We start from the raw sequence: 115,343 nt of genomic DNA, 5'->3' as shown, positions 1-115,343 counted from the left end.
AATTTATTTGAAGCCACACGTTACCATTCCCTGGCAGCTGATGTTACTACCCTTCCGTCCTGTTTTAATATCGATGCATGGTCTGGTGAAACGATCATGGCGATTTCACATCGCGTGTATCCATTGTTTGGATTGCAATTTCACCCTGAAGCTATCCTTAGTGAACATGGTTTAACTCTTTTAAGCCATTTTCTTCAGCAAAAACCAAACATTTCAACAAACTCTAAAATATTCTCTGACTAACTCATGTCACCAGCACAGTATGTTTTAGAAAGATGAAAAAAAGATGAAGCTACGTAACATGAGCGATTAAGCCATTTCCAATCGAAAACCTTCATAATACCCTTCTTCTGGTTCAGGAAGTTTCGCTTTATGATTTAGTTTTATTTCTTTTTTTAAAAAGCTTTCAACCTGCTTAATGGTTTTTTTATCCAATTCGCAATCTATATTCATTTGCACATCATTTTCTAATTGGAATGTTCCGGAAAGAAACCCCTCATTTGTTAATTGAAATTGGCGACGAATAGGAACCGCAGCGATAATATCTTCAGAGGATATGTTTTTTGTCACTATTTCTTCTATATACATGAGCATAGCTTCTTTTATATCCATGTTGCTTATTTTTTCTGCGTGCAATATGTTCTGAATATGGTGTTCAAGCTTTTTAGCGCTTAAATGTGAATTGGCTTTTTTAAAGGCCTTTACCACCTCTTCCTTGCTGGTAGATGCATTCAGAAGACTGCTGACAACGCCTTGCATATGAACATCATAACCTTCCCTCAGATACACTGCATAGATGTAAGTGTTATCTCTTGTAAAGTCCTCATCTACCTCAGAAGGAATAGGAAAAAGTGCAGCCGTTTTAAATCTCTTGGAGACAGAAACCAGCTGATGAGATTCGAAGGGGCTGTAAATGCCTTTTTTAATATCTTTTATTTCATCGTCTGAGGCAACTACTAAACGATTTTTTTTATGTGAAAAAAGTATTTTAGCTAACCAGCCTTCATAAACAAATTCATTTAAGTTTGAAAATTCCTGGACTAAATCAAAAGAAGCATCACTTGCTACCAACTCACGAATATCTTCCACCGCTTTTATGAATTTTTTTGGCTCAAAAGGTTGGGTTTGTATGTGCTCTTTATAAATTTGTTTTATTTTATCAAAAAGTCTTTCGCTGATGACCTCTCTCTTTTCAAAACCAGTATTAAATATTGTTTTGGGTTTGCGATCATCGCCACGAAAACAAATCCGTCCAATCGGTGACATTTGCATTTTAGAATAATTAACGGTTCTTGAGGTTTCTATATTCAGGGGTTGGATATGGCCTAAAGGTTATGTCCGTAAACTGCTGTAAATTCAGGTTGACTTTTTAGGAGTGGAGTCATCGCTAAAATTCGGTACTATTGAGTTGTGAAAAACAATAACTATCGAAGGAGATTAGCGATGACGGATTACAATATTACAGTTGGAAAGGAATTGCTTCCAGAACTTTTATCAAGCCAGGATGGGCTCGCAAAGCTTGTTGAAGGTGTATTGAATCAGGTATTGGAGGCACAGGTGTCAGAAAGTCTGGGAGCAGACAAGCATGAACGTTCAGGTGAACGTATAGGCTATCGTAACGGTTACCGTCCAAGACAACTATACACTCGTGTGGGACCAGTCACTCTTCAAGTGCCGCAGACACGTGATGGCTCTTTTTCTACCGATATTTTTAAGCGCTATCAACGCAGTGAGCAGGCTTTTGTATTGGCTCTGATGGAAATGGTTGTTAATGGCGTATCAACCAGAAAAGTTAATAACATTACTGAAGAACTTTGCGGTGCTAGTTTTTCAAAGTCAACCGTCAGTCAACTGTGTTCTGGTCTTGATGCAAGAGTCAGAGCCTTCAACGAGCGTCGGTTTGATGGTGACAACTACCCATTTATCATGGTTGATGCGATGTTTATCAAGTGTCGTGATGGTGACAGAGTCGTGTCTCGAGCAGCCTTGACCATCTCGGGTATCAGAAGTGATGGCTACCGTGAAATACTGGGCCTTCGCATTGGTGACACTGAGAGCTATGCTACATGGGATGAAGCGTTTAAATGGCTAAAATCTCGTGGGCTAAAAGGCGTGATGTATGTTGTGTCAGACCAGCATGCAGGGCTTGTGGAAGCGGCTAGAAAGCACTTTCAAGGTGCAACCTGGCAACGATGCCAAGTTCACTTGATGCGCAACATCCTCGGGCACTGCTCTGTCAGACACCGCAAAGATGTTGCTGAAAAGGCAAAGCTTGTTTTTCAGGCACCTGATATGGAAGAAGCCAGGCGTAGACGCGATGATTTTATTGATGCCTTTGAGAAAAAAGCACCAAAATCAGTTACCTGCCTTGAGGAGGCTTTTGACGATGCCATGGTAGTTATGGCGTTGCCGGAGAAATACAGGAAGCGACTTCGCACCACCAACATGCAAGAGCGAATTAACGAGGAAATCAGGCGCCGAGAACGAGTGATAAGGATATTTCCTAATGATGATTCTGCATGGCGGCTGATTGGCGCTTTATTAGCTGAACAAAACGAGCAGTGGCAATCAAGGCGTTATCTTAATATGGACGAATTTAATGACTGGCTGGCTGAGAATGAAGCCGGAAAGTCTAATGTTGTAGGGATGAATGCTTTGACTAAATAACGTACTAACTTGATAGGCTGAATTAATGGGAATTTACAGCACTTTTTGGACTTGACCGGCCTAAAATTTTTTCAGTGCTGGATGGCATAACTTCGTCTCGCAAAATCAATAATTGTGCAAATATGAAACTATTTTGCCTTATTTTGCTTAAATGAACATTAAATAAGCTTTTTTTCTTAAAAACTCATATTATGCAGCACAGTATTTTTTAGAAGATTTGGACGCATTTTGGAATTTTAAAGCGCAGTTTACATGGAGTAAATGAGCATTTGAAATTCCAAAATGCGTCCAAAGAGGCAAAAAAGACAAAACTGCGTTACATGAGTTAAAAATTATTGCTGCGAAGATGTCGAGTAAGCCTAATTCCAGGTGAAAATAAATAATATAGAGACTTACCTAAAAAATAGTTTTAATTGAATTAGTTTCGACTTAATCTGACATAACCACTTGAAAAGGTGAGAGTTTCCGGTTTTGATAGAAGTGCAAACTTTAACAAAACCAAAAGGAAAACTCTCATGATAGATAATAACGTTAAAATTATTAAACACAAAGTTGGCTTACTAAATTTAGCTGAAGAATTAGGCAATGTATCGAAAGCCTGTAAGGTAATGGGTTTATCACGAGACACCTTCTATCGTTATAAATCAGCGGTAGAATCTGGTGGGGTAGATGCCTTATTTGATAAGTCACGAAGGCAACCTAATCACAAGAACCGTGTTGACGATTCTATAGAGCAAGCGGTAAAAGAGTACGCCATAGAATATCCAGCTCATGGTCAACTACGCACCAGTAATGAGTTGCGTAAGAAAGGGATTTTTGTATCCCCTAGTGGCGTTCGCAGCGTCTGGCTTAGGCATAATTTAGCTAACTTTAAAGACCGTTTGAAGGCACTTGAAGCCAAAGTAGCATCAGAGGGCATTATTCTCACAGAAGCACAAATTGCAGCTTTGGAGAAGAAGAAGTTTGATGATGAGGCTTGCGGCGAAATTGAAACAGCACATCCTGGCTATCTTGGTTCCCAAGATACATTCTATGTGGGAACTATCAAAGGAGTTGGCCGCATTTATCAGCAGACTTTTGTTGATACTTATAGCAAAGTGGCATTTGCCAAGCTCTATACAACAAAAACGCCTATTACATCAGCAGATCTCCTTAACGACAAGGTCTTGCCGTTCTTTGAGCAGCAGCAGTTACCTATGCTGCGTGTTTTAACTGACCGGGGTACAGAGTATTGTGGGAAAGTAGAACAGCATGACTATCAGCTTTATTTAGCTATTAACAACATTGATCACACGAAAACTAAAGCACAATCACCGCAAACAAACGGTATTTGTGAGCGTTTCCACAAAACGATTTTGCAGGAGTTTTATCAAATCACATTCCGTAAGAAAGTTTACGATGACATGGATGAACTGCAAAAAGATCTGGACGTATGGCTTCATTATTATAATAATGAGCGCACCCATCAAGGCAAAATGTGCTGTGGACGTACTCCAATGCAAACATTGATTGATGGCAAACAAATCTGGAAGGAAAAATTGATAGGCTGAATTTGACCTGACAGACACTTCTGAAAAACCGGTAACTGTCAGATCAAGTTTGAACTACTACATTTTAATGCATCATTACAAAAACTCTCATTGAACGACTTTTTATATGCATATGAGATATATCATTATTGTTTTTTTGGTCTTTATTTATTTTTCTCTTTTTATTATTGAGCAAATCCGCCCTTTGAGAACACCGGTTCGCCCGTTACTATCGCGAATGGCCGTTAACTTCTCCTTTACACTCCTGGTATATATTACTGCCAGCATACTGATTGCTCCTTCGGCAAAATATATGGTTGACTTGACACAAATCTATCGATTCGGTCTGCTACCCTTGCTTCCTTTAAACAGTTTTTTAATTTTTGTATCGGGTTTTTTACTGATGGATCTTAGTTTCTACTATTGGCATCGTCTAAATCATAAAATCCCGCTACTTTGGCGCTTTCACAATGTGCATCATGTGGATCAGGATTTAGACGTGACTACATCTATGAGATTTCATTTTGTAGAAATTGCTTATTCGAGCCTTTTTCGACTTATTCAGTTAGGTTTGATTGGTGCAAATCCCATCATCTTTTTTTCCTATGAATTTGTCTTTCAAGCCGGCACCTTCTTTCATCACAGCAATATAAGATTACCGATTCGTTTTGAAAGAATGATAAATAAAATCATTGTTACACCACGAATGCATGGTATTCATCATTCTAATTTTCAAGATGAGACAAATCGAAATTACGGGGTTATTTTTTCTTTCTGGGATCGCCTGCATCGAACCATAAGACTCAATGTCCCTCAAAGAGCAATTACCATTGGCGTTCCCGCCTATGCAAAACCATCCGATAATACATTATCAAGATTGCTGCTTCTGCCTTTTAAAAGACAACGCCATTATTGGCAAATCAATCATAAAAAGCAGTTCAGCCGTCCCGAAAAGCACTTAAATGAAAATCTCAATCAGTTGTCAGAATAGCCAGTCCTCTTTTCTTAACGATCATTTCCATAAAACAATGAAAAATCTTGAAGATTCACCAAACATCCAGTTATAATTTCCCGCCTGCCGTTGTAGCTCAGTTGGTAGAGCAATTGATTCGTAATCAATAGGTCCGCAGTTCGATTCTGCGCAACGGCACCAGTAAAATCAATGAGTTACAAATAATTGTCTATACTGATATTATGTTTTTTTATAAAGGATTTATAGATGACTGATTATATTGAGTTAGCAAGCGTAGCCCGGATTACGGCTACGCCTACATCCAGGATATGCCAACTGCTGAAATAAATTCAGAACAATATATTTTAAAAGGATATTTTGTTTTAGCTATTTGAATGGCATCACGAAGGATGTCAATTTGTTTTATTAATATACCATTTGTTCTATTTGCCAGATTAACAGTAAAAAAATACGTAGCGCCAGACACTTTGGCTCGAATGTATTGCATGAGATTGGATCCTTTTCCTAGGATCGTTTTATAGCTAATTATACCATCGAATTCAAGAGGTGTCGGACCAAGGCCCGACCTACGCTTGCTTCGCTAATGCTGTCGACCCTTCTTTTTTTGAATTTATTTTAATTTTCGAAGATTCAGATTCCAACCAGTATCATGCCCTCTTCTATCTTGGTGGGGTAGACCTTTAAGGTCTTTTCTCTTGAAATTTTCCCTAAGACATTGCCAACCACAGGCGGCCAAGGAGACCAGTCTTTGACATCACCAGTCTCTAAATCAAATGCACTCTTATGGAATGGGCAGATGATGGCGCAATCCTCAGTGATTTTTCCCTTAAATAATGGCAATTTGAAATGAGGGCAATTATGTTGCACGGCATGAATCTTTTCTTTTTGCTTAATAAATAGAATCTTATGTTCTTCTACCTTAACTACTTTGCGCTCATCAAGATCGTTAACCGCCAGCGCTTTTTTCCATTCCATGTCATTTCCTCTTTGATAAAAATCACCATATTAGCACATCATTAGCCTTTTATTGGATCGGAACGATCAAAACTACTGATTAAGCCGGTATATCTGAAAGCTTCAATGTTCTTAATGCACGATTAAAAGTAGGAACACCCTCATCAGCGAGTAGCCTAGGTGCAACGAAGTGAAACCCAGGGCATTAAAATAAATATTCAATTTTCTCTCAGGGATTATTTAAATTTCTGTGGGACATAAGGGACAAGTGGGGCACCCGCACAGCTTATGGGTTAGAGCTGTCCCCATGGTTCGGTTTCAAATAAGGGACAGGTGGGACATTTCATCCCGAAATTTTATAATCAGTTTTAACAAGATTTAAAACACTTGACATATTATGATTGTTTAAGCAATACTTTTTCCGAGCTTGAAATTTAAGCTATCATTTGCCAAGAAAGGCTATTGAGCAGGAGCTAAATTCAGCTAAGGAAAGGAGAAGAACAATGTTTTGTTCTGGCTAGGCCGGAAAGGCATTGGGATTCATTCAAAGGATTGAACTGGTTCAGCATGATGCTGAGTGAATAATCAATTGCGGAGATTCCTATGCCTGCACAAAAACCATCCCGTTTAAATCTATTAAACGAATTTGAATCTGCACCAAAATCAGCACTCTTTAATCAACAAACCATTGCAGCCGTTTTAAGTTGCTCCACCCAGTTACTTGAACGTAATCGCTGGGCAGGAGGTGGCGTTCCTTATTTAAAAATCGGTCGTAAGGTTTTGTATCGTAAAAGCGATGTGCTGGATTTTCTCCAACAACAAAAAGTTTATCACTCAACCAGTGACGAAGGTCAGTCACAGCTTGTTGAGAACGCATAACAATTACTTTTTTGATTGCCGGAATGAATTGAATTCATTCCGCTACATTAAATGTTGTTTGGAGAACAATATATGTCACAGAATCACGTTATTGAATTACCTAGTGCATCAAAAAAGCGACCAATTGTTTGCGACTATGCAGGCGGTAGGTTTCGGTTAACGGATGAGGGGTTAACTTTCATCGGCATAGATAAAGATGGCAGCCCATTACCGCCTCGATGGATATGCTCACCCTTGTATGTCGTTGCAAAAACGCGAGACGCTCAAAGTGGTGAATAGGGTCGCTTGCTGGAATGGCAGGATGATGATGGAATAACTCATCAGTGGGCGATGCCATTGTCCTTGTTGCAAGGCGATTCCTCCGATGTAAGGCGGGAGCTGGCAAGACTTGGATTAAGTATCTCACCCAATAGATCAGCTCGCGATTTGCTTACCTCCTATTTGCAGGTTTTTCCGGTTGAAGCGCGCGCACGTTGTGTTGATAAACTAGGCTGGTATGAATATGTCTTTGTCACCTCTTCTCAGTGTGTCGGACAGTCAACAGAAAAGATTGTATTCCAGAATACCCACGCCATTGAACCAGCTTTGTCTTCAAAAGGCAGTATCGAAGAATGGCGAGATTCAATCGACCGTCTTGCAATTGGCAATTCAAGACTGGTGTTTGCCATATCAACAGCCCTTGCGCCAACACTGGCAAACCTAGTTGGGGAAGACTCTGGCGGTTTTCATTTCAGAGGCGCATCCTCATCGGGTAAAAGCACTGCATTGAAAGTCGCTGCTTCCGTATGGGGCAATCCACAATCGTATTGCCGTTTATGGCGTAGTACTACTAATGGTCTTGAAGGACTGGCAGCATTGCACAATGATGGCTTGCTCATTTTGGATGAACTCAGCCAAATGGACTCAAGAGAAGCTGGAGATGCAGCTTACTTACTGGCCAATGGTCAGGGAAAAACGCGTGCCTCTCGTACTGGTACTATCCGAAAATCTGCTCAGTGGTCTTTGTTTTTTCTCTCGGCTGGGGAAGAGTCCTTGTCAGCCCTTATGGCAAAATCTGGACAGCGCAGCAATGCAGGTCAGGAAATACGCCTTGCTGATATTGAAGCGGATGCTGGGTGCGCCATGGGCATTTTTGAAACGATTCATGATCAGCTGAGTCCTGCAAGCATGGCTTTATCCTTAAAGCAATTTACCAGCCAATATTATGGCGTCATCGGTATGGAGTGGCTTAATAAAGTTGTTACTCATCGACAGAAAATAGTCAGATTTATTACTGATACTATTCAAAACTTTGTTGATGCGGTGATCCAGCCGGATGCAACAGGCCAAATAATCCGTGTCGCCAGACGCTTCGCACTGGTAGCTGCTGCCGGCGAGTTAGCCAGTCGTTTTGGATTGACTGGCTGGAAAGAAGGAGAATCATTTGCTGCTGCTGAGAATTGCTTTACTGCATGGTTAGATGCTTTTGGTGCAGATGGCAACCGTGAAGATCGCGCCATCATGGCGCAGGTGCGTGCTTTCTTTGAATCTCATGGAGCCAGTCGCTTTGACAGCGCAAACCATCCTAACAATGAAAAAATTATTAACCGTGCTGGATTTTATCAAACCGACAGCGAAGGTCTTCGAATATATATGGTTTTAACCGAAGTGTATAAAAACGAACTATGCAAAGGGTTTGATCAACGCACCGTAACAAAAACCTTATTGCAAGCTGGTTGGCTTAAACCCGCACCAGATGGCAACGCTTCTCATAAGCCAAGAATTAAAGGGGTAGGAACGCCAAGGCTATATGTTTTCACCAGTAAAATTTGGGGAGAGGAATAAAATGTTGTATGGAAAACTGCAAAATATGAGTTTTTACATTGAGCACCGAAGGTGCGAATAAGACTCGTGAAGGATGCTAACCAGCTTGCTGGTTAGCATCCTTCACCTATCTTGCCCTGTATTTTGAAATTTATTTTGGACCTCACGTTGGGTTATTTTATGGTTCTCTTTGGAACTTAAACGATTATTCACGAAAATAATCAAAAATAAACGGAAATAAATAAAAAAGGACTGATAAATAACCAAAAAGGACTTTGAGAGGAAGGAAAAGAGACCAAAATAAATAAAAAAAATAATAAAAACCAAAGGATTGAACAACCAATTTTACAGAGAGTAGATTATGAAAAAATTTTTGATAGACTGTGAATCTTGGGATGGATCCTGTAAATAATTCTGTGTAACTGTCATTGGTTAAACAAAATCAATTAATTGCTCTTCAAACTCGATCATAAACCGGTTTAAAGCGGCCTTCCAATTTCTAATGGGCATAGTCCATTTTTTGGAGGCATCCATTATAGCAAAAGATAAACAACTTTTTTAGCAGAGTTGTCAGAAGGACAGGGCAAACGCATGAGTGCTCAAAAAATACCATTTAGTACTTTCTGTGCATAATCAGATTGCAAGGTTGCTTTGTACCGCTTGGCTTTTATCCCTTTTTTACATGATTTTTCGTTACGTAACGCATTAACTGCAACATGTCTAAACACACCGAAATTTTCCGAGGCATTGTCTCGCCTGACTCTAGAATCGTCTTCTCTAAATGACACATCGAGCACCCAGTGTAACTGATTCTCGACAGCCCAATGCTTTCTAACTGCATTAGCAAATATTTTAGCGTCTGGAGCTATTGATACAATAAAATATCGGGTTTCAGAAGTTGTTTTACCATCGATATAACGTTCTGATTCAACCATTCCAATGCCTTGCAAAGAAGCCCATCGTCCAGGATTGCTAATAGTATCCAACATGTCGCTAATCCAATATCGGCGCAGCTCGACACGACCATGGCCTTTATGAGCTTCCTCAAAATAATCATACCGGACATTCTTAAATTCAAATCGGCGAGATGTTTCAAAAAAATCGATTATTTCTTCGTGAAGTTGTTTTTGGTTATCTTTTACAGCCAGTACATAGTCTGCTTCTTTGTTAACTATTTTTTCCGCAATTTTCTCTTGGCAACCCATGGCATCAATGGTCACAATGCAACCCTTGATATCCAATAAATCAAGTAAAGCTGGGATAGCCGTAATCTCATTTGATTTATCATCTGTCTTTTTTTGACCGAGAACAACGCCATTTTCAGCAGCATATGCACTCACCATGTGAATCGCAGACTTACGTTTTTTCTTGTCATATGAATGACGCAGGGTTTTTCCATCAACTGCTATAATTTTACCGTCGGTTGCTTCTTCAACTGCTGCCATCCATTTAATGAAGCAGCTTTGTAATTCTTCTGGATTGAGACTGGACACTATCCTGGCGATCGTGTCATCAACTGGAATGCCTTTCTTAAAAAAACCGCGTTCTTGAAGCCAATTTAAACGAGCATGTCCAACTTCTTCTATATCCTGCCAGCCTTCAGCTCCACAAATAACTGCTAAAACACACAGAATAAGGATATCGATCAGTTCATGATCAATTTTGCTTTCTTGACGTGGATCGCGAATTATTGAAAAACATTCTACTAATGATGACATTTTTGCTCCTTTATAAATAAAGGAGCTATGAGATCACATAATCAGTTTAATTTAAAGGCACTCGTGATCTTGCCCTGGTCAGAAGGAAACAGCTTTCTTTTTTTAATAGCCTTTCGAATGACACTGTTCAATGACTCAATAGCATTTGTTGTATAGATAGCCTTTCGGATGTCCTCTGGATAATTAAATAAGGTATTGAGATTATGCCAATGGCTGCGCCAGGAGCGGCTTATTTGCGGATATTTACTATTCCAGCGCTCAGAAAACTGCTCTAGTGCCAGCAAAGCCTCATCTTCAGTTGCTGACTTTGTTTTACATTTGTGGAATAGATAGGTTTTTTTTATTATTCATTTTAAATTCCTTATTTGTGTTTTAAACGTTATGTCTCAACGAGACCTTTATAGAATAGCAATTATCCCTGATAATATAAACAATTTTTTGTTACAATACTTTGTTGATTTTATCATTCATGCCTTATATACTGTAAACATAATTAAAACCTTTAAGGTTACGAAAAGCCTGCTATAATAACCTTAGAGGTTATCAAGGATAACCATGAGCGAGAAAAAAACACCGGAATATATTCTGGAAGACATTAAAAAAGCTTTTTCCAGAGCCGACCGCTTGAGATGACAGTTTCTGCCAAACAGGGGCAGGTAAGTCTTGGATTTACAGATGAGGATGTTGTAAGCGCCATCCAAGAACTGACAAACAGAGATTTTTATAAATCCATGGCGCCAAAACACCCTGGCTTTACCGCCTGGCAGGACGTTTATAAATCCCGGTTTAAAGGCGTTGAGCTTTATATCAAGTTTCAGGTAGGCACACGCGGTGAGCTTATCCTCTCATTTAAGGAGAAATAGCATGAACAAAGAAATATGCCCCATCTGCGGGGAACAGGCACTGAAACATGAAATCAGACCTGTACCCTATACCTATAAAGGACACACCTTTACGATTGACCAGCCAGCCGAGTGGTGTTCTTCCTGCGGTGAAGGGATTATTAACCCTGAAGACAACAAAGCTGTACAGGCCCGCATTCAGGGAGAAAAAGCCCGCATCGATGGCCTTCTGACGCCACAACAGATCCAAAAAATACGAAAGTTTCTTAAACTCAACCAGAAAGAGGCAAGCCGGCTTTTTGGTGGTGGTGTTAACGCCTTTAACCGTTACGAAAACGGCATAACCCCTATTCCAAAGCCTTTAAGCCTGCTGTTGACCATTCTTGAAAAACATCCCAACCAGCTGGATGAGCTGCTGGAGTATGCGGACAATTTTACGCATAACAGGCCACTGAAACGCAATCACGCCACCGACAGGAGCCATTCATGAAAGAATCGCTGCAGATCACCTTAAGGAAAAACCGCCGCTCCGAAGATCTCATTCAGGTTGCGCGCAAATCAAAAGGCCAAAATATCCTGCACAGCTATAATCAATCTGCTGACGCCATTCCTGAAGAAAACCCTTTCAGTGAAGCTGAGTGTTTTGAAATTGAGTGGTTTGACGAAATGGTCAAGTTCTTTCTTGAAAGAATGAACAGTGATGCTACAGAGCTTGAGCGATACCGGCTTTTCCTGCCGGAAAAACTCTATCAGGCCATGTTTAAATTATCTCAGGCCTGCAGAGAACACGGCGTTGATTACCGTCCTGTGGATTCTATGCTGAAATCCATTATCAATAAAATACGGACCACCGAAAAAAAACTTTATGAGAAAACAAGTATAGAGCTGGATGTTCTGTCTGACATCAATTATCAGGAAAAATCTGATGTATCAGAGCAGCTCAAAGGGCATGCCATGAAAATTTTTAAGGTCTTGATTGAACAGCCTGATTTTTACAATCGTTTCAATGAGCTGGCCCAAACGGTATATCATAAATCGCTTAATATAAAACCCGGCCATCTCAAAGGCTATGCTCAAGGACATACCATGCCCTCCAAGTGGATATTTGCCTGTGCCATTGATGTAATCAGCACCAATACCAGCCCTGTTTCCATAATTGATGAAAACGCCCTGTTTGATCTATGGGTAAAACCAGGGATTCGCGCAGGAAAAAGTACAAATGAAATATCAGAAAAACTTAAAACATGGCAATGCAGTGAACATATCATCGAACAAGCCATGCACCAGGCAAACATAGCTGTATAGCCACCACCTGTGCAACCGGCCGGCATTAACCAGCCAGACTGTGCTCAATGAATTACATACGTACACTTTTGTTTACTATGATTTCTTTCGGCAGGTTACCACAGGATGCAGCAATATAATGATTAACTCTTAAGGAAAAAGGATCTTCCGCTTCCCCTGCCTTAATCATGCCAACGGCAATACCGAGGCTTACACCCTCTCTTTTGAGCCTGTCGAGCATCTCCTGAAGTTCTTCATTGACTTTCAGCTTCCGTACTGCGGTGTATTCCTCATAAATCCAACTATAGTCCTGTAGATAATCCTGAAGTTCGGCAAAACAACGCTCAGATTCTTCTGAGAGGTCTTCGATGGCATTAAACTGACATGCCTGTGCAGACTCTGACATTTCTCGAAGCTGTCTTCCATCTGTGATTTTTTTTAAAGCCAATGTAATGGTTTCTTTTTTGATCATATTCCTCCCTTAAGGCTGCCTCATCGGGATACTGAAATGGCCTGTTAAATACATCAATGTCTTCGAGCTCAAAAGCCACAGGCAGAGCTCGTCTAGCATCAGGACTCGCGCCTTGCCTTTTTCGATTCGCTGAATGGTTCTGACATGAAGCTTTGTGAGCTCCGCCAGAATTTCCTGCGTCCAGCCCTCTCTTTGCAGTACAGCACAACATAAAAGGCAAGATCCTTTGCCGGGATGGGTCCATATTTAGCATTTAGCGTTATTGTGTTCGTTTGTCATTTTTTACCTCTGTGGTCAATAAATCAGCTTCTACTGTATCAGAGCAAAGATAGTCCACCACGGCAGCAGCACGACACAAAGACGACAGCATCTTGCATCCGAAGGACAGCTCAAACTTTGGAAAATGCGACGTGAGATGAAATCACCTAATTACACCACTCAGTGGAGTGAGCTGCCAGTGGTAAGGTTTACTTAGCAGAACCATATCAACCAAACACTGTAGTATTAGGAGTGTTTTGCTCAATCAGGCAGGTTTTAGAGGGATGATGCTTGACATTTGGGCTCTTTATCTGAGTTCTCTTTAGGCTTTTCAAATTTTTTTATAGCAAAAAAGCATTGTTTTTCCAATGAAGGAACCTCAGATTTTAATCCAATTTTTCTTAGCAGATTGGCACTTTCACAAGTCTCGTCAAATTCCTTATCCTTGTCATCTAAAAAGATGAGTTTGCATTTTTTGGAAATCATTTCACAAAGGGCAAGTCTGCATTCCAAGGGCATGCTGGCGACTTCATTGTAGGAGAGGTAAATTTCTTCCAATTGAGATAATGTATCTTTTAAGTTATGTAATGAGGCCAAAGACAGTAGGTGCAAACAATTTGAACTTAAATTAAGACTACGGACATGCTTTAAATTTTGAAAAATTACCCTTAGTTCATTACCCTCTTTCTTCCCTAAAAAATTGCCGGCTAAATTCAGCCTGACTAATGTATCAGATAATGCACTAACTGATTTAGCAAGTTCAACAGTTGTTTGCATGTGGAAATTGTTAAAAGACAAGTCCAATTCACGAATGTTCTCACCAAAACCTGTAAAGGCAAAGGCTAAATCCCTACCTGTTATTTTATATAAAGCATTTAAACGCAACTCTATCTTGCAAATCGATTTGGGGATTGCCAGAAACAATGCGTTTAAGAAATGAGGACTGCAACTGTCTAAACTGTTTGCGGTTAGATCTAAAACAACAGCTTCCTTAGGAATTTGGGCAATAATTTCTGGAATTGTCATTTTGTTTTGTATTAAATTGATTATTTTGAATTTCATTTAATCTCTTAGGATTTATTAAGGTCACCTTGATTAATTTATAGCATAATATTTAAAAAGTAAAGTCAATCTTAAGTTACCCTTCTGCATTAGAGATAATAAAAGCCGTGTCTGGAGATTTATGAAAAGCTGCATTATCCATGATAATGATTTTACCACGTCCAATTTCAGGTAGGAGGAAATTACTTAACCAAAAATTGAATAAAACACCGTCCATGGCCTAGCGCTCCGGAACTTGCGCCCTGATGCAAAATCTGGAATCACTAAATTAAATGGCTTAAATTCTACCAATTGGATTATAACTACATGTAAATTCAAACGGTTTAGACTCGGCCTGTCCATTTAAATGTAAATAGTAACCTTCATTTTTAAGTAACAAATTAAGATCAAGTAAATTATCTACCTCATACAAATAATCACGATGTGGAGATTCCCAATCAGAAATTTGCATTAGCGCTTTTTGTTTTGCTTCAAATTCATCAGTAGCAACTACAAAAATATTTTTATGTAATTCAATAAATTGCCTTTGATCATAACCACCTAAGTTTGCGAAAAATAATTTATTACTATGCTCCTCTGGTTGCTCCTGTGAAATTTGAATGCTATGTCCATCCGCATAATTTAAAATGCCCCATGCATCTATATGTAAGCTTTTTGGTAAGCCCCACCAGCTTTTTCTAAGAGCATCATAGGTATCTTCAATAGTGTTAGCCGCTATAAAGCGAATATCATGGAGTTCGATTAGAGAATTAGGATGGCTTCCACCAATATATACTACAAATAAATTCATTATTAATCATCCTTAGGAGACAGCAGTTTTTTGAACTTTGTCTGTACTTATTTCAGCATTTACATGCAAATACACCAGAATCCAGTTAAACTTTGATTCGTTTATAATCTGAAACCTCATATGAATCAGCTTGCATTAACTCTTCGAAGCTTATTTCAAAAACCGTTCCTATTACTTGATGCTCAGGATTCCCCGTATAAGTGATAATTGGGTGTATGTTTTCACCACTTGTTGCAACAACATCAGGATCTTTGATTTCTAAAGTTGATAGCTCAAATTTGGATAAAACATCTTTACAGCCGTCAAGCTTACGACCAAAATTTGCGATTTGTACATTTTCAAACTGCAATGTTCCATATGAAAATATTTTTTCATGATACATCGATAAATCCTCTTAACTATAGTTCCTACTTTAATTCTGTGGTTGATATTACCACTCGATTTAGATAGATTACAACGAAAATTTTAATAAGAAATAGCCCTTTGAGTTCCGACTCTGGCTATTCTAGGAACTGCATAATGGAACGAATATCAGCTAAAAAAATGGCACAAAAGGTTTCAAATTTGCTTAAGGCTCAGAATCCTAATTATGATTATCTTCGAGATGTATTCAGGTTTGTAAGAGAAAATCTTAATATCGAGGTCACCACAACACCCAAACGATTGCCCTATGTTCCTACTGAAGATGAAATCAGACTTTTTTACAAAGCAGTTTGGGAGTCTCACGATATTGTTCCTATGCTCATTGTTAAAGTTTTGCTCTATACAGGAATAAGAGTTAGCGAGTTAATTAATATACAGTTAGCTGATGTTGATTTAACTAATTGCCGAATAAAAATTAATCAAGGAAAAGGTAAAAAAGATAGAGTTGTACCCTTTTCACCAGCATTTAAAGAAACTTTAGCACTTCATATAAAACAATATAAAAATGAAAATAGACTTTTTCTATTCGAATCCGGATTTCGTCGTCACTATACTGATCGCGGAATTAGAAAAATTCTTATGAGGTATACTAAGATCGCTGGTATTGAGCGCTCTATCTCACCTCATAAATTAAGACACTTTTTGTTTACTTGGCTTAAGAAAAAAAATATTGATGATGCTTTTATCCAACCTTACTCCGGACATGCGAAAAGAGATTCGTTAGAAATTTATTCAAAATTAAGCTTAGCTGATGCACAAGATAAATATAATGATGTTATTGGAGACTTCCCAGTCTGATATTTTAAATTTTTGCATCAGGGCGCAAGTTCGGAGCGCTAAGCCTTATAAAGTAAACTTACTTCCAGAGCCAAAGTTTTCATCAATCATGGCTTCCAGTTTTTCTCTTAATGTATCGCTTCCTATACGTTGAACAGCCGCTTGAAGTGTCGTCAAATTTGAGTATTCCATTGTAAATGAAGTTTGTTGTTGCTTACTGTTTGCTAAATTATATAAGTCTCCTTCAAAATAGCCCTCTCCGCCTTCACCAAATTGATCAAGTAAAAAACGTTCTGCATCATCTAATTGGTTTGAATCAAAAACTAATTGATATTGACCATTGTCATTTGTTATTTGAATATCCCGAATATTTGATGCTTCAGGTATACTGATTTTTTGATGAAACGCCCCGGATTTCAGAGCAGTATTCAAGACTTGATATTGATGTTGAGTTAAATATATACCGGCATACTGATTTTTGTGCTGCACAGTTTTAGGCGAACCTGGATTTTTAACACTTGAAATACCGACTTTCACAAGTTCATTAGCAAAAGACTGTGCTTCCGCATCGGTCTTAAAAGAAATGAAAACAGCATGACTTGAGCCTTCATTCGGAAAAATCCATACCGTATCTTTCACACCCGTGATTTGTTTTTTAATTTCAGCTGCAGTGGTCTGCAAAGATTGCTTATTTATTGTGTGATGAAACGCCCCGGATTTTAGATCAGTGTTCAAGGCTTGATATTGATGTTGAGTTAAATATATACCGGCATACTGATTTTTGTGCTGTACAGTTTTAGGCGAACCTGGATTTTTAACACTTGAAATACCGACTTTCACAAGTTCATTAGCAAAAGACTGTGCTTCCGCATCGGTCTTAAAAGAAATGAAAACAGCATGACTTGAGCCTTCATTCGGAAAAATCCATACCGTATCTTTCACACCCGTGATTTGTTTTTTAATTTCAGCTGCAGTGGTTTGCAAAGATTGCTTATTCATTAGGTCAGCAACATCTGATTTTTTACTAATACCCATCCTTCTAGCCATGCTAAAATAAGATTTGGGTATTGATGATTGTGTGGGCTGGGGTTGAACAGGCGCTACAATGTTTAATCCTTGTGGGGTTATTTGTTCCAATCGCATCATAGCATTCTTAGGATCGGAAGCTGTTTGTGCAGCTAAATCGGGATCTTTTCTGGCATAAGATAAAGTTTTAGCGATTACCTGTGCACCAGTGGCCTTACACATTTGCGCAGCATAATTCATCATTGCTTTCGTGGTATGAGCTGCTTTAGCCGTATCGCCAAGCAAATAATCCAGTTGATTTTGAAGAGGGCCACTGATTTGAGTTCTGTTGTCATCCCTCCAGCATCGCACTAAATCATTATGATGGCTTAGATCAAGAATCCGCTTCATGACCATTGCTTTTTGTTGAGCAGTAACATTTCCAACAGCGGTAAACCCTTTTTCCGCACCTTTTAGATTTATTTTTCCACTTTTCCAATCACCTACTGGCATGTGAGAGCACATAAAAGTTGACATTCCCTTTATTAAGTCGTCCTTAAACCCCATTTGTTTAGCAACACTTTCAAACAAAATTGCAGAACGCTCAGCATTAGATGGATCGCCTCTACCACCCCGTTCATTCGTCCTTCCTGCACGAAACATAAAAGCAGCTAATTCCATACAAGCTATTTCTTCTTCCGTCATTGCTAAAGCAGCTTCTTTATGCGGTGAGGTACCTTCTTGTTGAATAATTGATAAATACCTCTTTGAAAACTCGCGCTGACGCAATGCATGAGCCGTTCCATGATTTTCATGGAACGCCACCATATTACGATTGCTATTTGAAATCAAATCATTAGGGTTGTCAGCATAAGGCTGTTCTATCATATCCTCTGATATAGCAGCAAAAACATCTTTATAATCTCCTCGATAGCTGGGTTTCCAATACCCTTTGAATTGACTCATGTCTCTATGGTGAAATGATGTCGGGTTGCCTAATGAGGTTTTCGACAAATTACCTAAATTTACAGATGTGTAACCCCGGGGCGGATTATTTGGTTGGGGGTTATTAAAATGTCTACCAGGAAAGACCATAATATATTCCTTTTAAACAGTTTAGTGAACTAATTGGTTAACTTTTTCATTTATATTTTCAGTTTGTAAGGAAACCAATTCCTCAATGGATAGCGATTCTAACTTGCCATCAGACAATGTAAAATTCAGTGTTCCTTTTGAGCTAATATAAGCTGGAACTATGGTAAATAAATTTATCAAAATATTTTTAAGTAATGTCTTATTTTTTAAATGAAACTTTAATTTTATGCCGTCATAAGATATGAATTCATCCTCATTTAAGTAGTAATAAAGCGCCTCTTTCTCATTATTGATATTTTTTACTGATTGTTGATCAATAAGATGTGAAATAAGATCAAAGCCATAATCCACGATCTCTCCATTTTCATCTGCCAGTTTTATATCTATCTCATTCATAGCTACAACTCCTCATATGTAACTGTTATTTTTTAAAAATTATCCAATAAAATGTTACTGCTACATATGTAACTCACTTAACAGCTATCAACGGCTCCGTACCCATTGCGTACTTCATGGTGAGGTTTACTGTAAAAATAATTATAGGAAAATATCAAAAATATATCAATCGGTTCGTATTTTGGTTTTTCTGCATAAATATATACAAACAATACTGCATGTATTCATCTCACCCATAGTACTACAGCTGTAATTTAAGGAATTTTGATTAGAATATCTGATTCCTCCTCGATGAGCCGTATGTCTTGTGGGAAAACAGCCATTCTTGAATTAAAGCTTATCGAAAAGAATAAAAAAACATCAAAATATTGGATCTAAAAACACCATCTTAAGGTATAATGTCAAATAAACCCATGACTGAGCTTAATTATGCCTCTTAGAACAATTGCTTCCAAAAGCACTGGACCTCAAGAAAATTCACTCATAGTTTGCGCAGGGACAGTCACATGTACAAATGTGGCCGGCATGGGTTCAGGTTTCTTAGCCTTTAAGAAATTTTTTAATCAGAATTTATCTGTTAATGATAGTGTGGGTGGCTGGCAAGCGATTTTAAACCAACATTTAGCCGCTTATCACTCGCAAAAAGCACCAATGCCTGCTTACATCCGTTTGGCACAACAAGATTCATACATAGGTGCTGTGGCCACTGTCCCTGTAAAAGGTGGCAAAGGCTTAACTCTAGAAAAATTCTCCAGCTCTGAAGCTCGCGACAAAGCTCATAAGCAACAATATCGACAGGCTGTGGCGCAAGCCATTAAGGATGCACTGGCATTAAATAGACCGCTCTACATCCAACCCCTGGGTATCGGCGTCTACGGCTGGGCTCCTGAGGAAGCGGCCAAATTATTTGCCGAGATGATTATCGAAAATGATCCAGAGGATCAATTAGACATCAGCATTCCCATTTTTGATACTTCTCCTTCTTCAAGGGACATGAAATTTGAACAAGCTTTAGCGAAAGAACTTAAACACCAGCGCCCTCTGGTAGGAACTACTCAATCCCAAAGTCAAAAGAAAACGGATGTCTCAAAGCCAAGATATCATCAAACTGAACAAAGTAAAACTACTGAGAGCAAAAGTCCTCTCAGCGCCAACCAGATACAGTTATCGGCTATCATTGAGAGGCTAATCGGCAACATTGAAAGCAAGCAGGGAAATCGCTAGACTTCCGGAAAAGGTTCCCAGAAAGTGCAGCCTTGAAGGACGTCAAAAAAAAGCTGCAAAGCACTCCCTCTGAAAAATGGGGAGAGAAAGAAAGCGAATTTCTTCTTGAGACGCTAAGAATTTGCGAACAAAAAAGAAGCTTTTTTCATTTCTGGGCCACGCCCGAAAGCGTTACTGAATTTAAGACCTTGCTTAAGGAGAAGGGACTAAAGCTCCCCGACGAAAAGGCAATTACCTTAAATAAAAAATAACTCCAGGCTTAGGTTAAAGATTGCCTTCCAGTAAGAAGTATCCTTTCATTATCGTACTCGCTGTGAATAATCGTATCGAGAATTGAGAGTTGAAATAAGATATCATGTATTTTCGTTAACTTGCTTAAACAATGGTAATTTATGGCAGGGCATCAGCTCCGTCATTCTGCTATAGCTGACCAGTTTTGGAAAATAGGGATGTAAATCTTTCTGCAAAACAGAAGAAGAATAATGGCTTTTGAAGTGTCGATAATTGGACTGGTGATAGTGAATGACTATCGTCATTATTTCTGACATGGATAGGCTAAAGGCTTTCTTCCTGACTTGCCTGACACATTTAAAAGTTGCTGCTCAAAGCTTGGTAAAAACGTTTGACAAAAATCATCGACAACACAGAATAATTCGACTAGCTTATCTATTACAGACCTCTTGTATCCTATGAATGTTCTTTGAAAAAAACAAATAAGATCACAAAAGGTCTAGGGTTTAATATATTATCCCTTTACAGCATAATCCTTAAACAGTTATATCGAATTCACGTTATTTATGTAGTTTGGTTGAGGGAAGCTTCTCTTCCTCTTTTTCTTTTTTAGTGAGGTTTTCAAACATACCTACTTTGCTTAATACCCCAGCGCTTTTGCTGATTTCTTGTAGTTCGCGTTGAATCACTTCGTCGTTTTTTGATTTTTTCGTTTCAGTGCTTGGTGATTTAAATTTTTCCTTTTTTTCCGTATATGTACCATCTTCAAGCTCTGATACTTCTCGTTTTCGTTCTTCTCTAAGTTTTTTCAGATACGTAGTGCTTATGTTAAAGCGCTCAGGGTTTATGATAAATTCCCTTTTCCATTCGTTAATTCTCTCCGAGGCATGGTCAAATATTATTTGTCGTGCCTCATCCGCCAGTGTATAGAACTCAACTGTATCTTCAATTGGGTTACCGTAAGGTAAGTCAGCTCTTTTTAATAGCTCTTGCCATTTTTCCTTACCAAAAAATATTTCCCCCATAGTGTCTACGAAATCCTCATCGATTTTTCGAATATCTTTCATTTCTTCTGGGAAAACATTACTATACGACATGGAACCAAAAACAACTTCTGTCAGTGAGTGGCCGTCGCACAGGATTAAATTGGCTACCATCGCTTTGAATATGTCTTTTTTATTCAAGTCGAACAGCTCCCCGTATATCAATGATACATCAACGTGTCCCGACATTCCTGAAACCATCGGCACCGTAATCATCGCTTGCTTGCTTAATGCCCCTCCGTACATTGAATTCAATACCCAAGCAGTTTTTCCGCTTATCCAGGTTCGGGCGCCATCAAATTTTTCGTCAAATAAATGCTGTTCAAAATCATCAATGGGTACAACATCCGTATAATAGGTACTGGACTCGGCTTCTTTATGTGCTTTTTCCCTAATTTTTTTAATTATATCCAAATAAGGACGAATCGCTCCTAAATATTCGGCGCATTGTCTTGAAGAAAGACTATCGTGCAGGGGTCTCAGATTGCGGATATTTCTACTATCCTTAAACATAAACTCAATATCCTCTATGAGTTTGGCGTATTTCGGATTTTTTGGGATTTCACAGTCCAGAGGGCTTTTATGTTTCACTTCCTCCTTGATGTCCTCTAAACGTGTTTCCAAATCCTCAAGGCGTTTAATCGTAGCGTCTAAATTGAGTTTGCCTTCGAGGGTTTTCTTTAAGATATTTGCCGGTGGCACCGTACAAAACAGTCCATGCGATTCATACTTTTTATAGCCCACGGAAATGCCAGGAAGTTTTTTCTTGCCAAATTCTCGTGTTCGGATATGCTCTGCTTCGGCAAATTCAACCAAGGCTTCGAGTTTTTCTGCGTTGACAATTTCCCCCTTGGGATCATGTTTTTTGACATATTCAACAAAGGCTTTGGCACGTTTAAAGTTATCATAGCCCTGCCCAAAGAGAAACAAATCAAAATAATGTTCCGTATCATTGGCCAAAAACTGAATCACGCGCTCATTCTCGCAGTCCTGAAAGGCACTATACACATCAGCTGCAAGAATGGCTCCCTGATATTTGGGATTGAATATCGCTTCATCGCTATAAACGTCAGTGATAAATTGTTCAAAATCGCTGGATATTTTGACATCTCTACCCGGAATATTCTCAATGCCTTGCTCTTTCGCAAAGGCATAAATTAACTTCCAGAAGTTAAAAGTTTTATTTCTGAGTTGGATATGTAAGTCGCTATCCTTGTCATAGCTTGACCGATTCGGGCGGAGTTCTTTTTGCAATTCTTGGGCAATTAATTTTTCTTTTTGGTGTTTTATCCTCATAGCATCACTGAAATATTGCATTGTAAGAGCAAAAAAAGGGTCAATGATCTTATGATCTTTTTTATGTTTCCTGGCTAAATGGTGGCTGTAAATATGAGGGTCTTTAATATCTAAACCCTTCAATATTCCTGTTTTTTCATACAATTTTATAGAATCATCCGTTTGATGCACCATACTGTCATCCACGCCAAAAAATTCGAATTTTTGGGATTTTCTTAATTTATCTCTTGATTCCTCAAGGTGTTTTCTTACTTCGCTTTCTTTAGTGCTCATAATCGTATTCTATATAAATGGATATATTAATAAGTATACTTATTGAACATTATGAAAACATTATGTGTTTATTAAGAAAATATTAACTGATATTTAGACTCGATCTTTGATTTTGCGTAGCGAAAATGTAGATAATTTAATGGTATTTTGAGTTTTAATAAGGCGAACAGCGCGTTCAAGTAATTAAATAAAGTGTAATAAAATAAACTATCGTACAGGGCAAAATCATATCATCCAAATAAAACCAAATTGCCGTTATTTCGAACAAAGTGAAACGATGACGTATTATTGTTTGTGCTTTAATTGGTATGATTTTGTCCTGGACTATCGTATAGCTTTTTTTGCATAAAATTTAAATTATGGTATATTTGAATTAATAATAGTCAAAATAACTTTGATCTATAGGATGTTATAAGATATGGGAAAATCTGGAAAGCATAGAAAGCAAACGATAAAACCAGCTCAAAAATTTCATTTTTTTAAACACTCCAAGACTGACTTTCTCCCAGATTTAAGGCGCCTGTTGGATGATAGTGGGAGAAATTATCCTTCCGTGATCGAAACATTATTCAATAAAAACGATTTGCAAGCCCAACGTTTTCAGCGCCAACTTCTAGAACATTGGGCAAGAATGCCAGCCATGGACGTTCAAAGCAGCGTCCCCTTCGAGATAGTGACTTTGCGTAGCAAGCTTAGAAACAGCGCGAATATTAATGATATCAATTTTATGATCAATGGATTGATGGTCCTGATGAAATTAAACGGGTATGAAGGCATAAACTCCGTGTCCATTATCAAGTTAATCATCGAAAACCTCAAAACCAAAGAAGATCCTCGCAGTCTTATCGGCAGTTTGGAGTTGGCTGTTTGCCTGCTTGAAACCATCGATGCCAAAAGCCTGGATGCCATTGCTGTGGAAGTTAGCAATTTATTGGTGCATGATGATTCACTTGTGCAGAAGAAAGCAAAAGAATTGCTTAAAAGTTTGCTTGCAAATGAAAGTATTGTGCAAAAACTCTCCGGAGATACAAAAAAACGTTTGCTTGCAATGATACCTGATAATCTGGATCCTCGGGATGGTAAAAAAATTCTTAAGCTAAGTTATCTTGTTCATTGCCTGGCTCCTTTTATGAAAGACGATGAGAAGTATTCTTTGATCCAATTGTTATTAACGGAGGCCATTCCAAAGATTCGTAGTTCTGCGGCGAATGAGGCTTTGCGTCAACTTGCGCCCTTAATAAGAAATATGGATACTTCCTCTGAACTCAGAAAGGATATGCTGGCATTATTGAGCGAACGGCTAAAGAGCCGCCCTTCCTCCAACAAAAAAACAGCAATGGAGTTATTAATAGAATTGTATCCAGATTGTGAAAACACGGAAAAGAATGGCATTAGCAGGGATATTCTTGCCGAACTTCAGAATCCAAATTTACAATTTTATACCAACCATCTGCAAATGTTTGGCCTACTTTTGACAAAAATGGAGGAGTCAGAAAAAAAGAGTATATTAACTAACTCTCTGAATACGTTAAAACAAACAGAGAGATCGAATCTAGCACAAGCCTGCGCGGCACTGAATGTTGTCATAGAGATAGCTAAGACTGAACCTCACATCTCTTTCCCCCAGGAGGTCTTGATAAATATTGAAAATATAATTCGGTCTCCGGGTAATGAAAAACTCAAGAAATCTTTAATATCAGGATTGTCGTATGTTATGAATCATACGACGAAAGAAGAAAAAAATTCCTTCGCATACGATCTTTATAATATCTTATCCGCAAAAGAAACTTTATCCCCGGTGGACGTTGACTTACTTGTCCTTATTTTGTCATTTTCCGAAATGAATTTACAGGATACCATCACACAGTTTTTGCTCGTAAATTTTGACAGCTTAAACTTATACGCCCGTGAAAAAGTGCTCAATGGCTTATCTCAATTTCAAAATAATCCAAAACTTCTTAAAAAGATTAACATTGAGGATATCCTGTCTATTCTTGAAGGAGAAGAAAAGCAAAGTATTCGGAATGCCGCAGGAAAAGTTTTACATTATATCTTAACTTGCCAGGATGAAGATCGAGTGCTGGAGATAATGAAAAAATATGTTCACGCTTTAAGTGATAAAAAAACAGACCACAGTAAGATATTAGAGATTATAAAATTTATTGCTCCATCATTACCTGCAAAACTGAAAGCTGAGTTTATTAATCCCGTGTTAAAGAGTATTTCATCAGAAAATGACGCCATTGCCAAACAAGGACTTTTAGCTCTGACAAAACTATTGCCTGATCGTGATAGTATTGAACCTGAAACTATTGCTCAAATTATGACTATTATCGATGGTATTATTAATGACAAACTACATTACTCGACTCGTCTTGCAGTCATAAAAACAATAGAGGCATTGGATGGTCGTTTAGGTAAAACTGAGCACTCGTACTTAAAGACATTGGTAACCACATTGTTAAACGATCCAAATCAGGAAGTTCGTAATGAAGCAAAGCTTTATTGTTTTAAGCGGGTACTTGAAGGCCGACCTGTATTGGTAAATGCACTAGACGATATCAATAGTGAAGATTCGATTGAGAAATTACAAGTCTCATTGATGACGGATTTGCAGCACTATGCCAGTCTGGAACTAGAATCTAGCTCAAGTCATATTCTACAATAGAGTGAAATTCTCTCACAGAATGGACCAAATATGCCCGTTTTTCCGAGCAGAGCTGAGCACTTATAGTGAGAAGTCAGATTAATGGTTTGTCAGCATCGCCAATGCATTTTCTCGACAGATTTCATCTTTTCTTTTTTCAGAAAGTTTCAATTCGGTAAACAGTTTTTCAGTAAAATCAAACCAGGCTTTCACATTCATTTGATTTGTTTGCCCTAAATCTGAACTGTAAATCACTTTGGGCACATCAGATAAAACCTCGGTTAAATCCTCCTTGCTCTGATGTCCTAAAAGATATGTCAGCAAGGTTTGCTCTATCCAGACGAAGTCATGTCTGGCTATTTCCTTCAGTTCTTGAGCTTTCAAACCCATTAAAGGATGAGCCGGCTGATTTAATAATAAAGCTCGCACATTGTATTTGATGCAAGCATCAATAAGCTGATAAGTCTCCTCTCGTGAAGCATGTCCTGTTGACAATACAATGGGATAATCATTAGCCATTTTCAGAACATCAACAGCTTTCTTTTTTAATTGCAAATCTTCATTAAATAAAGTTTCTGCCTGCAATAACTCACTCCTTAAAGAAGGATAGACGAGCTGTCTTTGCAGACGTGACTGAAATTGACGGCCGGTTATGGTGGGAAAATGCACAATCATATGAGCTTTTATCAAGGGCTTGTAAGCGGCCAAAGCCTGAATAATAGCTCTGGGCTCAATTCCGGTTTTGTCGCATAAAATTTCTGATTTTGGTAATCTTCCCATTTTTTTCGGGCGGTCGTGAAATGATCAGTTTCAAATGGAAGCATTTTAGAAAAGACGTTATTTTGATGTTGGTTCGTTGGTACCTGGAGTATTCTTTGAGCTATCGAGATGTAGAAGAGCTGGCTTTGGAGCGTGGCCTGAACGTTGATCATTCCACGATACATCGCTGGGTTGTTGAATACGTACCTCAATTAGAAAGCTCATTTCGTAAACAATATAAAAAACAGGTTGGCACCTCCTGGCGCATGAATGAGACCTACATTAAAGTCAAAGGCGTTTGGATGTATTTATATCGTGCAGTGGATAAAGAAGGCAACACGGTTGACTTTATGTTTTCAGAAAAGCGCAATGAGCGTGCAGCCCGTACTTTTTTCATCAAAGCTATGGGCTCAAACGGCATCCCGCAAAAAGTGACTATGGATAAGAGCGGGGCAAATAAAGCGGCTCTAAACACGGTCAACATGCAGCTTGCGCTGCTCTTTATCCTGGGTGGCATACCATCGATTTATCAAAAAAATCACTCAACCCATGAAGGGGTTCAAAGCATTTCACGCCGCCGAAGCTACCCTTATTGGAATTGAACTCCGCCACATGCTGCGTAAAGGGCAACATAAACAGTCAGCGAACCAAACGATTTTTGAACAGTTCTATAGCCTCGCAGCATAGGTGTGTCTAAAATACATCCGTCTTACACTTTTAATTATTTTTGCGACATATCCAAAAAGAGAGGTAAAGCTTTGTTGAGATCATTGGTTCAACTGTTGGTTGCATAAGATCCCGGAATCCATAATGAGCCTTCATTTTGTTAACAAGCTCTTACAGCGACATTAAAGCCTTGCAGCATCTCGTCTGCAAGTATCTGCTTAATTTCAGAAAAGATTAATTTTTACAATTAATTTTTGGATTTGACGTAAGCCAATACTTAAACCTGACCCAAAAATTTTGCTCTCCATTATGTCCACAACTGTATATTTCAATGGGTTTGAACCTCCCTGGGTTCGAATAATGATAAGGAAGGCCCCAAGGATCTTTAGGTATTTCATTTAAGTATTTCACCCAATGTTGGGGAATTGGTTCTATAAGTGGTTTTTTAGTTAAAGCAGCTATCCCTTGATCGTTTGAAGGATAGAAACTGTTATCCAGTCTGTAAAATCTCATGGCATTTTCTATGCGGAGTATATCTTGCCTTTCTTGAATGGCCGCTTTGGATTCTTTTCCTTTGAAATGAAAGCTTATCGCAATGAGTATTGCAATTAGAAGTACCAAAATCATAATGATTATCATAATTTCAATAATTGTAAAGCCTATATTTTTCCTTGGCACATTTTTTGCTTGCATTTGTTTCATTTTTGAGAAGCTAATTTTCCTGAACTTGGATATTGTAAAAAAATCTTACGATTCTTAATCATAAGCGCAAAAATTAAATTTTATCAAGTATGATCCGCAAATTTTAATATACAAATAAATTTAGCATAGTTATATTATAAATTTAATATTAAACAGTCAGCTGTTTTCTTGACTGACTAACCCACATCCCTGAGTAAATGACTTATTAAAGGAATAATCTATATGAGATTGCGGACTTTACTCGGCGCAGCTTTATCCCTTGCTTTAGCTAAGGATTGCCTGGCTGCCACCTATAACACTGAAGCTCAGTCATCAATACCTAGGGAAGGGTTGCAAGCTGAAATGAAAGGCGAATGGGAAAAAGCGATTTCGATTTACACTGGTTTGCTGTTAAAGCAACCGGATAATCTTGAACTATGGCTGAGAGTTGCACAAATTAAGCATCATGTTAAAAATTATATTCTTGCCATTAATGCATATAAGCATGCAATAAGAATTCAGCCAGATAATCCAGCATTGCATAAAGCCCTCTCAGAAATCTATGCGGAAATAAATCAACCTGCGCAAGCTCTCGCAGCAGTGAATGAGGCAGTAAGGTTGAGTCCTGATAATGCAGAGTATTTGTTAGCGAGGGCAAAACTTGCAAACTGGAATAAAAAACCAGCCATAGCATTAGAAAGCTATCAAAAAATTTTGGCGCTTGGCAAAGCAGGGCAAGTCAGTGTTAATACCGTAGATATCTTGGTAGAGATTGGTCGTTTGCAAGCTCAGTTGGAAAATCATCAGGAAGCCATAAAAACTTATAGTCAGGCAATTTTTTTAAGTCCTGATGATCCAAAATTATACTTGGAGTTATCCAGATCTTATGCTAATCAAAAAGAACTCCATAAGGCTTTGGATGCCACGAATAAGGCTTTGGAGTTAGACGAGGACAACATTGAACTCCTGCGCATAAAGGCAAGATTAGCAAGCCTTTTACAAGAAAATCAAATTGCGGTAGAAACTTATCAAAAAATACTGGATCTGTCTGTTATTGATGATAAAGTAATAATTACTGACCGATTGGCGATTTTAAAACAGATAGCAAACCTGCAGAATCAGGCTCGGGACTATAACGAAGCTATAAAAACTTACGATCAAGCCATACAGATCTACCCAAATGAAGCCACACTCTATCACAGCCTATCTCAAACCTATGTCGCTTCAGGAAATCCTCAGAAGGCGATACAAACTATTGATCGAGCCATCAAATTGGATTCTGACAATGTGAATTACCTTGAGGCTAAGGCGACACTTGCGATGTGGTTGAAAGATAGTCAATTAGCTATTGAAACCAAGCAAAAAATCCTGGCGTTAAGTCAAGATAATGATAAAAAAGTTACTCTACTGAGAGAAATTGCAAGTTTATACAATCAAGATCATCAATACTTGGAAGCTATTAAGGCGTATGAACAAGCTATTATTTTAAAACCCAATAGAGCAGAGCTATACCAAGAGCTGTCTCAGACTTATGCAGCCTCACAGGATCCTCAAAATGCCTTGAAAGCGATTAGTAAAGCCATTGAAATTGCTCCTGATCACATTAGTTACCTGGAGGCAAAAGCTAAATACGCGAATTGGTTGAATGATCGTAAATTAGCCAGAACAACCTACAAAAAAATTTTAAGCCTGTCTCCTAAGCATAAAGAGGCTATCGCAGGACTTAAATGGTTAGAGTATGGAGTGGCGACAACAGATCAACCCCCCAGAGAGATGGATCCTGTAGATCAATTATTAGCTGAGGCTAATAATCTCGCAAGCCTAGGTCAATACATACAGGCATCTGAATCTGTTAAACGGGCTATTAAACTCAAGCCCAAAGATGCTGGTTTGTTCAAAACACTTTCTGAAATTTATGCTACAGATAATAGGCCACAATTAGCGCTTGATGCCATAAATCGGGCTTTAGCTTTGGAACCGGCAAATATCGATTACTTAAGAGCCAAAGGAACACTGGCAGCCTGGGCTGGAGACAGTGGTCAGATGGAAGAGAGTTATGTACGGATCCTGCTGCTCAAACCACAGGATCAAGAAGCCCTCCTAAATCTGGCACATGCTTTAAGATGGCAAGGTAGGACGGACGACAGCATCCGCGCCTATAAAAAACTTCTCAAGCTGTATCCGAAGGTTGCTGAAGGCTGGATTCATTACGCTGAAGTTTTGTCATGGACAGAAAACTATATATCTGCCTGTGCGGCTCTTGCTCAATATAGAAGCTTAAAAGGAATTACCACTGAGTATTTGACCAAAGAAGCTCGATTCCTGACATTAGCTGATCGCTATAAATCGGCTCTCGCCATTAATCAGCGTTTATTGAAAAAAAATCCAAACGATTTTTATTTGCTCACAACTCAGGTTACAGCTCTGGTTAAAGGGTTTCAAATCAATAATGCCCTTAAATACTTACAAAGGATTAACGAGCTATATCCTGATGAAAGGCAAGCAAGAAGTCTGAACAATATGATTCTGACGCCTTTAAGGACGAATGTGAATCTGGGTGGTGAATACATTTCCGCATCGGATACGACCAGAATTTTAAGTATACCCTTGACGGCTCAATATTTTCTGACTCCGACTGCGAGTTTGTTATTTCGCGGACTTTATGAGCGAGCCGTCGCCACGATTGATAGCGGTTTGGAAACTTATAACGGCAAAAACTCGATTTTTGATGAAAGCGCTATGATTGGGCTTTCTATTCAAGCCCAATCTCTGTTTAATTTATCAGCTTTGGTTGGCGGCTTGAAAATTCATAACGAAAATAGCCACGGAATTTATGAAATCAGCTTAAATCCTAATGTAGGGGAAGCTGTTAAACTTATTTTTACAAGTTTACATAATTTGTATAGGCCTTACCTTGTGCCTCAATCTCCCCGATCCATTTCACTGCAAATTATGGAAACTCGTAATGGTATCAATCTTGAATGGCAACCATTTCTTCAAAAATATTTAAATATTCTGGTTTCTCACTCAGACCTCAGCGATACCAATAGTTACTGGCATTATAATATTTGGCCTAAAGCCAGGGCGTATGGCTCTGAGCATTGGAAGGTTACTGTTGGACTTAATGCGGATATTTGGCAATACAAAAAGAGATTGGGAAATGGTTATTACGATCCGCTGGATTTCAAGGGTTATCAAGGAACTATTGAGGCTTATTATATCCAATCAGAAAATGTCGGCTATAGCATATGGGGCGGATTTGGCATCCAGAAAGATGAAACTTTTCCACGCTATTACTATGGAGAGGATTTAGGGTTTCAAGCCTTTTGGGGGATATACACTGACTGGCAGCTTCGATTTAAAGGAGGATATACGCTTAGAAAAAACCCCGACGGTAAATATGATGCTTGGTCTACAGGGTTAATTCTCACTAGGCGTTTTTAGTTCCAGGACAGCACTTATAATCTGAAATCGGATCAAATAATTATAGATTCCAGTTAAACTACAGTTAACACTTAAAAATATAAGGATATCAACCTCTATGAGAATACTGATAACCGGTGCTGCTGGATTTATAGGTTCCAATCTTGTTGAATATCACTTAAACAAAGGAGACATGGTATGTGGTGTAGATGATTTAAGTTCGGGAACGGAAGATAATATTAAAGAATTTCTGCATCATTCCAATTTTCATTTTATTAAGGACGATATCCTTACCTGGACAGATATTGAAACGTTTGCTTCTTGGGCTGATCGTATTTACCACATGGCCGCTGTAGTTGGAGTTTATAAAGTTATTCAAGAGCCAGAAAGAGTTTTGTCTGTAAACATTGCGGGCTGCGAAAATTTATTAAAGGCCGTTAGCAAAACTAATTGGAAAGCTCAAGTTTTACTGGCTTCAAGCGCAGAGGTTTATGGCCCTAAAGAAAAATTGCCTTTTGCTGAAGAAGATAACATTATTATTGAAACATCCGCTAAAAATCGTTGGAATTACTCAATCAGCAAGTTAGCAAATGAAGCACAGGGGCTTGCTTATTATCAAAAATTTCATATTCCTGTACTGGTGGCGCGTTTATTTAATACCATTGGCCCAAGACAAACCGGTCGTTATGGGATGGTGGTTCCTAATTTTGTAAGCCAGGCCAAGTCAGGCCAGCCTATTAGTGTGTTTGGTTCAGGAGACCAAACACGCTCATTTTGTGATGTTCGTGACACAGTAGTGATGCTGGATTTACTAATGAGTAACAAAAATACTTTTGGTGAGATTATTAATGTGGGTAACAATAGAGAGATAAGTATAAACGGTCTGGCTGAGACAGTAAAAAATATCGTCAATTCGAAGGTAGACATCCAGCATATTTCCTATCTTAAAGCCTATGGAAAAAACTATATTGACATTCAAAGAAGAAGTCCTAATTTAAAAAAACTTTTTCATTATATTGATTTTAAACATAAATTCTCCTTAGAGGAGACGATTAAAACATTGGTTGAATTTGACAAATAGTCAGGAACTCCACTGAACGTCCTTGCTGGTGATGTCTATGTAAATAGGCAAGTTTGCTGTCAAGTTGCAGGCAATTTTGGTTGAACAGTGAAAATGATCTATTATAGTTAATAGGAAAACTATTAGATAAATGTGATGACAATTTTTGCAGTCGTAGGCTTAGGATATGTCGGGCTGGAACTGGCTGTAGCCATGGCAAAGAAGAAGGAAACCTATGGCTATGATATTTCGCAAAGCAGAATTGAGGAGCTGCAGCGAAATCATGATAGAAATTGTATTGTTTCACCTGAAAGGCTGAAGGATAGCAAACTTAAGTTAACTAATGATGTCAAATCAATAAGCGGCGCCAACTTCTATATTGTAGCTGTTTCCACCCCGGCTTATTTTTATGAACTGCCAAATTTGGAACTTTTGATTAGTGCTACAAGAGACATAGCAAGTGTTCTCAAAAAAGGAGATATCATTGTATTTGAATCCACCGTCTATCCTGGTACAACAGAAGAAGTTTGTATTCCTGTTTTGGAGCAAGTAAGTCATTTGCGCTGCGGCCAGGATTTTAACGTTGGTTATTCACCGGAAAGAATAAGCCCCGGAGATAAGGAACACCATTTGAAGAATATACCTAAAGTAATTTCTGCCCAAAACAAGTCTACCTTGAGAAAAATTCAAAACGCTTATCAATTGATCTGTGACATGGTCTATCCCACTTCAAATATAAAAACAGCAGAAGCAATAAAGATATTGGAAAATACACAAAGAGACATCAATATTGCATTTATGAATGAATTTTCACAAATCATGCACGCGCTCGATCTGGATACTCATGAAGTCATTGAAGGCTCAAAGACAAAATGGAGTTTCATTCCTTTTAAGCCGGGTTTTGTGGGTGGGCACTGTATTGCAATTGATCCGCAGTATTTGGCGTTTAAAGCCAAAAGGCATGGCATGGAGCCTAAAATGATCTTGACAGCTCGGCAGATTAATGATGGACTGACTCAGTTTATCATCCGTGAAATGAATAGAGCCCTTATCAAAAAGAACATTTACTTCAACAAAATAAAAATCGGATTATTTGGAGTAACCTACAAAGAAAATATTCCGGACATTCGCAATAGTCTTGCTTTTAAACTCATTAAAGAGCTAAAAGAATATGACTATGATTATACTGTCCACGATCCCTTGGCCAATAAAAAAGTTGTAAAAGAAAAATATCAGTTGGACCTTAAAGAATATGAAGAAATGCGGGATCTCTCAGTTGCCATTATCATTGTGCAGCATGATTTTTACCGAAAGCAGGGACTTAAGCAATTTGCTACCAAACTTAAACAGCCAGGATTAATAATGGACATACCTAATTTATTTGTTAATGATAAAGAAAAGTTTAAGCAACAACTAGTCTATTGGAGCTTGTAATGGCTGCTTTATCTTATTTCATAATTGGTCCTACAATAATTACCAGTCTTGTGGGTTGGGTTTACGGACGAGATAAAACAGTCCCGACTCCCGCGGAAGATTGGCGTAAAGCGGTGGTAGATGTCATTATCCCGGCTTACAATGCTGAAGCGGAAATCGACTTATGTCTAGCATCACTGGTTCGTCAAACTTTGAAACCTCGCCATATCTTTGTGATTGATGACGGCAGTTCTGATCATACGAAACTGTTTGCTGAAGACATTTGTAAAAGATTAAATATAGCAAATATTAGTATTATACGAAGAGAAAAAAGCATTGGAAAAACCCCGAGTATTGAAAAAGGAGCTTATGAAAGCGATGCAGATGTAGAGTTCGTTTTGGACAGTGACACCATTTTGGCTTCTGAGAATTATCTTGAAAGGTTGGTAGAGGAGCTTTATAAAGGAGTTGGTATTGCTTCTGCGTGCGGAGTTATTTATCCGTTAAAGGAAAGAGATCGTAGTAAATTACTTGCTGATGAACAGGTAGGGACTGCTTTAAGAGAACACTTTAAACTTCATCCTGAAGCTGGTTATTATAATAAACATGGCAACCTACAGCGTTTTTCGCGGTTTATTACCAATCTTTATCGTGACGTGTTATACAAGTTTTTACAACATTTTGTATATCGGGGCGAAATGATTTTTTTCGGCACAATTATTAATCCTGTAGGCTGTGCAGTGGCATATAGAAGAAAATACATAAAGGATATTTTCCTGAATGCCAGGGAAGCTTTAGGTAGTGATTTAACAACTTCAGAAGATATATACATTGGCTTTGCCTTCACTAATGAAGGCTATCGAAACATACAATTACCTGATGTTATTGCCTGTACATTAGAACCCCCTATTCAAAAGTTACCCTTTCAGGTTTTTTTATGGTCCTCAGCTTTCCTGCAAAGTGTTTATTATTTTAATTATTTGGTGGCAACCCCCTTTAAAGCCATCAACAAATGGATATATAAAGTTCGCAATGCAAAAAATGAAAGGGAAATGAAAGATAGAAGGAAAATTAAAGAACAGTATCGGCAAAGTTTTGGCGTTGATGTTACTAAAAGATTTGGTCGCCCTATTGGTTGGTTTGTTTTTACCAACACAATTGAAAAATTGTTATTTCCCACTATTTTTTTGTTGTTTATTATTTTTGGTTGGTGGGAAGTGCTTTTATTAACGTTTATTTTTGAATCTTTGATTTCCAGCCTATTTGTAGCGATTAGTACAAAAGGTGAGCGAATTAAGATGTTTTTTAAAAGCTTGCTTGTATCTCCTATACGATATTGTCTCTTATTTTACGATTTGGTGGTTATCTTTAAATTTGTCATTGATTTGTGGCTCACAAAACATAGGGCTTGGCGTAAGTGAGGTTCTGTCGAAAATAGGAGACGTGATTTATACTGTTCAGGCGAGAATAAGAATCAATGCGCATCATCCTTATTTAAACACAGTTCTTTTGCAATTTGCTCTGTTGATAAATTCAACCCCAAAAAGTATAAAAACAAGACCCAGGTTTTCAATGGACGGTGGTGCCCAGAGAATACTGTGTTCGTTAAATCATCAAAGCGCTTACAACAGTCCTTACATTCGTAACGTTGTTTATATTGCTCTGTATCATCTTTGCCACGTCTAATCACATCTTCAGATACACAATGAGGACAGGATGTCTTCTCCGGCCATCTTAAATCACGAACAGCTTCATAACAACGAGCATCGTCAATCAAATTTTGAATGTTAACTTCCATATCAAACTGCTTATCTATCAATCTAAGGCAAGGACGAATTCTCAATTAAATCAGTGCAATTTGCAAGACCCGGAATCCATAATGAGCCTAAATTTTAATATGTTTTTAATTGATTTTTTTCTAAACTCATCAATAGCCGAAAGCTTGGCATCAGCATAACTTGAAAGTTTTTGATTTCTTTCCACCGGAAAGTTTGCAGGGCCAACAATAAAGCTGGAAGCAACTCTGGCATGAGAGTGAAGCCAAGCTTGATAATAATCACGCAATCTTTCACGATGCGATTTAAACCACTCATCAACCATAACGTCATAATCCTGCCTCAAATCAGCTCCTCTTTTGGAGGCTTTTCTGATTTCATCCAACACCTTGATCTTGTCTGCCAGCAGGCTTTCAGCGTATTCAAGGCGGACGTTAACCCCTCGTTTTTCGGGTGAAAATGAGGTGTTCATGAAAGACCGTTCCGCTATGGATTGGCTTATATCATGGAGATATTCAGAAGCTTCTGGGTTATTGTTTTTGATTTCGTTTTCTAAATTTTTTACGTAGCTGTAATGACCCGCAATCAAAACCCCCTTGGACTGCAAACAGCGCATAAAACTGGCCCAGATTAAATGCGAATGGAATTGCGTTTTGGCTCACTTTAATTGCTTCCAGAAAAATCCTGGCCCAAATTAACTGCCTCCAGGCCCACATTATTTGCGAATGAAATTTTCACCAACCACCTGAAAAATGCACGTTTTCAGGTGGTTTTAATCTGACCCTACTTGATTTTGTGTGTATTATGTGTATACTATAAGATATGAAAAGCGCAGACATAATAAAAATAATTGAGCGTGACGGCTGGGTTAAATGCCATCAAAAAGGCAGCCATTGTCAGTTCAAACACCCAGTAAAAAAAGGAAGGGTAACAGTACCTCATCCTAAAAAAGATTTGCCTGTTAAAACAGTTGCCAGCATTTTTAAGCAGGCTGGTATTAGTAAGGAGGATATAAAATGAGATATCCAGTTGTTATACATAAAGACGAAAACAGCGATTTTGGTGTTATGGCTCCAGATATCCCTGGCTGTTATTCAGCAGGAAGTACTTATGATGAAGCGCTGAATAATATGGTAGAGGCTATTGAATGTCATCTTGAGGGATTACTATTGGATAATGAGACAATTCCAGTAGGATCATCAATGGACCTTTGGGTTCATGATGAAGAATTTAAAGAGGGCGTATGGGCATTTGTAGATATAGATTTAAGTCAGATCTCAGGTAAAGCAAAACGTATAAATATTACTATACCGGAGCGAGTGTTAAATCTTATTGATCTCTACGCCAAAAGTCACTCGATAAAAAACCGGTCTTCTTTTCTTGCTGACGCCGCTCTTAGTTATATGGAAAGTCATAAATAATAATTTAATATGCTACTAGCATCACTTCTCATAAAAAAACCATAGAAAAACCCCATCACTTTGCTTTGTTTTTCTTAATGGGTTTTTGTGTGGTGATTTTAGTTTATTATGACATTCTCCCAGCCACCAGAAAAACGGACGTTTTTTTAGTGGTAGGATTGCCAGTCAATGCAAAAATGCCAATGAGGTCGTTAGAACTAAAAGGCAGGTGGTGCCCACTCATCTTCGGAACCTTCTTCGTAATCGGTGGTTGTCAATATGGTTAATGTCCTGCCATTATTACCTAGGACGATTACTTCTTCTAATGCCTCTATTTCATTATCTATATGAAACCAATGTATTAAATCAGCTGAACTTTGAGTTTGTCTCGTTTTACCCTTGTTAATCATATACGTCAATGAACATTTTGGTATAAGGGAATTGCGTTTTAAGTTCTGAAAGCCTTTAAATTGATGGCAGAAGAGCAAAAACAATATTCTACGACATTATCTGAACTGACAATAACAGCTACAGCTGCATCTGTTATTTCTGTATATCGAATTGCAGAAGATGTTAAAGAGGTCTTACATATTTTTGATAAGTGTTCAATAGATGATAAACCATCTTTACATTTCCCCGCTTCTTTAATAATTAATTTTTTTGGCATGAGCAGGCCAGCTGCAAAGTGATCGGTTTCTTTTTCGATCTGGTTTGAAGAAGTAAAACCTGCATGGGATTCATGAATATTTTTCCCGTCCCTGAATATGTTTTCCGGATGAGATGGCAAAAAATAATGACTAAGTTCATGAGCGATTGAAAATCTTTGGAAGCCTTCATTTTTGATATGAGTAGCGTAAATGATTGTGAATTGTTCACGATAACGGAGAAGCATGCCTGATACTCCTGCAACACTATCAGGCTTTGGTTCTATATGTATGTTTTCTTGCTCAGCAATAGAAAATACATCAACTGGTAATACAAGATTTTCATCTTGAACAATTTTCTCGGCAGTTGATATGGCTTGGGTTAATTTGAAATCCTTCATTTATTAATTTTTTCCGTGATGTCTTTCCAGCATTTTTTTAATCATATCCTGTGCTAATTGTTTATCTTCTTCGTTTAGCTTTTTAACATCCCGATACAGTTCATCTGCTTCATTTATATTGCCGCTTGGGTTGTCGGTCCTGCCTAAAAGATAATCTGTAGTAACATCTAAGGCTTCTGCCAATTGCCTTAAATTTTTAAATGACGGCTTTCTTGAGCCTTCAACGTTTTCAAAATGAGAAATGGATGTTGCAGGGGATATGTCGCAAAAATAATTAAAAGTGTAAGACGGATGTATTTTAGACACACCTATGCTGCGAGGCTATAGAACTGTTCAAAAATCGTTTGGTTCGCTGACTGTTTATGTTGCCCTTTACGCAGCATGTGGCGGAGTTCAATTCCAGTAAGGGTAGCTTCGGCGGCGTGAAATGCTTTGAACCCCTTCATGGGTTGAGTGATTTTTTTGATAAATCGATGGTATGCCACCCAGGATAAAGAGCAGCGCAAGCTGCATGTTGACCGTGTTTAGAGCCGCTTTATTTGCCCCGCTCTTATCCATAGTCACTTTTTGCGGGATGCCGTTTGAGCCCATAGCTTTGATGAAAAAAGTACGGGCTGCACGCTCATTGCGCTTTTCTGAAAACATAAAGTCAACCGTGTTGCCTTCTTTATCCACTGCACGATATAAATACATCCAAACGCCTTTGACTTTAATGTAGGTCTCATTCATGCGCCAGGAGGTGCCAACCTGTTTTTTATATTGTTTACGAAATGAGCTTTCTAATTGAGGTACGTATTCAACAACCCAGCGATGTATCGTGGAATGATCAACGTTCAGGCCACGCTCCAAAGCCAGCTCTTCTACATCTCGATAGCTCAAAGAATACTCCAGGTACCAACGAACCAACATCAAAATAACGTCTATGGTGAGCCCACCAAGCCCCTTCGTATTCCTGTATCCCGTCTTGACGACGTTAAGGCTTTTCTCGCATCGGGTCAAGGTATGGAGTTACCGCTTTATTCAAGCACCGTTCGTGCAGGCTTTCCCTCTCCTGCGGACGATTACATTGAATGCAGGCTCGATTTAAACCAGCATTTAATCAAACATCCAGCCGCCACCTTTTTTGTGAGAGCCTCTGGTGACTCATGAACCATGCGGGCATTCAATCCGGTGACATGCTCGTGGTTGACCGAAGCATAGAGGCCATACACGGTAAATCGTCATTGCTGCCATTGATGGGGAGCTGACCGTAAAACGGCTCTTTAAAAAAGAAGGCCAGGTCAGGCTTTTGGCTGAAAACCCAAATTATTTTAAAGTGGCAGCTTCCTGTCTCCTTAAGCCTGTAAATATAATTAACAGCAGGTAATCCCGCAGTATGTGATTTTCAAGATTTTTTACAGCCGAATACCAATTCGCTAACTCATGCGACTTAATGTAACTTTTTCGCCGTTCAACGCGATACCATGAGCGGGTTTGTGATAAACGACGTACTGGATTTTCAGGAATAAGCGAGCGACCGTGTGCATCTTCATATTGTCCTGCTGCAAAGTTAAAAATCGCTCTTAATACCCGCATGGCTAAATTGGCGTAAGCTTCACCATGCTCACGCCCAAGTTTTTCGTACTGACGAGTAATGTGATCTTTGGTAATCATTAGAAGAGGCTTTTTACGCCAATGAGGAAATGCTTTGGTGAGTACCTGCTGATAATTGACTTTCGTTGATTCTTTTAAAGACTTACGTGCCTTAAAATAATCTTTGAATACCTCATCCAAGGTTATTTCTGCCATTTTAGCGGTTTTTTTCTCAACCAGTGGATCAATTCCGCATGCGATTTGTCCAAGTGTCTCTAACGCTTTTTTTCTTGCCATCTCAGCGGTTAATTCAGGATAACGACCTAAAGTGATGCGACTTAATTTTCCTTTTATTATTTTTTCGACAAAAAAAGCTTTTGTGCCACCGGATGTGACTCGTAATCCAAACCCTTTTAACTGATCATCATAGTATTTTTTTTGAGCGGTTCTTCCTTTTTGGGTCGCCTCAGGTAGTGGTACGTTTTCTACAGTAGATTTTTTAATTCGCATAAAATTTCCATCGGTGTGTCGAACATGTGTCGAACATGTGTCGAACATGTGTCGAACATGTGTCGAATATGTGTCGAATATGTGTCGAAGAATGAGGTAAAATATCTTAAAAGAACTTATAACTTAATACAAGCTTAATGATCTGTAAATAAAAGAAATTTAAAAGAAATTAAAACTGTGTCGAAGTCCATAAAATGCACAATTTTTTAATTCGTAATCAATAGGTCTGCGGTTCGATTCCGCACAACGGCATCAGGACATTAAGAGGTTATAGTTAACTTTTTTCATTGAAATGCCACCCCTAATTTCAAAACGTTCCTCTAAGAATACATATGCCATCAACAATTTAAGTTAGCGTTTAACCGATTAATTAGCTGATTAAATAAACTGCGATCTTTGTCTGAAAAATCTTTTAACGCAAAGTCATTTAGTTCGTTGGCACAAGCTAAAATAGTTTCTTTATGCTGCTTGCCTTTATCAGTAAGCTTTATGAACAAAGCGCGTCTATCTTTTGGGCTTTGTTCGCGTATAATCAATCCATCTCGTTCCATCCGGTCTAAGGTTCTTACAGCGGTAGGTTGTTCAATGCCAATGCGCTTATACATCTCCGACTGAGTTAATCCATCTTGTTGATATAGCTCCATAAGAAAATAAGTATAGGCATGAGTTATGCCGTGTGGTTTTAATAATGCATTTGCTTTTTTAATCAAGAGACGATTGGCTTTTTTGATTAGAGTGGATGTATTCATTGGTATCTAGACTCCAATATAACATAGCTTGCTATATATTAGCATGCTATGTTAGCATGATCCAACTTATTCAGGAGAAAATGATGAAGAAGCAACCTATTTATCAAGTTGATGCATTCTCCTCCCAAATATTTGGAGGAAATCCAGCTGCAGTTTGTCCATTGAGATATTGGTTAAGTGATAAACAAATGCAAGCTATTGCTGCAGAAAATAATCTTTCTGAAACTGCTTTTATCGTTCATGAAGGTGAATATTTCCAGATTCGCTGGTTTACCCCCAACACCGAAGTTGCATTATGTGGTCATGCAACATTGGCAAGCGCATTTGTTATTTTTGAATTTTTAGACTATCAAAAAGATGATATTGTTTTCAAAAGTAAAAGTGGAGAGTTGCGAGTAAAGAAAAATGCAGCTTTATTACAAATGGATTTTCCAGCACTGCCTTATAATAAAATAACGCCATCCCTTTCCTTATTAAATGCCCTTAATACTCAGGTGAAAGAGGTGTTTGAGAGCACTTTTGATTTGTTGTGTATTCTTGAAAATGAACAAAATGTAAAAGAAGCCAAACCAGATTTGCATGCAATAAGTGAATTAAACCATCGCGGAATAATTTTATCTGCACCAGGAAGCGATGTAGATGTTTATTCACGTTGTTTTTACCCTGGCTGTGATGTTCCGGAAGACCCTGTTACTGGATCAGCTCACTGTGTTATCGCTCCTTATTGGTGTGAGCTTTTAAAAAAGAAAAACATTTATGCAAAACAAGGATTGAAGCGAAAAGGCGAATTGCTTTGTGAAGTAGATATGGATCGGGTTTTATTATCAGGCTCATGTCAACTGTATTTACAAGGACATATTTTCTTACCCTGATTTCACGTACATTATCAGTTATTTTTATAAAACTAAAGGAAGCTAACAAATGAGTCTTCGGTTATTATCTTTGGCAGAAGTTAAGCAAAGCATCACTATGAGTCAAGCAATCGATGCAATGAGAGGGTTTTTATTCAATTGGCCAGGCAACAAGTGAAATTGCCATTGAGAACAGCCATTTCTATAAGTGATGAAGAAGCGCTGACACTAACAATGCCAGCCTACTTAGAACAAGATAAGGCCTTAGGTTTAAAGGTGGTTTCTATTTTTCCAAAAAATATTTCCAAAAATATACCGTCAATTACCGGCTTCATTATGTTACTTGATGCAAGCACCGGAGAGCCAAAAGTATTAATGGATGCTGCCTATTTAACCGCCTTGAGAACAGGAGCTGTTTCTGGCCTGGCAACAAAATATTTTGCACAAGACAACGCTAAGCATGTGGCCATTATTGGTTCAGGAGCACAGGCTATTACGCAACTTGAAGCGGTAACTTCCGTTCGCAACATCAAACAGGTTTCGGTATGGTCTAGAAATATTAATAAAGCAAAAGAATTCGCTAAAAAACTAGAGAATCAATATGACATTGCAGTCTATGAAAATATTTCATTGGCCGTAAGAGATGCTGATATCATCTGTACAGCAACAAGCAGTACAAAACCATTAATTTATTTAAATGATATTGCTCAGCCTCATGCCCATATTAATGCCATAGGATCGCATTCCAAATCCATGCAGGAGATTAGTCAGGATATTTTAAGTAATTCCAATGTTTTTGTTGATCAATTGGAAGCTGCTCTATCAGAATCTGGGGAAATAATAGAAGCTGTTGAGCAAAATTCATTAAAAAATGAAACTATCATTGAACTCGGCCAATGGTTATTAAACAAAGATAAAAATTACAAAAATGACTTAACTGTGTTTAAATCAGTCGGTCTTGCCATCCAAGATTTAAGCGTAGCAGAAGTTGTTTATCAACGATTTATTCAATCTTATGGCAATGAGGCAAAGACGGATAAACTGGATGCCCTCTCATTGGCTTTATATGGGTATGAGCGAGCACAACGACTAGAACTATTTACTCCTCAATCAACAAAAGCCCTTGCCTTATTTGAGTTGGTGCAGCGTCGTAATGATTTAAAACAAATGCTTGTTGCAGAAAAGAATAGATTAAAAGCTCCTCGCGCGGACATCATCAAAGCGAGCTGTAATGCAATGCTCGAGGTGCTTAATAATCAAATCAAGACCATTACAGATGAAATAAATACCTTGATAGAGGCTGACTCTGTGTTAAGAGAAAAAAAAGCTATTCTAAAAACTATTCCCGGCATAGGGGATATCATTGCTAATGAGCTTCTTGTCTTATTACCAGAATTAGGTTCCTTAACGCGACGTAAAATTGCTTCGCTTGCTGGCCTTGCACCAAAGGCAAATGATAGCGGGCAGTTTAGCGGTTATCGGTGTATTGGTTATGGCAGATGTGGAATTAAGCCCATATTATTCTTAGCTGCCATGGCTGCAAGAAATTCAAATTCTAGCTTAAAATCTTTCTACAATCAGTTAATTTCTTCCGGAAAGAAAAAGATGGTAGCTTTAACTGCTTTAATGCGAAAAATCATTGTTATTGCAAATGCCAGAATAAGAGATTTTAATTCGGGATTATTTTGTGCATGATGATAGATTAATTAAATTTAAAAAAACGGTTAAGACATAGTTGATCTATGCGAAGCTTTGTTAGGCCCCGCTATCAAGTAGCAGGGATTTGATGAAAAAAATAACTGGAGTCGAAGCGCCCCATATGAACAAGAAAATGATTCGAGTAGCCTAATTTTATGCTAATAAATGAATGGTGGAGAGTCATTTCTAACGAAGGATAAGAAGAAAGACCTGCGACGAGAAAATGAATGTCCCGGGGGAATGCCCCCGGGATGGGAAGGACTGCGATAAAAACCGTTTTATTCAGTAGTGTTACTTTCGCTTGATTCACCACCTTCTTTTTCCTGCTGAATACGCAGGTATATTTCTTCGCGATGAACAGATACGTCTTTTGGAGCGTTTATTCCTAAACGAACCTGATTACCTTTAACACCTAAAACCGTGATATTCACATCATCACCGATGATGAGTGTTTCACCAATACGTCGAGTCAAAATTAACATGACTAAAAATCTCCCTAACCAGGTAATTATCTTTTTTCCATAGAACGCTTCCATGGTGCTCGCGATAATTACAAATAATACAAAAATTAAACAAATTTTACTGTTCGCTTGTTATTCTACACAGTAATTATTAACGGAATATTAAGAAACAAGGAATAAATGATCAAATTTTACGCAAACATTAGATTTCATTAGAATGAACTTTATCTTCTTTAAGCAGATTCAGCAGAACTTAAAGCTATTCAGTACTTCCTAAAAAACGACTTGCCTAAAATTAAGGAAACCCATAATAACTGTAAAAAATATTAATCCAAGACATTGTTACTTTACCTTTTCATGACAAAATTTTCCATAATGCTTAAAAGCTTATTTTCCAACAGCCATCGTTAAATTCTCTTCAGGTTTACCGGCTTGAAATTTAAGAGCAAGCAAAAGTAAAGGTAAGTAAGCCAGTAACATTCCTGGAAAGCCAGCAATATAATCCTTACTCACTAAAAGAGCCAATGGTAATAACCAAACAAAATTGATCATTAAAACGGCAAGTGTGACAGGCAAGTGTTTCCCAAAATATCTTGAAGCGTATTGATAAGCATGACTGCGATGAGCTTCAAATACTTTGGCTCCAGATAATGCCCGACGAACTAAAGTCATCGTAGCATCAACAATAAAAACACCTAAGAGGATCAACCAACTCCAAAAAAATTGAGATTGAATGTTTGCGCTCTTAATAGATATGATTCCTATGGAAAATCCCAAAAATCCACTTCCGGCATCCCCCATGAAGATTCTTGCTGGAGGAAAATTCCAATATAAAAATCCTGCCACCGCAAAAGCCAAAACCAAAGGCAAAATGGCGTCATTCGCCGCTCCTTCAAGCCAATATAAAAGAGCCCCTCCGACACAAACAGAAACAGCCTCAACACCTGCTATTCCATCAATACCATCCATAAAATTATATAAATTGAGCAACCATACTAAATAAAAAGCCACAAAGACATTCAATATAATCCCTTGAGGTAAGTTCCATCCAAGAATGGAAATGGCAGGCATGCCTCCCAGATAAAAAAGAGCAATGGCACTGGCAGCAAAATGACCTGCAAGACGCCATTTTGCTGAAATATTTTTACGGTCATCCACAAAACCTAATACAGCAACAAATAGTCCTGAAGTTAATAAAGCTGTGGTTAATTTTGCATCAAGAAATCCTTGATAATATAAAAAAGGAATAACTGCTATAAAAGAAAACACGAAAGCGAGACCGCCACCACGCGGTGTGGGTATACTGTGTGAGCTGCGATGATTTGGAATATCGATAATATTCCGAGCTAAAGCATAATGCCTCAAAAAGCCGGTCAAAATTAAAGATAGGATAAATACACCTGTAAAAAATAATGTCATAGTATACCTTCGTGACGCAATAAAGACTGGATGATACAATTAAATCCCATTATAAACTTTTTCTGTTCTGTAGCAGCGAATAACTGCTCCCAGCCTTGAGCCAGAATAAACCGCGCTATCTCATGGTCTATATTGATATCCCGTCGTAAGCCATAAAGATTCGAAAAATTAAACATCGCACTATTATACCTTTTGAATACATCAAAAACGACCTCTTCTTTCCAAGTAAGCTTATTTAATGTCAGTTCGATATAAGAAAAAAGACGTTGTTTCTTGTGTCAAACTGGAATATTTTCCTAGCCCCTGTATAAAAAGCTTGGCTTTTTTACTATAAAAACATGTCGGTTAATGGATTCAAAATGATTCAAAATAATGTTATGTTTAGCAAAAAATCTCGGATGGGTTAGCATGAGGCATTTATCTGAACTTCTTTCATGGCAAAATCTGCAAAAACAAGCACAGTCATTTGCCCTACCCACAATCAATGATTTAAAACATCATCAACCAAAACAAACGCGCTTTAATACCAATGGCATTACCTTGGATTTTAGCCGACAACGTCTAACAGAGACGATTCTTGAAAACCTGCTTGATTTGGCCAAAGAATGCCGTTTACAGGACAAGATTCATGCTTTACTGAATGGGGAAAAATTAAATATTTCTGAAAACCGCCCTGCTCTTCACACAGCTTTAAGAGTGCCTGAACATACCGTGCTTTCTGTCGATGAGAAAAACATTATCCCCGAAATTATTGCCACAAGAGAAAAAATACAGCACATTGCCGAGAAAATCAGACATAGAGAGTGGCTTGGTTTTTCCGGTAAAGCGATCAAAGATATTGTTAACATAGGTATGGGCGGCTCGGACCTGGGCCCTCGTTTTTGCATTAAGGCACTGGCTGAATTCTCCGATAAGGATTTAGGTTATCATTTTGTGTCAGATGCCGACCCTAATAGCTTTAAACAGGCAGTCAACGGACTTCATCCTGAAACAACCTTATTTATTATTTCTTCAAAATCCTTCTCTACTGAAGAAACACTGTATAATGCCAGAAAAGCCATAGCATGGCTGGGAAGTCCACAACACATAGATAAACATTTCATTGCTGTGACAGCCAGAAGTGATAAAGCACATCAGTTTGGCATCAGGAACGTATTACCCATATGGGACTGGGTAGGCGGGCGTTATTCCATGTGTTCAGCCATCAACTTAATTACAGCTATCGCTGTAGGTTTCGAACATTTCAATGAATTACTTGCAGGAGCTCACTACATGGATGAGCATTTCCGCAAAAATGAACTCAACGAAAATCTGCCTGTGTTACTTGCCTTGATAGGAATATGGAATATTAATTTTTTACATATTCATAATCTACTCATCCTCAAATATGCTCAACAATTGGAGTATTTAGTACCCTATATTCAACAACTGGATATGGAGAGCAACGGTAAATCCATCAATACGCAAAGCATGGCCATTAATTATGCCACAGGCCCTATTATCTGGGGTGGTCTCGGAAATCAGGCACAGCACAGCTACTACCAGTCACTTTGCCAGGGCACACATAAAGTTGCCGCTGATTTCATCAGTCTTAAATCTTTTAACGGTGAACTCATCAATGATCTCTGCGAGGCCAACATGCGCATTTTAGCACAAGGCGTTCATAGTGAGAACAATCCAAATGGTTACATACCAGGAAATGTTCCCATCAATCACCTTACTCTTGACGATTGCACTCCGTTTAATATCGGCGCTTTAATCGCCCTTTACGAACATAAAATTTTCACTCAAAGCATCATTTGGGGTATTAATCCTTTTGACCAGCCAGGAGTTGAGAGCGCGAAAAAAGCGTTTAATATAAATCATACAGTTGAAATGGTTAGTTAAGTACAAAAAAATGGCATTGAAAAATTATAAGCTGGTTTTTTAATTAACTTCTTAATTAAAGCCATTCTTAAGTTTGTGAGTAAATTTGTAAAATACGTTTAAATTACTAATAATTGAGTCAACTCGTTAAAAGAATTAGTTTCAATAATATATCTGATAATTTTTTCTGTCGCCTCAATCTTAAAGAAGTTAGAAAATATATCTTTTTTATGAAAGGTTGCCTCTCGAGGCTGATAAAGGTATCCAGCATTTTCAGAACCCTGATAATTTGGACAGATTTATGCGGCTCAGACTCCAGATGTCTTTTTAATTCCCTTGCCTGATCCATTAATCTTTTTGAGCCAAGACGAGCTTGAGTCCATTTCTTATATGGATTTTTAAGTGCCCATAAAAGATTTTTCCAATAAGATCTTGCGCCAACGCTATTATTATCATGTTGACGATAACGAATTAAAGGTTCTGAAAGGAAAAAAAGCTTTCCTAGAATTGACGCACATAACGCAAGCCACCAGTCATGCATGATCATTTTTTCCGGGAACGGAAGAGCTTTTTCTAATAGCACTCGATTAACTGCAGAAGTACAGCCAGTTACAAAATTTTGAACCAATAACGTATTGATAGCTCTCTTACCTGGATGATGTAATCCCTGATATCTTAAAAAAGAATCTGCTATTACCTGATTATTTTTATCAACCACAGTAAGATCAGTATGTAGCATAATTGGAGCATGATCATATTGCGCAGATAGTTTTACAAGCGAATTATACATAACAGATAGCTTGTTAGGTTCCCATATGTCATCCTGATCTGCAAAGAAAACATAATCAAAATCCCACTGCATTGCGTTTTCCACTAGCAAAGCGAAATTTTTTTGTGGTAATCTCTGAGAGCCAAAATTGTCTTTAATTAACTTAATTCGAGCATCTTGTTTTACAAAATCATTTACGATAGTAACAGTTTCATCCGTAGAACTATCGTCTCTTATCAAGAGTATCCATTCTGACATGGTTTGCAGCTGTATACTGCGAATTTGTTCTTCTATATATTCACTACCATTATAAACAGCCATTAAAATAAAAATTCTGCTTTTTGCTGGCAACTCCTCATTCATTAAACATCATCCTTCAATCAGCAATGGAAATTAACTTTTTTTATTTACTAGATACACATTTTTAAGAAACTCTATCATTTTATTGGGTAAAAAATTCTTTGCCATTTTTTTTAAATAACTGGAACGTAACAATAAATGAATGATACGATTTTGTATTGGATTATATATTATACTGGAAGTCAGTTTTTGGAATATAGAAACATCCACAGAGATAATCTCTCCTTTGCCTGGATTTATTTCTTTACCAATAATTTCATAAAATTGTCTTACTCTGTCATTAAAAGAAAAATTTTTACAAACAAGTTGATTGCATTGTTTTACAATAGCTAAACGCTCTTCTTCGTTTTTAAGAAAATAAGAAACTTTTTTCCTTAGATCAGATTCATTTCTATAAAGCGGAACAGGCATATCCTTACCGAAGAGACGAAAAAGATCAGAATTCTCACGATAATTGGATATCAATAAAGCACTTGAAGCAAGAATGTCATAAACTCTATACGGTAGTCCATCAACAGCTTGGATATGAGGTATATTTACTGCAATTCTGGAGCGCTGATAAAGTGTTGCTAATTGCTCTCTTGTTTTTATAAAAGTATCAAACTGAAAAGCATGTAAAAGTCGATTTGAATACGGACCAACATTTAACCAATTAGAGGTACCGTACAATTTTAAACCTAAATCAGCAATTGCATCCAGCAATCGAAACCTGGTGCTGCTGGATATAGTATTAGCAAGCAGTCCTTTGAATTTATAAATATCGATATTTTCTTTTTTAAGAAAATCAGCAAGACTATAAGCTTCAATTTTTTCAGACAAGTCCAAGTCATAGTTTGATTCAATATCTTGCATTAATTGTATAACAGACTGAATCAAAGCCGGTTCGTGGCTGTATTTATTAAAAAGTTCATTGATGCGACCACAATAAAAAAGAGTTCCTATAAAAGAGACATTAATATCCTTCTCAATTTCTGTTTTAAAATCATGCAAATTAGTCGCAAATGGAAGAAAAAATACCCTGTTTTTCAAAACGGGATAAATCGTTTCAAGACGATTAACATTTTTATGGGAGGAAGTAATCACATAGTCTTTCTTGCAAAAAAGATCACTATGATCGCCACCATGATGGAGAAATGGAATACGATCCACCATCCAAGTAATAATAGGACATTCCAATTCTCTCATCATCATTTTGGTAATGCCACCTCGATTAGTAGTAAAAACAAAATCAGGATTAAGATCATTGATAAAATTAACTAATTTTTTTTCACAGATGGAAGGATGTAAATGAGTTGAATTAAGATTGGGAATTAAGTGATTGGTAATGATCAAGTGCAACCGAACAGGATATTGGGCAAATGCCTGAATCAACTCGTACATGTAAGATCCTAGCTCACCATCTCTTGCATAGGTATGAATAATCGCAACCACATTACGCATGTCCTTTCTCACTTTTCCTAATTAAATTCTCATTGTAAAACTTTATAGACTCTGCGGCCGTTCCTTTAAACACAATGGTTCCTTTATTTAAAACAATCGCCTTGTTGCATATCTCCAAAATTTGCTTTTCTTGATGGGAAGTAAAAATGACGATTTGACTGCATTCAATCATCTTCAATATACGTGATTTTGCTTTGCGCACAAAAGCTTTATCTCCTGCAGCAAAAACTTCATCTAAAAGAAGAATTTCAGGATTTAGAAAAGATGAAATGCTAAAGGATAAACGAGAGCGCATCCCGGAAGATAAATTGCTCAGAGGCTGATCCTTGAATTCCTCCAATTCGGCGAATTGTAAAATTTCGGGCTCTAAAGTGATAATCTTTTCCCTTGGTATATTGAGAATTGCTCCGTTAAGATAAATATTTTGCCTCACGGAACTACCAGGCTCAAATCCTGTACCCAATTCAAGCAAAGGCACCAGATTTCCCTTACGACGAATTGTTCCTGTTGATGGGGCGTAAATCCCTGCGATAGCTTTCAGCAAAGTGGATTTCCCCGCACCATTTTTACCCAATATTCCCAAACGATCCCCTTGCTTTATTTCAAGATCAATATTTGAAATTGCCCTAAATTTTGTCAAGGTATTTTTCGGTTTCTTTCTTTTTATAAAAGAGACAATATCGGATTTTAGGGATGGTTGTCCATCATGATATTTCAAAAAATCTATTGATAAATTTTCAATACTAATATAAGCAGTCATACACGATATACCAAGCGCCGATCATATTTTTGGTGGATATATAAAGCAATACTAAATAAAAAACACATTAAGAAGAAAGGCTTGGCAAAATATAGCCACTCAGCTTGATGACCAAAATAAATAGCTTGATGAAATAATCTTACAAATTGATAAAAAATGTTAAATTCGATTAAATAACGATATTTTTCGGGTAATACGGACACTGGAAATATAATAGCAGACAGGTAAAAGAGAGGTTGCATTACAACACCCAATATATATCTTATATCCCGAAAATATACAGTTAATACACTAGTGATGCTTGCCACCGCAACAGAAAACAAAAACGTCAAGGCAAGTGCTGCTGCTAAATACAATAGGTTGGTATGAATGTGAAAATGAAAGGCTAAGGCTATTAAGTGTAAAATGATTATTGCAGCAAAAGTGTTAATCAATTCCACGGAAATCGTTACAATGGGAAAAATAATTTTAGGGACATAGACCTTGCGGATAAATGAACGGTAAGTCAAAATGGACTCACTACCTCCAATAACAGAAGTGCTTATCATACTCCAAGCGAGAATCCCGGAGAAAAGATAAAGTATATAATTCTCCATACGAAAGCGTATGATAAGTGGAAAAATAAGCGCAAGACTCAACATATGAAAAAACGGATTAAGAAGAGTCCAAAACAACCCTATATAAGATCCTCTATAACGCTTGCTTAGCGCCGTCCAAAGTAATACAACAAATAACTGCCGCTTATTAAAAAACTCCTGGATTAGTCGTTTGACTCCTAAGATAAACCCACTATCCACTTCATGATAAATTATTTCTTGGCTATTCAATTAGACTCCTCTTTATATAAGATAAATAAAAGGAAATAAAAATTTGCCGTAACATAGAAGCCTTATATTTAAAAGGAATTCCGGGCAAATGACAGAGCGCTATTTTTAATCTTTGTTTGTGGTTCCAATTAAAATTTTCCTTTCTTCTGCACGTATTGTGCTGGTGTAATCGGTATGCGCTAACAGGATAATTGATAAAACCCAATAATTTTTTAGAAGCCATGCGAATATAAATGTCCCAATCCTCTATTGCAAATTTTTCATTATAATATCCAATATGCTCATACAAATCCTTTCTAACCATCAATACTGGACCAGGAACCGACCAGTTATTAATGATTTCATGGAGTAAATCATCTTCCTGCAAGAATTTACTTAAACTAGCAGAATATAATTCTGTTAGGCCGCTTTTATAGATTAGCTTATTATCCTCATCAACAACTATACAATCAGCAAAAACAGCCCATTTATTATGATGTTGCTCCAGATACTCCACACGTGTATGAATACCCCCATCCAATAGAAAATCATCACTTGCAAGTGAAACCAAATACTTCCCTGAACATGCCCTTACTAATTCGTTGATGGTTTTTGTTAAACCTCGATTTTCTCTTGCTTTGAACATTACAGGGAAAGATGGTTTATTATGCTCAAGCCATTGCCTAATCACTTCAGCCGTCCCATCAGTAGAGCCATCATCTATAATTATCAGCTCTTTATTTGGATAACTATCATTCAAAACACTATCAAGACAAGCGGTGATGTATCGTTCATGATTATAAGCGGGTATACGGATAGATACTTGAGGCAAAGCCATGTTAATCCTTTTATATATATAGTTATATGACCAGCTTAACCATTATTTTAAATCAGAGCGATCTTATGCCGTTTGGCATAATTCTCCATTGAGATACTGTTTGATCCGGGCAATGCTGTTTAACTCAGCAACTTTTTCTTCGGGAATTTTAATTCCATATTTCTCCTCAATACCTAACAGAAGAGTAAACAGCTCCAAAGAATCGATGCCAATGTCAGAAAAATTGGATCGTTCATCTATCTCTTCGATGCTAACGGTGGTGTTCAGACCTTTAACCAAAGATAATATCTCTTCACTTGATATTGTCATATCACTTCCTTTTTAAATTATTAGTAATTAATTATTGTGCCGAGTTAATATAGTACCTGCCCAGGAAAGACCCACACCAAAACCGGAAATAAAAATAGTTTTAGGGTCATTTGGAATCATTGCCAAGCATAATGGTAATGAAGAAGAAACTGTATTACCATATTCCGCTGCCATAAAGGGTACTTTCGCTTCTGGCAAGCTCAGTCGTTTGATTAAAGTATCTATAATATAAAAACTGCCTTGATGGAATAAAAATAAATCTATATCTTCTGGCGTGAGTTGGTTTTTTTCCAATACATCAATGACATTCCGGGGGACTTCGGTTGCGGTGAAATTAAATACCGCTCGGCCATTCATTTCAATTAAGCCACTTTCAGAGTTAATATTTATTGCTGTAGCCTGGCTACCATCTGAGCCAAAGCAGAAATTTCCAATCGTCCATTTTGGGTGATCGCTTAGCAAAGTTGCTGTAGCCGCATCGCCAAACAACAAGGAAGTATTTTTATCGTTATGATTAATTCTCTTGGAATAAGGATCTGCAGTGACAAGAATACCCTTTGTGAATCCATTCACCATCATAAAACCTTGCAAGACTGATAGACTATACACATAACCTGAACAACCAAGAGATACATCAAAAACTGCCGTCTGTTTAGGGAGATCCAATTTCCCATGAACAATAGCCGACGTATGTGGAAGACCTAAACCATCTGGATTTTGAGTACATACGAGCATACACTGAATATCTTCCTTTAAAAGTTCAGTTTGCTGCAATAATTGCATTACGGCTTTACAACACATATCCGAAGTATTTTCATTCGCCTTTTTTCTGGCGACCTTTAACATCCCTGTTTTAGTTTGCAGAAAAGATTCTGGAATATCAAAAAACTCAAGCCTCTCAAAATTATTGATATATTCGTCAGGAAGATAGTAACTAATATTCTCTATTCCAATCATAAAGCAACCGATGAAAAATAAATGAACCCTAAAACATGATTATCTGCGTAAATTTTTGATTTAATCAGTTTATTGTGTAAATTATGTGTAATCTCTACAGAAAGATTCTCCTGAGCCACTACATTGCTTTGCAGTTCAACCCCTGTGAATAACCATTTTACTTTAGTCAAAGGAAATAATATAGAAAGTAAATACTTTTTCATAGAAACAATTGTCTCCATAAACGAATATGGAGAAACAGATCGATAAAAAATCTGCTTATCCTGAATCTCGCACTGGGAAGTGATGATATCTTCATTGAACTCATAACGCTCATAATGTGCAGGACATTCTTTCTGCTCCATAATCTCAAACCATTGATGTTTCCCTGCAATGTAAAATGATCCTCTAAGTGTACCAAGGAAGGTAGGTGCAATATCATAAATATTTAATAAGCAAGATGGATTTCGCAAAAAACCATGCACCGACATTTTAATGTGTTGAAGTTGCGAAGAAGCAAAATGGTTTAGTATTGCATTAACCATATCAGATCCCTGCACATAATCCCTATTTCCTTTAAAGGGAAAAATTAAAGATGCTTCTTGTACAATACTATTCATCGAGCTCCTCTTTTTCTTTTAGTGTATTCCATCATATTAAAACAATGTTTAATTGCAAAACTGCCAGAAACCCGTTCACCTTCTTTTAGATCTTCAACAACTACACTACCTGTCTCAATACGTACCTTACTGTCAATTTTTAATAAATTGCCAATAGTGGCAGAGGGGCCTATCCATACATCATCACCAATCTGTGTATAACCTGAAATCTGTGCATTACCAGTAATAATACAACGCTCGCCAATTTTGCAGCCATGACCCACGTGAGCTTTGACACTGATAATAGAGTTTTTACCTATTGTTGTGAAATCGGTATGTAAGGATTTTGAGATAACGGCCCCAGCTAACACTTGTACACTTTCTTCTAACAATACCCCACCTGCATGAAGTACGTTTAACAACTGGTTTTTATATCGTTTGTAAAAATGACCGGAAGCACCTACTACGGCATTAGGACCAATCACTGCATTGTCTCTTAAGATACTGCCCGACAAAATAATAGCACCCGGCCCAATTTCTACATTGGGACCTATCCAAACATAAGGATCCAAATAGGCGGTAGAATGAACACGGGCACTGGAATCAATAAAAGGGGTCAATCTTGGCTGCATTTTGCAGTTGCTTACCAGATGATTATGTAGCGTGTAAAAAGCTTCTTCCGGCTCCTTTAAAACCACAAGTCCTTTACCAGGAGAAACCAAATCAGCAAACTCAACAGTTGTCAAAATACTACTGATCGCATCATTCCTATTAGCTTGAATCAAATATTTTTTTGAAGCAGCAAAACACAAACTGTTTGGTTCTGGTGTGTTTGCAAATTGAGTTTGTGAAAAAAAACCTTCTCGGGAAACTTCCTGGAAAAAATTAGCTAATGAATACATGTTCCCTCAACTCTTATGTAAATCCTCAAAAGGAATAATAACCTTTTGCTTTTATATGACATCTTCTGCGCACAAACAAAATCCATCACTACAACAATCCATATAAACATCAATTATATATAAGATTTTTTAAAGGATAAAGGCTTAATTGATTTATGAATTTATTTATAGTGGGATAACAAATTAAGGGAGGAGGTACATTCTAACAGAAACAATTATACTGTATCTTTAGCACTGCCTATAAAATTTAAATTTGTTTTAAGACATTATTATTCAAAGCATTTCGAATGTCATTAACATTATTCCACATTAATACATCAAGAATAGAAAGATTAGGCTCGTAGATATAACCAGGAGTGTTGTATTTAAATTCTGAAAACTCAATAAAGTATAAAGATAAACTTTTTTTTAGAAATGCTTTTTTATTAAAAATTTCTTTCCCGCTAACGGGATTAATATATTCAGTGGCGCCAAGCTTATCACTAATGTAAAGAGCCCAATCACCTGCTTGCATTTTAAGAGGATAGTCTAGGGAAAGATCTGAGCAGACTTGATACAAAAAAGGGATATCAAGATAATGGCAAACTTCTTGTAAAGCATTAATATTTAATGAAACTAAAGAGTTATTTTTAACATTGTTAAAAACACGCTCAATGATATCCACCACCTGATAATAATAAGGTGCTTTTTTTTTATAGTGCGATATCTTACCCAGCATAGAACGTTTAGCTTTTGACAGATCAAGTATTTTAGCTTCTGCAATTTTAATTGAGGTGGAAGAGTTTGCAAGCGGAATAGTTATATATTGCCAGCCACTTTTGGGATGGAGAATACGATTGCGATTTATCCATGTCCTAGGCGTATATTGTGTAATATCAAAAACCACCCATTGATCTACTGAGGCAATTAATGAAAAATGCCCCAGATAGGGGAAAAAATACGGTTGCATAATTGCTAATCTCAACAATGAACTCCTTTAAAAAAAGATATTAATTGATGTCGTGATTCATACGCTCTTTCTATGATTCCGCAAATTTTTTTAACTGCATCCTCAGAAACTCTCTGTCCTATGGGTAACTGCATACAGGATTCACATAGATATTCGGTCACTGGCAGACGCAGGCTCTTATTTTGTAAACCATTATTATATTGTGGTAAGTGATGCAAAGGCGGGTAAAAATAACGTCTTGAGGCAATGTTTTCAGCATTCAGTAACATAACTAATTTATCTCGAGACAATCCGAATATTTTTTTATCGACTTCACAGACAACATATTGATAATTTGAAAAAGTTACCCCTTTAGGTTCTATTAACAGTATTCCTGGAATTTTTTGTAAGTACTGTTTATAAAGCTTAAACAAATGATAATTATTTTCCTGGTTTTTGGGAAATTCTTCAAAACTCATTAATGCTATTGCAGCTTGAGCCTCAGACATTCGTCCATTCGCTGTTTTAACAACCGGGACAGGTATACCAGCACCATAACTACTTCGAATGTTTCGTAATCGCGCTGCGAGTAAATTATCATTTGTACAAACACATCCACCTTCTGTAGCACTTAATATTTTAGTTGCATGAAAAGAGAAAACCTCTAACTCACCAAAATTCCCTATTTTTTTTGTTCCAATAGAACATCCAAAAGCATGCGCCGAATCAAAATAAAGCTTTAAATTATGAGATGAAGCAAACGCTTGTAATTTAGAAATATCACACGCACCTCCCCACAAATTTACACCCATAATTGCTGTAACATTTTCATCCAAAATATGTTCAATTTTTTCCACAGACATTTGATGAGTATGTGGATCAACATCACAAAAGACAGGCTCGAGTCCAGCCCAACTAAGCGATTGAACCGAAGCTATGAAGGTATATGCAGGAACTATCACTTTCCTTGTGAGCTCCAGAGCCTCAGCTGCCATAATTAATCCAATTGTTGCATTTGTTACACAAATTGCATGTTTTACTCCGAGATATTCTTGTAACTTTGCTTCAAATTTCTGAACTAACGGACCATGATTTGTATAATAACGGCGTTCAAAGATTCCTCTCATTGCAGACTCATAACGTTGCCAGTCCGGGAAGTATAATTGACCGACGGGTAACTTTTTTTTAAAAGCAGGAGGACTTCCTAATAATGCAAATTTAAGTTTATGCATGTCATCTACTCATATTTAATTAGTGTTATTAATAATTTTATTAAGCTCTATCGTAGAGAAATTTCAAAAACAATATTATTTTTTCAATATCGTCACATGTTATAAAATCACCACATGGTAACAAAATGAACTTCTTTGCCAAATTGTCTGTTATTGGAAGTTCAGTTGAAATATATGGATAATTCATAGCCTTTTTATGTAATGGAGGTGAATAATAAGCGCGTGCTAAAATGTTTTGATCATTTAATATTTCAACCGTCAAATCACGCTCAAAAGGCCAATCATCTAGAAGCTCTATAAGAATATTTTTATAACTTGTAGGGTATGTTTCATCGAATTCAACCAATCGAACTCCAGAGATTTCTTTTAATCTTCTTTTATAGTATTCATAGCGAATTTTGTTATCAGAGATTAATTTTTCTAAATTATCTAAATTTGCTAAAGCCATAGCAGCATGAATTTCATTAAGTTTCGCATTCATTCCCCCTGAAAAGATAACATCATCTTGACCGGTAAAACCAAAATTACGCAATGCCGATAATTTCTTAGCTATCTCAGCATTATTTGTTGTAATGTACCCACCCTCAAAGCCATTAAGCAATTTGCTGGCATGCAATGAAAAGCATTCTACATCACCGAATCCTCCAATTTTACCTTGTGAAGTTGATTCATATACCGATTCAACAGAATCAAATAAAACTGGTATATTATATTCTTCTCTAAGATTAAGTATTCCTTTCACATCACAACAATTAATAATTGGGTGAACTGCCAAAATGAGGGACGTTTCAGAATTAATGCACTGACGAACCGTTTGTTCGCTCATCGCAAGCGTTTGCGGATCAACCTCACAGAAACGAGGTTTCAAACCAACCCATGCAGCAATATCAGCCATACGACGATAAGTTAATGAAGGCATTAATATCTCTTTCTTACCATTGATAGCAAGTGTTTTAATCGCTAAAACAATCGCCCAGAATCCACTACAAAAAACGCGACAAAATTCAGTTTTATGAAACCTGGCTAGCCTTTGTTCTAATTGTCGAACTAATACACCATTGTTTGTGTAGTGTCCTTCTGCATAAAATAAATTTGAATATTGAAGAAAACTGATAAAGTCAGGTTGGGCAAGGCTCGAAGTTGACTTTGGCACGGAGAAATATTTATCGTTTCCTTGTTGAGCCAGAAATTTTACATCTTTTTTTATCATGGAGCGATCCATTCTAACTCCTAATCCTTTATAATTTCTAATCTTCTAAACAGAGCCAGCAAATTGCTCGAGTTTTGTACCTTTAATTTCATTCATACAAGCAGAAACAATTTGTGGGTCAAGATGATCTTCCCATTTTTCTTTTAACTCTCTTTTTTTAAAAACGCTATGCTTATGATTATCATGATAACTCTGGGAAAGATTAATAAAATCAATAGTTTGATTTTCTAAAATAATTCCTGCATAACTGAAAAGTTTTTGTATACAAGGTATCGGATTTTTTACTAAATCCTCATAACGTATAATCATATGTTGTTTTGGAAACTGTTTGCTGAGTTCTAATGCTGTTTCGCAAACATGTTTCCAATCATCAAATCCCCAAAACTCACCAAAACCATTTTTGCGACACTGACCTGTTTTCCACTCATTAAGAGGATCTGCTGTCTCTGGAAACTCATGAGGATTACTTAGCCAAGAATAAATGACAGCACAGGGATGTCGCACAATATGAATAATACGTATACGGTTATGAAGCCTCAATAAATGAGGAATCAAATTATGAAACCTCGTTGATTTAATCACAAGATAATCAGGTTCTGCTTTTTTATTAATAAATTTTGGCACTAGTCCTTTGGATCTTAGGTGATGTTGATCGAGATATTCTGAATTTGTAGAGTAAACATTCGAAAAAAGCTCCTCCCATTCATCTAACGTACTTTTTTCATTTAATAAATTCTTAAATTCATAGGAAAATAGGGGGCAAAATTTTAGCCTCACATCTGGAGAAGACGCAAAAATCTGTGAAAGCCAAGTAGTTCCCGAACGCGGCATGCCAGAAATCCAAATTACATTTTTGTATTTTTTATTCATTTTTTAAAAGTACATCATATCGATAATGAGAGGCATAATAATTAGAAGGCATTTTTTTAATAATAATTTGCCATCCACATGATTCCGCTAATGAAACAAATTCTTTTTGTGTACGCCATATACCAATAGGAGAATCGGGCACACTCTCTATACCAGGCACATAGGTTTTATCAGAGAAAAAGCTATCCATTTTTTCCTTATCCGGACAATTTCCAATAAATACCCTTTTTAAATTAGGAAAATTATTTTTTAGGTAAAGTAACATTTTTTCTGCTTTATTGTACTCAAGATAAGCAAATGAGCCGTAACATAAAGCTTTGGTATATTTTTGGGGCATAATGGGGTTTTGGCAGAAATCAACTACATCCTGAAGAATATAACTAATACAATTGTGATGCGAGGATTTAACAAAATTATTTCTTGCAATAGAAATAAGGTATTCAGAAAAGTCTACCCCAGTTCCTCCCTTACAGGATTCAAAAAGCAAAAAACTTAAGGCTCCATTTCCGCAACATAAATCCAAAAGAATATCTTCAGTTTGAAGTTTTAATCCTGTAGTAACTGCCTGGACAATCATTTTAATCTGTTCTTCTGAAATGGGTTTACCGTTAACTGTACGTTTTACCTGTCCCCAAAAATCATCCGGTTTGCAAGTTTTAGGGTATTCCTTATAAAACATAAATTTTTCATTACTCATTTATAACCTGCATAAGAGATGGCGCGGTTAGTCTCAACAAAATAATATAAAAAAATGTGATACAATGTCAGCATAAAAACAATTGAACTGCTAGTTCATATTTATTCATTAATTGGCCCAAGAATAATTTTTTTCATGAAAGGAGAGGAAGATCGATATTTTTGTAAATAAATTAAAATTTTATATTTAAGAGAAACTGAGCTTTTTAACTTTTCTTCTAATATTTTATTTGCATTTGATTTTTGTTCCACAATATTCCTCGACCATATCCCACGACCTGTTACTCTATAACAACTCATTACCTCCGGAATATTATGCATTTTTCCACCTTGTAAAAGCATCATGTGTTTAAGCATCACATCACCATATGCAAAATCTTTTTTAAAAGCCGGGGGGAAAAAGCTATTTTTTTTGATAAATATATTGCGCCAAACAATACCTGATGGATGGACATAAAATGAATATTTATTTTTTAAAAGCCTTATATCCAGATAATTCCATGAGGATTTGGATGGTTTAATCAAGCTGCTTTTACCAGTTAACTCGTTTTTAAGAACCGTATTACAACTACAACCTACAAAATCAGCATTATTATCCAGAAAATTTATTTGTTTATTTAATTTTTCATGGCTTGTCCAATAGTCATCTCCTGCCAATAAACACCAATATCTGCCTTTTACTGAAGGGTTGTGGTATAAAATTGCTTTTTTTCCGGATCCCATATTATATGGATTATGATATACTTTTATTTTATCTGGATATTGAGCTGCATAGTGCTCTAAAATGTCGGCGCTTTTGTCAACTGAAGCGTCATTTATACAATGTAATGTATAGTTATAGTTGGTTTTCTGCATTAATACACTTTCAATCGCGTCAACAATTGTTAATTCATGATTATACACCGGCATTATGATACTTATATCTTCGATTATAGTTTTTTTCATAAATAACAATAGAATAGAATATTTATATCTTAAATCGAATTATACTTAGTTGTTGTCTTATTGCAATTTGTTTTACCTTGGGACACCTTCAGGATCAATAATTATTGTTAAAAATAAATAATTTTTATTAAATTATTCCAAACAGCTCCTAAAGCATGCTTCCTATTGTAGAAAAAATAAAGTCAGTACCATTAAATAAATCCAGACTGCAGGTAAAGGGGAAATAAATACACGAAACCTGAATCTTGCACCCTAGCGAATTATAAATATAGCGGTGCACTAATTGAAAAACAGATTTAGAGATATTGAAAATGAATCATTATCTTCTATTAGTACAATATCCAACAGAGGTTAAAAGCATTGAATACCAATTCCTTCGAATGGGCAATTATAGGCGCAGGACCGGCTGGCATTGCGGCTATTGGAAAATTACTGGATAGCAATATCGCACCGGAAAAAATTTTATGGATAGATCCTTATTTTAATGTGGGAGATTTAGGAAGATATTGGAAAAATGTCTCTAGTAATACCACCGTAAAACTATTCCTCGATTTTTTAAAAGCTGTTAAATCTTTTGCTTTTGATAAAGCTCATCATGATTTTGCATTAACTCATTTAGCTCAAGATGAGACTTGTACACTGAATTATATTGTTGAACCCTTGCAGTGGATTACCGATCATTTTCGCGAAAAGATTGCGAACTCTCAGGATTTTATTAAAAAATTAAATCGCACAAATGGTCAATGGAGAATTCAGGGGGCATCGAATTATCAAGCTAAACAAATCATTCTCGCCACAGGAGCAGAGCCAAAGCAATTACATCATTCAGACATAGAAACAATTTCTTTTAAAGACGCCATTAATAAAAACAATCTGTCTAAAATTGTAAATCAAAATGAAACATATGCTGTATTCGGTTCATCTCATTCGGCTATCATGATCATCCATCATTTAATGGAGCTTAATGTTCATCAGGTCATTAATTTCTATCGCTCTCCCTGCCGTTATGCCATTGATATGGGCGATTGGATATTATTTGACAACACAGGCTTAAAAGGAAAAACAGCAGAATGGGCAAAAACAAATATTGATGGTATACAACCAGATAATTTGAAGCGTTATATTACCAACGAAAACAATATTATTCACTATTTACCTCTATGCAATAAAGCTATTTATGCCATTGGCTTTGAAAAACGAAGAACTATCAGCATTGATGACTATGAGCAGCCTAGTTATCATTCAAGACTCGGTATTATTGCCCCCGGTTTATTCGGTTTGGGAATTGGTTATCCTGCGATAAAATCAGATCCATTCGGCAATATTGAAGAGCAAGTAGGCTTGTGGAAATTTGTAATTTATTTAGATAAAATCATGCCGCTGTGGTTAAAATATCGTATTTAACGTGGCTGGACTTTGGATTTTTTTAAAAGCATTCTGAAAATTGCCGTCTTTGCGAACGAAGTGAAGCAATGACGGATTATTAACCATCAAAAAATGGCTAAAGTCGGGTATTAATGAATTTAATAAAAAGGAATTTTGGCATGCTAAGCCATTTAGAATACCTTGAAGCAGAAAGCATTCATATTCTTCGCGAAGTCGTTGCCGAGGCAGAAAATCCGGTGATGCTTTATTCCATTGGTAAAGACAGTTCTGTCATGTTGCATTTGGCTTTAAAAGCTTTTTATCCTTCAAAGCCTCCTTTTCCTCTGCTGCATGTAGATACGACCTGGAAATTTCGCGAAATGATTGAATTTCGTGATCGTGTCGCTGCCAAACATGGGCTTGAATTGCTTGTTCATATTAATGAAGAAGGGCTTGCCGAAGGTATTAATCCTTTTACTCACGGTTCTGCAATTCATACTGATATCATGAAAACCGTTGCTTTAAAACAGGCACTCAACAAATATCAGTTTGATGCAGCTTTTGGCGGAGCTCGCCGTGATGAAGAAAAATCACGTGCAAAAGAGAGGATTTTTTCTTTTCGTAATAAAGATCATCGCTGGGATCCCAAAAATCAACGCCCTGAACTTTGGAGCCTATATAATACTCGTAAACACAAAGGTGAAAGCTTAAGGGTCTTCCCATTATCCAATTGGACAGAGCTTGACGTATGGCAATACATTCACCAGGAAAAGATAGAGATTGTCCCTCTATACTATGCTGCTATGCGGCCGGTGGTTGAACGCGATGGTGCACTGATTATGGTCGATGATGAACGAATACCTCTCGCAAAAGGAGAAATACCCCAGATGCGGCAAGTACGTTTTCGTACACTGGGTTGCTACCCCTTAACAGGCGCTATTGAGTCCAGTGCCGATAGCTTACCAGCTATCATTGAAGAAATGCTGCTGAGCACCTCTTCCGAACGTCAGGGGCGTGTCATTGATCATGATGCATCTGCCTCAATGGAGAAAAAAAAGCAAGAAGGATATTTTTAATGCATGACCGTTCAGTTATAGCCAAAGACTTTACCGCTTATCTTAATACGCTGGAAAATAAAAGTCTCCTGCGCTTTATCACCTGTGGTTCTGTTGATGATGGTAAATCCACCCTTATCGGCCGGTTGCTGTTTGAGTCCCACATGATTTATGAAGACCAGCTTGCATCGCTGGTTTCTGACAGCAAACGCTATGGAACGACGGGTGAGGAAATGGATTTTGCGTTGCTGGTAGATGGACTGGCCTCAGAACGTGAACAGGGCATTACCATTGATGTGGCCTATCGTTTTTTCTCTACTGACAAACGAAAGTTCATTGTTGCAGACACTCCAGGCCACGAACAATACACCCGTAACATGGCCACAGGTGCCTCAACAGCAGAATTGGCCATCGTCATGGTTGATGCGCGCAAAGGCCTCCTGACACAAACAAAACGACATAGTTTTATTGTGTCCATGCTGGGCGTTAAACACATTGTCCTGGCCGTCAATAAAATGGATTTACTGGATTATGATCAAACTGTATTTGAACGTATAAAAAATGAATATCAGCAATTTGCCCAATCCATTGAGATTAAATCGATTCAGGCTATCCCTGTATCAGCTCTCAAAGGTGATAATATTGTCACGCCATCATCACACACTCCCTGGTATCATGGTCCAGTTTTAATCCAGTATCTTGAAGATATTAACGTTGAGTCCGAACATCAGAACAAGGCATTCAGGATGCCTGTACAATGGGTTAATCGTCCCCACGCCGACTTCCGCGGTTTTGCTGGTCGTGTATCTTCAGGAGTAATTACTATAGGTGATCCTGTTCTTCTGTTACCTGGTGGAAAAGAAACGGAAATTACCCGAATTGTTACTTATGACGGAGATTTGAAGCGGGCAGAAACCGGTCAATCCATTACTGTTCAGTTAAAAGATGAGATCGACGTTTCGCGCGGAGATGTAATGGCATGTGTCAAAAGCCCCTGCCAAGTGGCCGATCAATTTGAAACCCAACTACTATGGATGTCAGAACATCCCATGATAGCTAGCCGGCAATACATTATAAAAACAGGAGCAACAACAGCATTATGCACGCTTAATAAGCCAAAACATCGAATCGATGTGAACAGTTTGCAGCATTTGGCAGCAAAAGAACTGACACTGAATGAAATCGGTTGCTGCCATATTGCTATTGACCGAGCCATTGCCTATGAGACTTATGATAAAAATCGCGACTTGGGAAGCTTTATTCTCATTGATCGTATGAGTAATGAAACCGTTGCAGCGGGTTTAATCCAGTTTGCTTTGCGCCGTTCTACTAACGTATATGAACAAGATTTACTGGTCAATCAAGAAATGCGCTCAGCTATTAAGGCACAAAAACCACTTGTAGTATGGTTTACAGGTCTATCCGGAGCAGGAAAATCAACCATCGCCAATCTTGTTGAATATCAATTAAACTCCACTGGCAAACATACCATGCTGCTTGACGGAGACAACATTCGACATGGCTTAAACAAGGACTTGGGATTTACAGTAAGTGATCGCGCTGAAAATATACGTCGCATTGCTGAAGTTGCAAAACTCATGAGCGAGTCCGGACTCATCACACTTGTCTCATTTATCTCTCCCTTTGCTGCTGAACGTAAGATGGCAAGAGAATTAATAGGTGATCACCAGTTTCTGGAGGTTTTTGTAGATGCACCATTAAGGATTGTGCAGGAGCGTGATGTTAAAGGTCTTTATCAAAAAGCCAAATCAGGAGAAATAAAAAACTTTACGGGCATTGGAAGCTCCTACGAAGTTCCGGAATCCCCCGATTTGATTCTAAATACCGTTGAACTGAATGCCAACGAGGCCGCAGCTAAACTTTTACAGCTTATTAAGGAGAAGATATAATGTTTTTAACTCAAGCTCTTCTCGATGAAGTGATTAAAATCGCTCAAAAAGCATCCGACACTATACTCAAGTTTTATCATGAAGGGTTTGATCATTCCGTCAAATCCGATGGCAGCCCATTAACCCAGGCCGACATAGCCTCTCATGATATCATTACTCATCTGCTACAGAAACTTACCCCAGACATACCCATTATTTCTGAAGAAAACATGAGTATTCAATTATCATCAGAACAGAAAAAGCAATCCTTCTGGTTGGTTGACCCCTTAGATGGCACAAAAGAATTCATCAACCGTAATGGTGAATTCACTGTAAATATAGCCCTTATTGAACAGAAAAAACCGGTTCTTGGTGTTATTGGAAGTCCTGCACAAAAAACAATATATGCTGGAATACTTCATCAAGGCGCTTTTAAACTTGATGCCAATCAGACAAAAAAATCCGTTTCTGTTCAAACCTATATTGAAGGAGATTTATATGTCGTAGGAAGTCGTTCTCACAATAATGAGAAAGCCATGAAAGATTATCTGGCCAATTATCCAGTCACCCAATATATTCCAACTGGCTCTTCCTTAAAGTTTTGTAAAATTGCAGAAGGAAGTGCTCATATCTACCCTCGATTGGGACGCACAATGGAGTGGGATACGGCTGCAGGACATGCGGTATTGAGCGCCGCTGGTGGACATGTAGAAACACTTGATAGTGCTCCATTAACCTATGGGAAAACAGGTTTTGAAAATCCGCATTTTATTGCTAAATCACAAATGATGTTTAACTAGAAATAAATGGAATTATCTTATAGCTTAGCTGGAGCTTTTACCGGCTTTATCGTCGGTTTGACAGGCGTAGGTGGCGGAGCCTTAATGACACCTATTTTACTGTTATTTTTTGGGGTAGCGCCAGTCACAGCCGTTGCAACCGATCTCTGGTTTGCCACCATTACTAAAATCGCTGCTCTAATCATTCATCACAGGCAACAGCAAGTAGACTGGCAGATTGTGCGTCGACTTTGGTACGGAAGTATACCAGCCGCCATTCTTGTCGTTTTCACTATTATATCCAGTCAATTGGTCACAATAAACTCGCATTGGCTGACATTTATCGTTGGCTTGGTTATCTTAATTACAGCTTTGGGATTAATCCTGAAACCCTGGTTAAAACCCAATGTTTTAAATTATAGAAAAAGCCATTTTCAATCCTGGAGAATATATCAACCGCTACTTACCATACTTTTCGGAGTAGTATTGGGAATTTTGGTTACCTTAACCTCTGTAGGAGCCGGTGCTCTTGGTAGTATTATCCTGCTTTATCTATACCCCGTCCGCCTAACACCACATCAATTGGTAGGCAGCGACATTGCTCACGCTATTCCCCTTGCCCTGATCGCAGGATTTGGATATTTAATAATTGGTAAGGTCAATTACCATCTCCTCTTTTTATTAATTTCCGCATCCGTGCCTTTCGCATTGTTAGGCAGTTTTATTTCTACACGTTTTAGTCATAGCAAATTGCGATTATGTCTGGCGGTGATTTTAAGTCTTTCAGGTTTGAAGTTGGTTATATCTTGATAAGAATGAAACGATAATTGTCATATTATTTATAAAAACCTATATATCAGTTCTAAAAATAAATCTTTGGCTGTAGTATTCATTTTTCCATCACTAGCAACCTTAAGCCATCTGCCATTTTAACTACCGGTTGCCAATTTAAAAGAAGTTGAGTTTTTGCTATATCTACCTGCAATGAGCCACAGAGCCGTTGAGCCATTCCCTTTTTACCTAATACTGTAGTAACCGCTTTTAACAAACCACTGGGAACAGGTAATAAACGAGGAGGCTTACCAAGCTCATAACTCATTTTTTGTAACAGTTCTGTCGTGGATAAATCATCTCCGTCACTGACTAAAAAAATCTGATTTGAAGCATTAGGATGCCCAACACAACAAATAATCAAATCAATCAAATTATCAATATGCACAAAACTACGTTTATTTTTGAGAGCTCCAAACGGTAACGGTATACCGCGCTTTAACCATTGCAGCATTCTCTGAAAGTTTCCTTTTACACCTGGACCATACACCAAAGGTGGGCGGATAATGACCACCTCTAATCCTGTTTCGGCTGATAATTTAAGTAATCCCTGCTCTGCCTCATATTTTGAAATAGCATAGGCATCGGTTGGATTTACCGGGTCATCGGCTTTAAATGCCTTGCTTTCAGTAGTTTCCTCTCCATTCACCTTAATGGAGCTGATAAAAATAAAACGCCTTACACCCTGAGCTATGGCTTGTTTTGCCAATTGTAAAGTACCATCTACATTGACACGACGAAATTCAGCAAGGGGATCGGAGGCTTTTTCATTCATCACATGGACTCGAGCTGCCGTGTGAACAACCACATGACAACCTTCTACAGCAGGAACCCAATTTGTATTGGCAGAAATATCACTGATGAGGCAATGGTCAACGCATGACTCAAAGACCCTGGTCGTATCTTGTCTTGCTGCAATTCGGATGTTGTATTTTTTTGCTATGCAGGCTTTGACCAACCTTTTCCCTATAAATCCTGTCGCACCCGTTATCAATAGTTTTTCATTCATTTTTTGTCTTGATCCTGTTTAACGGTGTTAACTCGCAGTAGCCAAAGATGTTTTCAAAGCATCCTGGAGTTTCAACTTATATTTATTATTTAAATAATTCCTGAATTTAGTTTCGATATAGTAATGTGAGATTGAAGCAATAATGGTCAGGCTAAGAAAACTGACTATTCCTAAGGCATATGGATTTATCATTAAAGGAAATTTATTTACTATAAAATTATATTTTGTAAGAAGCGTCATAAGCACTAAAGCCTGAAAAGAATAAAATGAGTAACTGATTCGGCCTAAATAAACGAGCGTATTTTGTGTTAACAGTTTATATAGAAACCCCGATGAAAGAGAAGCCGCACTAAAAATTAAAAAAGAATAAAGAGGAACCATAATAAAATTATTAGTCACAAAAGAAAATCCAAAAGAAGGACCTAAGGCAAGATAGATAAAGCCGAAGATAAAACAACAAAAACAAATAAAGTTAGCGCGAGGTACTCGAACACCCCTTGCAAAAAGCAGGCCACAAATTAAACCGATGATAAATTCTGAAACCCTGAAAATCGGTATTGAGTAAAACATAATATTGTTTGCATTATTGGTAAATAATATCCATGAGATGCCTGGAATAGAGGCAGAGAGATATAAAACAGGTAAAGCTGTAAACAATTGTTTATTGGTTAATGTTTTTATATGATTTACTAAAAAAGGGAACAAAACATAAAAAAACATTTCAACTGAAATAGACCAGCTTCCGCCGTTCCATATGTTAAAAAGTTGCGGCATCCATGCCTGAATCATCAGGATGTTAGTAAAAATCACAAACAGATACTTTAAAAGCATCAAATTTGATTCATAAGGAGTTAATGAGATGACCAGCCAGGGAATTGTGACGAGTGCTGCTAAAATATAGACAGGATATATGCGTGTCAAACGACTGAATAAATAATTTCTGTAATTAGAAACGCCTTGATGAAATCGGTAACCAAGCACAAAACCTGACAAAATAAAAAACAATCCCATAGAACAGGCCCCTTCCATTAAAAAGCGCCCAATACCTGGAATTGTACTAATATGCCAATATATTTGCAGATGAAATAAAAACACATGCAAGGCGGCAAAAAAACGTAAACTGGTCACTTGATAAATTTCTTTTTGCATTTATTCTCCATAAATGCCATGTTAAAAAAATCTAATAAAAATTAATTAGGGATGGTAGTATCCATGCTAGCTGCCTTGTTTTCAATATTTGCTTTACTAAAAAGGGCTCCATAAAAAGTTGGCTTTGCCGCTTCCACCAAATTTCTGCTTTTCCCGATATTTCTTAAAGTTGATTTTATTGAAATTAACAATCTTTCCTCAATAAAAACAGTAAATAGATAAGCGACATACAAAACCACAGGCGTTGTTACCAGCAATATTATAAAGGAAGAAATAAATAAGGAATATTGATGTTTAATTGAGTTAGAAATCACACAGGCAAAAGAACAAAGTATCGGGAAATGAATCAGATAAACAGCAAAAGATATCCTCCCGAGAAATCTAGATAATCGGGAAGAAAAAAAATCGCCCAAAATGGGAAGATACAAACTGGCGATAAACAACAACATCAAGAAATAATATTTTGAACGATGAGTAAATATTTTATATCCTAATATTACAGTCATATAATAGTACAAAATCAACAAAGCCAGACACAATACACCCCACATTTGCTTTTCTTTTAACACATATCTTTTTGTTGTGTTTGCATATTTTTTTTGCAAGCAAAATACATCACATATAATAACTCCTACTAGAAATAAAAAGTAAAAACTGGCAAATGCTTGCATTGAATAAGTTAACTTAATTAATAAAATGTAAAGCAAAAATCGTAAATTCCATTTTCCAAATAGTGCAAGAAGAGAAAAAATAATCAGAGAAGCGGTAAATTCTAAATAAATGGTCCAGAAAACAGGGCCAAACACAGCATGACTAGCTCCATATTTAAAAGGAAGTTCAAAGAAAGAGTACTTAAACATCTCGTAAACAGTAAAATGTTTTTCATACGCGCCAAAGTAAGCTTGAGAATTAAACATTAAATTAAATGTAATAAGAATATAAGGTAACAAAAGAGCAAAAAAAACCGGAACAACTAATCTGAAGTACCGGTACTGGGCAGCTTCTTGAAGATAGCGATTGTCTTTTTCCATAAAAAATTTATAGCTTAATGAAAAGCCACTCAATATAAAAAATAAAAAAATAGCCGCTTCACCATCAACCAATAATTGCAGGGGCGTTTTTCCAAAAATTTGATCAAAGAAGTTTTTATCGTTAAGATAAAACAGACCACGAAGGTGGAAAAAATAAACGATTAACGCTGCCCACCCGCGCAGGCCATCAATTACATACAGCCTTCCTTCTTTCATCCACCCTGCCTTATTATCAAATATATTAATACCTGTTTGTGTTTAAATTATTGATCTTTTCTTGCTGCCCTGTAATGGCTAAAATTAAACACATCAATAAAAAAACGAATTTTTCCTGGACATTCCGTCGGCATTGGAAGGCTTTACCCGCTAGTCGCAATAAATCTAATCTCCCAAGTCTGGTCCAACTTTTTACAAAAGGATTTTCTCTCATTCCTATTAAACTAGCAATTAAATTTGCCTGGGAAAGCCACCAGCCATTGGTCATTTTTTTAAGTCGATAAGTATAAGCCTTTAAACCGAAGTTAACACCCACTTGATTTTTTCCGTGTTGGCGATACAACATAGAGGGCTCTGCGTCGATATACCATTTATATCCATTGGCACGGGCAAAAGCGTAGCAAAACCAGTCATGCAAACTGACAGACTGCAGCGCATCCCAGTTTTCCAGCATGCATTGTTTGATGGCTTGCATAAGCCTGGAGCTCATGACATAAGTACACCCGGGCCCCGCTGCCTCAAAAATAAAATCCCATTGACTCTGAGGCTGCGCCTTATGAATTAATTTGCGCTTTCCATTCGGCCAAAAGGCTATAACATTACTGGAATAACCGTCATGATCTGATTTTTTCAAGATAGTTACAGCTTTTATAAGTTTATCAACGTGCCAAATATCATCCTGATCAGCAAAAGAAATATAATCAAATCGGCTTAAATCAACATCCCGAATCAAGCGAAAAAAATTTCTTGCAGCTCCTCCAAATTTCATGCCGTGAGGCAGTATAACGATTCTCTCATCTACAGCAGCCAACTTGTCGAGCAAGGCTTCACTACCATCATTGGATATATCGGAACTTGCAAACACTGTGACCTGAACATCCGTTTGATTCAGAATGCTCTTCATCTGTTCTTCAAGATATTGCCTGCCGTTATAAACGGTCAGAAGAACAGCACATTTTGATATGGTTTGCTCAGCTCCCATATAAAATCCTCTTCAATTCAATTGAAAACAGACACGCCTCTTCATCCAATGATACCTTGAGATTTTGCAAAAGAAGCCAGGTTCTTTTTTTTCTCTGCATTGACATATAGAAAAGGCTTCTCCACAAATCGATAAGATAAATAGGCAGCTATGAATGTAAAGAGGAATGCAAGAAGCATACTTATCCAGAATTGATGAGTCACACGATTGATCACTATCTGCTGTATAGGGAATGCATAAATATAAATACCATAGGAAATATCAAACTTTCCATTGATTAGTTTGTCCCGAAAAGAAACGCCAATAACAATGGTTAAAACAGCCAGGCTCATGGTGCCGAGTACCGACATTTCAGGACGGCCCTGAAAAATAATAAGAAAAACAACTGAGATAACAGCAAGATGCCACCGCAATCGAAACCAGTGCTTCTTCGTCATGGACATTAAAGAGCCGGTTGTAAATGCAACACCAAAAATAGCCAGGAAACTGATGGGAACAGCATAAAAAGAAAAATCAGCCATTTTGTGAGAAAAAATAAGCGTAGTAGTCACTGCAGAAGCCATAAATAACATAAACACAGGCTTCCATGTGTTAGAATAACAAAGTGCAATACCTAAAATAATATAACTAAGAAATTCAACGGGTAAGGTCCACAAACTGCCATTGATGGCATCTTTAAAAATGAAATCAGAAAAAACGCCAGGAATAGGTCTTCCGATGAACGCAGAAAATAACACCCCTGTTTTAAGCGTTGAAAGATCGGTTATGTATTTGAAAAAGGGTTCGGGAGTAAAAATACTTCCTATCACATAACACATTATAAACGAACATACAATTAAACCAGGAAAAATTCTGCGACAACGTTTTTCCATGTACGTTAAAAAATCCCCTGAATTGGTAAAACTAGCCGGCATAAAATAACCGGAAATGGCAAAAAAAATAGCCACTGCCACAAAGCCGTAACTATCCCAATGAGGAAAAGTAGGCTCAGGAAAACCTGATAAGGCATAATGATGACTGTAAAGAACCAGACACGCGGCAAAATGTCGAATTAAATCAAAAGCATTTTCTCTATTTTTCATCTGTATTTCTCAGAATTATTAATATTTTGGCCGTTAGGATAGTCTTAAACGCCCATCAAAAATACGTTCATGAGTTCTGGAATGTCCAAGGGAATCTTTTATAAAGGCTGAAAAAAACCATAAAAACATCATCAAAACTACAAACATAAGGTTTAAAAAAATAAAAAATTGAGGTGCAAAGCCCATGAATAATACACTATAAGAAATTTTTATAAAAATTAAAAAAGTAAAAATATTAGGATATTTTTTAAATAACAACGAGGCCACATTGAAACTGAGGACTAAAAAAATAATAGCCAAAATAACCAATGGGAGCCCTCCATATAAAAGAAAGGGATAAAATTCAGTACCCACGTTAAACCTTGGAACCAGGATGGGAGAAAAAGGATAAGCTTCAAAATTATCCCGACTAAAAGGTGAAAATTGACTTAATAAAAAGTCAGGATTTATAAAATTCTCAGCGACTACAGTTGAAAAATTAAGTATCGGTGTGGCTATATAAATCACCACCTGTTGTAAAAGATAAGGGAGATGCAAAAAGGTCTCTGACAAAGGATAGTAACCCTCGGCCAAAAAAGTACCAGATGAATCAACCATAAAAGCATTTCCACTTCTAAATTTTCCTATTATGGAAAATATCAATACAGCAGCAACGGGCAAAAAATAAAAACATATTTTGCTTATTTTTTTTAGTTTTTTGGACTGAATGGAATTATAGGTAAAAACGAGACAAAGAAATAAGGAATAGCCTGAAATAAAAAAGCGATTCCTATCCACAATAATAATTGGGAACAAAATGGCATAAAGAATAAACGCTATTTTTATAACAGGACGATGAATATAAAGGAATGCCACAGGAACGAGAACCCAGCAAAGAATAGTAACGTGACGTATATATCGCCCCACCCCCTGCACATCTGAATAACTTATCGGGTCAAACCATTTAAAACCATTCACATATATATCTAAAGGAGCAAAAAGAATAATAAAAAAACAAAATGGCAAAATAATAAAGTTGTATTGCGGTCGATTTTTAATGCCCTGATAATATTGATTCAAATTCATTCGCAAAGGAAAGACCAGCATGCTAAATAATACCGGTAAAGTAACGCAGGTCAATAAACTGAAAATGCCAAAATAAAATTCCTCAGGAACATTAAAAAAAATGAATAATAAAGCCGTTGCCATATATAAAGGTAGAAAAAAATAAAATGCCATTGAATTAAGACAATAATTCATTTCATGAACCATCCTTTAGATTAAAAAACAGGCTTAAAACCATACTCCACACACATCGAATATATTTTTTTTCTAAATAATATATTTTCGCTGTTGTTTTATACTTAACAGGAAGCAAATAATGTTTTAATGCATCGTGCTCAAGATGTTTGTTGATTATGGTCAAAAATGATTTGATATTTTCTATTCTTTGTTTTGGATCTTTAGTTTTTGATGTATTGCTCGTATGTATTCTGTATAAACACGCAGTGATATTTACATAAAAAACCGAATTTGGAAAATAGAGTAAAGATAAAAAAAGATCATAATCATCAATACGTGCGCTTTCATCGTACCGGATATGCTGATAATGATTTTTTTTAATAAGATGGGAAGGCCCGGCCACACACCAATTCTGTATCAATTCCTTAACCAGTTGTTCAGGTTTTTGCAAACGTTCTCTTTTCCCACCATGATAAGCAATAGAACTTTCATGAAGAATATTGCTGTTTTCATCAATGACTATAGCATCACCAAGAACACAGGATAATTCCGGATATTCTTTAAATTGCTGGTAAAGCATTTTAGTACTGCCCGGAACAATGACATCATCTGAAGCACAAAGACGAAGATACTCTCCTTCTGCCATATCAATTAAGTTGTTTAAAACCGCGGTAATCCCTTTATTCTCCTGAGTTTTATACACTATTTTAAATTTGTTTTTATTCTCTTCAGCCCATGATTCTATAATGGAGACAGAGTTATCCGTTGAACCATCATCCAGCAAGATTACTTCTGCACTAAGATCCATCTGCTCAATATCGGAACGTATATTATCCAAAAATTCAGGCAAATATCTGGCATGATTATAGCTTGGTATTAAATAACTTATGATTGCACACATACGGTAGCGCTATCCTTTATATTTCTGAACACAAGTAAATACATCACAAACCAGTAGAGTAAATAATTAATGGCATAGGCCCATGAAATGCCTTGCAGTCCCCACCAGTTTGTCATTAATACCACAATACAATAAAAATTGGCTGAAAAAATGATTTCTGTAAGAATAAAATGTTTCGTCATGGCTTTCCCTAACATAAGATAAGCCATTATCCAGCTTCCTATTTTCAAGACATCACCAATCACTTGTCCTAAAAAAAGCTGTCTCACCGGATAAAATTCACTGGTAAAAAGTAATTGAATGATAACATCTCTCAAAACATACATTAAAAAAGCACAAAAAAAAGCAGCTGGCAAAATGGTTTTATACCCTTGGATAATTTCTTTTTTTAATTCTGCAGAGTCTTTTATTTCGGATAATCGCGGCAAATAATAAACGCTAAGCGTGGTAGTCACCAACATAAGGTAAGCTGCGCTTAGTCGCCACATCGCTTCCCAGTAACCTGCTGCCTCCCAGCCTAAAGTCGCTCCAAGATGCTTTCGTATAAAAATATGACTGATGGGTACACAGGCTGCAGTAGAGAGGGCCATCAGTGTGTATTTAGCAAGGTTTTTTGCCACTCTCTTGTCAAAAGAGCCCAGCAAATAGGAAAATTTAAACCAATGCGCACGATAGCAAAGCAACAAAGTAACAAAAAAAGTGACAGACTGAAAAATAGCCAATGCAACCAGAGCCCCAAACAGCCCAAAATTTATGGCCAATACAGCTGTAATCGCCAGGGCAAACAAACTTCCAGAGATGTTAGCGGTAACATAGCGCTCAATTTCTTTTTTTCCGTTAAGGATGGCCAACAAAAGAGCATTAAAGACAAAAAAGATTAAGCTGGCAGCAAACCAAAGAAAAACACCGGAATAGCCTTCACTTTTTAAAAACCATACCGCCATTGGCTTACTGAATATTGCAATAAGGATGGATGTAATGAGTGAACCAATAAAAACAATGGTGCCTGCCGTTTTCCAGACGGTACGCTGTTTTTGTTCATCATCATAATATTCCGCTGTGTATTTAGTCACACCAGTATTGATGGCGCCGCTTGCAAAGGTTGTAATCATTGTCATCGCATTCTGAAATTGACCTAAGGCCGCATAACCTACCGGCCCAACATAAACCGCAAGCAGCTTATTAATACCCAGCAAAGTCAGAATCCTGACCAGTACAGCAATTCCATTAAGTAGGCTGGTTCGAATTAATGTCATAAATTAACCTGATCGGGATTAAAAGCATTGCAGGCATCAATCACTTTTTGTACATCTTCCGCAGGCATGGCTGAACTTATCGGTAAACTTAAAACTTCCTTATGAATTCGCTCGGTAACAGGGTAGGAAAATTCATTGAACTCTTGATAGGCCTGTTGCTTATGTGGAGGGATAGGATAATGAATAAGTGTTTGAATTCCAGCCGCACTTAAATGGCGTTGCAGCAATTCACGTTTTGTGCAGCGCACCACAAACAAATGCCAGACATGCTGTTCATGCGCAGGTGTAGAAGGTAATGTCAAAACAGGATTGTTTATCCCTTCCATATACATTCTCGCCAGCCTTTGCCGTCTCTCGGTTTGTGCATTCAGGTATTTAAGTTTAACTGTCAGCATGGCTGCCTGAAGCTCATCCAGCCTGCTGTTGACTCCTTGATAAAGGTTTTTATATTTTTCATGAGAACCGTAATTACCTAGAGCCTGTATGACTTTTGCCAGCTCTATATCGTTGGTAGTAATAGCTCCTGCATCGCCCAGAGCACCAAGATTTTTACCGGGATAAAAGCTGAATGCTGCTGCGTCACCCCAGTTTCCTGCCTTACGCCCCTTGGAACTTGCACCATGTGCCTGCGCTGCATCTTCTAAAACCAATAAACGATGTTTTTTGGCAAAGGAAATTATATTCTGCATTTCACACAGGCGACCATAAAGATGCACGGGTAAAATCACACGCGTTTTTGCCGTCACGGCTGCCTTAATATTTTCCAGTGTAATATTATAGGAATGTTCATCAGGTTCCACGAAAACAGGAGTGAGACGATTTTCTGTGATGGCTAAAACACTGGCAATATAGGTGTTGGCTGGAACAATAACCTCATCCCCCTCCTTAATTTTGCCAAGCTCTTTCCATGCTCTTAAGGTCAGAGTCAAGGCATCAAGACCATTGGCCACACCAACACAATATTTTGTACCGCAGTATGCTGCAAACCGTTCTTCAAATTGTCTGAGTTCACTGCCGGCAATATACCAGCCTGAATCAATAACCCGCGCACAGGCTTGCTTTAGCTCTTCAGCAGATTCCTGGTTAATGTCTTTTAAATCAAGAAAACTTATCATTTAAATTCACCTCGTAAGCATCAAGGACCAGGCCACGAGCACCAAAACTTTCTTTTTGAGCAATGAGCCCCTCATTTAAAACTTTTCCCTGTTCTTCAGTTGAAATACCAAAGCTGAAATATTTAAATCCATTCTGTTTACTTTCTTCAATACTGTTTTCAACCAGAAAATCCAAAGCCCCCAGTTCTTTACCCTCTTCATTGGTTGCAAGATATTGGGTGTGAACCGTAGAATTAAATTTAAACAATAAGGTGGCAGCCAGTAAAGTATTATTCTTTTCTATAATTTTTAATTGAATATTTGCAGGAAAGAGCTGAGATAATTTTTCCAACTCCTCCATTGAATGGACAGGAGCTGTTCCATGCCGAGACAGCACTGTGCAGAGTAAATCATGAAAATTAGCCCAGTCTTGAGAAGACGTTACATTAAGACCTGATTTTTTAGCCCTTGCAATTAGCCATTTTCGTCCTTTAGAAAGTTTCATGCGATTGTCCAGATATATCACGCTGGATAAATCGCGACGAAAGATTCTCGCCCCCAAACGATTGACAAGAAAATACAAATCTTCCTGTGCACCTTGTGTATAAAATAAATAAGGGATCGCCTTATACAGGATTTTATGATAACCGTTGTCCCAGGCATGTTTGGCAAGAGAATAAACAACTTCACCAACAACATCAGATCGTAATTTATCCGATAACAGTAAGCCACCATATGTCAGGCCACCATGCGAAATTAAGATTTCATCATGTTTTGAGGCAGGAAAAACCGCTATTAGGCGATCTTGCTGATAAAACATTAAAGAAGCATCAATAAAACGATCGGAATGGTATTCAACGAATTCCCGTTTAAAAAAAAATAAAGGCGTTTTACAAGTTTCTATAAAGCCATTCCAGTTATCTTTATGATCAGCTTGATAAGGTTGGCAAATTACCATTCCAGAAGCTCCGCTAAACCAAAGCCATCCACTCCCATGTTATTTCCGTTATAAAAACAATATGTTTTATTCTCTACCGTCACTAATCTTGGATAACATAAATGAATGGAATCAAAGCCCTCTTTCGATAAACTCAATCCTAACTCATTGTCCGTTCTTTCCCAGTTTATTCCATTATTCGATACGGCAAGACCCGGGAAATAATCCTTACCACTGGTTGTGCCTTTTGTATAAAACATATAATACTGTCCATTTCGCTTATAGACGGAAGGACGGCCAATTCTATACTCATCCCCTTCTACGTCGATACAAAGTGAGTTTTTTTGTAGAAAGGAAACACCGTCGCCAGATTCAGTATACCAGATGTTATAGCGAGGATATGGCGTGTTATTAATAAAGCACCAGTCGTCCCCTGCTGCATACCAAATTTTCCATACACCATTTTCAAAAAGCACGGAATGAACAGCACGGATGGTTGTGGCGCCATGAGCACGATCCAAAACAGGGGCCTCTGAAATCCGCTCAAAATTTTCGCCATTATCCTTACTGTCGGCCACACCGGTAAAAGCTAAAAATTTGGCCTTTTTAACTTGCTGAAAACCCACATAATACATTCGATAATGATCCCTATAAGGAATGATATCACCTAAAATGACACCATTATCATCAAAACAACCCGCTCTTCCAATATCCAAAACAGGTTGCTCAGATACTTTTTTTATTCTGAAAGGATCAGCTGCATCCAGATCCACGTATCCAATGCGACTAGTACCTTCTTTATCTCGAAAGCCAGCATATACTCGAATCGTTTCCGAATTGAGCAATATGGGTGTGGGTGTCAGAGCTGAAGAGACGCACCAATCGCCCTGCGTCTCTTGTTTGTGCTGAAAAACAAGCCCGTGCTTTTTCCACTTCATGCCTAGTGCCTTAAAGATTCACGCTGAAAGAACTTATTTTCGGCATTTCCTTGGCAGGAGCTCCATAATAAATCTTTTCTGGCGCTTGTAAGCTTTTAGAAACAAGGGATCCTGAGGCAATGACACAATCACGTGGGATGATGATCTTATCATTCAAAGTTGAGTTCACACCAAGAAAACAAGATTCACCAATATGACAATAACCGGAAACGACAACGTGAGATGATAAAAAGCAATTATCTTCAATTATAGCTCGGTGTCCAATATGATTGCCGCTCCATAAGATAACGTTATTACCGATTTTGACGAAAGGCTGAATCGTATTATCTTCAAAAATAAAACAGTTTTCCCCAATTTCCGCATTTCTCCATACGAAAGCATGTGAGCTGATGTACGTAGCACAGCGATAGCCTTTTGCTTTTACCTCTTTGTAAAGGCGGGTACGCAAGCGGTTTAGCTGAGAGGCAGGAACAGCGACAAAAGCTTCATACGTTTTCGGTGAAAAATGCTCAGTAATCTCCTCAAAAGGAACCACAGGCTTATCATAAAGTGTGGTTTCACTCAAATAGCCCTTTTCAACCGAAAAACCAACCACCTCATAGTCAGAGTCATAAGTAAAATATTCATAAGCAATTCTTGCAAGTTCGCCAGCACCAATCAGTACCAGCTTTTTATCTTTACTCATTCATTGCCTCCTTAAGAAATTCATTATAATCACGAATATAATCAGATTCGCTATAAGGCTCATTGGCTAATACGACCAAAACACAATCTTCGCTGAAATCATGCATTTCCCGCCAGACCATATTACTGATTAATAATCCTTTTGCCGGCGAATCCAGCCAGACGTCTTCTCTTTTTTTACCATCATCAAGGACCATACGACATTTACCAGAAACACAAACGGCAAGTTGTTGTAATTTGCGATGCGCATGAAACCCTCGACTTACCCCTGATTTAGTATCAAAAATATAGTAAACACGCTGTAAACTAAAAGGAAGGTTACTGTTTTTTTCCAAGGCTATCAAACTGCCCCGAACATCACCGATTATTTTTAAATCCACAAGTTTTGAGGCAGATGGCTTTTTAAAAGAAAAAATTTTAGTCTGTTCACTTAGAAAAGGAGCAATCTGATCTTTTTCATTAAGCACAGGGGCACTGGAGACCGGCCAATGAATATTTAAATCCGGATCATTCCATCGAATAGCTTCCTCACATTTCTTACTGTAAATGTCAGTTGTTTTATAGAGAAAATGGGTATCGTCTTCTAAGGTGAGAAAACCATGAGCGAAACCTTCAGGAATCCAGAGCATACGCTTATTTTCACTCGTTAGCTCAACTCCCACCCACTGACCAAACGTAGGCGAACCCTTCCTGATGTCAACAGCCACATCATAAGCGGCTCCTTTAGTTACACGTACAAGCTTGCCTTGAGCATGAGGGGGAAGCTGATAATGTAATCCACGAAGAACGTTTTTTTGAGAGCAAGAGTGATTATCTTGCACAAAAGACGGAGGAATTGGTAAACCTAAGTCCTTTAGTCCCTGATGAAAGCGAGGCTCGTTAAAACTTTCCATAAACCAGCCACGGTCATCTTCAAAGACTACAGGTTCAAGAATGACTACGTCTGGAATGTCAGTTTGGATAAATCTCATCCCGCCACCTCATTTAAGTGCCTGAACAAATATTGCCCGTAGCTTGTTTTATTAAAACGCATGGCTTGCTGATGCAGCATGTCAGCGTCAATCCAACCTGAATGAAATGCAATTTCTTCCAAACAGGCAATTTTTAACCCCTGACGTTGCTCAATGGTATGTACAAAATGACTTGCCTCTAATAAAGCATCGTGTGTTCCAGTATCGAGCCAGGCAAATCCTCTTCCCAGTAATTCAACATTAAGGCTTTTGTCTTCAAGGTAAAAGCAATTAATATCCGTTATTTCAAGCTCGCCTCTTGCAGACGGGCGTATGTTTTTGGCTATTTCTGTGACACGATGATCATAAAAATACAACCCTGTCACCGCATAACTGGATTTAGGTTTTGCAGGTTTTTCTTCAATACTGATAGCACGACCTTGTTCATCAAATTCCACCACGCCAAAACGCTCCGGGTCAGAAACATGATAACCAAAAATGGTAGCGCCCTCTTCTCTTGCTGAAGCAGCCTTTAAATTCACGGAAAAACTTTGACCGTAAAAAATATTATCTCCCAAAATCAGGCAGCTGTTATCACCATTAATGAATTCTTCACCGATAATAAAGGCTTGGGCTAAACCTCCCGGGGAAGGTTGAGGAGCATAGCTTAGCTCTATGCCAAACTGATGTCCATCGCCCAGCAAAGCATGATATTTTGGTAAATCTTCAGGAGTGGAAATGATAAGTATTTCTCTGATACCTGCCAACATTAAGACCGATAGCGGATAATAGACCATTGGTTTATCGTAGACAGGTAACATCTGTTTGGATACTCCCAAAGTAATGGGATGCAGACGCGTTCCCGTGCCCCCAGCTAATATGATGCCTTTACGTTTCTTCATAATGCAGATCCTAAAATTTTTCCAAGCGTTCTAACAACTCCTGTTTTCCATTCAGGTAAGTCAACTGAAAAGCGGCTTGTCAGTTTTGTCGTATCCAATCGGGAATTAAGAGGGCGTTGTGCAGGAGTTGGATATTCCTCTGAAGTAATGGGATAAATATCCTGTATTAGATAATCCTTCCTGATTTTTTTAGCTTCGTTGATTAAAAATCTGGCATAATCATACCAGGAAGTTTCACCAGAAGGAGCAAGATGATAAAGACCTCCAAGCTCAGGGTTTTGCCATACAGTTTTAATTGCATTTACACTGACATTGGCCAATAATTCAACATCTGTGGGAACGCCAATCTGATCAGAGACGATATTAAGAGAAGACTTTTCGCGAGCAAGGCGCAAAATAGTCTTGATAAAATTGCTGCCATGCGCCCCGTAAACCCAGCTTGTTCTAAAAATCAAATGATTGCATTCTGAATTTATAATGGCTTTCTCGCCATCCAGCTTGCTTTTCCCATAAACGTTAAGTGGCCTGGTGATATCTGACTCCTTCCAGGGAGATGTTCCACTTCCATCAAAAACATAATCTGTTGAATAGTGGATAAACCAAGCACCTGTTGAAGCACAGGCCTGTGCCATCACTTCCGGTGCTTTCGCATTAACAAGATATGCCAGTTCGGTTTCTTTTTCTGCATTATCAACCTGGGTATATGCGGCGGCATTTACAATTATGTCCGGTGTCAGTGTTAGAATGGTCTGGTGCAGGGCTTTTAAATTGGTAAGATCGCCGCAAATATCACTGTTTCTGTCCAATGCAATCAGTTCGCCTAAGGGCTTAAGAGAATATTGCAGTTCCCGACCTAGTTGGCCATTTTTTCCTAAAAGTAAAATTTTCATAACTCAAGAAAAACAAAGATGGTTTGATTTAGCAGAATACCTTAGATAACTGCCATCTTTTACGCGATTGACCCAGACAGGGTTTTGAAGATACCATTCAATGGTTTTCCGTAAGCCGCTGGCAAAAGTCTCTTTAGGAGCCCAACCCAAATCATTTTGGATTTTACTGGCATCGATAGCATATCGCTGATCATGTCCTGGCCTGTCGCTCACAAACGTGATTAGATCGCTGTATTTCTTTGTACCCGCGGGCTTACATGCTGCCAAATCTTCCAATAAAGTACAGATGTTGTGAACCACATCGATGTTGGTCTTCTCATTATGACCACCGATATTATATGTCTCACCAATTACACCTTTATTCAGTACCAGATAAAGCGCTTCTACATGATCATCCACATAGAGCCAGTCACGTATTTGTTGGCCATTTCCATAGACAGGCAATGGTTTTCCATCCAGCGCATTTAAAATCATTAAAGGGATTAATTTTTCAGGAAATTGACATGGGCCGTAATTATTTGAACAATTCGTGATTAAAACAGGCAAGCCATAGGTGCGATACCAGGCTCTTACCAAATGATCAGAGCTGGCTTTACTTGCCGAATAAGGTGAGCTTGGATCATAAGCTGTGGTTTCTTTAAAGAGAGCAGAGGAATCTTCAAGATCTCCAAACACTTCGTCTGTAGAAATATGATGAAAGCGAAAAGTTTGTTTACGTTTTTCAGGCAACCCCTGCCAATAAACTCGCGCTGCTTCCAACAAAACATGCGTACCTAATACATTGGTTTTTATAAATGAAAGCGAATGCTCTATGGAACGGTCAACATGACTCTCTGCTGCTAAATGCATCACTGCATCTGGCTGATGGTGCTTAAAAATACGCTGCATTTCTTCAAAAGAACATATATCGACCTTTTCAAAAAAATACCGCTCACTTTCCATCACGCTTTCAAGTGATAGCAGATTTCCTGCATAGGTTAATTTATCGACATTGATGACTGTATCCAAAGTCCGATGAATAATATGGCGAATTAAGGCAGAGCCAATAAACCCTGCTCCGCCTGTCACTAAAATTTTCATAAATCAACTGGACCTATATTGGTTTCTATGGAGAAAAAAGTTACGAATCAGGGCAAACAAAACACCCAGCATTAAACCTACTGCAAGTGATAATATCAAAACCAATTTTTTTCTAGGGGATATACGTACAGCAGGTAAATCTTCTCCGTCGAGACGAAACATCTGAATCAATTGAGGATTAACTTTTAAATTACTGTAAAACTCCAATTTATTTTGCAGCTTGCGTAATCCTGGTATAAAGGGATCATCAGATGTCCTTTTACTCAACTGATTTATTTCAGCTTCCAAAGCTTTACTGCCTCGATGATAGAGTATGTTCTCTTCAACCAATAAATTGGGTTGTTCTGAACTTGCAATGACAATACTACCGGAATTAACAGGATATTCTTTTATGCCAATTTCATTGGCAATAGCCAATGCTTCTTTTAATTGCGTGAGCCGGTCCGATCTTGCGTCATGGGCAATCCTTCGAGCCAGCCCTATTTTATGATCGATGTCATTAACTAGCTTTTTAGTCTGTCGATTCGCTGTATTTACTAATTCGTTCAAAGCTTTTTCTTTGACGAAATTTACATATTTTCTCAGGAATTTTTCTACATATTCAGGCTGAGAACCTTTGATAGCCACCATGTAACTTGATGGAGTATTTTGATCAGGTTGCGGGAGCTTTTTAATGGTAAGTTGATTTTCAAATTGATGAAAGGAAAGTTCCGCTGAATTATGTTTGGACGCCACCTTTGCTTCAGGCAGATAAACAGATTTATAAAACTTGGTTTTTGTGGATTCTGCTGATAAAGCACGAATAAAGATAGCGTAGACGTCCTTTGTTTTAAAAGTTTTTAAAGCTGCTTTTTTTTCGTCTAAACGTCCTTTATTAATTTCAGAGATATTGAACAAAGCAGGGGGCAAAGTATAGATTTTTGCTTCATAGAGCGGTTTTGCCTGCCAAAGATAAACAAGACCAGCAGTTAAACAAAAGAAAACAAAACCCAGAATCAACCATTTTTGTTGCCAAAATACATACAGTAATTCCATCAGGTTAACATCTTCGGAATAATGATTGTTTTTCATTTGCTGCGTTTCCACTAATGCTCCTTCATAAAGAATCAATACATGATGAGAGTATGGCTTTGTATAGTTTTATTCGTTTGAAAAAATTCAATTCCTGGAAATGATTGAGTAAAGCTCTAAACCCTGTTTCATTTTGACCTGGAATCATGTATGCGACTGCCAGTTCATATAATCGCAAAAGATACTACCATTTATAAAATAAAAAGTCTTGCCTCTTTATTAAAATTTTGACCGATTCTTTTGTTCAATTAGAAACGTATTTTGTTTATAAAACATTATTCGCAAAGCACCCTCAAAAAACGTTATACTATCCTCATCGTTTATTTGAGGAATTTCTGCATGACCTTAAAGGGCATGTACAACAGTATCGCTAAAAATTATGAAACAGCCAATCGCTTTGGTTCTATCAGCGAAAGCCATAAAGTTGCGATCGAACAAATTCAAAAATATCTTCCTGAACTACATCCGCATTATAAAGTACTGGATTTGGGTGTCGGAGACGGTACTTTCTTAAAACAGCTTTATGACGTTTTGCCGAAAGCTGAGATGACAGGAATTGATTTGTCATCGAACATGCTGAGGCTTGCCCGCCAAAAACTGCCACTGACCACCATAGAAGCCAGTGCGACCGAAGCGGATCATTATTTGCCTCCACACAGTCAGGATCTGGTGCTGGCACATTTCATCAATGCCTATATTCCTATAAATACCTTATTTAATCAGGCCAAAATATTAACGCGAGCGAATGGTTATTATTCCATGATCACAACCACTTATGAGTCATTTCCCGTAGCTCAGCAACAACTGGCTGAATTTATTGCGGAGGATACCCTTACCAGTAGTGTGGTTGGACATTATTACAAAGCCATAATAAAAAACACTACGGTAGCTGCTGGTTTAGATGAACTCCTATATACTTTTAAGAAACATCAGTTTAATGTGGTAGCCCATAAACGGTTGGAGATTCCTATCACACTATATAACATTGAAGAGCTGGCAAATTTCGGCATAGAAGGAACCTGGTTTTTAAATAGCTTAACCATACGCATGCTTCCTAAGAATTTTTTGTTGCAACGATTGAAAAGATTATTTGGTCGGATCTTTACTTTCCCATACCATGATAAGCATATTATTGATGTGGTTCTCGCCAGAAAATAGTGGAGCGCTACCGACTTCAGCCACTTTTTCTAAAATCGAATCCCCCTACTTGATAGCGAGGTCTAACAGGACTTCGGGTAGATACCGCAGTTGATGCCGCGGTAATTCATGGAGTTGTATTTTTCCAAGCCATTTTTTTTACATCGCATCCCCGCTACTTGATAGCGGGGTCTATACAGAGCTTCGTATAGATACCGCGGTCAATGCCGCGGTAATTCGTGGGGTTATATTTTTACAAAGCCATTTTTTTACATCGCATCCCCGCTACTTGATAGCGGGGTCTAAACAGTGCTTCGTATAGATACGCGGTCGATGCCGCGGTAATTCGGGGTTATATTTTTCCAAAGCCATTTTTTTACATCGCATCCCCGCTACTTGATAGCGGGGTCTAAACAGTGCTTCAGATATCTGACAAACCTAAATTATTTCGCTTAAACACTCGGTCAGCTCGATAACTGGAGCGCACCAGAGGTCCTGAAGCCACTTCGAAAAAACCTTTCTGTAAACCAATTTGACGAAGGCTTGTGAAAGTCTCTGGAGTTACATAACGGGCCACTGGAAGGTGGTTTTTAGTGGGTTGCAGGTACTGGCCAAGCGTTAAAATATCAATCTGACGCTCACGTAAATCATCCATGGTTTTAATGATCTCCTCATCCGTCTCCCCTAATCCAAGCATTAAACTGGTTTTGGTTAATACATCGGGTCGGTATTGCTTAGCGTAAGCAAGGACATCTAAGGTCTGCCAATAGCCGGCACGATTATCACGCACAGGATGAGTCAAACGCTCGACAGTCTCAACATTTTGAGCAAACACATCAACACCGCTGTCTAACAATAGTGCAACCGACTCCGTTTCTCCTTGAAAATCAGGGGTCAAAGCTTCTACTTTTGTTTCAGGGCAACGTTTTTTTATGGCCCGTATGGTATCAGCGTAATGCTTGGCTCCACCATCCGGCAAATCATCACGATTTACAGAAGTCAATACCACATAATCCAGACTCATCAGTTCTACAGTGATCGCCGTATTTTTTGGCTCATCACTGTCCAGCCAGCCATGTGGGTTACCTGTGTCTACAGCACAAAATCGACAAGCACGAGTACACACAGCTCCCATCAGCATAATCGTTGCCGTACCATGTGACCAGCATTCGGCAATATTAGGACATTTAGCTTCTTCACACACTGTAGCCAAACGATATTTATCCACCTGATGTTTGACTTTGGCGTAATCCGGTGAAGTGTAATTGACCACACGCAACCATTTCGGCTTTGGCAAACGTTGTGAGGAGGAGACTGTCGATTTAACGCCATCTTTGATGGCAGTCACCCCATAAGAGGTTTTATATTTATGGCCACTTTCCACAACAATGGGAATATCCGTTAATTTACTCATCATTGACTACCTTACAAAAATGCCCACATAATCCCAAATCACTTGCTCAAGATCAAGCGCATCCGACTTATTTCATTTCTTCTGACGCTTTCTGGCCATTTCAATTAAAATTTTGGCATGAGAACCGTCACAAAATGGAGGAGCTTTTGTCTGCTTACAAGCACAGAAATAAACCGTTTCATTCATTATGGCTTTATATTCCACTGCCCTTTCACAATCTTTTTTATCACAAAAAGGCTGATGACGAGTTTTGCCACAACCACACCATTTATATATTTTTCCTTCTTCAACATCAACTGCAATAGGAAATATCGGTTCGTCATTCATAAGAAGTTATTTTCTCCATTATTTTTAATGACACACTCGCATCTGTTCGGCCATGAATCAGTCCTTATCTGGTTCTATATTTTTGCCGGATTGCAAACCATCCGATAAAAGTCAACAATACAATCAACAGAACTGACCACATCAATTCCGACAGAAAAAGTGGATAGGCGATAAGGATCAAACCTATCGCAAACAAATAGAGTTGCCCGATAAATGTCAGATAAGGTTGATAAAAACGTCCACGCTGCCCCGAGAAAAAATATAAACCCGCTAACCATAAGGCAATTAAAGGAACCAAATATATCAGTTGATAAGACAATTGATAAAAAGCGGCTAGACTTGGCTGGACTTTTTCGACGTCAAGCCATTGTTGAAAAAATAAGGAAAAATTCAGTCGACTGCAAGTTTGTTGATAAGCAAAGACAGCAATGGCGGATAGAAAAGCAAGAAAGTATCCTGTAATGGTCAATTGTATTTTTCTTAAAGACAACACGCTAAATATTACTAATCCCGCCCCTAGCAGGATGACTAACCATCTTATCCAAATTAATAATTGGTAGTAAGCTTCGATCTTTGCCTGCTGAAGATAATGTGCGATACCAAAAGCCACGATCATCAGCAAACCCACAATGATTTTTTCTCTTCGTGCGGGATAAACAAATAAAAAACCCAAAAATAAAATAAAAGCAAAAACAGAACATGGATTAAAGGCATCAAAAAAGGCAGTGCTTGTAATGATTGAAAATGCCGAATACTCAGCCGCTGTCTTGCTCAATTGAAAAGGGCTGAGCGACCAGCGATTTAATACTTCTTTCGTAAGCGAGGTTAAATGGCCTTCTTTCTTTATTTGTTGATGGCAATAAGAAAGCCCTTTCAGCAGTTGCTCGCCTGTAGTTTGAGCTGTGTCAAAACCGACCCATCTTGAATGACAAAACAGTATTGACGGAACACGAAAATCACTGGCATGAAACTCACGTAATTTCTGATTAAATAAGGCCAATGCACTTTTATCCTTATTGATGACATAACGATTAACTATTAACCAATCAACATTTTTTTCAAGCTGTTTTAAAAACGCATCGGCCTTATGACAATGAGGACAGGTAGAGGTCATGAAAAAATCCACCTTAAGTTTAACCTGATCATTATCGGTTTTGACATACCATTCCGTTACAGTGGCAGCATAAAGATTAAATGTCATAAGGAGTAATAAACATTTCAAAGCCGTTCGCATAGCCAGTCCTAAAATGAAATCATAAAATTAACATGATGTGTGACTTTTTCTTAAACTGCAATGATCCGATATCCATTTCAAAGTGTAGATTAAGTCTGGAAACAGGATCGCAAAGTTGAATATTGCACACACTTAACTATAACATTAGTTTTTAATTCCTGTTATGCAGCAAAGTATTTTTTAGCAGATTTGGACTGAGTTAATGATTGATATAGTTTTCCAGTTGCTCAATAACACGAGCCTTATCTTCTAAAAGATAAAATAATAAATCTCCGATGGATATAATCGAGACAATTTCCTCATTCTCTTTAATCAATATATGACGCCTTTTGGTTTGCGTCATCACTTGCATGGCTTTTTCAACAGTATCATGAAAACTCAGAATTGTAACATCAGCAAAGGCAATATCACCTGCAGTAGTTTTATTGGGGTCAAGCCCTTTACTTAAGCATTTACGGACCAAATCCCGCTCACTGACAAGACCGATTAAATTATATTCATCGGTAACCAGCAATGAACCGATATCATTTTCAATCATTAGTTCACAGCACTGAGAAATACTGACATCGGGATAGACAAAAACCAATTTTCGTCTGGGCTCAGGTAAAACGTTGGATAAAAGACTAGCCATCCTACTCTCCTTGAGAAACGCTATGAAATCGATGTTCTGTTTTAAAATATAGCATACGGAAAAGAGTTTTAAGTGTTGACTAGTCTACCGAGATGGTTCGATTGGAAAGCATCCACACTTTTTTTAAGTTAAATGCATTAGATTTGGAGAGATTCTATTATAAAAAGCTTCGCTTTTTTACAGGATAACGTTCGTTAAGCGCCCCTAAAGGGGCGAACAGATGATTTGAATGGATCCCGTATAAAAAGTTTCACTTTTTTACGGGATAACGTTCGTTTAGCGCCCCTAAGGGGCGAACAGATGATTTGAATGGATCCCGTATAAAAAGCTTCGCTTTTTTACGGGATAACGTTCGTTTAGCGCCTCTAAGGGGCGAACTCACGTTAATTAACGACGCGCCAGGAGCCGTCTGCCTGTCGACATGCTTTGCCATATATCTGCTGTGTTTTTCCACCGATGGTAGCGTGAGTTATATATTCACGGCAGGGCTGATGTTGATGATAATAAGTACGTGTAGGTTTCACAGAATATCGATTTCCAGTGTCTGGGTTTTTCCATTGAACGGATTTTCCAGTGGGGGCCGTTTCCAAGGCACGTTGCATTTCCAGGCGATCCAGTCTATCCATCGTACGACCAATATTACCGCCAAGATAAGCTCCCAGTAAGGCACCACCGGCAGCCGCAGCGACTTTACCGGAGCCGCCACCAAACTGGCTACCTAATAATCCGCCCACAACACCCCCAGCCACTGTTCCCACGCCTTCGTTATTGACTTGTGCACAACCAGCCATAAACATAGAAAGACTTACTATTCCAAGTATCATGCATTTTTTCATAAGTATTCACCTGATTAGTGATTCACAAAAACGGTTGCTATTCTAGCATCAAGATTATTTATTATCCATATACTAAAGGTCAAATAATTTACAGTCGTTGGCAGATAATATTCACTGCCGAATGCGATCCGTTACCTGACATAACAACTCATAAGCAATGGTTCCTGCAGAGCGGGCAACCTCTTCCACAGGAATATGCTTCCCCCACAACTCCACAGCATCACCTACATGACAAGATGGACAAGCTGTTAAGTCGATTGCCATCATGTCCATTGAAATACGACCTGCCACAGGAGCTCTTTGACCATTAATCCAAACGCAGGTTCCAGGAGCGATATGCCGTGGATAACCATCACCATAACCAACAGGTACAATGCCGATGACAGAAGGTTTCGGACTTTGCCATTCTGCTCCATAGCCAACAGGTGAATAGGCAGGATAATGATGAATGGTGCTGAGAGCGGAAGTAAAATGCATCACAGGTATTAAACCTAATTCACGTCCAGTGTAATCAGAAAAAGGCGAGACACCATAAAGCATAATACCCGGACGAACAACGTCGCCGTGAAGTTCAGGGTAATTAAAAATAACCGCAGAATTGGCCGCACTGTATTGACCGACACCTTTAATATGCAGATTTTTAAAAGCAGTTATCTGGTAATCATTGCGGGCATGGATCTGATCATCCGCACAAGCAAAATGAGTCATCAGGCCTATATTGGCATCAACCCAGGGACATTGCTGTAAAGCATGGAAAATCTGACTGACCTCATTTGGCATAAACCCCAGACGATTCATACCGGTATTTACTTTAACCCAAATTTTAAGCGCATGAGGCAATGGATAATTCAAAAGCCATTCCAACTGCTGTGGCTGATGAATAACACAACTGAATCGATGCTTTACAGCCTGCTGAAATTCATCAACGTCAAAGACACCCTGAAAAAGGATAATTTCTGCCTGACTGCCCAATGCTCGTATAGCAAAAGCCTCACTTAAACAAGCCACCCCAAAAGCATCTACGTGCCCTTCTAAAACAGGAACCACCGCTTTCATTCCGCAACCGTAAGCGTTCGCCTTAACCATGGCAATGATTTTTTTACCAGGAGCCAACTGCCTGACGCGATTTAAATTATGCAATAAAGCATGGCTCTGGATAATAATCCGCGTGGGTCTGGCCATATTAGTCTATACCCTGATAACCGTTAAAAGCCAAATCTTCAAAACGAGTGTATTTTCCAAGAAAAGCTACTCGCACACGACCAATTGGCCCGTTTCTCTGCTTAGCCACGATGATTTCCGCTGTACCTTTATCCGGACTTTCTTCATTGTAAACTTCATCGCGATAAATAAAGCAAATTAAATCGGCATCCTGCTCAATCGCACCGGATTCACGTAAATCAGACATCACAGGACGCTTATCGTGTCTTTGCTCGAGACTTCGATTAAGCTGGGATAAGGCAATTACCGGCACATCAAGCTCTTTAGCCAAAGCCTTTAAGCTTCTTGAAATTTCTGAAATCTCAGCCGTACGATTATCCGCTTTAAAACCAGGTACTTTCATTAATTGCAGATAATCCACCACAATTAAACCCAACTGGCCGTGTTCTTTGGCGAGTCTCCGTGCTCTTGCCCTCATTTCCGCCGGCGTTAAAGCGGGTGTGTCGTCAATGAAAAGCGGCGCTTCCGAGAGCATATGAACGGCTGAGGTGACGCGAGGCCAATCATCATCTTCGAGCTTCCCTGTTCTTATACGATGTTGATCAATTCGCCCAAGAGATGACATCATACGCATAGCAAGGGAATCGGCTGGCATTTCCATGGAAAAAACCAATACAGGCTTACGGGATTCAATGGCAGCATGCTCGGCCATATTCATCACCAGCGAAGTCTTACCCATAGAAGGACGACCCGCTACAATAATTAAATCAGAAGGCTGTAAACCGGAGGTCATTTTATCCAAATCGGATAAACCTGTGGGTAGTCCTGTAATGGTATCACCACTGTGATATAGAGCATCAATTTTTTCTACAGCTCTGACAAGAATGGATTTAATATTTTCAGGACCGCCATCGCTACCCGTTTGTTCAGCAATGGCAAATACTTTGGTTTCTGCAAAATCAAGAAGCTCAGGAACTTCTCGTCCATTTGGATTGTAGGCAGAATCAGCGATGTCATTGGCAACACTTATTAATTGTCGTTGAACCGATTTCTCCCGGACAATATCCGCATAGGCTGTCACATTGGCAACACTGGGTGTATTATTTGCCAGTTCAAACAAATAAACTTCACCCCCGGCATCGTCCAGTTCATTATAAGATTTAAGCATGTCCAGTAAAGTAACAACATCAAAAGGCTGCTCTTTTTTAGCCAACTCTGAAACAGCACGAAATAAAACCTTATGCTCAGTGCGATAAAAATCCGCTTCACATAACTTAGTGCTGATCTTATCCCAGACCTGATTATCGAGAAGAAGCCCACCAAGGATGGATTGCTCTGCTTCCAAAGAATGGGGCGGCCGCTTTAAAGGATCCACTGCTTTATTTTTTTTTGAGGTTTGCAAATCCAGCATAGTATAAGCAAAATAAATACAGAATTAGCTTATTGTAAATACCCTGAAAGAAAAAAGACACCTTTTTATAGATAAACTGCAGCTTCTGTATAGAGCTTCGAGCTCCAAATGAAACCTAAACGGATTTCCTGCAGCTTGCCTATGGGATCCCGCGGTCAAGACAAAACCGCGGAAGTCAATGATAATTTAAAGCGTAGTTTACATGGAGTAAATGAGCATTTGAAATTCTAGCGAACCCATACTTGCGTTCGACCTAATAAGGAAACACCGACGTAACCACGTACATAAAGTTTGTTCCCTTTCTGAGTGATTTTTGCACGATAAATTTTACCGGTTTTAGGATCAAGTATTTTTCCACCACTCCATTCATTTTCACCGGCTTTTTTCATACCCCAGAGAAAGCGAAGCCCCTGGATCTTTTTATTTTTAAAATGTCCAGGACACTTAGAGCAAACACCTGTATCACCAGGCTGAGGGTAAACCTTGACAATTGTACCACTTAGACTGTTCCCGGATACGTTAACATTTACCACTGCTCGTTTTTTACCCGTCTTATCATCAATTGTTGTCCAGTTCCCGGCCGGAGATGCCATAACGGATGGTAAATAAAAAAATGCAAAAAGCATCACTAACATCAACTTCCAGTATCGCATGTTTATCTCCTTATGTATGATCAATGGGGTAAGAAGTATTTTAAAATCATAAGGTAAGACAATTTTATTTGCAATTTAAATATTCACTAACTTATACCTCGACTTTAGCCATTTTTTAAGGATCGAATCCCCGCTACCTGATAGCGGAGTCCATATGGAGCTTCGCATGGATACAGCGGTCGATGACGCAGTAATTCGTGCCATTCTATTTTCTCAAGTCATCGATTTAAACTTTGATAAATATAGCGGTGCGCTTCTATGGTTTTTAATCTATTGCTTTTCTTTACTTGAAAAATGGTTAAAATCCAAACATGCAAAACTCTTAAAAATTCATGTTAAAAATTTATTCTCTTTTGATGGTTTTGTTCAGCCATTTCCTCAAATTCCATCCGGCTTTTTCTACTCCTGAAAAAAGCAAAAAATCCGCTATTATGCTTATTAATAACACGTTCATGAATTCTTTCATTTACCGTCTCAAAAACCACCTTTGTGTCCTTGAATGAACTTTCCGTCAAAAATGATGCGATATGAAAATATAATTCAGCCGGCAGCTTGCCTTCCTTTACAAGTCGTTGTCCCTGCAAGAACCAGTTGTTCGGCCCTACTTTTAAATAAATTTCCGCCTGCTCAAAGGTCAGTTTATTTTTTCGTATCAATTCGTTTAACCTTGCCGCGGTTTTCACCAAAGAAGCATCAAGGGAGGTATTTCCGTGTTTTGCTTCGTTAACGAACAATTCCCTAAGCTTGGGATGATCGATGAAGGCCACGAAACGCAATATCTCTTTTTGCGTTCCAGTAACATGCCCACCGCATATGAAGCCAATTGCCGCTTCCTTCAAGCTTGCGCCACGATGAATTAACTCATTGACTAAATTCATATGACCACCAAAGGCAGCGCCGAAGACTGCATCATCAAGACTCGCTCCGCGCTTAATAAGTGCATTGACAAGTTCCACATGGCCACCGCACGCAGCTCCCTGAAGGGCATCCTTGATTAATGTTCTATCCTGATTGATGAAATCATCGACAAACTCCACATGGTTTCCAAGACCAAAACCATAGGCTGCCTCAGCTTGCAAGCCCGCACCTCGTCCTAACAAATTGTTAACAAATGCTTTATGCCCTCCTGCGGCAGCACCCCGCACAGCATAGGCCAAAGCTGCCTGACGCTGAAGAAGCTTGTCTGTGAAGGCTTCATCGCCGCTAAGCGCTGCACCAAACACTGCATCATTTAAATTTGCGTCAAATCGCTGCAGCAAAAAATCAACGGCTTGATAGTCTTTTTCTTTGGCCAATACCGTAATAACAGTGTAGCCCTTACCCTTACTTGAGGTTGCAACTTTCTCCTTGGTTAACTCTTTTTCATTCTTATCTTTAGCCAGCCGATAAACTGAACCAAACAAAGGATTACCATCAAAATCCAACATTTTTCTCCTTAGCTTGCCCGCCGTGTTCACTAACTCATATCTTACAATCTTTATATAAAATTTACAATATGCTTAATATTTAAATAATAATACAGGGCTATGATTAAAATATAAACTTATTAAACAAATAAGCAGCAATAATTTTATTTGAGAGAGAAACGCCATGTATCGTGGTCCAATACTGCCTCAAGCAGACAAAAATGATGTAGATAAGGGTAATGAGGTCTTTGAAAAATTAAGAAAATTAAGTGCCTACGTTCCAAAAATAAGAGAAGATGTTCGCAAGGCATTAAACAATTATAAAATCAGCCGAGGCAAATTTTGGGGTCCTTCTTCATTTCAACAAAGGGTTCTACTTCAGCAGAAGTATCCTCGTAATGAAACCGTAAGTGCAGAGGAATACATTGGTCATACCATTAATCATGCTGGTACCGCACGTAACACCATCGAGGATCTTTATAAGAAATCAGAAAATATGAAGGAACTTCTTGGGGCCATGCTGCTTGTCGCAAATGACAATCTTTTTCTACCCCTTAGAGAAGCCAATGAATTAAAGCGCAGTGCAAAAAAACAAATTAATGAATTTGAACAAAATGAAAAATGGGAAAAAGAGAAGCTTGAATCTGATATTTCTGAAGAAGTTAAGAAATACCAAAAATTTCTAAGGAATAAAGATGAAATAGGTAATGCTTTTATCAACCTTGCCGAGCGGGTAGCAGAAACAATTAAAAGCAATCCTCGAAAATTACAATGCACAGAATATGAAAAAGAGGCATTAAAAGCACCAAACCCTCAAACCATGGATTGGGAGGAATTAGCTGAAGAAATTGAGAAATTGCTTCCGGCTGATAAAAACTACGCCGATCCGACAGATTGGCCAAAACTAACACAGCAGGTTTTCCGCAAAGAGGTGGAAAAAGCATTAGCCGTTGCCAATATGGCAATACTCGGGGATAGTCGATTTCTCGCTTCCTCGGAGGTAGATTATGATGAAAATATGAAAGGTATTTTTATCTCTGAAGAAAAATTTGAAGAAAAGCTACGTGATAAGATGGAATCTAAAGAAAAAGAAGAAGTTGCAGAAGATGAAGAGAATTATTCTTCTTCTCCTCGTGCGTTTTAGGTTCCGTGAACAAGATTTTCACGGAACCTAGGACATGGGCGCAAAAAATTCGGCAATATCCTGCTCCGTTAAACTCATCATCGCTGAGGTATTGGAAGATAACACGGCTTGCATTAAATGGCGCTTTTTCTTCTGCATGTTCAGAATTACTTCTTCTACCGTGCCTTGTGTTATCAATTTATATACAAAAACGGGATTTTCCTGCCCTATACGATGACTTCTGTCCGTGGCCTGATCTTCCACTGCAGGATTCCACCAAGGATCATAATGAATTACTGTATCCGCTTGAGTCAGATTTAAACCAGTACCGCCTGCTTTTAAACTAATAAGGAAAACCGGAATTTTTCCTTGTTGAAAGCGTTCAACCAGTTCTTGTCGATTTCTTGTCTGACCCGTCAGTTTCAAATAATTATATTGGCGTGTTATCAGTTCTTTCTCAATCAGCTTCAGCATGGATGTGAATTGTGAAAACACCAGAACACGCCTTCCTTCTTCCATTAAATTATCCAGAAGAGTCATTAATGCCTCAAGCTTTGCGGAAGAACCATGAGCCATGTTCGCTTCCGGCAAGGATATCAATCGCGGATCACAGCATATCTGTCTTAGTTTCAATAAGGCATCCAGCAGAATAATATGACTTTTGCCGAAACCCTGTTTAACTATCGCATCACGAACTTTTTTCTCCATGCTCATGCGTATAGCTTCATAGATATCCCTTTGCTCATCAGTGATTTCGATAAGATGAGTCATTTCTGTTTTAGACGGTAATTCTTTGGCGACTTCATTTTTTGTCCGTCTTAACATAAATGGCTTTATCCGATTGGAGAGCACATTTTTTTTCATATCATCGCCATATTTTTCAATCGGAGTTCTAAACCATTGACGAAATTGTCGATGGTCACCAAGCAGACCAGGCATGAGAAAATGAAATAAAGACCATAATTCTCCCAAATGATTTTCGATAGGTGTTCCAGTCAAACACAATCGATGCTCAGCCCTAATCTGCTGGATAATTTGAGTGGTTTTGGTACGCGCATTTTTGATAAATTGCGATTCATCTAAAATGAAATAATAAAATGGCTTGTCAAGAAAATGGGATTTATCACGCTGAACCAGTCCATACGTTGTAATCACCAAATCATAATCCGTAAATTTCACCTGATGGCGTTCATTTCCATGAAAAACGATGACCTTTAAGCAGGGAGTAAAACGCTTTGCCTCGGCCTGCCAATTGCCAACAAGACTTGTTGGAGCAATCAGCAAACTTGTTCTTTTCATTCGACCGGCTTCTTTTTCATATTGCAAATGAGCAAGCGTCTGTATCGTTTTTCCCAATCCCATATCATCAGCCAAGACACCGCCAAAATGATTTTGCCGAAGCCACTGTAACCAGCTTAATCCCTCACGTTGGTAATCTCGTAAACAAGCTGTTAAACCTTTTGGAACATCAACTATGGAAAACTGATTTTTATCCATTAAATTTAATAAACGATGACGTAGTTCTTCAGCTCCCTGCCAGCGTAAAGATATTATCTCCATGGCCTGTTCTGCTTCCTGCATGAGCATCAATTGGTAGCGATGGATTTCCAAAACCTTATCGCCTCTGTCAATCCGTCTTACACCATATTGAATCAATAATTCTATTAGCGACTTAATTCGTCCTAAGGCAATCTGTAGGACTTTGCCTTCTCCCAAAGGTAATTTAATGTATTGTTGATCAGGTAATTGCGTAAGCGCGTCACCGCCGCCATATTTATTTATTAATTGAGCAACCAAAGGCACAATATTTACTGACTTGCCATCAATTAAAATGCCCAGTTGATAAGAAAAAAACTCATGGCCTTGTTCAGCTAATTCAGAAAACCACTCTACCTCATCAGCTTCAATGATTTCTTCATACAGAGAACTGTCATAATAAATCTGCCAGTTTTCTTGTTTTAAAGCAGGAATAATATCCTGATAAAGAACATTTAAATCAGAAGAATTGGCAAAGCCATCGAGTACAAAGAAAAAACCAGAACCGGGCTTTGCGCATTTTTTTTCATAGGGAGTTGGGGAGCGAAAAACAAGAAATGACGATAACTCCTTCATTTTCAGTCTTTCAAAATCATCGTTTCGAGGATATATCTGCAAAACATCATCTTTCAGTTTAAAGAGTTTTCGGCAAGCATCCTGGGCATTAATATTAAGACCATCATATAAAAATTGAGGTCTAATTATCAGTAGCTGTCTGAGCGGCTTGTGATATTGCTCCTGTTTGGAAAGGGATTGAGTCAAAGGGATGCTATCAAATCGGAGATAAGCCTTAGGAATAATGTGTCGTTCCTCAGAGCGCTGATAATGGAGCGGTTTTGGAAACCCAGGAAAATACTGATCCATTTTTGCAGTAAATGTCTTTGTTTCCTGGAAGGAAAGCGGTTGAAGCGTCAGCAGATAATGCAATGGGCGAAGCGGATAGGAAGCATCAATCCGACGAAGACAGAATTCATTCTTATTCCAATACCAGGGCTTATTCAGCAACAAAGGCTCAAGAACCTGATTCTGATGTTTTAACAGCATATGTTGTCGGCCATCCGGTAGGAGTTGCCATGTGCAATGCCCTGATAAGGGTTCTTTTAATCGTATCGCCGTTTCTTGTTCATGATAAAAAAAAGCCCGGCCTGTTTGCAAAACAATCTCCAACAGCTCGCTGTTTCTCAAAGAGAAATAGTCAAATGAATTTGCGCAGCCATGACGTTCGAGCAACTGCTCAATGATACTTTTATCCTCGGCAATGAAATATCGCCTTTTATCTTCGGATAAATGATGAAAGGTTATTTTTCGACCCAATTGACCGCTTTTTAAAATTTTGGCTAAAGCTAATCGAATGACAACATAATGCTCATGTTGTCTAAAACGAGGCTCAATGAGGTATACCAGTCGATGCGTTGCTGATTGTTCCTGTTTTTGCACTTGCTGGAGGCGAAGCTGTTTAATCCGCCCTTCCAGCTTCTTATCCAGGTTAAGAGACTGTGATGTTTGATTCTTTCTGGCATAATGCAGCGTAAGCAGACATGCTGCGGCGTGTTTGCAATTCATGCGAAATGAGCAGCTGCAATGGGCAGGTTGCTTCGGCCAGTTTTTCAAATCCATATGAACATCATAAATCTGGCCTGAGCCGCCTTTTACACGCGCCTTAATTAAGCCTTCACTAAATCGTACGTTCAGTACTTTTTCCTGATCAAAATATTCCTGTCCATCAAGCAAATTTTGATCATTAAAAACATGCGGCATGCGGGAAATGGCTTCAAATAACATCAGGAAGGATTGACTTAAACAAAAGAGTAATTATAGCTAAAAACGACATTATAAAAAAGTTACACCTTTTAATTCACAGGGAAGATCATTTCATTTTAATTAATAACTGCTTTTATATGGTGATTAAAATTTGCATTTCCAGCATTCGCTAAATCTGCCGTCGCAAATTTTCGCCAGCCATTTCTTCTTTTTCGGCGGCGGTGTCCTTAGCGAACTTTTGCTTAATGGAATCAGCCTCAAGCCCGGCTTTTTTATATGCCTGGTTCACTTCAAAAGAAGTTAAACGCAATGAGCGCTGTATACGCTCTAATGCATGAGAAAAATTCTTTATTGCTCCATGACTTGCCTCTTCCAAAGTTTTACCCTGGTAAGCATTATTTATCATTGGCATTGAAATATCTTGCAGCATTTTAGCCACCACTAAGGCATTAAACGACATAAACCGAAGATTCATTCCCCTAAATATGTCCTCCTCCTCGTATAAAAGCAATTCACAGCAAACATTCCCTAATAATAAATAACCTGCTGATAAATAATATTTTGCAGCTAAATTGGCATAATAAATCACTCGAGAAGCAATATCAGGATCAAAACGAGATTTTAATAAAGCCAAACCATTAACGCATAAAGCATTCAAAGCAAAAAAACAACCGTGCTCGGCGGAAGAATACAAGTAATCTTTCGCATCTTCTATCAGTTGTTCTGTCATTTCTTCCTTTTCCAATAATGACTGATAAGCTTCATAAAGATAAAGTCCTTTTAAGAGATCAAGACAGGAAACGGTAGACATGGGTAGATATTCCTGTGTGGCAACCTGAGAGCCACTTTCCTTTTTAGATGGATTTTCGCCTGCTTGTCTCCATAATTCTTGCCAGTAGTCATCTAATTCAGGCGAACGACAAAGAGCATCAATTTCGGGATTCACAATCGCCAGTTTTAATAATACTTCTGTATCATATCGCACAATGGCATTGTAAAAACATTCAGGCTTAAGAACCTCTTTTAGCTTTAAGATTTTTTGTTCCTTCAATTTTTCGGTTTCGGATAAGGTAAGAAACTGAATTAATTTCATAGTGATTAACCTGAATTAAACGAGAGATTTAACTGATTTTTTATATAAAAGGTTTTTATCATTACTTGCCAAAGTCTCATTATTCTCCTTTTCAACTGATGATAAAAAAATACTCGAATCAGGCGTATGCTTTTGCCGGCTAAATAAGGAAAACCTGGGTAATTCTTCTAATGGGTCTAAAAGTTCAAGCTTAATTTCTTTGGCCACTAAAAATCCATGACCATGGGTTTTAAACAATTCATTTAGTCCATATTTTTCTAAAAGCTTTAGTAACATACTATAGCTAGCTCCCGAAGTACTTTGTTCTCTGGCAGCTAACAAATCAGTAACAAAACCCTTAATTGCCGTCTCTTTCGCTCCATAATAAAGTAAATATTCTATCACTAAATGATGAGAGTCCATATTCACATTAATACTTTTTGGCAAAATTCCCTGCAAGGCGAGATAACATTTGATCTGGGCTCTGCTGGGTGGCATGGAACCAGGGCCTACATCTCCTCCGATATTCTGCTCCTTCAACCATCTCCAGGTTTCCTCCATGTATTCTTTTTCTCTTACGGCCATCGCCGCTGCACCAAAAAATACGATCTTTTTATCCTGACTGCTAACGTTTAAAATCATGCCATGGGGGTCAAATTGCAAGTCAAGATCCGAATCTATCTCCTCACATACTGCTCTCATGCCTTTATCATCCTGTCCAATCGCGTATACGAGTTGATCACATTCGACTTTAACTTCATTTTTACCCATCAACATAAAGGTTAATAACAATTTACCATTGGTTTGTGGCTCAATTTTAATAAGCTCACCCTGAAAAAGCTCATTGCGCATTCTGGCGTGATACAAGGCACTGGTAGCAAGCTTTCCGGTGCCTGCTTTATTAAATTGTTTGGCAAACCATAATACCTTATTTTTTTTATCCTTTTCTTCAAATTCAAGAAAATCTCTTTTGATGTCATCGCCATAAAACCCTTTACGATAAACAGCAGCAGCAGTTCCGCCCCCACCGTAAATGACCATCGTTTTCTGCTGACGTTCTTCTTCGGAATCTGTCAATATGAATTGATTGCCATCAACAACGGGAGTATATTTTTTTTCCATATCATATTGACTTAATGTTCTTAAATCTTCTTTTGATATGATTGAGCCGAGAGTATTTCGAGCAGGCCCTAATCCCGTACAAATATTAACGGCATGCGTATAAATTATCTTTGTTCCAAGAGAAGTTTTTACCACTAAACGATAATCACAATCCTCTACTTGCCAATCTTTTAAATGATTAGATTTTTTTTCAATTTTTTGCACAGTAGCCTGTAATACAGGTGCTTGTGTCTTAGCCAAACTGACTTGATTCGCCTGATAAATATGACTTCCATTGGCATATGGATTTTTCCCATAATAATCTCTTGTCATATAATCTGAAGGATTGGCTTTACTAGTCGTTCTTTCAAGAAGGTTTTGCGGTTGAGCAAGCGTATAATTATGTTTCCAGCTTCCTGTACCATCACTGATCATTAATACAGAAGGCAATTTCCCTTTGGATAATTTTTCTTTGCTTTTTTTATGTTCAGAAGTAAACTTCTCAAGCCAAAGGTTCGTTCCCGTATCCCCTTCACCAATGATAATTTCCGGGCAGATAGAAAAGTCACTTCTATCTAAAATATCAAGAATATCTTCATGGATAGCTTTCTTTTTCTCTGAAACCCTTGACACTCGATCATAACTTCGTGTCACTCTGTATAAATCATCCCTTTCTTCAACAGGAATGGATTTATCTTCATGTCGTTGACGTCTCGCTTCTCTTAAGGCATAGATAAATATTTCAGGACAGTTAATGCTGTATGCATAAACTTCGTTGAAAGCTTTTACGGCTTCTTTCAACATTTCATAGCATTGATAAGTACTGTATTTTGATTTAAATATGTCTGGATTTTTATTGATGTGATCGAGAAGTGGGTAAAAATTCTTGACTAAATCCTGGGTTGTCCGAATTTTAAAAAAAAGCAAAGCTGAGCAGATAGAATTAATTTGGTATTGTTTAATATGTCTGGGCATAAGATAACCTCTTGATCCAAGATTTACCCTAATTGTAAAAAATAAACATTAATGAATTATTAAGAATAGATAAAAACACAACAATTTAAAGGTAAAAATTGATCAAGATATGCCCCTGCTCCGTGAGTAAAAAAAGATTAAGATGATTTGGATTGTGTAAAAATTCTGCTTATGAAACCAAAAAGAAGTGTCCAGATAAAAACTGATAAACAAGCAGCTAACAAGATCAGGGAAGGTCCCCAGGTTCCAAATGGCTTGTCAGTTAAGTAGGCCAGAATGATGACCGGAAAGGCTAAAATATTCCCCAGTACAGGAGATATTTGCAATCCGGCCGATATGCCGATAATTGGAGAAATCAAACCAAAAACTGCTCCATAAAGAAATACTTTTTTATTCATAGATGTATTATAGCAAGTCGTCAGGAAAAGGTAATAGCTCCGCCCTGTTAACAGTAGTGCAAATAGCCAGATTTATTCAGGCTGCAAGAAAGTTCGATTATATTTGCATCCTGGGTGGCTCAGGGAAATCTGTATCCACTCTTCTTTCTCTCTCGGAAAGCTTGTATTCTTCATATTGCAGGCATGCGCTGCAAGCGCAATCTGTTGTTCGGCATGCAATACAAGAGGTTGTTCCGCCTGCCGCAGCACCAAGGGGTGAAGTCCATAAACAGGAAAAAGGCGTAAAACAAGAAAACATCAAGCCACCAATACAACCTACAAAACAACAAAATGCCGTGGCTGCTTTTTCATTAGACGTCATATAGGTTGAATGTTTCTGCTGACGAGCAACCTCCGCGGCTCTAATAGCTTCTTTATGCTTTCGAATATCCTTTATTTCTTCACGGCGAGCATTTGACATTTCTTTATATTTTTCCGCCATTTCTTTAAGTTGATTATATTTTTGACAAATTTGTGAATATGTACCAGTAAATTCTTTTCCAGCTATTCGAATTTGAATTTGGTTTTTTGCAAGTGTATTTACGATTTGATTAAGTTCTTTACTTGTTCTTGCTAATCGACTCAATGATTGATGATCAAGAAAAAGGAAGATTTGCCCAATAATATCTGTTCCTCCGGCATTAATGAGCCGTGTAATATCATTTGTCTCTTTCTCATCTTTTTTAAAAAAAACCATACCGTTCCCTAAACATACACAAGGTGCACATTATAACTTGCAAACCTTCATGATAAAACTAATTTCAGGTGGAAAACGAATGAAATAACATCCTATAATATGACAATGACAGCGAAAAAGGATAATTCATGCCTCATATTCAACTTAAGGATGTCAACCTATATTATGAACAACAGGGAGAAGGGCCGAACCTGGTCATGGTAGCAGGCTTAGGCGTCGATCACAGTATGTGGAATACTGAATATTTTGCCAAAGATTTTCGCGTAACGGTTTTAGACAATCGCGGCGCAGGACAGTCATCCACTCCCAAAGGCCCCTGGTCAATGAAAGTAATGGCTGCTGATGTCATTGCGCTTTGTGATGCTCTCGGAATTAAGAAAGCACATTTTGTCGGGCATTCTATGGGCGGACATATCACACAGATGATAGGCGCTTTGTATCCGCAATATTGTGATAAATTGGTGATTGCCTGTAGTGAGCAATTTTTTTCCATTATTTCTCGGCTGGCTACCAATCAACAAATTGTTCTTATGAATTATAATCTGCCACCTCGTGTTTTATTGCAAAATTACTTGCCATTGTTGTTTTCCATGGACTTTCTCGAAAATGAAGATAAAGTGAATGCCTTTCTTGATTTCATGCTGGATAATCCTTATGCTCAAAGTCCTGAAGGTTATATTCTGCAAACAGAGGCTTTACGCACTCATGACAGTCGGCCTTTGCTTGAACGCATTAAAGCTCCCAGCCTGATTCTTGGCTGTGAAGACGATCTGTTGACACCGCTAAAAAATTCACAATACCTGGCAAAACATATCTCGAATGCTACATTGAAAGTCATTCCCAACTGTGGACATGCACCATTTGTTGAGTATCCAGAGATGTTTAATCAAATGATTCTGGATTATTTAAAAAATTAATGATTTCATTTTCAACAAGAATTTATAAACCAACTATCAAAACTTTTTGATTTTCATTTTCTATTGGCAGTAAAAGCTGGCTATCAGGAAGATAATGAGAGTTTTTTTGTGTTTCAATATTATTTGATTTTGTTTCATTCATGAGTGCTTCATTTGAAGACTTCAGTTTTTTGCCAAAATTTGATTGAACATTTTTATAAACGGCCAAAGGTTGCCAGTTATCTATCAAAATTTGTTTTGCCATGTAATGATATATTTCCTGCTTTAAAGGAAAACTGGAGTGGTCTTCATAAATGAGATCTTCGTTTTGTGAAATCGAAAGATAGAATTTGATTTCTTGAAAAAATTCTTCGTTGGTGGGTGTATAATGACCACTTTCGTTACTGACAAGAATTAATTTACCCTGCCTAAAGATAAAATAACCAGCAGATAGTACTTTTTTACCGTTACTTAAGTAGGAATGATGTGCGACATTTTCTTCCTTAGCTGCAAAAATTTTGCCCTCCAATGTTCGAATAAAAAGATATCGGCCATGAGGTATTTCGCCGTTTGGGAAGGAAAACATTCCATTTTTATAAGATAGTTTACACACCATTTCAGCAATCAAGGGATTCAAATAGGAAGAAAGCTGATATTTGGCCTGCAATTCTCTTTGTTTTTTGCGTTCCTTGCGAAAATGATCTTTCAGTTTAATCCCTTTTTGAATAAAAAAACCTGGCATATATTCATTACCGATTACTTAATATATTGAATTACTATGGTTTTCCTCAAACCTTTTTGAAGAAGGTACAGATAACAGTTCTTGATCAGCGCAATTCATTACTTTCTTTATGTTACTTTCTCTTCGGTTTTGATTTTCAGCTGTGAATATGATTGAACCCATTTCAATGAGTTGACGACTATCTAAAAATATATCCGTCTTGTAGTCGACTTTGCTATTGCGAATATAGGCATAATTGACGGATTCATTCCAATTTATTGTATCATCATAAGCACACGCCACAGGTGACCAAAAATCAAATATATACTCAGGCTGAGTATGTAATCGAATATAAGTATGGCTTTCATAAGAAAAAATAGTTTCAATAGATAAGTTCACTTCATATTTCTTTGCAAGTACATAAGCACCAACGATGGCAAAGGACTGACATGTTCCTGTCCCATACAAATAAGCCTCTCTCAATATCTCTTTATAATCTATATCAGTTTTTGAGGTATGTGAGTCAGTCAGACAAAGATCGTTGGCAATAACCGCAGGTAAAGCGGCCATTTCATCTTTTTTATAATGAACAGCAAAAAATTTATTTTTTTTTCGCGTGTAATAAACATTTGCCGTTTTTTCTGCTATTTCATTATTACAAGCTCCGAATTTAAGAATATCGTTTACTTCCTTTTGAAGCGTTGCAAATAAGGATGCCAAAAAATCTGCTTTTTCATCATTCTGCAAAGATTCTAGTATACTGTTAAGATTCTTCATGAAATAAATATAAAAATAAATGGTCAGACATTATACCATCCAAAATGGAAATAAATAAACCACAATGTACTAATATTAGTTAATTATTTTGTAAGAACAAAAATATTATCAAACAGTAACCAATAGGAATTATATGCCTACAGCGACGTCGGTTGATGTTTTAATTATGGGTGGTGGAATTGGAGGTTTAACGACAGCCATTGCTTGTCAGCAAGCTGGTTTTTCGAGTTTGATTCTTGAACGGGCATCTGATTTTTCTGAAGTGGGTGCAGGTATATGGATTGCTCCTAACGCCATGCAGATTTTTGATAGGCTTGAAATAATCTCAGGTCTTACAGAATTAGGGTATCCTATTGACCAAATCCACCTATCCTCTACTTACTCCGGCGAACTGCAAGTCATGAATTTCCAGCGATACAAATTTAATATCTTAGCCATTCATCGTGCCAGATTACAAAAATACTTAGCGCAGTGTATCGAACAAGATCAGATTCTGTTTGGACGTCAGGTTATACATATTGAACAAGAGAGTGAAGAAGTAACGGTTCAATTGGCAAGTGGGGAGACCTTTCGTGCAAAAATTCTGGTAGCCGCTGATGGCTTGCACTCTCAAGTCCGAAAGTTAATCTTTAAAAACGATAAAACTCAATATTCAGGGTCAAGCAGTTTTAGAGGAATCGTGAAATTAAACCCTCACAGCAACCATATGGACCATACCAGTTATGAAATTTGGGCGCCTGGATGTAAATTTGGATACTCATTTATCAGTACTTCTGAACAGTACTGGTACCTTTGTTTTAAAGCCAAAGCCCATACCTATCTAAAATCAAATGAGATGCATTCTTTTGCAAAAAAACTAGTAGCAAAATATTTTTCCGCTCAGATTGATCTTATTGATCAAACGGCACCAGGACAAATTATTCAAACCAACTTATCGGATTTATCACCATTACCTTACTGGAGCGATAAGAGAATAGCTCTACTTGGAGATGCAGCGCATGCAACCACTCCACATCTTGGACAAGGTGCAGCACAAGCCATTGAAGATGCAATGGCCCTTTCTCTTGCTTTAAAAAAATATGGATTGAATGAACAAGCTTTAACGAGGTATCACAAAATTTGTCATCAAAAAGCTGAATATCTGGTTAGAAAAGCACGAGCTTACGGCAATATGTCTGAGTCGAGTTCGCCATTTTTTCAAATGATACGTGATATGGCCATTCGCAATACACCTCAATTTATAATGGATAAAATGAGCGATAAAATTTTTATTCTGTGATTCAATAACTCATGCATATAAACGAGGCTTTGAAATTTCAAAAAATACGTCCGAAGATGTAAAAGACTAAGCTTTGTATCTCGACTTTAGCCATTTTTTAGGGATCGAATCCCCGCTACTTGATAGTGGGGTCCATACGGAACTTCGCATAGATGCCGCGGTAATTCGTGCCATTCTATTTTATCAAGTCATCGATTTAAAGTGACTTTGATAAATATAACGGTGCGCTTCTATGGCTTTAATCTATTGCTTTCCTTTGCTTGAAAAATGGCTTCTAACTCTTCCATTTAATAGCTATTATAAAGGCTTCAGGTTTTCAAGCGTCGTTGGTATCAGTTCAGAAACCGTAGGATGAATGTGAACAGCATCTCTTATCAGCGTATATGGTTTATCTGCGTACATCACATCGAGTATGGAATGAATAATCTCATCACCATTTACCCCGAGGATTGCCGCGCCAAGAATTTTTTGACTGTCTTCATCAATCAGTATTTTAATAAAGCCTTCCGGCTCTCCTTTAATGAGGGCTCGCTTAACTTGTGTCATGGGGCGCTTAGCTACCAGAGCTTTATAACCAGCCTTACGAATTTCAGCCTCCGTCATCCCACAACGTCCCAAAGGAGGATCGATATATAGCGCATAAGCTAAAATACGATCGGTCAGTTTTCTTTGTGAGCCATTGAGCAAATTATCCGCAACGATTTGATAATCGTTATAAGCTGTATGAGTAAAGGCTCCCCGACCGTTACATTCTCCCAAAGCCCATACATTAGGCACGGTGGTATTCAGTTGATCGTCAACCATAATCATGCCTCGTTCATTAACCTCAATATCCGTGTTTTCCAGGCCCAAATCGTCCGTATTTGCTTTACGACCAATGGCTATCAACAGGTGAGAACCTGTGACTGAGGTTTTACCTGTGTCACAATCCACATGAGCCTGAATTCCTTTATCAGAAGATGAAAAAGAGAGGCAATTGGTATTTAACCGAACATCAATACCGGATTGTTGCATGATATCGAGCACGACATCGCAAACATCAGTGTCTTCCCGTGAAATAAGCTGAGGAGCCTTCTCAACAATGGTCACTTTGGCACCAAAGCGACGAAAAGCCTGTGCAAATTCAAGCCCAATATAACTTCCGCCTATTACAATGAGATGCTCAGGCAAGACATCTAATTGTAGAATAGAGGAGTTGGTCAAAAAGTCCACCTGCTCAAGCCCTTCCATGGGCGGAACAAATGCTCGAGCCCCTACATTAATAAAAATCTGATGGCCGGATATACGCTTATCATTTATTGAAACGGTGTAATTATCGATAAATTTAGCATGTCCATAATAAACCGTCACATTAGGTGTGTTTTTCAACCACTGCTCCACCCCCTGACTGGCTTTTTTCACAATAGTATCCTTGCGTGCCTTCACCTTTTTCATATCTGTATGAACTGAACCGCTGATTTCAATACCGAAATCCTGAGCTCTTTGAGCATGGTGAGCTATTTCAGCACTGGCCACCAAGGTTTTGGTTGGAATACATCCGGTATTTACACAGCTTCCACCGAATTTGTTTCTTTCAATGATAGCAACCTTCTTCCCTCCCTTAGCGATTCGAACAGCTAACGAAGGACCCGCTTGCCCTGTTCCTATAATGATTGCATCAAAAGATTTATCCACAATACTCTCCCAGGCTCGTAAGCAAAATTGGCATATTTCTACCTTGATAACCATCCAAGGGATAACAGCGGTATAAATAAAAGTATAGTCACACCTTCTTATATATCAAAATGTTATGAATCAGTTTTCACCGACCTGTGAATAGTCATGTTCGCCAAAAATAGCCGAATGATGTATGTAATATTTAAATTCGAGTAAATTATTGCTGGGATCTTTAAGAAAAAAACTTTGATGTTCGATTTTTGTACCAGAAAAGCGAGTTTTCAAGGGAATTTCAAAAATTACATCACGCGATTTTAATTGCTTGAAAAAAGCTTCAAATTCATCTTTTCTCAAAAAAATTAAACCGAAATGCCGGGGATAGATGCTTTGTTGAGGCGGTATGGGTGACTCTGTTTTATGAGCCACGATCTGATGAGTAGCAAATTGAAAAATCAGCGCATTAGCTGATTCGCGGCCTATGTTAAACCCCAACTGATCACGATAAAACTTTTTAGCCAAATCAAAATCATGCACCGGAAATGCCAGATGAAATAATGTATCCATATCGTTAAAATCCATTTTAAATGAACTAATTTTAATTTAGCGCATTTACTTTCAGATACCAATGAACGTTCGTTGAACGACTAATGTATGTTAATTTTCATTAGAAAAATTACATCCCGGAGCATATTTGCCAAGTGCTTTCAAGGATTCACCTGTTTTCCCCAGGCTCTGAATGACCTGAAACCACTGCTCCTTGCTGAATTGATCAGAGGTAATTTGCTGCGAATCATTGATAATGTGCCTGCATAATTGATTCAAAGCTTCCACACCTTCAGGCGTAGGGCAATTTTCCGTACAGACTTGCGCAGAAAATCCAGAAAACGAAACAATTAAAAACATCAAAATTGCACTTATTTTTTTCATAAAGATCTCAAAAAATATTATTGTTTAATTCTTGTTATAATTAATGATTAAATCATGCCTGTCAATTATTCGAAGTGAATTTTCCGATTTATCGCTGAATATAAAATTGATTATTGTTGATTAAGTGTGTCATCAAGATTTACAAGTGTTTTTGGGAATAAAAAAAGTCATTGCAAATGACAAGGCAAGAAAAATCATAAACACCGTAAATGCTTCCCGATAATTACTGACATCATAATAAGGAGTTCCCATAGTTGTTAACCGGCCGTCCCATGTTTGCTCCAGAAAATAACCAATCAAGGGCTGAAAAATCGCTGCCCCTATAGTCACAATAAAATTGGTAGCAGCAGTTGCCAGACCTGTTGAGCCCAGTGGACTGATTTCCTTGGCAATCGCAAAAGTTAATATCTGTGGCCCTACGGAAAAACCAATCAAAAACAACAATGGACATACCCAAATAAAAGGAATGTTTTCTTTATAAATCAGCAATGCTGAAAACAGTAATACAAAAAAACTGCCGGCAAATAACAATACCCTTCGATTTTGAATCTTATCTGATAACCAACCCATTAGTGGGCCAGACACGGCCATGCCCAAAAATATTAATGAGGTCATGCTGGCAGCATTGGCTGTGCTGATATCAAAACGCTCAGCGATAAATGCCACGCCCCATAAAGAAGCAAACACTGAAATCGGTAAAAATAAACAAGCCCCTACTAAACCGGTAAAGCAAAATCGCCAGTTCATAAATAAACAAAAGAGACGATAAGTGAGACTTGACCAATGATAATAACCCTCGTCTGTGATTATTTTTTCACTTTGAGGCTTATCTCTGACAAGGAGAAACAACAACAATGTCAGTAGAAGACCAGCAAATGCTGAGTAATACACTGCATTACGCCAGCCTGCATGGGCTACCATATAAGAAAGAATAGTGTCCGTTGCCATAGCACCTAGCGTGCCTAAAGCCGTGGTGATTCCGCTGAACAAGGCAAACTGCTCAGGCAACCAAAGAGCAGCCAGTTTTAAAGCGCCTACAAAAGCAAAGGCTGAGCCTATTCCCATCATTGCTCTGGCCACATAAGCCACCACCAGATAATCCGTTAAAGCAAATAAAAAAGTTCCCAAGGTACAACAAAGAGCAGAAACACTTAGTACCCATCTTGGATTATATTTATCAACGATCAAACCAGATGGAAGCTGTAGCGGTGTATAAGCATAATAATAGAAAGCGGAAAGCAAGCCAATTTGTGTTGTATTTACATTGTATTCAGCCATTAAAGGATGAATCATGACACTGGGTGTGACAGTCATAACTTTAAAATAAGGCGGCTAACAGACAAATAACCCAGGGCAGCAAATAGCTTCTGTCAGTCGCTGATTGCTTTCTTACGGTTTTGCGCAAAAACGTCCCCTTTGGTTTCTAAATATGGATATAAATGAGAAAATGCCCCTAAGCTTCCGTGTTCACATCTGGTTTTTTGACATGCCCTGAAATTTCACCATCTTTATGGACAAGATAAATCAAAACAGCCAGAATCATTATAAAAATGCGAAAAGCGGTATTAACAGCTTCATTAAGTTGCGGAGACATCCACATACCAAACCACTCACTGCCAATGCTCATGAAAGTCACTTGCCAGGTAAGAAAACCTATGGTTAATCCAGCAATAGCCACCTCTTTCGCTTCATTAAAGATGAACGCCGGTTGTTTCACGGCACGGCTTAATTTCCACACGCCTATCCAGCATAAAATGGCTGTCAGAGATTCCATAAATATAATGAAGATATAACCCAGGTGGTGAATGACTGGGGCATTAATTGCTCGATAAGTGATGGTTGTGCCTGGCAAGACCTCTTTCATCATAAAGACTTTCTGCACAGCAGAAAAATTAGTTGCATAGTCTGTAATATTTGAGAAGGCAGTTAACGAAGCATAAAAAGCTATGGCGGCAACCAGAAGAATCTTTGAAGTCCTTATTAGCATGATAAATATCCTTATACCTTTAACAGCATTTCCGTAAGTCATTTAAGCTTTTTAACGGCAATATATTTGAAAACCAATTCAGCACCAAATACCATAGTGCGGGAGGACAGTGGCGAAAATAAAGAATTTATTTTTATCATATCCAGGGTATGTTTTTAAAGTTATTTTCGGGCTACAAAGCAAAAAAACTTTAAAAACACATCCTTAATGTTCCAAAGCCCTTAAATGTCTTAGCTAAGCGGTTTTTAAGAAGGAGCATTTTCACGCCAGTAATTGGCAATATCAATGCGACGGGCAATCCAAATGTCCTGAAACTGAGCAATATAATCAATAAATTGTTTTATCGCCATACAACGACCCGGTCTACCACTGATTCTTGGGTGAAGCGCGATGGTCATCATGGATAAATGATTATCCTGATACAGGTAATCAAAAGTCCATTTTAAATGCTGAAAGAAATCAGTTGGAGAAGTAAAACCCGGGCTTGTCGTATAACGAAAATCATTACAGTCCAAGGTATAGGGAATAATAAGATGTTTACCGATAAAATATGGCAAATCGTCGGCATAGCTGTCTGAATCATAAACCACACCGCCAATATCCAATAAAAGCTTGCGGGTAACTTCACTCGTTCGTCCGGTGTACCAGCCCAAAGGACGTTGCCCTGTAAGATGCTCGATGGTTCCCAGGCAAAGGCACATATGTTCTTTTTCCTCTTTTTGTGAAAGGTTTGAATAATCAACCCATCGCCAGCCATGTCCTGCGATTTCATGTGGCGAATGGCGTAAATAATCACAAAACGGTTGATTTAAAGTCAGAGCAAAACCGGTGACAAAAAAGGTTAGCGGAATATGATATTGATCAAAAAGGCGCAGTAAACGCCATAGCCCTGAACGACTGCCATACTCAAACAACGATTCCATGCTCAGATGTCGTTGTCCAACAGGTTTGGCAATCAAAGGGAACTCACCTCCATAGGTTTCAGCTGTTTTGTCATTATGAAGAGGTGAGCGCTCAGCCCCTTCTTCATAATTTATTACAAAATTAAGAGCCAGCTTCGCCTGGTTTGGCCATTCTATCCGAGGAGGCTTATCCCCATATCCGACCATATCGCGTTTCATGATTAACCCAGTTCAAAAGAGGTAATACCATAGATATGCTCAATGGGAAGTTTCGGCTCCCCCTTTAGATACATTCTTGCGGTTTCAAAAACTTTCTCCATTTTATAATGTTTAACCAAAATTTTGGCATTTGAATTATTTTCAGGAATATCAAGATAAATGATTTCACCTTGAGCAAAATTGGCCAAATGACGGAAAAAAAGATCGGCGATTTCTGCTGAGTCGGCAAACAAAGGTCCGATTTTAAACCCTTGCTGACAAGGTCTTATCACCCCATAACCCTTAAGTTCGTTATTATTTATATAACCGATGCTCAGGCTGTTCGGTTGATGTATCCAGCAACGTAAAAAAGTATCACGGCGAGCAGGAAAATGCTGCGCATCATATTCGACCAATCGACTGAAATCGATTTCCGTTAACAAAACAATGCCTGTTTGATCTACATTTTGAAAAAAGGCCGCAGGAGAAGTATAACGTGCGTTATTATGTGCGATCTGATAACCGAGACGCTCATACTTTTTCAGCATGGAGGCGACTGCATCTATTCCTGCATTTCGCTCCCCAATATAATTCAGGCGCGCCTCTGTCAGCGCCATTCCATAGCCTTGATGACGAAATCCTGGCGCCACAATATAAAAGCCACAAAAAGCAAACTCAGCGTCATAAACCACAGCCGATCCTACGGCAATAATTTCACCATCCAGTTTTCCGGCAAAAAAACCACTCGGATCAGTTTGATAAAAACAGTCAGCATCATGTAATCCGGGATTCCATCCTTCACTAGCCGCCCAATGAACGACCATCTCAACTTCTTCTTTGCTCATCCGTTCTATCTTATAGTTCTTTTCCATACTTATCCCTTCTATTCATCATTTTATACATTAGTTTAGTTGATAAACCCGATGGCATCCCTTTTCCATAATCGTTCATTTTGAGCTAAACTATAAAACACTATGACCTTGAAATGGATGATTTAAAGGTGGAATCATGAAAGAACATCATTATGCCTATAAAATTATCGGCGGCAGTTCAGATCTCGTATGCACCAAGTCGGAGTTTGAAGAAGACAAGATGCTGGACTTGCTAAAAGAAATCAGAGACGCTCACCCTGACGGATTATTCTGGATCTTTAAACAACTAGATAATCAGAAGCGCGAACCATTATGCATTATCGACTGTGCTCAGCAAAGAATTTATTATCATTATTCAGGCGACGTTGAAGATTTAAACGAAACCATACGAAAATTATCAAAATAGCCATTGCCTCAGGGAGAAAAGGCAGTGGCTAAAAATATTTAAACAGCATACTCATCCTTTTTTATTTTCGAGATCTTTTTTAATCCAGTTAATAAGGCCTCCCAGAGCCAGGACTTCTCTCTGCCGCTCAGATAGCGATTGGGTAACACGTATCTCGCTATCGGCGATGATTATCGTAAATTCATCTTCATGCAGCTTTTCCTCTAAATCATCCAGCTTGATAAGATCATTCAACTGTATTTCATCATAATCTTTTGGGTTTTTAAAAACCAAAGGAATAATCCCGAAATTAATCAAATTCTGCCAGTGAATACGGGCAAAACTTTTGGCCAATACGGCCCGTAAGCCAAGTTCTCTTGGCGCCAGTGCAGCATGCTCACGACTGGAGCCTTGCCCATAGTTCTCTCCGCCTACAATCGCATGACCATTTTTTGCTTTTTTAGTCCGCGACACATAATCCTTATCCACTGGACGATAAGTAAATTCACTGATTTTCGGTATATTGCTTCGATAAGGTAAAACCTTAGCACCCGCAGGAGAGATTTCATCCGTACTGATATTATCACCCACTTTTAATAATACCGGTAAATGCAAATGATCTGGCATGGCTTCATATTCCGGTAGTGAAACAATATTGGGTCCTTTAATCAATTGTACATTTTGGGCTTCGACAAAAGGTAAAGGCTTATCAATACAATCAGGATTAATGACACGTTTATCGGGTATTTTTACTTTGGGATATTTCATATCAAGTGTACGTGGATCAGTAATTACACCTTTTAAGGCAGAAGCCGCCGCTGTTTCCGGACTGCATAAATACACTTTATCTTCTGAGGTTCCTGAGCGCCCTGGAAAATTACGTGGTACTGTTCGCAGGCTGATTTTATCGGTAGCCGGCGCCTGCCCCATACCAATACAGCCATTGCAACCTGCCTGATGAATACGAGCCCCGGCATGAATCAAACTACCTAAGTGGCTGTCTCGAACCAGCTCTTCCAGTATGGTTCTCGAACTTGGGTTAATATCAAAAGACACATGAGATTGGACCGTGCGTCCTTTAACCATTTCAGCAGCTATGGCATAATCTCGATATCCCGGATTGGCAGAAGAGCCAATATATGTTTGATAGATCTCCTCTCCTGCTATCTCTGCAACTCTGACCACGTTACCCGGGCTGGATGGCTTGGCTATCAGAGGCTCCAGTTTCGATAAATCAATTTCTTCATATTTATCATAAGTCGCATCTTTATCGGCTTTAAGTTCAACCCAGTCTCTTTCACGCCCCTGGCTTTTCAGATATTCATAGACTTTATCATCCGAAGGAAAAACGGTAGTGGTTGCACCGACTTCTGTTCCCATGTTTGCAATCACATGTCTGTCCATAGCCGATAAATACTGCAAACCTTCTCCATAATATTCAATGATGTAACCGGAACAGCCCTTCACATCATAACGTCTTAACATCTCCAATATCACATCCTTTGCGCAAACCCAATCAGGCAATTGACCGATCAGATTTACACCGAGAATTTTAGGCATTTTTATGTAAAGCGGATAACCAGCAATAGCCGTGGCCACTTCCAGTCCTCCAGAGCCAAGGGCCAGCATTCCGAGAGAGCCGGCCGCCGGTGTATGGCTGTCTGAACCCGTCAAGGTTTTTCCTGGCTTGCCAAAATTTTGCATATGCACAACATGGCTTATTCCATTGCCTGGGCGACTGTAGTATAAACCAAAACGGCGGGCGGAGCTTTCAAGAAACAAATGATCATCCGGGTTTTTATTATCTTCCTGAATCAAATTGTGATCGACATACTGGACAGATAACTCTGCCTTTGTCCGGTCCAATTCCATGGCTTCCAATTCCAGCATGACCAAAGTGCCCGTAGCATCCTGGCATAAAGTTTGATCT

At 38.1% G+C, this 115,343-nt stretch carries 109 protein-coding genes, 1 tRNA gene and 8 pseudogenes (2 of these 118 only partly in view); 35 read left to right on the top strand and 83 right to left on the bottom strand.

Annotation, left to right across the window (positions count from 1 at the left end; all coding sequences use genetic code 11):
* Window positions 1-243: the final stretch of an anthranilate synthase component II gene (locus E4T55_RS13315; RefSeq protein ID WP_058500950.1), read on the top strand. It extends 357 nt beyond the left edge of the window; only the last 243 of its 600 coding nucleotides appear in the window; the start codon falls outside the window, past its left edge; its stop codon occupies window positions 241-243.
* Window positions 244-309: 66 nt separating this feature from the next.
* Here the strand turns inward: E4T55_RS13315 and E4T55_RS13310 are convergent, their stop codons facing one another.
* Window positions 310-1,272, bottom strand: coding sequence for a hypothetical protein (locus E4T55_RS13310; protein ID WP_058500951.1), 963 nt, complete (start codon window positions 1,270-1,272; stop codon window positions 310-312).
* Window positions 1,273-1,443: 171 nt separating this feature from the next.
* Between E4T55_RS13310 and E4T55_RS13305 the strand changes: the two genes are divergently transcribed.
* The 4 genes and pseudogenes from E4T55_RS13305 (at window position 1,444) to E4T55_RS13290 (ending at window position 5,349) form a co-directional block, all read left to right on the top strand.
* Window positions 1,444-2,667: an IS256 family transposase gene (locus E4T55_RS13305; protein ID WP_115325208.1), complete on the top strand. Its 1,224-nt coding sequence runs from the start codon at window positions 1,444-1,446 to the stop codon at window positions 2,665-2,667.
* Window positions 2,668-3,182: 515 nt separating this feature from the next.
* A pseudogene (locus E4T55_RS13300) lies at window positions 3,183-4,311 on the top strand (IS481 family transposase).
* Between the two features lie 12 nt (window positions 4,312-4,323).
* Window positions 4,324-5,187, top strand: coding sequence for a sterol desaturase family protein (locus E4T55_RS13295; protein ID WP_058500409.1), 864 nt, complete (start codon window positions 4,324-4,326; stop codon window positions 5,185-5,187).
* Between the two features lie 86 nt (window positions 5,188-5,273).
* A tRNA-Thr gene (locus E4T55_RS13290) sits at window positions 5,274-5,349 on the top strand.
* 115 nt (window positions 5,350-5,464) lie between these two features.
* On the opposite strand, the gene E4T55_RS13285 is transcribed toward E4T55_RS13290, so the two are convergent.
* On the bottom strand, window positions 5,465-5,656 hold the full coding sequence (locus E4T55_RS13285) for a hypothetical protein (protein WP_058500408.1): 192 nt from the start codon (window positions 5,654-5,656) through the stop codon (window positions 5,465-5,467).
* Between the two features lie 143 nt (window positions 5,657-5,799).
* Window positions 5,800-6,144, bottom strand: a complete 345-nt coding sequence (locus E4T55_RS13280; RefSeq protein WP_058500407.1) for a Rieske (2Fe-2S) protein — start codon at window positions 6,142-6,144, stop codon at window positions 5,800-5,802.
* Between the two features lie 582 nt (window positions 6,145-6,726).
* Here E4T55_RS13280 and E4T55_RS13275 point away from each other — a divergent pair.
* The gene (locus tag E4T55_RS13275) at window positions 6,727-7,002 is read left to right on the top strand and encodes a helix-turn-helix domain-containing protein (protein WP_058500406.1); all 276 of its coding nucleotides are present in this window, start codon (window positions 6,727-6,729) and stop codon (window positions 7,000-7,002) included.
* 72 nt (window positions 7,003-7,074) lie between these two features.
* Window positions 7,075-8,826: pseudogene (locus E4T55_RS13270) on the top strand (DUF927 domain-containing protein).
* 411 nt (window positions 8,827-9,237) lie between these two features.
* On the opposite strand, the pseudogene E4T55_RS15590 reads toward E4T55_RS13270, so the two are convergent.
* From E4T55_RS15590 to E4T55_RS13255, 3 genes and pseudogenes are all read right to left on the bottom strand, one after another.
* Window positions 9,238-9,383: pseudogene (locus tag E4T55_RS15590) on the bottom strand (IS256 family transposase); the annotation flags it as partial.
* A gap of 21 nt (window positions 9,384-9,404) precedes the next feature.
* Window positions 9,405-10,523, bottom strand: a complete 1,119-nt coding sequence (locus E4T55_RS13260; RefSeq protein WP_058500405.1) for an ISAs1 family transposase — start codon at window positions 10,521-10,523, stop codon at window positions 9,405-9,407.
* Window positions 10,524-10,600: 77 nt separating this feature from the next.
* Window positions 10,601-10,822: pseudogene (locus tag E4T55_RS13255) on the bottom strand (transposase); the annotation flags it as partial.
* Window positions 10,823-11,152: 330 nt separating this feature from the next.
* Between E4T55_RS13255 and E4T55_RS13250 the strand changes: the two are divergent.
* Genes E4T55_RS13250 through E4T55_RS13240 form a run of 3 tightly spaced genes read left to right on the top strand, consistent with a single transcriptional unit; the run spans window position 11,153 to window position 12,670 of the window.
* On the top strand, window positions 11,153-11,386 hold the full coding sequence (locus E4T55_RS13250; RefSeq protein ID WP_058502568.1) for a type II toxin-antitoxin system MqsR family toxin: 234 nt from the start codon (window positions 11,153-11,155) through the stop codon (window positions 11,384-11,386).
* A gap of 1 nt (window position 11,387) precedes the next feature.
* Complete coding sequence (locus E4T55_RS13245; RefSeq protein ID WP_058502567.1) at window positions 11,388-11,855, top strand: type II toxin-antitoxin system MqsA family antitoxin; 468 nt, start codon at window positions 11,388-11,390, stop codon at window positions 11,853-11,855.
* Window positions 11,852-12,670: a hypothetical protein gene (locus E4T55_RS13240; RefSeq protein ID WP_058502566.1), complete on the top strand. Its 819-nt coding sequence runs from the start codon at window positions 11,852-11,854 to the stop codon at window positions 12,668-12,670. Before E4T55_RS13245 ends, E4T55_RS13240 begins: the two co-directional genes overlap by 4 nt.
* 52 nt (window positions 12,671-12,722) lie before the next feature.
* Here the strand turns inward: E4T55_RS13240 and E4T55_RS13235 are convergent, their stop codons facing one another.
* Entirely contained in the window at window positions 12,723-13,121 is a 399-nt protein-coding gene (locus E4T55_RS13235) for a hypothetical protein (protein WP_058502565.1), read from the bottom strand.
* A gap of 9 nt (window positions 13,122-13,130) precedes the next feature.
* Complete coding sequence (locus E4T55_RS15670) at window positions 13,131-13,319, bottom strand: helix-turn-helix domain-containing protein (RefSeq protein WP_223168325.1); 189 nt, start codon at window positions 13,317-13,319, stop codon at window positions 13,131-13,133.
* A 205-nt stretch (window positions 13,320-13,524) separates the two neighbouring features.
* Here E4T55_RS15670 and E4T55_RS15500 point away from each other — a divergent pair, with 205 nt between their 5' ends.
* Window positions 13,525-13,596 (top strand): DUF4113 domain-containing protein, encoded by a 72-nt coding sequence (locus E4T55_RS15500; protein WP_082636569.1) that lies wholly within the window; start codon window positions 13,525-13,527, stop codon window positions 13,594-13,596.
* Window positions 13,597-13,655: 59 nt separating this feature from the next.
* Here the strand turns inward: E4T55_RS15500 and E4T55_RS13220 are convergent, their stop codons facing one another.
* The 3 genes from E4T55_RS13220 to E4T55_RS13210 all read right to left on the bottom strand — a co-directional run bounded on the left by E4T55_RS13220 (window position 13,656) and on the right by E4T55_RS13210 (window position 15,613).
* Window positions 13,656-14,441: a leucine-rich repeat domain-containing protein gene (locus E4T55_RS13220; protein WP_058502564.1), complete on the bottom strand. Its 786-nt coding sequence runs from the start codon at window positions 14,439-14,441 to the stop codon at window positions 13,656-13,658.
* Window positions 14,442-14,718: 277 nt separating this feature from the next.
* The gene (locus tag E4T55_RS13215) at window positions 14,719-15,231 is read right to left on the bottom strand and encodes a DUF1543 domain-containing protein (RefSeq protein WP_058502563.1); all 513 of its coding nucleotides are present in this window, start codon (window positions 15,229-15,231) and stop codon (window positions 14,719-14,721) included.
* 85 nt (window positions 15,232-15,316) lie between these two features.
* Entirely contained in the window at window positions 15,317-15,613 is a 297-nt protein-coding gene (locus E4T55_RS13210) for a gamma-glutamylcyclotransferase family protein (protein WP_058502562.1), read from the bottom strand.
* A 137-nt stretch (window positions 15,614-15,750) separates the two neighbouring features.
* On the opposite strand from E4T55_RS13210, the gene E4T55_RS13205 reads away from it, so the two are divergent.
* The gene (locus E4T55_RS13205; protein WP_058502561.1) at window positions 15,751-16,452 is read left to right on the top strand and encodes a tyrosine-type recombinase/integrase; all 702 of its coding nucleotides are present in this window, start codon (window positions 15,751-15,753) and stop codon (window positions 16,450-16,452) included.
* 45 nt (window positions 16,453-16,497) lie between these two features.
* Here the strand turns inward: E4T55_RS13205 and E4T55_RS13200 are convergent, their stop codons facing one another.
* Window positions 16,498-18,531: a SidE phosphodiesterase domain-containing protein gene (locus tag E4T55_RS13200; protein ID WP_115325226.1), complete on the bottom strand. Its 2,034-nt coding sequence runs from the start codon at window positions 18,529-18,531 to the stop codon at window positions 16,498-16,500.
* A gap of 21 nt (window positions 18,532-18,552) precedes the next feature.
* Window positions 18,553-18,927, bottom strand: a complete 375-nt coding sequence (locus E4T55_RS13195; protein ID WP_058502559.1) for a hypothetical protein — start codon at window positions 18,925-18,927, stop codon at window positions 18,553-18,555.
* A gap of 525 nt (window positions 18,928-19,452) precedes the next feature.
* On the opposite strand from E4T55_RS13195, the gene E4T55_RS13190 reads away from it, so the two are divergent.
* Window positions 19,453-20,151, top strand: coding sequence for a hypothetical protein (locus E4T55_RS13190; protein ID WP_131780757.1), 699 nt, complete (start codon window positions 19,453-19,455; stop codon window positions 20,149-20,151).
* A 356-nt stretch (window positions 20,152-20,507) separates the two neighbouring features.
* Here E4T55_RS13190 and E4T55_RS15665 read toward each other — a convergent pair.
* A pseudogene (locus E4T55_RS15665) lies at window positions 20,508-20,821 on the bottom strand (IS982 family transposase); the annotation flags it as partial.
* 121 nt (window positions 20,822-20,942) lie between these two features.
* Window positions 20,943-22,994, bottom strand: coding sequence for a hypothetical protein (locus E4T55_RS13180; protein ID WP_115325225.1), 2,052 nt, complete (start codon window positions 22,992-22,994; stop codon window positions 20,943-20,945).
* A gap of 523 nt (window positions 22,995-23,517) precedes the next feature.
* On the opposite strand from E4T55_RS13180, the gene E4T55_RS13175 reads away from it, so the two are divergent.
* Entirely contained in the window at window positions 23,518-25,662 is a 2,145-nt protein-coding gene (locus E4T55_RS13175) for a hypothetical protein (protein WP_135121928.1), read from the top strand.
* Between the two features lie 78 nt (window positions 25,663-25,740).
* On the opposite strand, the gene E4T55_RS13170 is transcribed toward E4T55_RS13175, so the two are convergent.
* Window positions 25,741-26,421, bottom strand: coding sequence for a DUF6282 family protein (locus E4T55_RS13170; protein WP_058500969.1), 681 nt, complete (start codon window positions 26,419-26,421; stop codon window positions 25,741-25,743).
* A gap of 20 nt (window positions 26,422-26,441) precedes the next feature.
* Between E4T55_RS13170 and E4T55_RS13165 the strand changes: the two genes are divergently transcribed.
* Window positions 26,442-27,087, top strand: a protein-coding gene (locus E4T55_RS13165) for an IS6 family transposase (protein WP_418287821.1) whose coding sequence is annotated in 2 segments (ribosomal slippage) — window positions 26,442-26,911 and window positions 26,910-27,087 — 648 coding nt in all. Because the reading frame shifts where the segments join, the coding sequence is not laid out codon by codon here.
* A gap of 213 nt (window positions 27,088-27,300) precedes the next feature.
* Here E4T55_RS13165 and gspG read toward each other — a convergent pair.
* A complete protein-coding gene (gspG, locus tag E4T55_RS13160; RefSeq protein ID WP_223168331.1) occupies window positions 27,301-27,759 on the bottom strand; it encodes a type II secretion system major pseudopilin GspG in 459 nt (152 codons plus the stop codon).
* A 231-nt stretch (window positions 27,760-27,990) separates the two neighbouring features.
* Here gspG and E4T55_RS13155 point away from each other — a divergent pair, with 231 nt between their 5' ends.
* From E4T55_RS13155 to E4T55_RS13140, 4 genes are all read left to right on the top strand, one after another.
* A complete protein-coding gene (locus E4T55_RS13155) occupies window positions 27,991-31,191 on the top strand; it encodes a tetratricopeptide repeat protein (protein ID WP_082636473.1) in 3,201 nt (1,066 codons plus the stop codon).
* Window positions 31,192-31,288: 97 nt separating this feature from the next.
* Window positions 31,289-32,251: a GDP-mannose 4,6-dehydratase gene (locus E4T55_RS13150; protein WP_058500958.1), complete on the top strand. Its 963-nt coding sequence runs from the start codon at window positions 31,289-31,291 to the stop codon at window positions 32,249-32,251.
* Window positions 32,252-32,386: 135 nt separating this feature from the next.
* Window positions 32,387-33,664, top strand: a complete 1,278-nt coding sequence (locus tag E4T55_RS13145; RefSeq protein ID WP_058500959.1) for a nucleotide sugar dehydrogenase — start codon at window positions 32,387-32,389, stop codon at window positions 33,662-33,664.
* A complete protein-coding gene (locus E4T55_RS13140) occupies window positions 33,664-35,064 on the top strand; it encodes a glycosyltransferase (RefSeq protein ID WP_058500960.1) in 1,401 nt (466 codons plus the stop codon). Before E4T55_RS13145 ends, E4T55_RS13140 begins: the two co-directional genes overlap by 1 nt.
* A 53-nt stretch (window positions 35,065-35,117) precedes the next feature.
* Here the strand turns inward: E4T55_RS13140 and E4T55_RS13135 are convergent, their stop codons facing one another.
* Both E4T55_RS13135 and E4T55_RS13130 read right to left on the bottom strand, forming a co-directional pair.
* A complete protein-coding gene (locus E4T55_RS13135) occupies window positions 35,118-35,441 on the bottom strand; it encodes a transposase (RefSeq protein WP_058500961.1) in 324 nt (107 codons plus the stop codon).
* A 50-nt stretch (window positions 35,442-35,491) separates the two neighbouring features.
* Window positions 35,492-35,890, bottom strand: coding sequence for a hypothetical protein (locus tag E4T55_RS13130; protein ID WP_131780761.1), 399 nt, complete (start codon window positions 35,888-35,890; stop codon window positions 35,492-35,494).
* 350 nt (window positions 35,891-36,240) lie between these two features.
* On the opposite strand from E4T55_RS13130, the gene E4T55_RS13125 reads away from it, so the two are divergent.
* Window positions 36,241-36,438: a type II toxin-antitoxin system HicA family toxin gene (locus E4T55_RS13125; RefSeq protein WP_058500963.1), complete on the top strand. Its 198-nt coding sequence runs from the start codon at window positions 36,241-36,243 to the stop codon at window positions 36,436-36,438.
* On the top strand, window positions 36,435-36,839 hold the full coding sequence (locus E4T55_RS13120; protein ID WP_058500964.1) for a type II toxin-antitoxin system HicB family antitoxin: 405 nt from the start codon (window positions 36,435-36,437) through the stop codon (window positions 36,837-36,839). Before E4T55_RS13125 ends, E4T55_RS13120 begins: the two co-directional genes overlap by 4 nt.
* A 427-nt stretch (window positions 36,840-37,266) precedes the next feature.
* On the opposite strand, the gene E4T55_RS13115 is transcribed toward E4T55_RS13120, so the two are convergent.
* The 3 genes and pseudogenes from E4T55_RS13115 to E4T55_RS13105 all read right to left on the bottom strand — a co-directional run bounded on the left by E4T55_RS13115 (window position 37,267) and on the right by E4T55_RS13105 (window position 38,772).
* A complete protein-coding gene (locus E4T55_RS13115; protein WP_058500966.1) occupies window positions 37,267-37,863 on the bottom strand; it encodes an ImmA/IrrE family metallo-endopeptidase in 597 nt (198 codons plus the stop codon).
* 3 nt (window positions 37,864-37,866) lie between these two features.
* Window positions 37,867-38,169: a helix-turn-helix domain-containing protein gene (locus E4T55_RS15345; protein ID WP_058500967.1), complete on the bottom strand. Its 303-nt coding sequence runs from the start codon at window positions 38,167-38,169 to the stop codon at window positions 37,867-37,869.
* A 2-nt stretch (window positions 38,170-38,171) separates the two neighbouring features.
* Window positions 38,172-38,772, bottom strand: a pseudogene (locus tag E4T55_RS13105) (IS6 family transposase).
* Here E4T55_RS13105 and E4T55_RS15495 point away from each other — a divergent pair.
* Window positions 38,746-39,229 (top strand): annotated as a pseudogene (locus E4T55_RS15495) (LexA family protein). The pseudogenes E4T55_RS13105 and E4T55_RS15495 overlap by 27 nt on opposite strands.
* Here the strand turns inward: E4T55_RS15495 and E4T55_RS13095 are convergent.
* Window positions 39,172-39,945 (bottom strand): annotated as a pseudogene (locus E4T55_RS13095) (tyrosine-type recombinase/integrase); the annotation flags it as partial. The pseudogenes E4T55_RS15495 and E4T55_RS13095 sit on opposite strands and share 58 nt — an antisense overlap.
* A gap of 338 nt (window positions 39,946-40,283) precedes the next feature.
* Complete coding sequence (locus E4T55_RS13090) at window positions 40,284-40,694, bottom strand: MarR family winged helix-turn-helix transcriptional regulator (RefSeq protein ID WP_058500971.1); 411 nt, start codon at window positions 40,692-40,694, stop codon at window positions 40,284-40,286.
* A gap of 83 nt (window positions 40,695-40,777) precedes the next feature.
* On the opposite strand from E4T55_RS13090, the gene E4T55_RS13085 reads away from it, so the two are divergent.
* Both E4T55_RS13085 and E4T55_RS13080 read left to right on the top strand, forming a co-directional pair.
* Complete coding sequence (locus E4T55_RS13085) at window positions 40,778-41,566, top strand: PhzF family phenazine biosynthesis protein (RefSeq protein WP_058500972.1); 789 nt, start codon at window positions 40,778-40,780, stop codon at window positions 41,564-41,566.
* Between the two features lie 153 nt (window positions 41,567-41,719).
* A complete protein-coding gene (locus E4T55_RS13080) occupies window positions 41,720-43,240 on the top strand; it encodes a transposase (protein ID WP_245183893.1) in 1,521 nt (506 codons plus the stop codon).
* 281 nt (window positions 43,241-43,521) lie between these two features.
* Here the strand turns inward: E4T55_RS13080 and csrA are convergent, their stop codons facing one another.
* The 3 genes from csrA to E4T55_RS13065 form a co-directional block, all read right to left on the bottom strand.
* Window positions 43,522-43,725: a carbon storage regulator CsrA gene (gene csrA / locus E4T55_RS13075; protein WP_058500542.1), complete on the bottom strand. Its 204-nt coding sequence runs from the start codon at window positions 43,723-43,725 to the stop codon at window positions 43,522-43,524.
* Window positions 43,726-44,091: 366 nt separating this feature from the next.
* Window positions 44,092-45,123 carry an MraY family glycosyltransferase gene (locus tag E4T55_RS13070; RefSeq protein ID WP_058500543.1) on the bottom strand — a complete coding sequence of 344 codons (1,032 nt, stop codon included), beginning with the start codon at window positions 45,121-45,123 and terminating at the stop codon, window positions 44,092-44,094.
* Window positions 45,120-45,299, bottom strand: coding sequence for a hypothetical protein (locus E4T55_RS13065; RefSeq protein ID WP_058500544.1), 180 nt, complete (start codon window positions 45,297-45,299; stop codon window positions 45,120-45,122). The genes E4T55_RS13070 and E4T55_RS13065 overlap by 4 nt, the downstream gene beginning before the upstream one ends.
* Before the next feature lie 232 nt (window positions 45,300-45,531).
* On the opposite strand from E4T55_RS13065, the gene pgi reads away from it, so the two are divergent.
* Window positions 45,532-47,010 carry a glucose-6-phosphate isomerase gene (gene pgi, locus E4T55_RS13060; RefSeq protein ID WP_058500611.1) on the top strand — a complete coding sequence of 493 codons (1,479 nt, stop codon included), beginning with the start codon at window positions 45,532-45,534 and terminating at the stop codon, window positions 47,008-47,010.
* Between the two features lie 118 nt (window positions 47,011-47,128).
* Here pgi and E4T55_RS13055 read toward each other — a convergent pair whose 3' ends face one another.
* The 15 genes from E4T55_RS13055 to E4T55_RS12985 all read right to left on the bottom strand — a co-directional run bounded on the left by E4T55_RS13055 (window position 47,129) and on the right by E4T55_RS12985 (window position 60,553).
* Complete coding sequence (locus E4T55_RS13055) at window positions 47,129-48,121, bottom strand: glycosyltransferase family 2 protein (protein WP_058500545.1); 993 nt, start codon at window positions 48,119-48,121, stop codon at window positions 47,129-47,131.
* Between the two features lie 30 nt (window positions 48,122-48,151).
* Window positions 48,152-49,558, bottom strand: a complete 1,407-nt coding sequence (locus tag E4T55_RS13050) for a glycosyltransferase family protein (protein WP_058500546.1) — start codon at window positions 49,556-49,558, stop codon at window positions 48,152-48,154.
* Complete coding sequence (locus tag E4T55_RS13045; protein ID WP_058500547.1) at window positions 49,551-50,318, bottom strand: ABC transporter ATP-binding protein; 768 nt, start codon at window positions 50,316-50,318, stop codon at window positions 49,551-49,553. Before E4T55_RS13045 ends, E4T55_RS13050 begins: the two co-directional genes overlap by 8 nt.
* On the bottom strand, window positions 50,315-51,145 hold the full coding sequence (locus E4T55_RS13040; RefSeq protein WP_058500548.1) for an ABC transporter permease: 831 nt from the start codon (window positions 51,143-51,145) through the stop codon (window positions 50,315-50,317). Before E4T55_RS13040 ends, E4T55_RS13045 begins: the two co-directional genes overlap by 4 nt.
* Complete coding sequence (locus E4T55_RS13035; protein WP_058500549.1) at window positions 51,138-51,962, bottom strand: glycosyltransferase; 825 nt, start codon at window positions 51,960-51,962, stop codon at window positions 51,138-51,140. The genes E4T55_RS13040 and E4T55_RS13035 overlap by 8 nt, the downstream gene beginning before the upstream one ends.
* A 63-nt stretch (window positions 51,963-52,025) precedes the next feature.
* Complete coding sequence (locus E4T55_RS13030) at window positions 52,026-52,271, bottom strand: acyl carrier protein (RefSeq protein WP_058500550.1); 246 nt, start codon at window positions 52,269-52,271, stop codon at window positions 52,026-52,028.
* Window positions 52,272-52,298: 27 nt separating this feature from the next.
* Window positions 52,299-53,228, bottom strand: coding sequence for a ketoacyl-ACP synthase III (locus tag E4T55_RS13025; RefSeq protein WP_058500551.1), 930 nt, complete (start codon window positions 53,226-53,228; stop codon window positions 52,299-52,301).
* Window positions 53,225-53,827: a hypothetical protein gene (locus tag E4T55_RS13020; protein ID WP_058500552.1), complete on the bottom strand. Its 603-nt coding sequence runs from the start codon at window positions 53,825-53,827 to the stop codon at window positions 53,225-53,227. Before E4T55_RS13020 ends, E4T55_RS13025 begins: the two co-directional genes overlap by 4 nt.
* Window positions 53,824-54,708 (bottom strand): hypothetical protein, encoded by an 885-nt coding sequence (locus E4T55_RS13015; protein ID WP_058500553.1) that lies wholly within the window; start codon window positions 54,706-54,708, stop codon window positions 53,824-53,826. The genes E4T55_RS13020 and E4T55_RS13015 overlap by 4 nt, the downstream gene beginning before the upstream one ends.
* 247 nt (window positions 54,709-54,955) lie before the next feature.
* Window positions 54,956-55,672 (bottom strand): WbqC family protein, encoded by a 717-nt coding sequence (locus tag E4T55_RS13010; protein WP_202967180.1) that lies wholly within the window; start codon window positions 55,670-55,672, stop codon window positions 54,956-54,958.
* Window positions 55,669-56,868 carry an aminotransferase class I/II-fold pyridoxal phosphate-dependent enzyme gene (locus E4T55_RS13005; RefSeq protein ID WP_058500554.1) on the bottom strand — a complete coding sequence of 400 codons (1,200 nt, stop codon included), beginning with the start codon at window positions 56,866-56,868 and terminating at the stop codon, window positions 55,669-55,671. Before E4T55_RS13005 ends, E4T55_RS13010 begins: the two co-directional genes overlap by 4 nt.
* Before the next feature lie 40 nt (window positions 56,869-56,908).
* On the bottom strand, window positions 56,909-58,090 hold the full coding sequence (locus E4T55_RS13000) for a DegT/DnrJ/EryC1/StrS family aminotransferase (RefSeq protein ID WP_115325223.1): 1,182 nt from the start codon (window positions 58,088-58,090) through the stop codon (window positions 56,909-56,911).
* 33 nt (window positions 58,091-58,123) lie between these two features.
* Window positions 58,124-58,948, bottom strand: a complete 825-nt coding sequence (locus tag E4T55_RS12995; protein ID WP_058500555.1) for a sulfotransferase domain-containing protein — start codon at window positions 58,946-58,948, stop codon at window positions 58,124-58,126.
* Window positions 58,941-59,645 (bottom strand): class I SAM-dependent methyltransferase, encoded by a 705-nt coding sequence (locus E4T55_RS12990; RefSeq protein WP_082636458.1) that lies wholly within the window; start codon window positions 59,643-59,645, stop codon window positions 58,941-58,943. Before E4T55_RS12990 ends, E4T55_RS12995 begins: the two co-directional genes overlap by 8 nt.
* Before the next feature lie 101 nt (window positions 59,646-59,746).
* Window positions 59,747-60,553 (bottom strand): glycosyltransferase family 2 protein, encoded by an 807-nt coding sequence (locus E4T55_RS12985; RefSeq protein ID WP_245183922.1) that lies wholly within the window; start codon window positions 60,551-60,553, stop codon window positions 59,747-59,749.
* 396 nt (window positions 60,554-60,949) lie between these two features.
* Between E4T55_RS12985 and E4T55_RS12980 the strand changes: the two genes are divergently transcribed.
* The 5 genes from E4T55_RS12980 (at window position 60,950) to E4T55_RS12960 (ending at window position 66,487) form a co-directional block, all read left to right on the top strand.
* A complete protein-coding gene (locus E4T55_RS12980) occupies window positions 60,950-61,993 on the top strand; it encodes an FAD-dependent oxidoreductase (RefSeq protein WP_058500558.1) in 1,044 nt (347 codons plus the stop codon).
* A 140-nt stretch (window positions 61,994-62,133) separates the two neighbouring features.
* Entirely contained in the window at window positions 62,134-63,030 is an 897-nt protein-coding gene (gene cysD / locus E4T55_RS12975) for a sulfate adenylyltransferase subunit CysD (RefSeq protein WP_115325222.1), read from the top strand.
* A complete protein-coding gene (cysN, locus tag E4T55_RS12970) occupies window positions 63,030-64,919 on the top strand; it encodes a sulfate adenylyltransferase subunit CysN (protein WP_058500560.1) in 1,890 nt (629 codons plus the stop codon). Before cysD ends, cysN begins: the two co-directional genes overlap by 1 nt.
* Window positions 64,919-65,698, top strand: coding sequence for a 3'(2'),5'-bisphosphate nucleotidase CysQ (cysQ, locus tag E4T55_RS12965; protein WP_058500561.1), 780 nt, complete (start codon window positions 64,919-64,921; stop codon window positions 65,696-65,698). The genes cysN and cysQ overlap by 1 nt, the downstream gene beginning before the upstream one ends.
* 6 nt (window positions 65,699-65,704) lie before the next feature.
* Window positions 65,705-66,487, top strand: a complete 783-nt coding sequence (locus tag E4T55_RS12960; RefSeq protein ID WP_058500562.1) for a sulfite exporter TauE/SafE family protein — start codon at window positions 65,705-65,707, stop codon at window positions 66,485-66,487.
* 79 nt (window positions 66,488-66,566) lie between these two features.
* Here the strand turns inward: E4T55_RS12960 and E4T55_RS12955 are convergent, their stop codons facing one another.
* Genes E4T55_RS12955 through E4T55_RS12875 form a run of 17 tightly spaced genes read right to left on the bottom strand, consistent with a single transcriptional unit; the run spans window position 66,567 to window position 83,916 of the window.
* Complete coding sequence (locus tag E4T55_RS12955; RefSeq protein WP_058500563.1) at window positions 66,567-67,517, bottom strand: UDP-glucose 4-epimerase family protein; 951 nt, start codon at window positions 67,515-67,517, stop codon at window positions 66,567-66,569.
* Window positions 67,518-67,544: 27 nt separating this feature from the next.
* Complete coding sequence (locus E4T55_RS12950; protein ID WP_058500564.1) at window positions 67,545-68,666, bottom strand: acyltransferase family protein; 1,122 nt, start codon at window positions 68,664-68,666, stop codon at window positions 67,545-67,547.
* Between the two features lie 41 nt (window positions 68,667-68,707).
* Window positions 68,708-69,913: an acyltransferase family protein gene (locus E4T55_RS12945; RefSeq protein ID WP_058500565.1), complete on the bottom strand. Its 1,206-nt coding sequence runs from the start codon at window positions 69,911-69,913 to the stop codon at window positions 68,708-68,710.
* Between the two features lie 25 nt (window positions 69,914-69,938).
* Window positions 69,939-70,895: a glycosyltransferase gene (locus E4T55_RS12940; RefSeq protein ID WP_058500566.1), complete on the bottom strand. Its 957-nt coding sequence runs from the start codon at window positions 70,893-70,895 to the stop codon at window positions 69,939-69,941.
* Between the two features lie 41 nt (window positions 70,896-70,936).
* Complete coding sequence (locus E4T55_RS12935; protein WP_058500567.1) at window positions 70,937-71,977, bottom strand: acyltransferase family protein; 1,041 nt, start codon at window positions 71,975-71,977, stop codon at window positions 70,937-70,939.
* Between the two features lie 33 nt (window positions 71,978-72,010).
* Window positions 72,011-73,216, bottom strand: coding sequence for a hypothetical protein (locus tag E4T55_RS12930; protein WP_058500568.1), 1,206 nt, complete (start codon window positions 73,214-73,216; stop codon window positions 72,011-72,013).
* A 1-nt stretch (window position 73,217) separates the two neighbouring features.
* Window positions 73,218-74,099 (bottom strand): glycosyltransferase, encoded by an 882-nt coding sequence (locus E4T55_RS12925; RefSeq protein ID WP_058500569.1) that lies wholly within the window; start codon window positions 74,097-74,099, stop codon window positions 73,218-73,220.
* Window positions 74,084-75,355 carry an O-antigen translocase gene (locus E4T55_RS12920; RefSeq protein WP_058500570.1) on the bottom strand — a complete coding sequence of 424 codons (1,272 nt, stop codon included), beginning with the start codon at window positions 75,353-75,355 and terminating at the stop codon, window positions 74,084-74,086. Before E4T55_RS12920 ends, E4T55_RS12925 begins: the two co-directional genes overlap by 16 nt.
* Window positions 75,352-76,470, bottom strand: a complete 1,119-nt coding sequence (locus E4T55_RS12915) for a DegT/DnrJ/EryC1/StrS family aminotransferase (RefSeq protein WP_058500571.1) — start codon at window positions 76,468-76,470, stop codon at window positions 75,352-75,354. The genes E4T55_RS12920 and E4T55_RS12915 overlap by 4 nt, the downstream gene beginning before the upstream one ends.
* Entirely contained in the window at window positions 76,454-77,407 is a 954-nt protein-coding gene (locus tag E4T55_RS12910; RefSeq protein WP_058500572.1) for a GNAT family N-acetyltransferase, read from the bottom strand. Before E4T55_RS12910 ends, E4T55_RS12915 begins: the two co-directional genes overlap by 17 nt.
* The gene (locus tag E4T55_RS12905) at window positions 77,401-78,324 is read right to left on the bottom strand and encodes a glycoside hydrolase family protein (protein ID WP_058500573.1); all 924 of its coding nucleotides are present in this window, start codon (window positions 78,322-78,324) and stop codon (window positions 77,401-77,403) included. The genes E4T55_RS12910 and E4T55_RS12905 overlap by 7 nt, the downstream gene beginning before the upstream one ends.
* Window positions 78,325-78,334: 10 nt before the next feature.
* Window positions 78,335-79,009: an acetyltransferase gene (locus E4T55_RS12900; protein WP_058500574.1), complete on the bottom strand. Its 675-nt coding sequence runs from the start codon at window positions 79,007-79,009 to the stop codon at window positions 78,335-78,337.
* Window positions 79,002-79,979, bottom strand: a complete 978-nt coding sequence (gene rfbC, locus E4T55_RS12895) for a dTDP-4-dehydrorhamnose 3,5-epimerase (RefSeq protein WP_058500575.1) — start codon at window positions 79,977-79,979, stop codon at window positions 79,002-79,004. The genes E4T55_RS12900 and rfbC overlap by 8 nt, the downstream gene beginning before the upstream one ends.
* Window positions 79,976-80,860: a glucose-1-phosphate thymidylyltransferase RfbA gene (gene rfbA, locus E4T55_RS12890; protein WP_058500576.1), complete on the bottom strand. Its 885-nt coding sequence runs from the start codon at window positions 80,858-80,860 to the stop codon at window positions 79,976-79,978. Before rfbA ends, rfbC begins: the two co-directional genes overlap by 4 nt.
* Entirely contained in the window at window positions 80,857-81,750 is an 894-nt protein-coding gene (gene rfbD / locus E4T55_RS12885) for a dTDP-4-dehydrorhamnose reductase (protein WP_058500577.1), read from the bottom strand. Before rfbD ends, rfbA begins: the two co-directional genes overlap by 4 nt.
* A gap of 3 nt (window positions 81,751-81,753) precedes the next feature.
* Entirely contained in the window at window positions 81,754-82,830 is a 1,077-nt protein-coding gene (gene rfbB / locus E4T55_RS12880) for a dTDP-glucose 4,6-dehydratase (protein ID WP_058500578.1), read from the bottom strand.
* Between the two features lie 3 nt (window positions 82,831-82,833).
* Entirely contained in the window at window positions 82,834-83,916 is a 1,083-nt protein-coding gene (locus E4T55_RS12875; RefSeq protein ID WP_058500579.1) for an LPS O-antigen chain length determinant protein WzzB, read from the bottom strand.
* A 324-nt stretch (window positions 83,917-84,240) separates the two neighbouring features.
* On the opposite strand from E4T55_RS12875, the gene E4T55_RS12870 reads away from it, so the two are divergent.
* Window positions 84,241-85,059, top strand: a complete 819-nt coding sequence (locus tag E4T55_RS12870) for a class I SAM-dependent methyltransferase (RefSeq protein ID WP_058500580.1) — start codon at window positions 84,241-84,243, stop codon at window positions 85,057-85,059.
* 400 nt (window positions 85,060-85,459) lie between these two features.
* Here the strand turns inward: E4T55_RS12870 and lipA are convergent, their stop codons facing one another.
* The 9 genes from lipA to E4T55_RS12825 all read right to left on the bottom strand — a co-directional run bounded on the left by lipA (window position 85,460) and on the right by E4T55_RS12825 (window position 94,132).
* The gene (lipA, locus tag E4T55_RS12865) at window positions 85,460-86,452 is read right to left on the bottom strand and encodes a lipoyl synthase (protein ID WP_058500581.1); all 993 of its coding nucleotides are present in this window, start codon (window positions 86,450-86,452) and stop codon (window positions 85,460-85,462) included.
* Between the two features lie 72 nt (window positions 86,453-86,524).
* Window positions 86,525-86,779 (bottom strand): CDGSH iron-sulfur domain-containing protein, encoded by a 255-nt coding sequence (locus tag E4T55_RS12860; RefSeq protein WP_058500582.1) that lies wholly within the window; start codon window positions 86,777-86,779, stop codon window positions 86,525-86,527.
* A 64-nt stretch (window positions 86,780-86,843) separates the two neighbouring features.
* On the bottom strand, window positions 86,844-88,013 hold the full coding sequence (locus tag E4T55_RS12855; protein ID WP_058500583.1) for a thioredoxin domain-containing protein: 1,170 nt from the start codon (window positions 88,011-88,013) through the stop codon (window positions 86,844-86,846).
* A 199-nt stretch (window positions 88,014-88,212) separates the two neighbouring features.
* The gene (locus E4T55_RS12850) at window positions 88,213-88,644 is read right to left on the bottom strand and encodes a CBS domain-containing protein (RefSeq protein WP_058500584.1); all 432 of its coding nucleotides are present in this window, start codon (window positions 88,642-88,644) and stop codon (window positions 88,213-88,215) included.
* A 383-nt stretch (window positions 88,645-89,027) separates the two neighbouring features.
* Window positions 89,028-89,480: an RT0821/Lpp0805 family surface protein gene (locus E4T55_RS12845; protein WP_058500585.1), complete on the bottom strand. Its 453-nt coding sequence runs from the start codon at window positions 89,478-89,480 to the stop codon at window positions 89,028-89,030.
* Between the two features lie 111 nt (window positions 89,481-89,591).
* A complete protein-coding gene (gene alr, locus E4T55_RS12840; RefSeq protein WP_058500586.1) occupies window positions 89,592-90,662 on the bottom strand; it encodes an alanine racemase in 1,071 nt (356 codons plus the stop codon).
* Between the two features lies 1 nt (window position 90,663).
* Window positions 90,664-92,052, bottom strand: a complete 1,389-nt coding sequence (gene dnaB, locus E4T55_RS12835) for a replicative DNA helicase (protein WP_058500587.1) — start codon at window positions 92,050-92,052, stop codon at window positions 90,664-90,666.
* Window positions 92,053-92,279: 227 nt separating this feature from the next.
* Entirely contained in the window at window positions 92,280-92,705 is a 426-nt protein-coding gene (locus E4T55_RS12830) for a DUF2147 domain-containing protein (RefSeq protein WP_058500588.1), read from the bottom strand.
* 335 nt (window positions 92,706-93,040) lie between these two features.
* Entirely contained in the window at window positions 93,041-94,132 is a 1,092-nt protein-coding gene (locus E4T55_RS12825) for an ankyrin repeat domain-containing protein (RefSeq protein ID WP_058500589.1), read from the bottom strand.
* 163 nt (window positions 94,133-94,295) lie between these two features.
* Between E4T55_RS12825 and E4T55_RS12820 the strand changes: the two genes are divergently transcribed.
* Window positions 94,296-95,255 carry a hypothetical protein gene (locus E4T55_RS12820; RefSeq protein WP_058500590.1) on the top strand — a complete coding sequence of 320 codons (960 nt, stop codon included), beginning with the start codon at window positions 94,296-94,298 and terminating at the stop codon, window positions 95,253-95,255.
* Between the two features lie 27 nt (window positions 95,256-95,282).
* Here the strand turns inward: E4T55_RS12820 and E4T55_RS12815 are convergent, their stop codons facing one another.
* The 5 genes from E4T55_RS12815 to E4T55_RS12795 form a co-directional block, all read right to left on the bottom strand.
* Entirely contained in the window at window positions 95,283-98,552 is a 3,270-nt protein-coding gene (locus E4T55_RS12815; RefSeq protein ID WP_058500591.1) for a DEAD/DEAH box helicase, read from the bottom strand.
* A gap of 148 nt (window positions 98,553-98,700) precedes the next feature.
* Complete coding sequence (locus E4T55_RS12810; RefSeq protein ID WP_058500592.1) at window positions 98,701-99,624, bottom strand: DUF5630 domain-containing protein; 924 nt, start codon at window positions 99,622-99,624, stop codon at window positions 98,701-98,703.
* A 15-nt stretch (window positions 99,625-99,639) separates the two neighbouring features.
* On the bottom strand, window positions 99,640-101,679 hold the full coding sequence (locus tag E4T55_RS12805) for a hypothetical protein (protein WP_058500593.1): 2,040 nt from the start codon (window positions 101,677-101,679) through the stop codon (window positions 99,640-99,642).
* A gap of 137 nt (window positions 101,680-101,816) precedes the next feature.
* Window positions 101,817-102,077 carry a hypothetical protein gene (locus tag E4T55_RS12800; RefSeq protein WP_058500594.1) on the bottom strand — a complete coding sequence of 87 codons (261 nt, stop codon included), beginning with the start codon at window positions 102,075-102,077 and terminating at the stop codon, window positions 101,817-101,819.
* 97 nt (window positions 102,078-102,174) lie between these two features.
* Window positions 102,175-102,813 (bottom strand): F-box protein, encoded by a 639-nt coding sequence (locus E4T55_RS12795; protein WP_058500595.1) that lies wholly within the window; start codon window positions 102,811-102,813, stop codon window positions 102,175-102,177.
* 128 nt (window positions 102,814-102,941) lie between these two features.
* On the opposite strand from E4T55_RS12795, the gene E4T55_RS12790 reads away from it, so the two are divergent.
* Window positions 102,942-103,730, top strand: a complete 789-nt coding sequence (locus E4T55_RS12790; protein ID WP_058500596.1) for an alpha/beta fold hydrolase — start codon at window positions 102,942-102,944, stop codon at window positions 103,728-103,730.
* A 22-nt stretch (window positions 103,731-103,752) separates the two neighbouring features.
* Here E4T55_RS12790 and E4T55_RS12785 read toward each other — a convergent pair whose 3' ends face one another.
* On the bottom strand, window positions 103,753-104,451 hold the full coding sequence (locus tag E4T55_RS12785) for a hypothetical protein (protein WP_058500597.1): 699 nt from the start codon (window positions 104,449-104,451) through the stop codon (window positions 103,753-103,755).
* 18 nt (window positions 104,452-104,469) lie between these two features.
* Complete coding sequence (locus E4T55_RS12780; RefSeq protein WP_058500598.1) at window positions 104,470-105,207, bottom strand: hypothetical protein; 738 nt, start codon at window positions 105,205-105,207, stop codon at window positions 104,470-104,472.
* A 133-nt stretch (window positions 105,208-105,340) separates the two neighbouring features.
* On the opposite strand from E4T55_RS12780, the gene E4T55_RS12775 reads away from it, so the two are divergent.
* Complete coding sequence (locus E4T55_RS12775; protein ID WP_058500599.1) at window positions 105,341-106,486, top strand: FAD-dependent monooxygenase; 1,146 nt, start codon at window positions 105,341-105,343, stop codon at window positions 106,484-106,486.
* 297 nt (window positions 106,487-106,783) lie between these two features.
* Here E4T55_RS12775 and E4T55_RS12770 read toward each other — a convergent pair whose 3' ends face one another.
* The 7 genes from E4T55_RS12770 to E4T55_RS12740 all read right to left on the bottom strand — a co-directional run bounded on the left by E4T55_RS12770 (window position 106,784) and on the right by E4T55_RS12740 (window position 113,028).
* Entirely contained in the window at window positions 106,784-108,160 is a 1,377-nt protein-coding gene (locus E4T55_RS12770; RefSeq protein ID WP_058500600.1) for an FAD-containing oxidoreductase, read from the bottom strand.
* A gap of 120 nt (window positions 108,161-108,280) precedes the next feature.
* Complete coding sequence (locus E4T55_RS12765; protein WP_058500601.1) at window positions 108,281-108,706, bottom strand: VOC family protein; 426 nt, start codon at window positions 108,704-108,706, stop codon at window positions 108,281-108,283.
* 90 nt (window positions 108,707-108,796) lie between these two features.
* Window positions 108,797-109,069 carry a hypothetical protein gene (locus E4T55_RS12760; protein WP_058500602.1) on the bottom strand — a complete coding sequence of 91 codons (273 nt, stop codon included), beginning with the start codon at window positions 109,067-109,069 and terminating at the stop codon, window positions 108,797-108,799.
* Between the two features lie 132 nt (window positions 109,070-109,201).
* Complete coding sequence (locus E4T55_RS12755; protein WP_245183890.1) at window positions 109,202-110,347, bottom strand: MFS transporter; 1,146 nt, start codon at window positions 110,345-110,347, stop codon at window positions 109,202-109,204.
* 175 nt (window positions 110,348-110,522) lie between these two features.
* Window positions 110,523-111,056 (bottom strand): DUF2165 family protein, encoded by a 534-nt coding sequence (locus E4T55_RS12750; RefSeq protein WP_058500603.1) that lies wholly within the window; start codon window positions 111,054-111,056, stop codon window positions 110,523-110,525.
* A 245-nt stretch (window positions 111,057-111,301) separates the two neighbouring features.
* The gene (locus tag E4T55_RS12745; protein ID WP_058500604.1) at window positions 111,302-112,177 is read right to left on the bottom strand and encodes a polysaccharide deacetylase family protein; all 876 of its coding nucleotides are present in this window, start codon (window positions 112,175-112,177) and stop codon (window positions 111,302-111,304) included.
* A gap of 2 nt (window positions 112,178-112,179) precedes the next feature.
* Entirely contained in the window at window positions 112,180-113,028 is an 849-nt protein-coding gene (locus E4T55_RS12740; protein WP_058500605.1) for a GNAT family N-acetyltransferase, read from the bottom strand.
* A 136-nt stretch (window positions 113,029-113,164) separates the two neighbouring features.
* Between E4T55_RS12740 and E4T55_RS12735 the strand changes: the two genes are divergently transcribed.
* Window positions 113,165-113,434, top strand: coding sequence for a hypothetical protein (locus E4T55_RS12735; RefSeq protein ID WP_058500606.1), 270 nt, complete (start codon window positions 113,165-113,167; stop codon window positions 113,432-113,434).
* A gap of 51 nt (window positions 113,435-113,485) precedes the next feature.
* Here the strand turns inward: E4T55_RS12735 and E4T55_RS12730 are convergent, their stop codons facing one another.
* Window positions 113,486-115,343, bottom strand: partial view of an aconitate hydratase gene (locus E4T55_RS12730; RefSeq protein ID WP_058500607.1) — the 3' portion only. The gene runs 80 nt beyond the window's last position; only the last 1,858 of its 1,938 coding nucleotides appear in the window; its start codon lies off the right edge, out of view; the stop codon is at window positions 113,486-113,488.

Origin of the sequence: Legionella israelensis (genome assembly GCF_004571175.1) — a bacterium.
GTDB classification, from domain to species: domain Bacteria; phylum Pseudomonadota; class Gammaproteobacteria; order Legionellales; family Legionellaceae; genus Legionella_D; species Legionella_D israelensis.
The sequence above is the reverse complement of the archived record's forward strand: the minus strand, read 5'-3'. Positions and strand labels throughout refer to the sequence as shown.

Coding starts and splice junctions, on each gene's coding strand:
- E4T55_RS13310 (WP_058500951.1), bottom strand. CDS start 1,272: ATGCAAATGTCACCGATTGGACGGATTTGTTTTCGTGGCGATGATCGC.
- E4T55_RS13305 (WP_115325208.1), top strand. CDS start 1,444: ATGACGGATTACAATATTACAGTTGGAAAGGAATTGCTTCCAGAACTT.
- E4T55_RS13295 (WP_058500409.1), top strand. CDS start 4,324: ATGCATATGAGATATATCATTATTGTTTTTTTGGTCTTTATTTATTTT.
- E4T55_RS13285 (WP_058500408.1), bottom strand. CDS start 5,656: ATGCAATACATTCGAGCCAAAGTGTCTGGCGCTACGTATTTTTTTACT.
- E4T55_RS13280 (WP_058500407.1), bottom strand. CDS start 6,144: ATGGAATGGAAAAAAGCGCTGGCGGTTAACGATCTTGATGAGCGCAAA.
- E4T55_RS13275 (WP_058500406.1), top strand. CDS start 6,727: ATGCCTGCACAAAAACCATCCCGTTTAAATCTATTAAACGAATTTGAA.
- E4T55_RS13260 (WP_058500405.1), bottom strand. CDS start 10,523: ATGTCATCATTAGTAGAATGTTTTTCAATAATTCGCGATCCACGTCAA.
- E4T55_RS13250 (WP_058502568.1), top strand. CDS start 11,153: ATGACAGTTTCTGCCAAACAGGGGCAGGTAAGTCTTGGATTTACAGAT.
- E4T55_RS13245 (WP_058502567.1), top strand. CDS start 11,388: ATGAACAAAGAAATATGCCCCATCTGCGGGGAACAGGCACTGAAACAT.
- E4T55_RS13240 (WP_058502566.1), top strand. CDS start 11,852: ATGAAAGAATCGCTGCAGATCACCTTAAGGAAAAACCGCCGCTCCGAA.
- E4T55_RS13235 (WP_058502565.1), bottom strand. CDS start 13,121: ATGATCAAAAAAGAAACCATTACATTGGCTTTAAAAAAAATCACAGAT.
- E4T55_RS13220 (WP_058502564.1), bottom strand. CDS start 14,441: ATGAAATTCAAAATAATCAATTTAATACAAAACAAAATGACAATTCCA.
- E4T55_RS13215 (WP_058502563.1), bottom strand. CDS start 15,231: ATGAATTTATTTGTAGTATATATTGGTGGAAGCCATCCTAATTCTCTA.
- E4T55_RS13210 (WP_058502562.1), bottom strand. CDS start 15,613: ATGTATCATGAAAAAATATTTTCATATGGAACATTGCAGTTTGAAAAT.
- E4T55_RS13205 (WP_058502561.1), top strand. CDS start 15,751: ATGGAACGAATATCAGCTAAAAAAATGGCACAAAAGGTTTCAAATTTG.
- E4T55_RS13200 (WP_115325226.1), bottom strand. CDS start 18,531: ATGGTCTTTCCTGGTAGACATTTTAATAACCCCCAACCAAATAATCCG.
- E4T55_RS13195 (WP_058502559.1), bottom strand. CDS start 18,927: ATGAATGAGATAGATATAAAACTGGCAGATGAAAATGGAGAGATCGTG.
- E4T55_RS13190 (WP_131780757.1), top strand. CDS start 19,453: ATGGGTTCAGGTTTCTTAGCCTTTAAGAAATTTTTTAATCAGAATTTA.
- E4T55_RS13180 (WP_115325225.1), bottom strand. CDS start 22,994: ATGAGCACTAAAGAAAGCGAAGTAAGAAAACACCTTGAGGAATCAAGA.
- E4T55_RS13170 (WP_058500969.1), bottom strand. CDS start 26,421: ATGGGAAGATTACCAAAATCAGAAATTTTATGCGACAAAACCGGAATT.
- gspG (WP_223168331.1), bottom strand. CDS start 27,759: ATGCAAGCAAAAAATGTGCCAAGGAAAAATATAGGCTTTACAATTATT.
- E4T55_RS13155 (WP_082636473.1), top strand. CDS start 27,991: ATGAGATTGCGGACTTTACTCGGCGCAGCTTTATCCCTTGCTTTAGCT.
- E4T55_RS13150 (WP_058500958.1), top strand. CDS start 31,289: ATGAGAATACTGATAACCGGTGCTGCTGGATTTATAGGTTCCAATCTT.
- E4T55_RS13145 (WP_058500959.1), top strand. CDS start 32,387: ATGACAATTTTTGCAGTCGTAGGCTTAGGATATGTCGGGCTGGAACTG.
- E4T55_RS13140 (WP_058500960.1), top strand. CDS start 33,664: ATGGCTGCTTTATCTTATTTCATAATTGGTCCTACAATAATTACCAGT.
- E4T55_RS13135 (WP_058500961.1), bottom strand. CDS start 35,441: ATGGAAGTTAACATTCAAAATTTGATTGACGATGCTCGTTGTTATGAA.
- E4T55_RS13130 (WP_131780761.1), bottom strand. CDS start 35,890: ATGAACACCTCATTTTCACCCGAAAAACGAGGGGTTAACGTCCGCCTT.
- E4T55_RS13125 (WP_058500963.1), top strand. CDS start 36,241: ATGAAAAGCGCAGACATAATAAAAATAATTGAGCGTGACGGCTGGGTT.
- E4T55_RS13120 (WP_058500964.1), top strand. CDS start 36,435: ATGAGATATCCAGTTGTTATACATAAAGACGAAAACAGCGATTTTGGT.
- E4T55_RS13115 (WP_058500966.1), bottom strand. CDS start 37,863: ATGAAGGATTTCAAATTAACCCAAGCCATATCAACTGCCGAGAAAATT.
- E4T55_RS13090 (WP_058500971.1), bottom strand. CDS start 40,694: ATGAATACATCCACTCTAATCAAAAAAGCCAATCGTCTCTTGATTAAA.
- E4T55_RS13085 (WP_058500972.1), top strand. CDS start 40,778: ATGAAGAAGCAACCTATTTATCAAGTTGATGCATTCTCCTCCCAAATA.
- csrA (WP_058500542.1), bottom strand. CDS start 43,725: ATGTTAATTTTGACTCGACGTATTGGTGAAACACTCATCATCGGTGAT.
- E4T55_RS13070 (WP_058500543.1), bottom strand. CDS start 45,123: ATGACATTATTTTTTACAGGTGTATTTATCCTATCTTTAATTTTGACC.
- E4T55_RS13065 (WP_058500544.1), bottom strand. CDS start 45,299: ATGTTTAATTTTTCGAATCTTTATGGCTTACGACGGGATATCAATATA.
- pgi (WP_058500611.1), top strand. CDS start 45,532: ATGAGGCATTTATCTGAACTTCTTTCATGGCAAAATCTGCAAAAACAA.
- E4T55_RS13055 (WP_058500545.1), bottom strand. CDS start 48,121: ATGAATGAGGAGTTGCCAGCAAAAAGCAGAATTTTTATTTTAATGGCT.
- E4T55_RS13050 (WP_058500546.1), bottom strand. CDS start 49,558: ATGCGTAATGTGGTTGCGATTATTCATACCTATGCAAGAGATGGTGAG.
- E4T55_RS13045 (WP_058500547.1), bottom strand. CDS start 50,318: ATGACTGCTTATATTAGTATTGAAAATTTATCAATAGATTTTTTGAAA.
- E4T55_RS13035 (WP_058500549.1), bottom strand. CDS start 51,962: ATGGCTTTGCCTCAAGTATCTATCCGTATACCCGCTTATAATCATGAA.
- E4T55_RS13030 (WP_058500550.1), bottom strand. CDS start 52,271: ATGACAATATCAAGTGAAGAGATATTATCTTTGGTTAAAGGTCTGAAC.
- E4T55_RS13025 (WP_058500551.1), bottom strand. CDS start 53,228: ATGATTGGAATAGAGAATATTAGTTACTATCTTCCTGACGAATATATC.
- E4T55_RS13020 (WP_058500552.1), bottom strand. CDS start 53,827: ATGAATAGTATTGTACAAGAAGCATCTTTAATTTTTCCCTTTAAAGGA.
- E4T55_RS13015 (WP_058500553.1), bottom strand. CDS start 54,708: ATGTATTCATTAGCTAATTTTTTCCAGGAAGTTTCCCGAGAAGGTTTT.
- E4T55_RS13005 (WP_058500554.1), bottom strand. CDS start 56,868: ATGCATAAACTTAAATTTGCATTATTAGGAAGTCCTCCTGCTTTTAAA.
- E4T55_RS13000 (WP_115325223.1), bottom strand. CDS start 58,090: ATGGATCGCTCCATGATAAAAAAAGATGTAAAATTTCTGGCTCAACAA.
- E4T55_RS12995 (WP_058500555.1), bottom strand. CDS start 58,948: ATGAATAAAAAATACAAAAATGTAATTTGGATTTCTGGCATGCCGCGT.
- E4T55_RS12990 (WP_082636458.1), bottom strand. CDS start 59,645: ATGAGTAATGAAAAATTTATGTTTTATAAGGAATACCCTAAAACTTGC.
- E4T55_RS12985 (WP_245183922.1), bottom strand. CDS start 60,553: ATGCCGGTGTATAATCATGAATTAACAATTGTTGACGCGATTGAAAGT.
- cysD (WP_115325222.1), top strand. CDS start 62,134: ATGCTAAGCCATTTAGAATACCTTGAAGCAGAAAGCATTCATATTCTT.
- cysN (WP_058500560.1), top strand. CDS start 63,030: ATGCATGACCGTTCAGTTATAGCCAAAGACTTTACCGCTTATCTTAAT.
- cysQ (WP_058500561.1), top strand. CDS start 64,919: ATGTTTTTAACTCAAGCTCTTCTCGATGAAGTGATTAAAATCGCTCAA.
- E4T55_RS12960 (WP_058500562.1), top strand. CDS start 65,705: ATGGAATTATCTTATAGCTTAGCTGGAGCTTTTACCGGCTTTATCGTC.
- E4T55_RS12955 (WP_058500563.1), bottom strand. CDS start 67,517: ATGAATGAAAAACTATTGATAACGGGTGCGACAGGATTTATAGGGAAA.
- E4T55_RS12950 (WP_058500564.1), bottom strand. CDS start 68,666: ATGCAAAAAGAAATTTATCAAGTGACCAGTTTACGTTTTTTTGCCGCC.
- E4T55_RS12945 (WP_058500565.1), bottom strand. CDS start 69,913: ATGAAAGAAGGAAGGCTGTATGTAATTGATGGCCTGCGCGGGTGGGCA.
- E4T55_RS12940 (WP_058500566.1), bottom strand. CDS start 70,895: ATGGGAGCTGAGCAAACCATATCAAAATGTGCTGTTCTTCTGACCGTT.
- E4T55_RS12935 (WP_058500567.1), bottom strand. CDS start 71,977: ATGAAAAATAGAGAAAATGCTTTTGATTTAATTCGACATTTTGCCGCG.
- E4T55_RS12930 (WP_058500568.1), bottom strand. CDS start 73,216: ATGAATTATTGTCTTAATTCAATGGCATTTTATTTTTTTCTACCTTTA.
- E4T55_RS12925 (WP_058500569.1), bottom strand. CDS start 74,099: ATGTGTGCAATCATAAGTTATTTAATACCAAGCTATAATCATGCCAGA.
- E4T55_RS12920 (WP_058500570.1), bottom strand. CDS start 75,355: ATGACATTAATTCGAACCAGCCTACTTAATGGAATTGCTGTACTGGTC.
- E4T55_RS12915 (WP_058500571.1), bottom strand. CDS start 76,470: ATGATAAGTTTTCTTGATTTAAAAGACATTAACCAGGAATCTGCTGAA.
- E4T55_RS12910 (WP_058500572.1), bottom strand. CDS start 77,407: ATGGTAATTTGCCAACCTTATCAAGCTGATCATAAAGATAACTGGAAT.
- E4T55_RS12905 (WP_058500573.1), bottom strand. CDS start 78,324: ATGAAGTGGAAAAAGCACGGGCTTGTTTTTCAGCACAAACAAGAGACG.
- E4T55_RS12900 (WP_058500574.1), bottom strand. CDS start 79,009: ATGAGTAAAGATAAAAAGCTGGTACTGATTGGTGCTGGCGAACTTGCA.
- rfbC (WP_058500575.1), bottom strand. CDS start 79,979: ATGAGATTTATCCAAACTGACATTCCAGACGTAGTCATTCTTGAACCT.
- rfbA (WP_058500576.1), bottom strand. CDS start 80,860: ATGAAGAAACGTAAAGGCATCATATTAGCTGGGGGCACGGGAACGCGT.
- rfbD (WP_058500577.1), bottom strand. CDS start 81,750: ATGAAAATTTTACTTTTAGGAAAAAATGGCCAACTAGGTCGGGAACTG.
- rfbB (WP_058500578.1), bottom strand. CDS start 82,830: ATGAAAATTTTAGTGACAGGCGGAGCAGGGTTTATTGGCTCTGCCTTA.
- E4T55_RS12870 (WP_058500580.1), top strand. CDS start 84,241: ATGACCTTAAAGGGCATGTACAACAGTATCGCTAAAAATTATGAAACA.
- lipA (WP_058500581.1), bottom strand. CDS start 86,452: ATGAGTAAATTAACGGATATTCCCATTGTTGTGGAAAGTGGCCATAAA.
- E4T55_RS12860 (WP_058500582.1), bottom strand. CDS start 86,779: ATGAATGACGAACCGATATTTCCTATTGCAGTTGATGTTGAAGAAGGA.
- E4T55_RS12855 (WP_058500583.1), bottom strand. CDS start 88,013: ATGCGAACGGCTTTGAAATGTTTATTACTCCTTATGACATTTAATCTT.
- E4T55_RS12850 (WP_058500584.1), bottom strand. CDS start 88,644: ATGGCTAGTCTTTTATCCAACGTTTTACCTGAGCCCAGACGAAAATTG.
- E4T55_RS12845 (WP_058500585.1), bottom strand. CDS start 89,480: ATGAAAAAATGCATGATACTTGGAATAGTAAGTCTTTCTATGTTTATG.
- alr (WP_058500586.1), bottom strand. CDS start 90,662: ATGGCCAGACCCACGCGGATTATTATCCAGAGCCATGCTTTATTGCAT.
- dnaB (WP_058500587.1), bottom strand. CDS start 92,052: ATGCTGGATTTGCAAACCTCAAAAAAAAATAAAGCAGTGGATCCTTTA.
- E4T55_RS12830 (WP_058500588.1), bottom strand. CDS start 92,705: ATGCGATACTGGAAGTTGATGTTAGTGATGCTTTTTGCATTTTTTTAT.
- E4T55_RS12825 (WP_058500589.1), bottom strand. CDS start 94,132: ATGTTGGATTTTGATGGTAATCCTTTGTTTGGTTCAGTTTATCGGCTG.
- E4T55_RS12820 (WP_058500590.1), top strand. CDS start 94,296: ATGTATCGTGGTCCAATACTGCCTCAAGCAGACAAAAATGATGTAGAT.
- E4T55_RS12815 (WP_058500591.1), bottom strand. CDS start 98,552: ATGTTATTTGAAGCCATTTCCCGCATGCCGCATGTTTTTAATGATCAA.
- E4T55_RS12810 (WP_058500592.1), bottom strand. CDS start 99,624: ATGAAATTAATTCAGTTTCTTACCTTATCCGAAACCGAAAAATTGAAG.
- E4T55_RS12805 (WP_058500593.1), bottom strand. CDS start 101,679: ATGCCCAGACATATTAAACAATACCAAATTAATTCTATCTGCTCAGCT.
- E4T55_RS12800 (WP_058500594.1), bottom strand. CDS start 102,077: ATGAATAAAAAAGTATTTCTTTATGGAGCAGTTTTTGGTTTGATTTCT.
- E4T55_RS12795 (WP_058500595.1), bottom strand. CDS start 102,813: ATGGTTTTTTTTAAAAAAGATGAGAAAGAGACAAATGATATTACACGG.
- E4T55_RS12790 (WP_058500596.1), top strand. CDS start 102,942: ATGCCTCATATTCAACTTAAGGATGTCAACCTATATTATGAACAACAG.
- E4T55_RS12785 (WP_058500597.1), bottom strand. CDS start 104,451: ATGCCAGGTTTTTTTATTCAAAAAGGGATTAAACTGAAAGATCATTTT.
- E4T55_RS12780 (WP_058500598.1), bottom strand. CDS start 105,207: ATGAAGAATCTTAACAGTATACTAGAATCTTTGCAGAATGATGAAAAA.
- E4T55_RS12775 (WP_058500599.1), top strand. CDS start 105,341: ATGCCTACAGCGACGTCGGTTGATGTTTTAATTATGGGTGGTGGAATT.
- E4T55_RS12765 (WP_058500601.1), bottom strand. CDS start 108,706: ATGGATACATTATTTCATCTGGCATTTCCGGTGCATGATTTTGATTTG.
- E4T55_RS12760 (WP_058500602.1), bottom strand. CDS start 109,069: ATGAAAAAAATAAGTGCAATTTTGATGTTTTTAATTGTTTCGTTTTCT.
- E4T55_RS12755 (WP_245183890.1), bottom strand. CDS start 110,347: ATGGCTGAATACAATGTAAATACAACACAAATTGGCTTGCTTTCCGCT.
- E4T55_RS12750 (WP_058500603.1), bottom strand. CDS start 111,056: ATGCTAATAAGGACTTCAAAGATTCTTCTGGTTGCCGCCATAGCTTTT.
- E4T55_RS12745 (WP_058500604.1), bottom strand. CDS start 112,177: ATGAAACGCGATATGGTCGGATATGGGGATAAGCCTCCTCGGATAGAA.
- E4T55_RS12740 (WP_058500605.1), bottom strand. CDS start 113,028: ATGGAAAAGAACTATAAGATAGAACGGATGAGCAAAGAAGAAGTTGAG.
- E4T55_RS12735 (WP_058500606.1), top strand. CDS start 113,165: ATGAAAGAACATCATTATGCCTATAAAATTATCGGCGGCAGTTCAGAT.